This is a genomic window from Gordonia malaquae (assembly GCF_037148075.1).
In the GTDB taxonomy this organism is placed as follows: domain Bacteria; phylum Actinomycetota; class Actinomycetes; order Mycobacteriales; family Mycobacteriaceae; genus Gordonia; species Gordonia malaquae.
The window spans coordinates 1-115343 of the sequence record NZ_JBBCUB010000004.1; the positions used below are offsets into that span (position 1 = coordinate 1).

Consider the following 115343-nt stretch of genomic DNA (forward strand, 5'->3'; position numbering starts at 1 on the left):
AACATCCTCCATGCCACAAAACAAAAATAATGTGGCACAAGAACATCTATTTACACACTATCGAGTTCTCAAAGAACACACACCCACCAGCACCAACCCACACACTCGCGGACCGAACTCCAGTGAACTTGAATATCTGCCGACCGTTTCGGGCCAACTCTTCCAGTCTAGCCTCACCCCGCTCTGCAGTGCAAATCGGCGTATCGGCGGCAACCGGACCCACCAACACCACCACCGGCATCTCGCGACCCGGTGAAGAAGTTGGAGGGAGTTTGTCCTTCGCGGCCTGGCCGCTCGGACTCGACATAAGTTACGCACAACCGCGCCGGATGACAAATCGCCTGGTCAGACGTTCGCGCCCGGCACGTCGGAGGAGGGGACCTGACCTTTCGGGTGGCTGAACGACCCGATCAGGCAGTTCTCGAGGGTTCGAAGCGGTCCTAGCGTCGACAGCATGACGATCGCCGATCTGCACCGCACGTTCACCCTCGATTCGGTGAGCGACGGTGCGCTCGTCCCGGTGCTCAGCGCCATGGCAGCAGCCGGAGATCTCGACGGACAGCGCGGGTTCGAGGAGGCGATGGTCCGCGTCATCGAGACCTGCGGCGACAGTCCCGCCGACGGATGGCACGCCTTCTACGTCAACTCGCTGGCGGAGTTGCGCGCCGGCACTGTCGAATTCGCGCGGATCCATCGGCAGGCGCTGTCGTTGCTCTCGGGTTCCAGCGTGCTCGAGGTCGGTTCGTGCTTCGGGCTCTTCGCCCTGCAATGCGTTCAGGACGGGCATGTGGTCGACGCCTGCGACATCTGTCCTGGCGCCGTGGAACGACTCGCACACGAGTCTCTCCGTCTCGGCCTGCCGCTGACTCCGCGCATCGGCGACGCGCGAGCACTCCCCTACCCCGACCGCTCCGTCGACACGGTGACTCTGATTCACCTCCTCGAGCATCTCGAACCCGGCGATGTCTCGGCGGCGATCGCCGAAGCTGTCCGTGTCGCACGTCGACGAGTGGTGATCGCGGTGCCTTTCGAGGACGAACCGTCCGAACACTTCGGTCATCTGGTGAGCCTGAGCGAGGAGGATCTGCTGACGTGGGCGGCCCCGTGGGTCCGATGCGGTGTGCGGGCCACTGTGTTCACCGACTGCGGCGGTTGGCTTGTTCTCGACGTCGCCCCCTGCTCCGACTCCGGTCAGATCAAGCCGCGTTTGCTCGCTACATAGACCGCGTCTGTCCGGCGGCTCACTCCGAGCTTCCGGATGACGTTGCGGATGTGGAACTTGACCGTCGATTCCGAGATGTAGAGCGCCGCACCGATCTGCCCGTTCGACTCTCCCTGCGCCAGGTGACGGAGCACTTCACGTTCGCGGTCGGTCAGTTCGGCCGACGGATCGTGTCCTCCCGCCATCGTGCGAAGCACACTCGTCGCGCTGCGGGGATCGAATGCGCTGCCACCGGAGGCGACCGCCCGCACGGCCCGTACCAGCTCCGTCGTGTCGACGTCTTTCACCACGTACCCGCGTGCGCCGGCGCGGACCGCTCGGATCACAAGGTCGTCATCGAGAAACGTGGTGAGGACCAGCGTGGCGACGTCGGGGTGACGACGTGTGATCTCACCGACCAACCGAAGACCGTCGTAGTCCGCGCCCGCAGTGAGTTTGAGATCGACCACCACGACGTCCGGTCTGCTGATCGCGACTTCGGCGAGCGCAGATTCGTATGAGTCGGCCTCGCCGACGACGGTGACATCCTCCGACCGACCGAGCAGAGCCCGGAGACCCTCCCGCAGCAGCGCGTGATCGTCGACGAGAACCGTGCGGATGGCCTGTTCGTGTGTGGTCATGGACGCTCCTCTGCAGGTGAGGGCACAGATGCCGCGATCCGAACGCCCCCGAGTCGGGATCGTCGGATCGAGAACGAGCCGTGGTGTTCGAAGGCTCGGGAAGCCATGTTCGCGAGTCCCCGGCTGCGGCCCTGGGCGATGTCGCCGCGCTCGGCGGACCGGAGGACCGAGCGCAAGACGGATGGATCCCCGATCCCGTCGTCGTCGACGCGCAGGCGAACCCCCTCCGAGTTGTACTCGAGGGTGACGGCCACACGGGACGGATCGGCATGGAGCGCTGCATTGACGAGTGACTCCCCCACGATCCGCAGGACAGCGTGCTGGACGTCGCCTGGCAGCTCCCGAACGCGGCCGCGCACCGACACGCTCGTATCGACTCCTGGCGGCATGTGCAGACCGCACAGTTCCTCGAGGGTGTCCGCGATGCTCGACGACGGTTCGCTCGGTTGAGTGAGGGTGAAGATCGCGCCGCGGAGGTGCTCCATGGCGTCCCGGCTCAGACGGACAGCCTTTTCCAGATGATCTGCCCCGGCCGGGCTCACCTCGCCGCGGCACAACTCCATCTGAAGTCCAGCCGATAGAACTGTCTGCCCGACGGAGTCGTGGAGTTCGCGCGCGATCCGGGCACGTTCGGCGCTGAGCAGCGCGTAGCGCTGCACTGCCGACAGTTCGCGTTGCGTCTGCACGAGTTCGTCATTTCGTTCGGCGAGTTCCTCTGCTCGTTGCTGAGCCTGGAGGAACAACGAGGAGTTGACGAGCGCAACGGTCGCCTGACCGGCGAGAATCCGTAGAACCGTGAGGTCCGACGGATCGCCCCGGCGGTCGCCGCTCGTCCAGGCGGACAATCCACCGACCACCGCGCCGTCGAGTTCGACCGGCACGTGCACGTGATGGTCGTCGACGATCGGCGCGTGCAGCACGGTGACTTCACCGCGGAGCACATCGTTGAGCCGATTCAGCACCGGATCGGGAAGCCCGGTGGGCGGGGTCGCTATCGTGACTCCCTCGAAGGCGAGGATCTCGCCGTCTCCGTTCGCGATCAGGTGCCGCGGCTCAGTCCCCGACAACTGTCCGTCGGCCAGCGCGAACAGCACCCACTCGGCGTCGAGGTGGGTTCGCACGGTCTCCACAACCGCGACGAGCAACGTCTCCGGGCCCGCCGCTGTCTGAACGAGTGCTTTGGAGATTCCTTCGAGCGCCATCATCACGCGATTGAGACTCGCCTCGCTGCCGCGGTACTGCGCGTAGTGACCGCCCTTGACGGTGCGCAGCCCGACGAGGGAGGCCAGATCGGGATCGATGGGCGAGCTCACAGCGCCTGCCGATACAGGTCGGCGATCTCCGCCTCTTCCGGGCGGCGCGGGTTGGTGATCATGCACGAATCGGCGAGCGCGTTCGTCGTGAGGAGGCCTACGTCGACGGTCTCCACTCCGAGCGGCCCCAGAGTGTCGGGCATGCCGACCCGCGCACCGAGTCGGGCCACCGCGTCGGCGAGACGGTCGGCGACTGTTCGGGGATCACCGCTGGTGGAGAGCCCGACGGCGTCGGAGAGGCGGACGAAGTCGTCTGCGCACACGAGCGCGTTGTAACGGATGACGTGCGGGAGGAGGACGGCGTTGATCGTTCCGTGCGGAGCGTCGCAGTGTCCGCCGACCGGGTGACTCATGGCGTGGGTGGCACCGAGGATCGCGTTGGTGAACGCCATGCCCGCGCGCAGCGACGCCAGTGCCATCTCCTCGCCTGCCACCGGATCGGTCCTGTCGTCGACGAGCCGCTCGAGATTCGCCCACACCCCGGTCAGCGACTCGAGGGCCAAAGCATCGGTGAGACTGCCGTGTGCCAGCGACACATACGCCTCAATGCAGTGGGTGAGCGTGTCCATACCGGCCTGCGCCGTCACTTCGGGCGGTGCGGTGGTGAGCATCGTGGGGTCGATCACCGTCACGTTCGGCACGAGAGTCCGCCCGATGATCGTGACCTTGGTGCGCCGGTCGGGGTTGTTGACGATGCAGAACTGCGACACATCCGCCCCGCTGCCTGCGGTCGTCGGCACCACCACCAAAGGGGGCAGCGGCCGTCGTGCCTTGTCGATGCCCTCGTACTCGAGGATCAGTCCACCGTTCGACGCGAGGACGGCGATCCCCTTCGCGGCGTCGATCACCGATCCGCCGCCGACGGCGACGATGCCGTCTGCGGCGTGCGTCTGGTACGCGCTGAACCCTTCGGCGATCTCATGGGCCCTCGGGTTCGGGGACACCCCGAGGTACGACCCTGATTCGAGCCCCTGCCCGCGAAGATCGGCGACGAGCCGCTCGTACCAGGGGGTCTGCTCGATCTTGCGGTCGGACACGATGAGCGGCCGCTGGATCCCGAGCCCAGCGGCCGCGATGGCCGCCTCGGGAAACGCTCCCCGGCCGAGCACGATCTCCGGCGTGTGGAACTTGGCCACCGTGGCTGCACGCCGACGCCCGAATTCGCCGTCGCTGGTCACCGGCCGTCCACCTCCTCCTGCTGACTCACGACGCTACCGTCCTCATCCGAGGGCGGCACCGAGTTCGTCACACCGAGTCAGGATCTCGGCGCCGTCACGAGCGCTGACAACGCCCGCGCAATGCTCCTCGTAATCGTCCAGGGCGCAACCGGTCTGGCCCCAGTAGCGGGACGGCTCGGGAGTGAGCCACGCCACCCGGTGTGATCGTCTCGCCAGGTCGGCGAACAGGTCGACGCGAGGATCGAATGCATTGCTGCGAGCGTCCCCCACCACCAGGACGCTGGTACGGCGAGACACCAGGTCACCGAACACGTCGAGGGTCTCCGTCCAGACTCTCCCGTAGTCGCTTGTCGCGGCCAGGTCGAGCCCGTCGGCGGCGAGGACTGCGGCGAGCGCATCGTCCGACGACGCCGAGCGAAGGGCCGACGTGACCAGGACCGGTCGATCGACGAATGCGATCACCTCGCACCGGTCGCCGAACCTGTGCAAGGTCTGCGCAAGTCGAAGAATGAAGCCCGCGACCGGCCGTACCGACAGCGACACGTCGACCATCACCAATAGACGGACCGGGCCGGGCACCACGCGTCGACGCCAGAGTTCCACCGGAACTCCATCGGTCGCGACTGCGGACCGCATGGTGGCACGCATGTCGAGTCGACCGCGGTCGGTGAGTCGGGGCACGCGTCGAGGCGCGCCTCGCATCCGCTGCACCAGTCGGTGACAGGCACGGTCGATGTCGGCCTGGTCACGGTGAACCCGCGACTTCGGGTCGACTGCGTCTCCCGCACGTGCATCGCTCGTGGCCTCGAGACGGTCGGACAACGCGGCGACGAATCTCGCGAGCGCCTCCCGCAGCGAATCGCGTTGTCGCTGATTCAGGACAGCGTCGTCGACACCCTCGGCCTGGTACGCCGCTCTGCCGTCGCTTGCACCGAGCGCACGGAGCAGACCCGCCGCGTCGGCCAGTGACAGTGATCCGCTCTCCACTCTGGCACCGGTGCCGACGAGCTCACCGACATCGGCCGCGGACGCGTGATCCACGTCGATCGTGTACGTCGCACCGCTGCCGACCGTCGACGATTCGGTCGCGACCTGGAGCTCCTCCGTGCCGGACGACACCGAGAAGTCGTCGTCCTCGCGATGTGAGCTCTCGCCGGTCCGCTCACGGGCGTCCGGATCGTCGATCATCAGCGCACCGATCTCCTCGGTGTGCTCGTCGGCGCCGATCATGCGCCCCGCGCCGACGAAATCGTCGTCCCAGTCGACGTCGTCGGGGAGATCGTTCGCGACGCTCCTCATCACCGCCGGGTTCGGATCCGACTCCGGCGGCTCACCGAGATCGAAGTAGACGTCGAAGGCGATCTCGAACAACGGCCTCTCGTGCGCGTACTTCACGCTCACCGCGCGCAGCGCACAGCGGAGGCGCTGGAGGTCCGAGGCGCCGATGAAAGCCAGCACCCGCCGGACCTCGATCACCTCCGCGGGCGACGCCGGGATCCCGACATGGCGCAGAGCCCGTCCGAAGGCGACAGCCAACTCGTCGAGGACGCCCGGCGTCAGCGCTGTGATCATCCCCGCGCTCCGACCCCCACGCGAGACCGACCCGCACCGAACGCCGCCTCGGTCGACGTGCCCACCGTCCGGCTCGTCGATCGCGACGGCGCGGCCAGGCTGCGCCGGACCTGGTCGAGGTCGGTGCCGAACTTGACGAGCAACGACATCAGCGCGCCGTCAGCACTGGTGTCGACGTCGCCGTCGGCACCGGTCAACAGCGCCGACGCCCGGGCCGCGTCGATCACTTCCGCGATCGACGGGCTCTTGCGCAGAGGCAACTCACGGAGACGCCGTGCGAGGTCGACGACATCGCTGACGATCTCAGCAGGCACCTCCGGCGCACGCACCGCGACGATCTGCTGTTCGCGTTCCGCCGTCGGATAGTCGACTTGAAAATGCAGACACCGCCGTTTGAGGGCAGGTGACAACTCGCGGGTGTCGTTGGACGTCAGGATCACCCACGGTTCCGACCGTGAGGTGAACGTTCCGAGTTCGGGCACGGTCACCTGGCGTTCGGCGAGCACTTCGAGCATCACCGCTTCGACTGCCTCATCCGTCCTGTCGATCTCGTCGACGAGCAGGACTGTCGGCGACGGTGACAGGATCGCCGCCAACAGCGGCCGCGGCACCAAGAACTCCTCGGTGTACACACCGACATCGGTCCGGGCCAGTGCCGCAGACGCAGCGGCCAGCGTCTTGTGCGTCGACAGTTCCTCACTGATGCGGTCGCGGAGCATCTGCACATGCAGCAGTTGGCGTGCGTAATCCCACTCGTACAGGGATCGGGAATCGTCCAGCCCCTCGTAACACTGCAGTCGAATCAACTCCCGACCGGATGCTGCGGCAAGGGCCTTGGCGAGTTCGGTCTTGCCCACCCCGGCGGGCCCCTCGAGAAGGAGGGGCCGACCGAGGAGGGTCGCCAGGTGCAACACCACTGCGAGGTCCGGTTGGATCAGGTATCCTTCCCCTGCCAGCGCATCGGTGAGGTCGTCGGCGGTGTCGAAACCGTCGACGGGTCCGGCGTCCACGTTGATCATCGGGTCAGTAGCTTCCGGTCATGGCGTGACGGATCATCGGCAACTGCGACTCGACCGTGCACTCGCGCGGGTTGGCCGGCGTGCACCAGTCGCCCATCATGTGCTCGGAGATCGTGCGGACCATCTCGTCCGACGTGTCGATCTGGGTTCCGCGGCCTTCGTACAGGCCCGTGTTCATTCGATTCTTCTGGTAGCTCTCCGGTCGGACCGATCCGAAGTTGTCCGGGATTCCCAGGTCCTTCGACAGCCGGATCGCGGCGTCGACGGCCGAGTCTGCAGCCTGGACGGTGGTCATGTTCCGGGTGTCGACGCCCAGAAGGGGCGCCATCTCCGCGAAGCGCTCGTAGCGGGCCGGAAGGTTGTACTCCCAGACGCGAGGGAGGGCGATCGCGTTGTTCAGGCCGTGATGCAGATCGAAGTAGGCGCTGACGGCGTGCGACATCGAGTGGATCTGGCCGAGACCACCCGAATTGAACGCCTGCGCGGCGATGTACTGGGCGTGCATCATGCCGGTGCGGGCCTCGAGATTGTGCGGGTCGTACACCGCGGTCGGCAGATGCTTCGCGATGAGTTCGATCGAGTACTTGGCGTTGCCGAGCGAAGGAGCGAAGTCCAGGCGCGACACCCACGGCTCACTGGCATGTGCGAGGACGTCGAAGCCGCAGTAGGCGGTGAACTCCTGCGGGCACGAGTAGTACAACAACGGGTCGTCCATCGCCAGATCGACGAGGCAGGTGTCGTCGAAAGCCACCCACTTGTGGGGCTTCTCCATATCGGAGGTGTCTGTGATGACGTACGCCCAGGACGTCTCCGAACCGGTGCCCGCCGTGGTCGAGACCGCGATGTGCTTCGGGTTCTCCTTATTCGTGGCCTTCGAGAAGCCCTCGAACTCGTTGATGTTCCGACCGTCGTGCGCGATCACCATGCGCGCGCCCTTCGCCGCGTCGTGGCTTGATCCGCCTCCGACGGAGATGATGCCGTCGCACTTCTCCGACTGGTAACGCGCCGCGGCGTCCATCGCGTTCGTGTCCTTGGGGTTCGACTGCACTTCGTCGAACAGGACGACGTCTACACCCTGGTACTCGATCTTGCCGGTCAACTCTTCGATGATTCCCGAGCCGCGCAGTCCCGTGGTCATCAGGAGTACGCGGGTCATGCCGAGTTCCTTCGCCTCGACGCCGAGCATGTCATGGGCGCCGACACCCAACTTGGCCTTGGGGAAGGGGTGGAACTCCTTGATCGGGAAATCCCAGATCTGATTCAGTTCGATTGCCATGCGGCTCAACTCCTGTGACTGTGGACTGTTGTCCCTCACAGCGTGTGCCCCACGTCACTGGGCCGTCCAGCGCTCCTGACCTGCAGCGCAGCGACTCGGTCCAGGCGATCAGGGCCCGACCTGTCCGATCGGACAGGTGCCCGCGACCCTCCCGTACAGGGATACGCGACGTCAGTCGCGGACGCGCTCGATCGTCCCGCCGAGCGTCCGCAGCTGATTCTCGAAGTCCGGGTAACCGCGATCGATGTGCTCGATGTCGTGCACCTCGGTCACACCGTCGGCGACGAGTCCGGCGAGCACAAGACCGACTCCTGCACGGATGTCGGACGACCACACCGGTGCGCTGGAGAGCGCATCCACGCCGCGGATCACCGCGTGGTGGCCGTCGGTGCGGGCGTCGGCGCCGAGACGGACCAACTCCTCGACGAATCGGAAGCGCGCTTCGAAGACGTTCTCGGTCACGACGGACAGTCCGTCGGAGATCGTCGCGAGCCCGATGGCCATCGGCTGGAGATCGGTCGGGTACCCGGGGAACGGCAGAGTGGCGGTGTTGACCGCAACCGGTCGCTTCTCCTGGACTACCCGGAAGCCGTCGTCGAAACGATCGACACGGGCGCCCGCGTCCTCGAACTTCTTGAGGACGAGTCGAAGGTGTTCGGGATCGATGCCCCGCACGGTGATGTCGCCGCGCGTCATGGCCGCTGCGGTACCCCACGTGCCCGCGACGATGCGATCGCCCACCACGTGGTGGGTCGTCGGGTGCAGAGCCTGCACTCCGGTGACGGTGAGCGTCGGGGTGCCTGCACCATCGATGACGGCGCCCATCTGCTGGAGCATCTCGCACAGGTCGACGATCTCTGGTTCGCGGGCAGCGTTCTCGATCGTCGTGACACCGTCGGCGAGGACCGCCGCCATGAGGATGTTCTCGGTTGCCCCCACCGACGGAAACCCGAGCGCGATCTCCGCCCCGTGCAGACTGTCGGCTTCGGCGACCACACATCCGTGCTCGATGGAACTCCGCGCGCCCAGCGCCCGGAGGCCGGCCTGATGCATGTCGAGCGGTCGCGAACCGATCGCGTCTCCACCGGGCAGCGCAACGACGGCCCGCTTGCAGCGAGCCATCAACGGACCGAGGACGCACACCGACGCACGGAACTGCTTCACGGCGTCGAAGTCGGCGTGGTACTCGGGTTCGGCAGGCGAATCGATCACGACGGTGTCACCGGTGATCTCCACGGTGGCACCGAGCCCACGAAGCACATCGGCCATCAACGGCACATCGGCGATCTCGGGAGCGTTTGTCAGAACTGTGCGCCCCTCCGCCAGAAGGGCCGCCGCCATCAGCTTCAACACGCTGTTCTTGGCGCCGCCGACGACAACTTCACCTACGAGACGTGCCCCACCGGTCACTAGATAGCGATCACTCACCGGCACAGTCTATCGGCAGGCGCGTAAGTTCCCTGTCATGGCAGTTCATCTCACACGCATCTACACCCGCACCGGCGACGACGGAACCACCGGCCTGTCGGACTTCTCCCGAGTCGCCAAGACCGACCTGCGGGTGGTCGCCTACGCCGACTGCGACGAGGCCAACGCAGCGATCGGTCTGGCCCTCACCGTGGCGGGCGAGGTGCCCGACGACATCGCGTCTGTCCTCACGACCGTCCAGAACGATCTGTTCGACGCCGGCGCTGACCTGTCGACCCCGGTCGTCGCAGAACCCGAGTATCCGCCTCTGCGCGTCGAGGCGTCGTACGTCGACGCGTTGGAGACCTGGTGCGACACCTTCGGCGAGGAACTCGAGCCGCTCGACTCGTTCATTCTCCCCGGCGGCACTCCCCTGTCGGCGTACCTTCACCAGGCTCGAGTGACTGTGCGGAGGGCAGAACGGTCAGCGTGGGCGGCCATCGACGGCCACCCCGACGACACGTCGCTACTTCCGGCGAAGTACCTCAACCGGCTTTCGGATCTTCTGTTCATCCTCGGACGGGTCGCCAACGTCCGGGCCGGAGTCGGCGACGTGAAGTGGGTTCCCGGAGGGGCTCGCGAACGCTGAGGCAGCGCTCACGCCGCGGGGCGCCGGCGCGCGCGTTTGGGTGATCGAGCTTCGATCCAGGATTGGAACGCCATGACGAGTTCCGGAGCCATCGCGATCTCGTAGCGACCGCCTTGGCCGCGGCGTCCGACAGCGAGTTCCACCACCACGACGTCGGCGTCCATGATCTCCAGCTCGGTGCCGGAGGGGCTTCGGCGGGCGACGACGTCGATGCGGCGCCGGGACAGGCTCAGCGTCGGTCCGGGCCGCAACGAAGACAGCCGGTAGTACACGAGTGCGTCGTCTGTGTAGTGAATGGCGCCATGACGCCAGCCTGCGTCAGCGGCCGCCGGCAGTTCGCGCAGCAGCATCGGCGTTCCTGCCGATCGCATCAGGCGGAGTCGGTACACGACCAGACTCACGCCGGCGACTCCGCCGAGCACGACTAGACAGAGAATCCACAACCACGGTGGCATATGCGCCTCCTTCTCTCGTCTCGTCGTCATCGAAGGTACGCGAAGAGCCGCCCTGCGGTGCAGGACGGCTCTTCGTCAATGGATCACTTCACAGATCTGACCGCTGTCAGCTCACGGCTTCCACGGCGCGAATACGGGACTTCGCGGTGAGGAACGCCTCGCTGCCCTCGGTTGCCGACTCCAGTGCGGCACGCTCTGCGGCCACGTCGATGTCGGTGGAGAACTGCGCGGACTCTGCGAGCACGGTCACCGTGGTGGCCGAGACGGACAGGAATCCACCCTGGACGGCGAGTGCCTTGCGAGCACCGCCTGCCTCCGTGAGGACCACGGCGCCGCCCGGGGCGAGTTCGCCCAGCATCGGCTCGTGGTTGGCCAGGATGCCGATCTGACCGACGGTGGTCTGTGCGCTGACGAACGTCGCCTCTCCGGAGTAGAGAGCGGCGTCCGGTGCGACCACGTCGAGACGGAAAGTCTTGTCAGACATCGCGGTCGACTACTTTCCGGCGATCTTCTCAGCAGCGGCGAGGACGTCGTCGAGTCCGCCACAGCTGTTGAACGCCTGCTCCGGCAGGTGATCGAACTCGCCCTTGCACAGGCGGTCGAACGCGTCGATGGTCTCGGCGAGCGGCACGACCGAACCGACCTGGCCGGTGAACTTCTCGGCGACCAGGAAGTTCTGGCCGAGGAACTTCTGGATACGACGCGCGCGGGCGACCGTGACCTTGTCCTCTTCCGAGAGCTCGTCCATACCGAGAATGGCGATGATGTCCTGCAGTTCCTTGTACTTCTGCAGGATCCGCTTGACCTCGTTGGCGACGCGGAAGTGCTCGTCACCGACGATCGACGCCTCGAGGATTCGCGAGGTCGAGGTCAGCGGGTCCACGGCCGGGTAGATGCCCAGCTGCGAGATCGGGCGCGAGAGCTCGGTGGTCGCATCGAGGTGCGCGAACGTGGTCGCCGGTGCCGGGTCGGTGTAGTCGTCGGCGGGGACGTAGATCGCCTGCAGCGAGGTGATCGAACGGCCCTTGGTCGACGTGATGCGCTCCTGGAGCTCACCCATCTCGTCGGCCAGCGTCGGCTGGTAACCGACGGCCGAAGGCATACGACCGAGAAGGGTCGAGACCTCGGAACCGGCCTGCGTGAAGCGGAAGATGTTGTCGATGAACAGCAGAACGTCCTGCTGCTGCACGTCGCGGAAGTACTCGGCCATGGTCAGGGCCGAGAGGGCGACGCGCATACGCGTCCCTGGGGGCTCATCCATCTGGCCGAAGACGAGGGCGGTGTCCTGAAGCACGCCCATCTCTTCCATCTCCAGGTGGAGGTCGGTGCCCTCACGGGTACGTTCGCCGACGCCTGCGAACACCGAGGTGCCGGAGAACTCGCGAGCGATACGGGTGATCATCTCCTGGATCAGAACGGTCTTGCCGACACCGGCACCACCGAACAGACCGATCTTGCCGCCCTTGACGTACGGGGTCAGGAGGTCGATGACCTTGATGCCGGTCTCGAGGATCTCCGTCTTGCCCTCGAGCTGGTCGAAGGCCGGGGGCTTGCGGTGGATGCCCCACTGCTCGCCGTCGCGACCGGTGCCCGGTGCGTCCAGGCAGTCGCCCAGTGCGTTGAAGACGTGGCCCTTGACGACGTCGCCGACGGGAACCGAGATCGGCTTGCCGGTGTCGACGACGGCAGCGCCGCGGACCAGGCCGTCGGTCGGCTGCATCGAGACGGTGCGCACCATGTTGTCACCGAGATGCTGAGCGACCTCGAGGGTCAGCGTCTTGGCGACAGCGGCGAGGGTGACCTCGGCGTGCAGGGCGTTGAACAGAGTGGGGATGGCGCCGCGCGGGAACTCGACGTCGACGACGGGGCCGATCACCCGGGCGACACGACCCGCGGTGGCCGTGGCGGCACCCGCGTTCGAGTCGGTGACTGCTGCAGTCATTGTTGTTTCACTTTCCTCGGTTGTCTTGTCGCGATCAGTTCGCCAGCGCCTCGACGCCGCCGACGATTTCGCTGATTTCCTGGGTGATCTGTGCCTGACGTGCCGCGTTGGCCTGCCTGGACAGGCTCTTCTCGAGCTCGTTCGCGTTGTCGGTTGCCGCCTTCATGGCGGTACGACGTGCGGCGTTCTCCGATGCAGCGGCATCGAGCAGGGCTGCGAAGATGCGGGACGCGACGTACTTGGGCAGCAGCGCGTCGAGCAGTTCCTTGGCCTCCGGCTCGAACTCGACCTCGGCCGAGACGTGTGCATTGCCGTTGTCGACGAGCATGTCGTCGCCCATCTGCAGCTGCTCGGTCTCGAACTCGATGTCGATCGGCGCCATACGGCGGACGATCGGCTTCTGAGTCAGCATCGACACGAAGCGCGTGTAGACCACGTGCAGTTCGTCGAAGCCCTCGATCTCGCCGCCCTGAGGCAGCGTGACCGACTCGTCCGAACCGGCGAGGAACGCGTCCACCAGGTGGTGAACGGCTGCCGCGCTGTCGGCGAATGCGGGCTGCTGCGAGAAGCCCGACCAACTCGCTGCGATCGGACGATCGCGGAACGTGTAGTACCCGATGCCCTTGCGGCCCATCACGTACACGACCGGGGTCTTGCCCTCGCTGCGGAGCAGCGACAGAAGCTCTTCGGTCTCCTTGAGCACGTTCGAGTTGTAGCCGCCGCACTGGCCGCTGTCGCTGGTCACGACCAGGACGGCAGCACGCTTCGGCGTCTCGCGAGCAGTCAACAGCGGACTGTCGAGCGACGAGCTCGCACTGGCCAGCGTCGTGACGACCCGCGTGATCTCCTCGGAGTAAGGACGCGCGGCAGCCACGCGAGCCTGTGCCTTGGTGATACGCGAGGTCGCGATCAGCTCCTGCGCCTTCGTGATCTTCTTGGTCGACTGGATCGACCTGATCCGTGAGCGCAGCTCCCGAATAGTGGCCATGTTACTTCTGCTTCTTCGTCACTCGGATCGTCTCGGACTCGACGTCCTCGGCAGCCAGAGCATCGGCCTCGAGCTCGACGACACGGCTGCCGTCGGTCGCGATGAAGCCTGCCTTGAAGTTGTTCGTCGCGGTCTCGAGAGCAGCCTTGTCGTCGCCCGAGAGCTTCTTGCCGCCCTCGATGTTCGAGTAGACGCCTGCGGCCGTGTGGTGCAGGTCGGCCAGCAGCTCCGACTCGAAGCGACGCACATCGGCGACCGGAACCGAGTCCATGAAGCCCTCACCACAGAGGTAGAGCGACACGATCTGGTCTTCAACCGAGACCGGGCTGTACTGGTCCTGCTTCAGCAGTTCCACCCAGCGGGCGCCGCGCTCGAGCTGTGCCTTCGAAGCGGCGTCCAGGTCCGAGGCGAAGGCCGAGAAGGCTTCCAGCTCACGGAACTGTGCGAGCTCCAGACGCAGCGAACCCGAGACGTCCTTGAGGCCCTTGGTCTGGGCGGCGCCACCGACACGCGACACCGAGATGCCGACGTTGATGGCGGGACGGACACCCTTGTTGAAGAGGTCCGACTCCAGGAAGACCTGGCCGTCGGTGATCGAGATGACGTTGGTCGGGATGAACGCCGACACGTCGTTGGCCTTGGTCTCGATGATCGGCAGTGCGGTCATCGAACCGCCGCCGAGTGCGTCGGACAGCTTGGCCGAGCGCTCCAGCAGACGCGAGTGCAAGTAGAAGACGTCACCCGGGTATGCCTCGCGGCCCGGCGGGCGACGCAGCAGCAGCGAGATGGCGCGGTAGGCCTCAGCCTGCTTCGACAGGTCGTCGAACACGATGAGGACGTGCTTGCCCTGGTACATCCAGTGCTGGCCGAGCGCCGAACCGGTGTACGGTGCGAGCCACTTGAAGCCGGCGGAGTCGGACGCGGGAGCTGCGACGATGGTGGTGTACTCCATCGCGCCAGCCTCTTCGAGGGCGCTCTTGACGCCTGCGATGGTCGAACCCTTCTGGCCGACTGCGACGTAGATGCAGCGAACCTGCTTCTCCGGGTCGCCGGTCGCCCAGTTGTCCTTCTGGTTCAGGATCGCGTCGATGCAGACCGCAGTCTTGCCGGTCTTGCGGTCGCCGATGATCAGCTGACGCTGACCGCGGCCGATCGCGGTCATCGCGTCGATGGCCTTGATACCGGTGGCGAGGGACTCCTCGACCGGCTGACGTTCGAGAACCGAGGCCGCCTGGAGCTCGAGGACGCGGTCGCCCTCCGACTCGATGGCGCCGAGGCCGTCGATCGGTGCGCCCAGCGGGTCGATGACGCGGCCGAGGAACTTGTCGCCGACCGGAACCGACAGCACGTTGCCGGTGCGCTTGACTTCCTGGCCTTCTTCGATGTTCTGCGAATCGCCGAGGATGACGGCGCCGACCTCGTCGAGATCGAGGTTCAGAGCCACACCGCGGATGCCGCCCTCGAACTCGAGGAGCTCGTTGGCCATGGCACCGGGCAGGCCTGCGACGTGAGCGATGCCGTCACCGGTGTCGGTGACAGTGCCCACCTCTTCGCGAGTGGCCTGGCCGCCCACTTCCTGGGTGTAACTTGCGATCGCGCTCCGAATTTCATCGGAGGAGATGGTCAACTCCGCCATTTTCCTGCTTCTCCTGGCTGTCTAAGTGATCTGGGAATCGTATGGGTTAGCGCAAGCCGCTGCGCAGCGTTGCGATCTTGCCGGACAGGCTGCCGTCGATGCGCTCATCGCCCACACGGACGACGACCCCACCGAGGAGTTCCGGATCGATGTCGACGTGCAGGGTGACCGGCGCGTCGTAGATGGCGGCGAGCTTCGCCGACAGCGCGGTGCGCTGATCTGCGGAGAGCTCCCCTGCACTGGTCACGTAAGCGACCTTGCGGCCGTTGCTTGCGGCGGCGAGCTGCGAGAGCTCGTCGATCGCGTCGCCCGGCAGGACGTCGGTGCGACCGACGCCGTAACCGGCCAGCTTCTCGGTGACCGTGTCGACCTTGCCGTTGATCAGCTTGCGAAGCAGGCCGAAGCGATCGGCGGCGCTGCGAGTGCGATCAGACAGAGCCTGTTCGAGGGCGTTGTCGCCCTTGACGATCCGAGCGAGGCGGAAGAGCTCCTCCTCGACGGTGTCGATGCGACCGGTCTCCTTGGCAGCGAACAGCAGAGCCTCGATACCGAGGGACTGGAGTGCGCGGACGAGGTCGGCGTCGCTCGACCAGTTTCGGGCCGCCGCCGACGAGACGACAGCGCGCGTGGTATCGGACACCTTGCCGGTCAGCACGGTGTCGGCGATCTTCGCACGCTCATCCGCAGCGGTGGCCGAGTCGGCCAGCGCGGTGCGCAGCGAGCGATTGTCGTTGACGGTCTCGGCGACCGACAGCAGTTCGTCGCCGACGGTCACCGAATCGGTGGCCGGTGCGGACGAACCGCGCAATGCGGTCTCCAGCTCGACGCGAGCCCCTTCGAGGGCTTCACGGCTAGACGCTGCGTACATCTATCTGCATTCCTTCTTCTCCGCTGGGCGAGGAGTCAGTGGGCGCGAGGGGCATGTCGATGCCCGCTCGCCGTCCCACATTCCTCACCGTCGCTGCCTGGATTACTTGGCGCTTGCCGCGTCGTCGAGCTCGGCGAGGAACCGGTCAACGGTTCCGGCCTGCTTGACGTCGTCCTGCAGCGAAGCTCCGACGAGCTTCTCGGCCAGGTCGACCGACATCTTTCCGAGGTCACCGCGCAGTTCGGAGACGACCTGCTGACGCTGCGCGTCGAGCTGAGTGTGCCCGTTGGCGATGATCCGTTCGCTTTCGGCGGTCGCCTGAGCCTTCAGATCCGCGATGATCTGGGTGCCCTGGTTGCGGGCCTCTTCGCGGATTCCGGCTGCCTCTTCACGAGCGCCTGCGAGCTGCTCGCGGTACGCCTTCAGCGACGCAGCGGCTTCGGCCTGCGCGGCCTCGGCGCGCTCGATGCCGCCTTCGATCGTGTCGCGACGCTCGTCAAGCACCTGGCGGTACTTCGGAATGACGAACTTCCAGAAGACGAAGAGAACGACAGCGAAGGCGACCAGCGACCAGGTGATGTCGTACCACTGCGGCAGCAGCGGATTCGGCGGCTGGTGTTCGCCGCCCTCTTCCGGCGTTGCTTCCGCCAGAATCATCAGTTCGTTGATCATTGAAGTCGTCTCTCGATCAGAAGATGAAGCCGGCGACGATACCGATCAGCGCCAGAGCCTCAGAGAGTGCGATACCGAGGAACATGGTGGTGCGGATCTGACCGGCCAGCTCGGGCTGACGGGCGATACCCTCGATGGCCTTGCCGGCGACGATGCCAACACCGATGCCGGGGCCGATGGCTGCGAGGCCGTAACCGATCGCGCCGAAGCCCTTACCGGTGATGGTCGAGTCTGCAGCCAGAGTCTGGGCGATGCTCATCTTGCGATTCCCTTTCTTAATGGCTCCTCGCCCGGTCGAGCGAGTGAGTCAGTTCGTGACGAATCCGGAGTGTCCCGGATCCGAGTTATTCAGTTGGTCGTTGGACAGCTCGGCGTCAGTGCGAGTCTGCGTGAATCGACTGGTCGATGTAGACGGCGGTCAGCAGCGCGAAGATGTACGCCTGCAGGCCGATGACCAGAAGTTCGAAGAACGTGAATCCGATTCCCGCGATCATTCCGCCGACACCCGCCAGGCTCCACAGGCCGCCCTTGGTGATCACGAAGAACTGCGTCGCCGAGAAGAAGAGGACCAGCATGATGTGGCCAGCGAGCATGTTCGCGAGAAGTCGGACAGTCAGCGTGAACGGACGCAGGATGAAGGTCGAGACGAACTCGATCGGGACCAGCAGGAAGTGCACGGGCAGCGGCACTCCCGGGAGCACGATCGACGACTTGATGAAGCCGAAGAACCCGTACTTGGAGATGCCGACCCAGCAGTAGGTGATGTAGGCGACGAGCGCCATGACCAGCGGCATGCCGATGCGCGCGTTGGTCGAGATGTTCAGGAACGGAAGGATCGACGTCAGGTTGAGGAAGATCGTCGCGAAGAAGATCGAGGCGATGATCGTCAGGAACTTGCGGCCGTTCTCCTTGCCGAGGATCTCTTCGGCGATGTTGATCCGGACCCAGTCGAGCATGCTCTCGGCGACGTTCTGCGCTCGGGTCGGCACGACCTTCGGACTGCGCATCGCGATGAGGAAGCCACCGGCTACCAGCACAGACACGATGACTCGGATGAGCATGAGGCGGTCCATGCCCCACCACTCGGGGTTGGGCTGGTTTCCACCGAACAACATCACGGGATAGAAATCCCACAGTGTCGGCGCGTGGAATTCGTCTCCAGCTGCGAGGATGGCGCTCAGCGTTCTCTCCCGTTCTCGGGCCCACCGACCTCACGGTCTGCGGGGGTCCTACTGTCATTTGGCGATTCGGACATCGCTGTACGGCGCACGTCACCTGAATCTGCCTGCGTGCAGCAGATTAGCAAGTCTTGACCTTCGGCGGCGAATCAGGAACGAGCCGCGTGGCGGTTCGTCGTCCTACTATCGAGTGTAGTAGCTGCTCAGGGTAGCCACAGTGAGGGTGGTCACACCTACTGGGCAGTAGTGCCGTCGGAGTCTGTATATGTCTGTCGGGTCGACATCACACCCCACAGCTCGGCGCCGAGGACTGCGATGATGGCGCCGATCAGCGTCGTCGCGAGTGCGCCCTTGTGGTAGAAGTCCATGTCCTTGATGAGGGCGGTCACGGCGATCGCGGCGACGACCTTCACCAGGTATGACCCCATCAGAGCGCCCATGACGACCGCAGGCAGTGCGTTCCGCGTCAGGAGGATCGTGATGACCGTGATCAGAATGAATGCTCCGCCGATCCCCGCGCCGATTAAGACGCCCCACAGCCCGGGCGTCCCCTTCCAGGGCCAGAAGATCAGCAATCCGGCGACCAGCAAGACACCGAGCCCGGTGACGCCGTACTTCAAACCGTTCCAGAGGGGCGCAGCCGGATCGTCCCATTCATGCTTCACGGTCGGCTCGTCCGCTGGGGATTCGTCGGCGGGCGAGTTCTCATCATTCACAGACACGCGCACCAGGCTATCGAGGCATACGGCTATCTAGCGAACCGGCGATGCAGACGCGGTGCGAAGGTCGCGATCAGTGCGAGCACGACTCCGACGCCGAACACGGGGCCGACCACGGCGGGCGGGACGAGCGTGGACGCCGCGACGGCGAACGCCAGCAGGCCGACCCACAGGTAGATGACCAGGGCGACTCGGCGCTGAGTGTGACCGATCTCGAGGAGGCGATGATGCAGATGCATCTTGTCGGGCGTGTAGAACCCGACACCCGAACGCGTGCGGCGGATGACTGCCATGACCATGTCGAGCAGCGGGATGAACATCACTGCCGCGATCAAGATCAGCGGAGAGAGGAGGGTGAACATGTCAGCCGGACCGTACGCACTCCGGGCGACGCGGCCCGAGGCGCTGGTTGACGCGGCACCCAGCATGAGGCCGATCAGCATGGCGCCCGAGTCGCCCATGAAGATTCGCGCAGGTGAGAAATTGTGCGGCAGGAAGCCCAGGCACGCTCCGGCCAATGCAGTGGTGATGAGCGCCGGCGGGTAGTAGCTGACGTCTCCACCCTGGTCGTGCAGCAGACCGAGCGAGAAGAGGCAGATCGCGGCGGCCGCGATCAGGCCGAGCCCGGCGGCCAGGCCGTCGAGTCCGTCGATGAAGTTCATGGCGTTGATCGTCGTGACGGTGATCGCGACCGTCAGCAACCCGGCCTGCAGCGGGTCGAGGACCACGGTCCCGATGTCGCCGAACGGCACATACAGCAGATACCAGCTGACACCCATGATCACCAGAACACCCGCAGCGGTCAGCTGACCGACGAACTTGGTGAGGGCATCGAGCCCCCACCGATCGTCGATCACGCCGACCAGTACGATCACCAGGCCTGCGGTGATGACGGCAAGCATGTCGTGCGTGTACGCGAATCCCCTGTTCAGGGCCGGTAGTTGGGCTGCGAGACCGATGGCGCACACAACGCCGAAATACATGCCGACTCCGCCGAGGCGAGGAGTCGGAATCACGTGCACGTCGCGTTCACGAGGAACGGCGACAGCGCCGGCCTTGACCGCGAACACTCGGACGAGCGAGGTCAGCAGGTACGTGACGCCCGCCGCCGTGAGACCGACGAGCGCGAGCTCGCGCAACGGGACACCCGCTCCCCCGGTCCCGGCGTCGAGTGCCAGCAGGTTCATTCGGACGCTCCGAGCCGTGCGACCGAGGCGGCCACGTCGGCGTGCACCGCGGCGTCGTCGGACGTCATCGCGGCCATCATGAGGTCGGCGATCGCGGGAGCATCGGCGGGAGTGATTCCCCCTGCGGTGATGGCGGCCGTTCCATAGCGGATCGCCGACCCCTCGGAGACAGCTGCACGGTCGAACGGCGTGATCGCCTTGTCGACGACGATCCCCGATGCCGCCAATCTGCGGGTCGCTTCGCGTCCGGTGACGCCGAGCGGAGTCACGTCGACGATTCCGATGTGAGTGTCCGTTCCCCCGCTGACCACCTGCAGTCCACGGGCGGTGAAGTCGTCCGCGAGGTCGGATGCCAGAGCCGCGACGTCTCGCGCGTACCGCCTGTACGTCTCGGTGGACGATTCCGCGAACGCAACCGCTTTGGCCGCGATCGAATGCATGGCGGGCGCCCCCTGCAAGAACGGGTACACGGCCCGAGACAGCGCTTCGGCGTGTTCTCCGCGGGCGAGGAGGAGCCCTCCGCGCGGTCCACGCATCACCTTGTTGGTCGCCACTGAGACGACGTCGGCGTACGGGACGGGAGACTCGATCACTCCGCCCGCCGCCAAGCCCATGACGTGCGCGCCGTCCACCCAGAGCACACAACCGGCCTCGTCGGCGATGGTCCGCATCGCGGCGTAGTCCCAGGTCCGCGAGTAGGCCGTGCCGCCGGCGAGCAAGATCCGTGGCCGGTGGATGAGTGCCATGTCGCGGATGCGGTCGTAGTCGACCTGTTCGGTGTCGTGGCGGACCTCGTAATTCACCACGCTGAACCAGCGACCCGACAGATTCGCCCGAGATCCGTGCGATTGGTGCCCGCCATGGCGGAGGCTCAGCGACATCACCTGGTCGCCCGGCTGGGCGAACGCCGCATAGACGGCGAAGTTGGCCAGGGCCCACGACAGCGGCTGAACGTTCACGTAGTCCGCGGCGAACAGCGTGTGCGCACGGTCGACGGCGAGGCGTTCGACTTCGTCGACGACGTCGGAGCCGCCGTGATATCGGCGTCCGGGGTATCCCTCTGCGTACTTGTCGGCGAGCACAGAGCCCATTGCGGCACGGACCGCGGGCGTCGCGATCGTCTCGGCGGCGAGCATTTGGAGGCTGCCCGCACGGCGTGCCGCCTCGCGGCTGATCAGCTCACTGATCTGCGGGTCGACCGCGTCGAGCGGCCCGGTCACGGACGCGCCCTCAGCTCGTCGGGATCCATGTCGAGCACTTCGCCGATCTCCTCGGCGCTGATCGCTCCTTCGCGGAGGATGCGCGGCGTGACTCCGCTCAGGTCGACGATCGTCGACGCGACGGCCTTCGCCGCGGGGCCGCCGTCCAGGTACACCGACACCAGGTCACCGAGCATGTCCTGCGCCGCGCCGACCGTGGTGGCGGGCGGTTGCCCGGACACGTTGGCGCTCGACACGGCCATCGGCCCGACTTCGCGGAGAAGTTCGATCGCCACCGGATGCAACGGCATCCGGATCATCACGGTCGCATCGGTGTCACCGAGGTCCCATGCGAGGGACGGCGCCTGTTCGACGACAAGACTGAGTCCACCAGGCCAGAACGACTGGACGAGTTCCCTGGCCTGCGGCGACACCGACCGGACCAGTCCGTCGACGGTCTGCCAAGAGCCGACGAGAACCGGCACCGGCATGTCCCGGCCGCGATTCTTGGCGGCGAGCAGAGACGAGACCGCCTCGCTGTCGAATGCGTCGCAGCCGATGCCGTACAGGGTGTCGGTCGGCAGCACCACAAGACGGCCGCCGCGGGCTGCTCCGACCGCGGCGCTCAGGCCTGCGGACCGCTCGGACGGGTCACTGCAATCGAAGACGACACTCACTGTTCCATCCTTGCACGGTCGGCTGCCGGGTCGGGTTCGCCCCGGCCGAACGATGCATGAGAGGAGATGCGGGTCGCCGTGACGAAACGCGGTCGACCTGCCAAGTCCGCATGGGCCGCGATGGACGAGAATCGGCCGTCGGCGCGCAGCGCGGCGACAACGGCGTCTGCCGTCTCGTCGTCGTGTTCGACGGCGAACGCTCCCCCGCCGACGAGTGCGTCGGCGACGATCGGGATCATCGCCGAGATGACGTCCATTCCCGTCGTCCCGGAGAACACGGCGTCGTACGGGTCGTGTGCGACCTCCGGAGACACCGGCGACTCGGACGGGACATACGGCGGGTTCGACACGATGACGTCGCACGCCCCGAGGGCCTTGTGCATCGCAGCGGCATCGGTGACATCACCGTGCAGAGCGGTGACGCGTGTCTCCAGTGACGCGACCGAGATGTTCCGGCGCAGGTAGTCCAGCGCATCCGACGACCGTTCAACGGCCACCACCTGCGTGTTCGGCGAATGGGCTGCGATACCGAGCGCGAGCGCTCCGCTTCCGGAGCACAGGTCTGCCACCACAGCTGTGCGGCCCGCGACCACGCGCGTGGCCCACTCGACGATCAGCTCGGTCTCTGGGCGCGGGACGAACACTCCGGGCCCGACTGCCAATTCGAGGCCCGCGAAGTGGGCCGTGCCTGTGATGTGCTGCAGCGGTTCGCGCCGGGCACGGCGTCGAACGAGCTCGGCGAAGTGTTCCTCCTGCTCGATGTCGACGTCGTCGATCAGCAGAAGCCGCCCGGGCTCGACGGCGAGCACATGAGCAAGGAGTTCGGCAGCGTCGTGCGATGCCGATTCGACGCCTGCCGCAGTCAACTCGGCGGCGGCGCGACGTCGGAGTGCGTCGGCCGACGTCACTGCTGCAGTCGTGCCTGCTTGTCGGCGTCGACGAGGGCGCCGATCAGGCCGTCCATCTCACCGTTCAAGACGGCGTCGAGGTTGTTCGCCTTGTAACCGATCCGGTGGTCGGTGATCCGGTTCTCCGGCCAGTTGTAGGTGCGGATCCGCTCCGACCTGTCGACGGTGCGGATCTGTGCTGCGCGGCCTGCCGAAGCTTCGGCGGCAGCCTCTTCTTCGGCCAACGCCTGGAGGCGGGCGGCGAGCACCTGCATCGCTCGGGCCTTGTTCTGGAGCTGGGAACGCTCGTTCTGACAGGTCACGACCACTCCGGTCGGCAGATGTGTGAGGCGGACCGCGGAGTCGGTGGTGTTGACGCCCTGGCCGCCCTTCCCGGAGCTTCGGTAGACGTCCACGCGCAGGTCCGATTCGTCGATCTGCACTTCGGCGACCTCGTCGGGCTCGGGGTAGATCAACACACCTGCGGCCGACGTGTGGATGCGGCCCTGCGACTCGGTGACCGGCACACGCTGCACACGGTGCACGCCGCCCTCGAACTTGAGCTTGGACCAGACGCCGTCGCGCACCGATTCGCGTGCCTTGATCGACAGGGTCGCGTCCTTGTAACCGCCGAGGTCCGACTCGGTGACGCCGAGGACAAGCGCCTTCCAGCCCTGGCGCTCGCAGTACTTCAGGTACATGCGGACCAGATCGGAGGCGAACAGTGCGGACTCCTCGCCACCGGCGCCCGACTTCACTTCGAGGACGACGTCGTCTGAATCGTGGGGGTCGCGCGGTGCAAGTAGGTCCGTGAGCTGGGCATCGAGCTCGGCTTCGCTCGCTTCGAGGGCGGGGATCTCGTCAGCGAACGCCGGATCGTCCGCCGCCAGCTCGCGAGCGGCTGCGAGATCGTCACGCACCGAGGTGAGCTTGGTGTACGTCGCCATCACCGGCGCGAGTTCAGCGAACCGCTTGCCGACGCGGCGTGCGTTGGCGGCGTTGTCGTGCAGTGCCGGATCGGACAGCTGCTGCTCGAGGCCTGCGTGCTCGGCCAGGATGTCGTCGATCGCGGACGGTGCCTGCATGCTCACGTGAGTTCACTTCCCCGTCAAAGAGTGGCCCGCCCGGTCCCGAGCGGCGTGGTGGAAAACGAAACGACGCCCGAGACCAAGACCGGTGAGGATCTCGGAGTCGGGCGTCGAAGGCGAGCTACTTGGTGCGCTTGCCGTAACGCTTCTCGAAGCGAGCGACGCGGCCGCCGGTGTCGAGGATCTTCTGCTTGCCCGTGTAGAACGGGTGGCACTGTGAGCAGACTTCCACGGTGATGTGGCCGCCCTTGGCGGTGCTGCGCGTGGTGAACTCGTTGCCGCAACCGCAGTTGACGGTGGTCACCTCGTAGTCGGGGTGGATTCCCTGCTTCATTACGTCCCTTTCGAAGGTGGTCGCCGGGTCACCGGGCAGAATGCCATCGGTGTGAACCGGAACCGGACTGACCGAACGATTATTCCACAAGGTCACGGGCGGCTGCCAATCCTCCTCGACGCGAGCGTCTTGGGGTGGCCTAACCTGATGGTATGAGCGAAGGCAGCACTGGAGGACGGCCCACCCGCGATGCGAAGCGTCAGCGCTGGTCACGGCGCAATCCCTTTCCGGCCACGGTCGTGGAGAACACTCTGCTGACAGCGCCGGAGAGCAGCAAGGAAGTCCGCCACCTGGTGCTCGACATCGCAGGTTCGGGCCTCGACTACCAGCCCGGCGACGCTGTGAACGTCACCCCGGCGAACGAGCCCGCGCTCGTCGCCGCGCTCATCGACCGGCTCGGCGTGCCGGCCGACACGGTGATCACCGACCGCAAGGGCGACCGCACGCTCGCGCAGGCACTCACTCACGGCTTCGAGATCACGTCGGTCTCGCCGTACCTGCTCGATCATTTGGCGAACGCCCGGGGACGCGAGGACGTCGCCGCACTCCTCGCAGGCGACCGCGCGGAACTCGAAGCCTGGGCGCGCGGGCGTGACGTCCTCGACCTGCTGAACCTCGACTCCGACTGGTTCCCCACTCCCGAGGCGTTCCTTGCCGAATTGAAGCCGCTCACCGCGCGGACCTATTCGATCTCGTCGTCGCCCACCGTCCATGAGGGCACGGTTCACCTGACGCCTGCGACGATCCGTCATTACGCGACCGACGAGTGGGGTGACGGCCGCGATCGGGGCGGCGCAGCGTCCACGTACCTCGCCGATCGGGTGGAGCCCGGCGACACCGTCGGCATCTACCTGACGCCGAACAAGTCGTTCCGCCTCCCCGAGCCCGACACCGACATCATCATGATCGGTCCCGGCACCGGTATCGCGCCGTTCCGCGCGTTCGTCCACGAGCGCGCCAACGACGACGGCTCGGGCCGCAACTGGCTGTTCCACGGCGCCCGCAAGCGTGACCACGACTTCCTGTACCGCGACGAGATCGTGCAGATGCATCACGACGGCAGTCTCGATCGCCTCGACGTGGCCTTCTCTCGTGAGCAGGAGGACAAAATGTACGTGCAGCACCTCATGGACTCCCACGGCGAGGACATCTACACCTGGCTACGCGACGGTGCGGTCCTCTATGTGTGCGGCGACGCCGACCGCATGGCCGCCGACGTCGAGAACGCCCTGGCTGCGATCATCGCCGAGCACGGTGAGGTCGAACCCGACGACGCTCGCGCCGAGATCGACCGCCTCCGCTCCGAAGGCCGCTACCTACGCGACGTGTACTGACGGATTCATCGCGTCAGGCCGGAAACGTCACGCCTAGGCCGGGTTCGTCCGGTGCCCGTCTGTGACGAATCCTCCATCTAGCGATGGTTCGGTCAGCCTATGTGCAATGCACGGAGGCGCGCCGCCACTCGTGCCGCCATGCGTTTGGCTTCCAGGTCGGACCAGTCCCAGCGGACGACGCTCACACCGAGGTCCTCCAGCCGGGCCTGCCGCCACTTCTCTCGTCGTACAGCGTCGAGCGCCGTCTCCGCGCCGTCGAGATAGTCGACGTACTTGCCGTATCCGTCGAACTCTCCTGCGAGCAGCCCGTCCCAGTCGAAGTCCGATCGGGCGACGAATCGCCCTTGATCGTCGAAGAATCGATGCTGCAGACGCGGAGATGGCAGACCCGCCTCGATCATCTGGGCGCGACTCCACGACTCTCCCGGATTGGCCGACGCGGAACTCGCGAACGGAAGCGCAGCCCGCGCCACACCGACGCCCGGCCGCGGCGTCGACAGCATCCCCTCCATTCGGCGTCTCGACGCACCCGCCCGCAGCGCCGAGTCGAAAACAGTGAGGGCCCCGGCAAACCCCTGCAAAGTGGTGCACGCGACGTCGACTGCGGTCTGCTCAAGGGACGTGACAAGAAGGCCACCGACCATGGTGCGGCGTTCCTCGGGCACTCCCCCGCAGCGTGCCGCCAGGTTGATTCCACGCAGGCGGGTCTCGAAGGCTACGTGCACCTTGTCACGCACCGGTTTCAACAAGGGCAGGCCGAGAATCGTCGCAGCGGTCTCATCAACGAACACGACGCCGGGATGCCTCTCCGCGACCGCGTGCGCGCGTAGGACGTGCAGTTCACGCGGGGTGCGTCTTGTCGCCCGCACCAGAACACCTGGGTCGATCCGCTCGAGGAGGCCCGCGTCCACTGCTCGCGACAACTGCGCAGCTGAACACCCGAGAGCGAGGGCGCGTCGCCGCAGGATGAGTCCGTGATCGTCCGTCGGAAACTGTTCGAGGTTCATACCAATTAGACGCACCGAGCCGCGCTTCGGTTCAGTCGGATTTCCACAGGCTTGCAGAAAGCCAGAAAAGTCACGCCCTACCCGTGGATGAACATGGGCGGGGCGTGACTTTTCTGGCTTATCGCGCCGAGTGACTAATCGTCGCCGGCGACGGTGGGAGCGTTCTTGCTGACCTGCATCAGGAATTCGACGTTGCTGCGCGTCTTCTTCAGCTGGCTGACGAGCAGGTCGATCGCCGCCTGCGAGTCGAGGCCCGACAGGAGGCGACGGAGCTTGTGAACGATCGCGAACTCGTCCGGCGAAAGCAGGAGCTCGTCCTTGCGGGTGCTCGACAGGTTGACGTCGACCGCGGGGAACACTCGACGCTCGGAGATCTTGCGATCGAGCTTGAGCTCGGCGTTGCCGGTGCCCTTGAACTCCTCGAAGATCACCGTGTCGCCCGTTGAACCGGTCTCGACCAGCGCAGACGCGATGATCGTCAGCGATCCGCCGTTCTCGATGTTGCGAGCGGCGCCGAGGAAGCGCTTCGGCGGGTACAGGGCCTGCGAGTCGACACCACCGGACAGGATGCGGCCCGACGCGGGCGACGCATTGTTGTACGCGCGACCGAGGCGGGTGATCGAATCGAGAAGCACCACGACGTCCATGCCGCCCTCGACGAGCCGCTTGGCGCGCTCGATGGCGAGTTCGGCGACGCTCGTGTGATCTGACGGCGGACGATCGAACGTCGAGGCGATGACCTCGCCCTTCACCGATCGCTGCATGTCGGTGACCTCTTCCGGACGCTCGTCGACGAGCACCACCATCAGGTGGCATTCCGGGTTGTTCGTCGAGATCGCGTTCGCGATGTCCTGCAGGATCGTCGTCTTGCCTGCCTTCGGCGGCGACACGATCAGCGCACGCTGGCCCTTGCCGATCGGCATGATCAGGTCGATGACGCGCGTCGACAGGCGCTCTGCAGTCGTCTCCAAGCGCAGACGCTGGTTCGGGTAGAGCGGCGTGAGCTTGGAGAACTCGGGACGATTCCGTGCGGCCTCGACGGGCGCGCCGTTGACCGTGTCCAAACGGACGAGCGGATTGAACTTCTGGCGATTGTTGCCCTGTCCGGCCTGCTGGCCCTCGCCGTCCTTGGCCACCTTGACCGCGCCGGTGATCGCGTCGCCACGACGCAGACCGTTCCGGCGGACGAGGTTCATCGACACGTAGACGTCGTTCGAACCGGCGAGATAACCCGACGTGCGAACGAACGCGTAGTTGTCGAGGACATCGAGGATGCCTGCAACGGGAACGACGGTGTCGCCCTCATTGACCTGCGGTTCTGCGCCGCCACCGTCGCCGCCGCGGTCACGTCCACGACGACGCTCACGGAACCGACGTCCACGCCGGCGACCGTTTCCGTCACCGTCGTCGTCATCGTTGTTGTTCTGGCGATTGCCCTGGTTCTGGCCGCCCTGGTTCTGGCCGCCGCGATTCTTCTCGCCCTGGTTCTTGTCGCCCTGGTTCTCGGACTTCTCACCCTGGGACTTCTCACCCTGGGACCTGTCGCCCTGAGCGTTGTCGCCGGATTGCTTGTCACCCGCCGGCTTCTCACCGGACTGGCCCTGGTCGCCCTGATTGCGGTCGCGGTTTCGATTCCGGTTCCGGTCCCGATCACGATTGCGTGCGGGACGGTCGCCGGCGGCGTTCTCACCCGGCTGATCACCCGACTTCTCCCCCGCAGGCTTCTCACCCGCGGGCTTCTCACCTGCCGACTTCTCGACAGCGGCCTTCGGGGCCGCCGGAGCGTCGTTCTTGGGAGAGTCGTTCTTGGGGGCCTCGACCTTCGGGGCGTCCTGCTTGGGGGCCTCGGTCGTACGCGCAGCCTTAGGCGCGTCACCCTTCAGGGCGTCGGCCTTCGGCGCCTCTGCCTTGGGGGCGGCATTCTTCGCGGCCGGGGGACGTCCACCTTGCTGATGTGCACGGATGACGTCGATCAGGTCGCCCTTGCGCATGCCGGAGGTCCCTTTGATGCCGAGCTCGCCGGCCAGCGACTTCAGTTCGGGGAGCAGCATCGCGGACAGCCCGGTACGTGCGCGCTTGGGAGCCTGCAGGTCCGTTTCAGTCACGGATATCCTTTCGTTCCCCGACACCAGAGGCCGGGGCGTCCACTCGGAATCGAGCGGGAGTATGTCAATGCGCCGAAGAAGGGAAAGCCACTAGATCGTGGACTTTCGTAGCGCAGCGCCTACAGCGTACCACCGGGTAAGGCAAGTAGAGCGGAACCCGCCCCTACGGCAGGATCTCGACACCACCGGCGATGTCGAGCGGAAGCATCGCGAAGCCGTACTCTGCAGCGAGCTGTGCCTCTTCGTCACCGAGGTCGCTCGTGCCGAGGACCAGCACCGACGGCCCTGCACCCGACACCGTTGCGGCGTGTCCACGATCGCGCAGTGCGTTCATCAGGCCGCTCGACGCGGGCATCGCGGCCGCGCGATACGTCTGATGCAGACGGTCGCTCGTCGCGTCCATCAGGCACGTCGGGTCGGTCGTGAGCGCAACAACGCCGAGCGCCACCCGGCTCACGTTGAACACGGCGTCCGCTCGCGGGACCTCGTCGGGCAGAAGTCCGCGGGTCTCGGCAGTCGACGACTGCGTCTGCGGGACGAACGACGTCGCCTTGATCGACGGGTGCAGCGGCAGTTTGCGGGCGAAGAACTCCGTGTCGCCGTGTGTCCATGTGACGACGCCCGATCCGAGCACCGACGCGGCGGCGTTGTCAGGGTGCCCCTCGAACTCGCTGGACAACTGGACCAACTGAGTCTGCGTCAGCGCAGGTCGGCGCGCATCTGCGACCAGCAGGCCCGATGCGGCGGCGAGGCCGCCGACGACTGCTGCCGCCGACGAGCCGAGACCACGGGAGTGCGGGATCGCGTTGACGCAGTGCAGCGCGATGCCCGGCGCCGCGACGCCCGCGGCTTCAAGGCCACGGATCACTGCACGCGCCACCAGATGCCGCTCATCGAGCGGGACGTCGTCCGCCGACTCCCCTTCCGCGGTCACCACAACACCGGTGCCCGGTTCCGTGACCGTCACACTGACCTCGTCGTACAGCCCGAGAGCCAGACCCAGGCAGTCGAACCCAGGGCCGAGGTTGGCGCTCGACGCGGGCACTCGCACACGCGCGGTCACCCCGGGGGTCAGCACCAAGTCGGCGTCAAGCGCGCCGATCGTCACAGCGGTCACAGCGTTCTCCATGATGAATGTCAGCTGACGCCGAGCGCACGAGCCACAGCCACAGGATCGACCGGGATGGCGTCGACCTTCGGCATGCCGAGCAGCGCGGTGTCGGGGTCCTTCAGACCGTTGCCGGTCACAGTGCACACGACAGTCGAACCGGGCGCCACCCAGCCCTCTTCGTGCGCGGCGAGCAGTCCGGCGACGCTGGCCGCCGACGCGGGCTCGACGAAGACGCCTTCACGGCCGGCCACCAGGCAATACGCCTCGAGGATCTTCTCGTCGGTGGCTGCGCGGAATTGTCCGTTCGACTCGTCCTTCGCAGCGACGGCCTGGTTCCAGCTGGCGGGCGAACCGATGCGGATCGCGGTCGCGATGGTCTCCGGATCGCTGACCGGCGCGCCGTTGACCAGCGGAGCGGCACCGGCAGCCTGCACGCCGAGCATGCGCGGCAACGTGTCGATGATGCCGTCCGCGTGGTACTCGCGGTAACCCTTCCAGTACGCGGTGATGTTGCCCGCGTTGCCGACCGGCAGCGCATGGATGTCGGGCGCCTTGCCGAGTACGTCGACGATCTCGAACGACGCGGTCTTCTGGCCTTCGATACGCGCCGGGTTCACCGAGTTCACGAGTTCGATCTCAGTGAATTCAGCGGTCACCTTGCGGGCGAGTTCGAGGCAGTCGTCGAAGTTGCCCTGCACCTGGATCACCTGGGCGCCGTGCATGACGGCTTGAGCGAGCTTGCCCATGGCGATCTTGCCCTCTGGGATGAGGACGGCGCAGGTCATGCCGGCACGCGTCGCGTAGGCGGCGGCCGAGGCCGAAGTGTTGCCGGTCGACGCGCAGAGGACGGCCTTCTTGCCGTTGTTGACGGCGTTGGTGACGGCCATCGTCATGCCGCGGTCCTTGAACGAACCCGTCGGGTTCAGTCCCTCGACCTTGAGATACACCTCGCAGCCGGTGATCTCGGAGAGGACCGGTGCGGCGATGAGCGGCGTCGCGCCTTCGTGCAGGGTGACGATCTTCCAATCGTCTTGCACGGGCATGCGATCGCGGTAGGCCTCGATCAGTCCGGGCCAGCCCTGGTGGACCGGCTTGTATGCGGCGTTAGTCATTGGTTCCCTCCAGGCGGAGCACACTGGACACCTTGATGACGGAGTCCATCTTCTCGATTGCGGCGACTGTCTCCGACTGATCGCGGTCGGAGGCGCGGTGTGTGACGACGATCAGGCGCGCGTTCTCGCCCGCGCCCTCCTGTCGAACGGCTGCGATGCTGACGTCGCGCTTGGCGAACTCCGCGGCGACCTGCTCGAGTACCCCAGGCTTGTCGGCGACCTGCATCGACACGTAGTAGCGGGTCGGCACGTCGTCGATCGGCGCGATCGGCAGCGACGCATAGGTCGACTCGAGCGGTCCGCGGCCGCTGTAGACGCGGTTGCGGGCCGCCATCACGAGGTCGCCGAGCACGGCGGACGCGGTCGGCGCCCCGCCTGCACCCTGGCCGTAGAACATGAGGCGTCCCGCGTTCTCGGCTTCGACGACAACAGCGTTGAAAGCGCCGTTCACCGTCGCGAGCGGATGCTCGAACGGGATCAGCGCCGGGTAGACGCGGGCGGAGATCTTCTCGACGCCGTCGGCCTCGATACGCTCGCAGATGGCGAGAAGCTTGACGGTGCAGTCGAACTTCTTCGCCGCCGCGAGGTCGTCGGAGGTGATCGACGAGATGCCCTCGCAGTACACGTCGCTCGCGGTGACACGCGAGTGGAACGCGATGGACGCGAGGATCGCGGCCTTGGCGGCGGCGTCGTGCCCTTCGACGTCGGCGGTCGGATCGGCCTCCGCGTACCCGAGCCGACCTGCCTCGGCCAGAACGTCGGCGTAGTCGGCGCCTGTCTCGTCCATCTCCGACAGGATGAAGTTGGTGGTGCCGTTGACGATGCCGGCCACTCGAGTCACGCGGTCGCCCGCGAGCGACTGCGTCAACGGACGGATCACCGGGATCGCGCCGGCCACTGCGGCCTCGAAGTACAGATCGACGTTGCTGGTCGCGGCCGCGTCGGAGAGTTCACCGGAGTGGACTGCCATGAGCGCCTTGTTGGCGGTCACCACAGACTTGCCCGACTGCAGTGCAGTGCGGATCAACGTGCGCGGCGGTTCGATGCCGCCGATCAACTCGACGACGATGTCGACGTCATCACGAGCCACGAGGACTGCCGGATCGTCGGTCAACAGCGCCGACGGCACACCCGAGCGCGGACGGCTCAGGTCACGAACCGACACGCCGCGCAGTTCGACCGGCGCACCGACGCGCGAGCGGAGATCGTCGGCGTTCTCGGTGAGAATCCGGACGACCTCGGCTCCGACGTTGCCCATGCCGAGGACGGCTACGCCGATCGGACGGGGTGATTCTGCGGTCATGTGGGATCCACCTCCAGGCTCAAGAAGTCTTCGACGGTCTCCCGTCGCAGGATGAGACGTGCTTGTCCGTCGCGAACGGCGGCGACCGCGGCGCGCGGAGCCATGTTGTAGCGACTGGACATCGAATAGCAGTATGCGCCCGTCGCTCCGACCACCAGAAGGTCACCCGGTGTCAGGTCGGACGGAAGCCAGCAGTCGCGGACGACGATGTCCCCGCTCTCGCAGTGTTTGCCGACCACGCGGCAGACCACGGCGGGTGCATCGGACAGTCGGTTGGCGAGACGGACGTCGTACTCGGCGTCGTAGAGGACGGTGCGGATGTTGTCGCTCATACCGCCGTCGACGGACACGTATCGCCTGGTCGCAGCCCCGTCCAGGTCGACGTCCTTGATGGTGCCTACGCGATAGACGGTGACCCCGGCAGGCCCGGCGATGGCGCGACCCGGCTCGACCGCGATGGCGGGCATCGGCAATCCGAGGCGCTCGGATTCGCGGCGCACGATGTCGACCAGCGAACGCGCGAGGTCCGCGACGAGGGGTGGCTCCTCCGACGGAATGTACGAGATGCCGAGGCCGCCTCCGAGGTCGAGGACCTCGATCTGCTTCGTCTTCTCCAGGCCGAACTCCGCGACCACGTCCGCCAACAGGCCGAGCACACGGTGCGCGGCGAGTTCGAACCCGTCGATCTCGAAGATCTGCGATCCGATGTGGCTGTGCAGGCCCACCAACCGCAGGTTGTCGGTGGCGAAGACGGCGCGGACGGCGTCCATCGCCTTTCCGCCTGCGAGCGCAAAACCGAACTTCTGGTCTTCGTGCGCGGTCGAGATGAACTCGTGCGTATGAGCCTCGACTCCGGGGGTGACACGGATCAGGACGTCGGCGACCACACCGCGCGCGCCTGCGAGACGGTCCAGACGCTCGATCTCGTACATCGAGTCGAGGACCACGTGTCCGATGCCCGACTCCAGTGCGTAATCGAGTTCGTCTTCACTCTTGTTGTTTCCGTGCATGGCTATGCGCTCGGCGGGGAAGCCTGCGCGCAGCGCGATCGCGAGCTCACCGCCGGTGCAGACGTCGAGCGAGAGCCCCTCCGAGTCGACCCAGCGGGCCACCTCGGACGACAGGAACGCCTTCGACGCGTAGTGCACACGGCCGTGAGGACCGAAAGCCTCCTGCATGTCGGAGCAGCGGGACCGGAAGTCGGCCTCGTCGTAGACGAACAGCGGCGTGCCATAGGTCTGAGCGAGTTCGTCGACGGCGACGCCGCCGATCTCCAGCACCTCATCGCTGTTGCGGGCCGCACCGCGCGGGTACACATTGGCGGGGATCTGTGACAGTTCGGCAGGGCTGTTCGGCCGTTCCGCGAGATGCGGAGCAGCGAGGATGTCCGCGTGACGCGGACCTGCGGGGTGGGCCATCACATACGCTCCGGTGCGCTCACGCCGACCAGGCCGAGACCGTTGGCCAGCACTTGACGAGTCGCCTCGCACAGAGCCAGGCGTGCGGAGTGGACGTTGCCCGCTTCCTCGTCGCCCTGCGGCAGGACGCGGCAACGGGCGTAGAAGCGGTGGTATGCCCCTGCGAGCGTCTCGAGGTAGCGGCTCACCCGGTGCGGTTCGCGGAGTGTCGCGGCTGTGGCGACGATCTCGGAGAAGTCGCCGATCGTGCGGATGAGGTCGCCTTCGGCGTCGCCGTCGAGCAGTTCGAGGTGCTCGGTCGACGCCGCCAGTCCCAGCTCGGCAGCCGTGCGCGACAGCGCCGACAGTCGAGCGTGCGCGTACTGCACGTAGTACACCGGGTTGTCGGAGGACTGCTTGCGCAGCAGGTCGAGGTCGATGTCGATGTTGACGTCGATCGACGACCTGATCAGCGCGTAGCGAGCGGCGTCGACGCCGACGGCTTCGACGAGATCGTCGAGCGTGATGACCGTGCCCGCACGCTTGCTCATCCGGACCGGCGTGCCGTCCTTGACGAGGTTGACCATCTGGCCGATGAGGACCTCGACCGACTCGGGGTCGTATCCGAGCGCGGCCGCCGCGGCCTTGAGGCGCACGACGTAGCCGTGGTGGTCGGCGCCGAGCATGTAGATCAGGTGGTTGGCGCCGCGGTCGTGCTTGTCCTTGAGGTACGCGATGTCGCCCGCGATGTAGGCGTGGTTGCCGTCGCTCTTGATGACGACACGGTCCTTGTCGTCACCGTAGTTCGTCGACCGCAGCCACCACGCGCCGTCTGCCTCGTACAGATTGCCGTTGGCCTTGAGCTCGTTGATCGACGCATCCACCAGGCCACGATCGAACATCGAGTTCTCGTGGGTGTACACGTCGAAGTCGGTGCCGAATTCGTGGAGGGTGCGCTTGATGTGCGCGAACATCAGGTCGACGCCGTCAGCGCGGAAGGTCTCCAGCCGCTCGTCCTCCGACTGCTCGAGCACACCGGGATGATTCTCGACCACCGTGGCCGCGATCTCCTTGATGTACTCGCCCGCGTACCCGTCTTCGGGGGCGGGCTGATCGAGTGCGGCGGCCAGCAGGGAGCGAGCGAAACGGTTGATCTGCTCCCCGTGATCGTTGAAGTAGTACTCGCGGGTGACCTTCGCACCTCGCGCCGCGAGGACTCGCCCGAGTGCGTCGCCCACGGCGGCCCACCGTGTTCCACCGAGGTGGATGGGCCCGGTCGGGTTGGCCGACACGAACTCGAGGTTCACGTCGAGGTCGGACATCTCGTCGCCGCGGCCGTAGTTCTCACGGTCGGCGAGGACGGCGGCGACGGTCTGGTTCTGGGCGGCGGCGGCGAGACGCAGGTTCACAAACCCGGGTCCGGCGATCTCCGCGGATTCGATGCCGGGATCGGCGGCGAACTCCTCGGCGAGCCAGCCCGCCAGTTCGCGCGGGTTGATACCCGCCTTCTTGCCGAGTTGGAGGGCGATGTTCGTCGCGTAGTCGCCGTGTTCGGGACTGCGCGGACGCTCCACCACGACGGTCTCCGGAATCAGGTCGACGTCCAGGTCGTGGGCGGCGAACACGGTGCGCGTCGCAGCGCGCAGCAGAGCAGCGAGTTCGGTGGGAGTCACGGGTCCCTATCCTATTGGCCCCGACGCGGTTCTGGACAATCGGCGGGGGTCATCGCATCCCGACGACTTCAGAGCGACCTGTCGCGACATCGGAACAGGTGACGATCACGGCTCCGCGCACCACCGTCAGCGCCTGATTGGTCGCGTTCGCCGCGCACGGGGAGGGCGTTGTCGCCTCGATCTCGCCCGAGCCCGAATCGACAGTGAAGATCTCGCGGTACGTCGCGATGAGAAATCGATCCTGCAGGGATGCGACCGCGACGACCTCCTGCGGGCGTCCGTCCGACCCCAACGCGAGAGCAACCGGAATCGTCGTCTGGGATCCGACGATGCGAATCAGAGGCGCCTGTTGCCGGAACTGGATCAGAACTCGGCGATCGGTGGTCTGTGCGGTCGCTTCGACGGGGCCCGGAATCGTGAACACGTCGATCCTCACCCCGTGCGGGTCGCGGATGAGGGCTCTGGTCACCGCTTCGCCTGGCAGAGTCGACACCTGTACTTGTGTGCCGTCGTAGGCGAGGTCGCTGTGCGAGGCGTCGTCGTCGACTGCGGAGTCGGCCGTCCATCGGGTGTCTTCGACCCGGCCCGAGAACGAGTCGAGCACCGCGAGAAGGTGTCCTCGCTGGACGGTGACCGTCGGAGTCCGGTTCACCGAGGCGCTGACGACCACCGTTGGGCCGGCATCTGTGAACTCTCCGAGATCGTATGACCACACCGGCGTCCCGGCCGGCCCGTCGAACACCTCTAGGGTCGAGCCGCGTACACGAGCGAACCCTAGGCCGACCGCATGGATCGGGCCTTCGACGGACAGCCGGTATCCGGGCGTGCCCACGTCGGCGGGCTCAGATGTCTGCGATCCCTCGCCGTGAACCACCGGCTCCGTCTTCTGGAGGTACGGCACAGCGGCTGCAATCCCGAGCAGAACGACGAGCATCGAGCAGCCCGCTCCGATCGCGATTCCGAGTCCCACAGATCCGCGAGGTCCTCGACGCGGGGCCCCCGCCCACACGAGCAATGCCGACGACGACGCGACGACCGCGGTGAGCGTCCAGACGACCGAACCTGCCTCGTCGACGAATCGGGCGCCTGTCCAGTCGCCGTCCGCGGTCGCCACGACAGCCAGGGGTGCGAGTGCTGCGAGGACAGCCGCGCCCCGAACTGCGGGCGCCGCTCCCCGACCGGTGAGGTCCCATCCCGCAGCCAGGAGCGCCAGCACCGAGATCACGCATGAGGTGACCGGAAGCCACACCATCACCGGAAGCGGCTCGACGACATCCGCCGCAGTCACCGATCCCGCCAGTGCCGACATGACGGCCGTCAGCGCGAGCGACATCACCGCACCCACGACCAACGTGTGCGGCCGCATGTCATCCGACACTTCGCCTGCTTCCCCGGGTGTGCTCACGAGTCGCATCGTATCGACGGCGAACACACCGGTCGGTCACCCGACGGACGTCGACAAACACGACAAGACTGCGAGAACACCTTCACGATTCGTCTGTTCGGTCGACAATGGACGGCATGGGCCCATCGATGAGACTCAGCCGTCGCGATGTGTGGGCGATGGTCCACGACGAACGCCGGCGACTCGCCGACGACCTCGCAGATATCCCCGACGAGATGTGGCAGACGGAGTCGCTGTGCCCGGGTTGGGATGTCGCCGACGTCGTCGCGCACATCGTCGACACCGCACACATGGGTCGTCTCGCGTTCGTCCGCGACATGGTTCTCGCGCGTTTCGACTTCGACCGGGCAAACGACCTAGGCGTACGACGTCGCCGCCGTCCCCGGCCTGCAGACCTCGTCGCCGACCTCCGTGCGGCTGCCGACCTGACACGCACTCCCCCGGCGCCGCCCGCCACCCGGTTGGTGGAGGCCATCGTCCACGGCGAGGACGTGAGGCGACCCCTCGGGCTCATCGGTGAATACCCCGTGGACGCCGTCCTCGACGCGTTGGACTACCAACTGAAAACGGCCGTCAGCTGGGGCGGAGGAGCCGAGCGCGCCGAAGGACTGCGCCTGATCGCCACCGATTGCGACTACGTGTCAGGCGAGGGTCGCGACGTCGAGGGAACCGCCCTCGACCTGCTGCTGACTGTCTCCGGCCGCGGAGCCGGGTAGTCCCCGGCCTCCTCAGCAGCCGAGGGCGTCTGCAAGCTGATCGATGCCGGATACGTGGAACTCATCGAGCGGATTGCGCTCGGCGGGCTTGGGCTCCGGGCCCCACTCGCGGGGCCGCTCGATGTACGCGGTCTGAAGTCCGAACGATCGCGCTGCGGTGAGGTCGGAGACGTGGGTGGCGACCATCAGGACTTCCTCCGGCCTCACCTGCAAGAGGTCCGCGACGCCGAGGTAGACCTCGGCTGCAGGCTTGTAGTGCCGCCACAGGTCGGCCCCACCGACGAAGTCCCACGGGAAATCGGCGTTCTTCGCCATCTCGGTCAGCAGTGCGACATTGCCGTTGCTGAGTGCCCCGATCGTGAAGCGAGTCTTGAGCCGGCGCAGTCCGTCAGACGAATCCGGCCATCCCGGAAGCACATGCCACGCGTGGACCGCCGCGTCGAGCTGTGCGGCGGTCGCAGTTACGCCGTACGAGTCGGCGAGCAGACGCTGGAGCGATTCACGATGCAGGTCGTCGAGCAGCGTCCACGGGCGTTCACCCGACTCGACCTCGAGCAGACCCGGCACGTAGGTGCGTCGCCAGTCGAGCGCGAGCTTGGACGAATCGAGGTCGGGGAACGTCTCTGCGAGCGCCGTCGACACGCCGGTGTACCAGTCGGCGACCGTCCCGAAGGTGTCGAACGCGAGGACCTTGATCACGCCAGCAGTCCGATCGCCAGCAACAGCACACCGATCGCAGGCGGGACGAGCTGCTTGAGCGCAGCCGACGTCTTCGACGGGTCCGACGCGATCAGCACGATGCCCGCCGCCACCATGCTTCCGGCACCCGCGAAGACCAGCGTCGCGCCGACGGCCTGCTGCCCCGCGGCGATAACCGCGATGCCCGCGCCGATGAGGATCGCGAGAAAGAGGTTGTAGAAGCCCTGGTTGAGAGCCAGCGGCTTGGTCGCCTCCGCCTCCGCCTCTGAGGTCCCGAACACGGCCCGCGCCCGAGGTGTCGTCCACGCGATGGATTCGAGATAGAAGATGAAGACGTGGACGAGGGCCGCGACGGCGGCGAAGACGAGACCTGCGATGAGCATGCGGCGATTCTATGCCCGCGAGTACGCAGACGCCTCGCGAACCTGCTCCGGAGTCGGAGTGATTCCCGTGTACAGCGCGAACTGTGCGGCCGCCTGACCGGCGATGACCGCGTCGCCGCTGATGACCTCTGCACCGCGGGCGCGGAGCGCGCGGACCAGCGGCGTGGTCGGGGGCATGGCGACGACGTCGAGCGCGGCCTGCGCGCCATTGACCGCTTCCTGCGCGAACGGGAGATCCTCCGCTGCCTGCCCGCCGGCCATTCCGATCGGCGTCGCGTTCACCAACGTCGTCGGGCGCGCGTCACCCAGTTCCGCGGCATGAGCGAATCCGTACTTGGCGGCGAGTGCAACGCCGGCCTCGACGTTCCGCGCGATCACCGTGACATCGGTGAACCCCTCGTCACGCAGTGCGGCGACAACCGCCTTCGCCATGCCGCCGCTGCCCGCCACGGCGACCGGGGCCGTCCGATCGAACGACGACGCAGCGAGCAGGTCCGCCACCGCCTGGTAGTCGGTGTTGTACGCCCGGAGGACGCCGTCGTCGTTCACGATCGTGTTCACCGAGTCGATCGCCGCAGCCGACTTCTCAACCACGTCGACCAGCGGAATCACCGCTTCTTTGTACGGCATCGACACAGCCGCACCGCGGATCGGCAGTCCTCGAATCCCGGTGACGGCCGCCTCGATGTCGGCGGGCGCGAACGCCTTGTAGACGTAGTTGAGGCCGAGCTCGTTGTACAGGTAGTTGTGAAACCGCGTCCCGATGTTGGACGGCCGGGCGGCAAGCGAGACGCAGAGGACCGTGTCGCGATCGAGAGTTCGGGAGTGGGGTGCGCTCATGGCTTCGATCGTAGGCGGACTACGTGCTGCCGTCTCAAAGGCTGAGCGACCGCAGTTTCGCCGGGTTCCGGACGGCGTACACCGCGGTGACTCGATCGCCGACGACCTCGATGCACGTGACGTTGTCGATAAGCCCGTCGATCGATGAGATCACCGCGGGCATCCCGTTGACGACGGTCATCCGGAACCCGAGTTCGCCCATCCCTGTCCCCTTCGCGAGCAGACCGACGAGGAGTCGTGCGACGCGGTCGGCTCCGTGCACGGGGCGTCGTGCGGCCGAGACCACCCCGCCGCCGTCGCCGAGGAACACGGCGCCCGGCGCGAGTGCGTCCATCAGGCCCTGAACGTCGCCCGTGATCGCACTGGCCAGAAACTGTTCGGCGACGGACTGCGCCTGTGACGGTTCCGCGACTGCCGCGCTTCGCCTCGCGCGGACGTGATTTCGAGCGCGACTGGCGATCTGTCTCACCGCGGGCTCCGACTTGTCGACGGCCGCCGCGATCTCGCTGTACTCGAACGCGAAGACCTCACGAAGAACGAACACCGCGCGTTCGGCCGGCGTCAACGATTCGAGGACGAGCAGCATCGCGGTGGTGACCGCTTCTCCCGTCAGAACGTGGTCGAGGGCATCGCCGGACGCCGTCTCGAGAGGCTCCGGCAGCCAGGGCCCGACGTAGTCTTCACGCCGCCGGGCCGCCGACCGCGCCGCGTTCAGCGCCTGCCGAGTGACGATCCGCGCCAGGTACGCGCGCGGGTTGGCGACGCTCGCCTGATCGACGTCTCGCCACCGCAGCCAACTGTCGGAGACCACATCCTCGGCGTCGGCCACCGAACCGAGGATCTCGTACGCGATCGAGAACAGCAGCGGCCGGTGCTCTACGAAGTCGTCAGTCATCGTGGGCCCGGGATCGTCACCGCGGACCCCTTGCGGGCCGACGTCGCCGCGAACCTGCACACCTGCTCCTTGAAGTACGCGCCCGGCCGACCTCCGAACCAGATGCGCGTCGGCACATCGTTGCGGTGCGCGTGCTGAATCACGGCGTTCTGACGTCCGAGGGACACGTTCTGCCCGACGAACGACATCGAGAACGGCTTCAGCTCGTCGCCTCGGAGTTCGGCGAGCACGTTCTTCGCCGCGTGCGCGCCCTGCGGCAACGCGGCCTGACAGCTGGCGCGTGTTCCCGCCACCGCGGCGGTGTCACCTACCGCGTACACGTTCGGGTGACTGGTACTGCGAAGCTGCGGATCGACTCGCACCCTGCCCGTCTCATCGGTGTCGAGACCGCTGCGCGCGGCCAGGTCCCCGGCCTGCGCGGCCACTGCCCACAGTGTGAGGTCCGAGTTGTCGACAGCCGTCCACGTGCCGCGGACCACCTCGACGCCCAGCGACGACAGCACCTCGGAGACTCTGCGCCGCGCAGCATCTCCGAGCGACGCGCCGAGTTGGTCACCGACGAGCCGAACCACCAGGTCGGGACGCTGCTCGGCGATCTCCGACGCCGCTTCGATACCAGTCAATCCGGCGCCGACGACGGTCACCGTCGCCCCCTGTTGGAGGGCACGCAGGCGCCGGGCGGCTTCACGGGCTTGGTCGACGTCTCCGACCGCGACGGTCCCCTCGGGCGCGGCGGCCGAGCTTCCGACTGCGTAGATCATGCGGTCGAAGTCGAGCGACGTTCCGTCGGACAGCTCGACGACGCCGTCGCCGACCTTCTCCACAGCGGCCTTCCGGTGCACGACACGGCTGTCGAGCATCTCTGACAACGGCCGTGTCGCCGGTCCGCTTCCGGCGATCTCCTGGTGCAGCCGGACGCGCTCGACGAATTCGGCGTGCGGACTCACGACCGTGACCGTCAGTCCTCTTCCTTTGCGCGCCAACAGATTCGCCGCGACGGTTCCCGCGTATCCGGCCCCTGCGATCACGATGTTCATGGTGTGGCCTCCCTTTTGCGTCGGTGGTTGACATACATGGGACACCGGTCGGCGCTTGCCTGTGACACTTCGCCAGTATGTCGCCCATCACGATGATCGGGCCCTGATAGCGTTGGGCTCAGCATCGCGTGTCGGTGACGGACTGCGTCAGACATGGAGGTGCCGTAGACGAAAGTCTCACCATGCCAGTCAGTTTCAATCACACCATCATCGGCGCCCACGACCCTGCGTTGTCTGCCGACTTCTATCTCACCGTTCTCGGCGCGCGCCCCGCTCCGAGCTGGGGCCCGTTCATCAACATTCAGCTCGACGACGACACGTTGTTGCAGTTCGCTCCTGCGCCGGTCAACGATCCGATTCACATGGCGTTCCTCATGAACGACGACGAATTCGACCGCGGATACAACGCCCTCACGACGCTCGCCGTGGAACATTGGGCCGACCCGCAGATGACACGCCCGGGCGAGATCTCCACCGATGAAGGCAAGCGCGTGTACTTCAAGGATCCGTCAGGCCACCTGCTCGAAATGCTCACGCAGGCGTATCTCTGATCCAGATCTCTCCAAACTCAGTACTGGGATCGACACCCGAGGGAATATTGCCCTCGGGTACTCATCTCAGTACTGAGTTTGGGAGTTCGCCCAGGCCAACTGAAAAGCCCACGCACATGGCGTGGGCTGGACAGACACTTGTGCCCCCCGCAGGATTCGAACCTGCGACCTTCTGCTCCGGAGGCAGACGCTCTATCCCCTGAGCTAGGGGGGCGGGTCAAGCGAGAGCAACATTAGCGCACCTGCCCCGTGCGTCCCAACACCGGGGGCGGTCCAGTGCGTCAGACGGCGATCAGCGTCGCATCGCGGACGTCGCGATAGCGGTCGGGCGTGCAGGTCAGGACGATGATCTGAGAGTCGCCTGCGGCATGGCCGAGGACCTGAGCCATGGACGACAGCCGTTTGGGGTCGGAGTAGCCGAGCGCGTCGTCGAGGATCACCGGCACGCCGTCGGCCTGGTCGATGAGAGACGCACACGCCAGCCGCGCGAGCAGGCCCAGCTGCTCGCGCGCCCCGCCCGACAGCGATTCGACGTCGACGGTCACCCCGTCGAGGGTGCGCGTCTGGATCTGGAAGTCGTCCGCGACTCCGAACCGCACGCCTTCTCCGAACACGGGGCCTGCCAACTCCTCGAGACGGCGCGTGAACGGGTCGACGTACCTGGCCCGGGTCTCGGTCCGCTTGCGTTGGAGCGTCTCGAAAAGCACCCGCGCACCGGCCGCGCGGTCGGTCACTCGGCGCAGCGACGCGGCAGCCGCATCGTTCTCGGCGACGGCGTCGGACAGTTCGTCGAAGCGGCCGTCGCTCCTGCACACCTCTAGTCGGGTCGTCAGTTCCGTCTGTGTCTTGCGTTCGTCCGCGATCTTCGTGCGGGTGCGGTCCAGCGCCGCTTCCGCCTCGTTGAATCGTGCACGCACGCCAGGGACGTCCATCCGCGTGGCGTCGAGCGCAATTCTCGACGCCACGACCCGTGCGTTCTCCAGGTCTGTCGCCGCGGCCGACGATGCCGACACCAAGTCGGCGTCGCTCGCATCCGCCACTGCCCGCACGATCTCCTCCCGCAGGGCGACCACCGTCTGGGCTGCCCGTTGACCGGAGGTCTCCCACACCTCAGCGCGACTGGAATGCTCGCGCACTCGCGCCGACTCCACATCGCGAGCCCGTTCGGCTGCGGAACAGGCATTCGCCGCGTCGCGCTCACGGACACGCAGCGCGCCGAGGTCGTCGACCTCGCCCGGCTCGACGTCCGGAATCCGCGCGTCGACCGCGGCCCGCTCGGACGTCAGGTCATCGACGCTGTGCTCACCGAGTTCTCTCCGAAGCGCTCTTTCCACCTCGCGGATCCGGCCGAGCGCCTCGGTGCGTCGTGCTGCGGCCGGGACCACGTCCGACAGTCGCTCGACACCACATCGGTCGACGAGTGCGGTCGCCTCGTCGCGCAGCGCTTCGAGTTCGTCGGCCGACGCCTGCGCGTCGGTGCCCGGCACCACGCGCACGCGGACGTCAGTCGCGTCGACAGACAACGCTCGCCCAGCTTTCACAGTGATCTCGTCGGTGACTGCCTCCCCGTCGACGGTCACGCCACCGCCGAGAGGGGTGACGATCACGGTCGGGGCTCCGGCGTCGACACGCGCTTGAGCTGCAGCGATCGCGCGGTCCAAGTCGACTGCGCGCGACGCATCGGCATCGGTCGCGACATAGTCGGCCGCAACCTTCACCGCACCGGACAGCTCAGCTTGCAGTCGCGCCGCCTCGGCGAGGGTCGCATCGAGCTCGGCACGACGACGGCGGTCGCGCGCGACGACTTCTGCAGCCTCGGCTGTGACTATTCGCTCACGCAGGGCCGCCAGCCGCTCCTGTGCCGCCGTCGCCTCGATGCCGAGCTCTTCGGCGCGCTCGGCGGCCACACGGGCATCATTCCGCGACGACTCGACAGCGGCACGCCCGGATGCGACGTCCGACTCCGCCTGTCCGAGACGCGCGCGAAGGTCTTTGCGTTCGGTGACCGCCTTCGCGGCTGCGGCTGCCTCGGCCTGCCGCTGAGCGACGACGGCCTTCGACTTGTCGAGCTTCTCCACAACAGCGTCGGCCTGGGCGACCTCGGCAGCCAGCCTGGCCACTTCGACGCGTTGCTCGGACTCCAACTCTGCGTATTCGGCGATGGCGGCGGCGACACCGGGCAGTCGGTCCGTCGCCTCCTGAACGGTGGCGAGGATCCGTTCCCGTTCCGCGACCGCACTCGACGCCTCCGCGGCCGCCCGCTCGGCAGCCAACAACTCCCCGGTCGGCCTGCCCTGCGCCGCAGTGAAGTAACGCTGGTATTCGGCTGTGACTGCAGCGAGGAGGTCTTGCGTCTGCAGGCTCTCCCCGGCCTGATCCACGTCGACGTCCCCCGCCGCACGGTCGAGAGCCCTGGACAACGCGGAACTGTCCGTCAGCGCCCCCAACTCAGGATCAGTCGACTGCAGCAGACTCAATGCCCGGTACAGCGTGCGGTCGAGTGACGCATCGAGGATCTGCTCGACACGCTCGTGGGCCGCTCTGCCGGTCAACTGTTCGGGTTTCGGCTCCAGGATTGTCAGAGACGTCTCGGGCGCTTTGTTGAAACGTTTGAAGTACTCGAAACGCCATGGCCCACAAGAGATCTCGGCAGTCACTTCGCTGCCGACGTCGCGGCCGGACGGCTGCACGGCCCGCACGCTCGCCTTGCTGCTCTTGTCGCGCGTCGTCAGCAGCAGGTCGAGTGCCTCGACCATCGACGACTTGCCCGCCTCGTTCTCGCCTTCGATCACCGTGACGCCGGTGTCGGCGAACTCGACGTCCCGCTCGACGACGCCGCGGAAGTTCACGACCTTCAGCCGGTGGACCCTCACGCTCGACTCCCCGCCAGGCGCAAGAGCAACGACAGCGCCGATCGCGCCTCGGGTTCGTCGGTCGCCCTGTCGGCGATCTCCGCCGCCGCCAGCGCGGCGTATCCCTGCAGGTCGAGGCTGTCGAGATCGGCGTCGTCGGACGTCACGACGAGGTGATGTTCGCGATCCCAGGTCGTCAACGCCGCGAAACGGTCGCCGAACTCGTCGAACAGTTCGTCCAGAGCGACGTTCTCCGCCACGGTCAGCGTGCCGACGAGACCGAGTTGCACCGCAGTCTGAGGCTTGTCGGTGATCGCGCTGAGCGTCGCCCGCAGCCGGTCGACGTCGGCGATCGAGTTCATGTCCTGGGTCAGCGTGCGGAACGCCCACCGGCCGACGCGGTGCCGCTGAACGTCGATCGACCGCTCCCCGCCTCGCCGCAGGGTCACCTGCAGCACGTGGCCGGGCTCGGTCTCCACGTTGTCGAACGCCGTGACCTCTGGTGCGCCCGAATACCAGACCCGCCCAGTTTTGCCGACGGACGTGACAGAGTGACGGTCGCCGAGGGCGACGTAGTCGACGAGCCCCTCCGTGGTCGCGGCGTCGACGCCTGCACTGGCGACGATCGACGGATCCGGATTGGGACTGAGGCTGTCCATACCGCCGTGGCCGACGACGATCCGGATGTCGTCCGACGGTCCGAGGGCGGCCAGCTGGTCGGCGATCAGATCGGACGACGGGTGTTTGGTGTGCCACGGCACCGCAACGATGCTCACACCTTCGCGGATGCGGATCACCCCCGGATTGTCGAGAACGTGGACGTTCTCCGGGCACGCACGCACGAACTCCGCCGACGTGTACACGCTTGTCGCGTCGAGTGGGTCGTGGTTGCCGGGCAGCAGGTAGACGGGGACCAGATAGTCCCCGAGCGAATCAAGCGTCCTGCGGATGATGCGGGTGGAGACTCGAGGATCGTCGAACACATCGCCGCAGACCACGACGAACTCTGCGCCGGTCTCCGCGGCCACCTCACCGATGCGTACGACGGCGGCGTCGCGGGCCGCGGCATACGTGTGCTGGGACTCGCCCGAGAGGAAGCGACGAGTCATCCCGAGCTGCCAGTCGGCGGTGTGAAGGAACGTGACTTCTGGATCGACGGCCGGAGCAGGTGGAGCAGACTCCACTCGGCGCTTCGGCGTCGCCTTCTTCCTTGTCGGGGCAGGGGCGGGCTCGGGGAGATCAAGCTCGAAGAGAGGCTCCATCTCGTACATCGACTGGCTCACCGCTCCCCCTCTTCTGATCTCAGCGATCGACTCGCCTGAAATACTACGAGCGGGGTCTGACAATTCCCGATTCCGGCGCGCGGTCAGTCGCGAGAAGTGATCCGATCGGCCATCGCGCGGAACGCGGGCAGCGCCTCTTCCATATTTGTGTCGGCCTGCAGATCCTCACTGTTCTGCGCGATCACGACGTTGTCGCGAGGCGAGACGTACACGTACTGGCCGAGAATTCCGACGGCCAGGAAGTCGCCTCGGTCACCGTCGCCGAGCCACCACTGGTAGCCGTAGCCGTACACCGATCCGTCGTACAGCTCACCGTTCGCGACCTGCGCCGACTGCGCCGACGTCGCCTCCTTCACCCATGCGGCGGGCACCACCTGGCGACCGTTCACCACACCGCCGTTCACGAACAACTGGCCGAAGCGTGCGAAGTCGCGGGTGGTCGCGTGATAAGAGGCGTACGCGATCGCCGAACCGTAGTAGTCCTCACCGACCGGCGTCGGGTTCTTCATCCCGGCAGGCTTCCAGATGTTGTTCTGCACGAATGCGGCGAGCGGCTGACCACTGGTCTTGGTCACGAGGCGGCCGAGGACAAATGTGTCGAGCGAGGCGTAGTTGAACTTCTTGCCCGACGGCATCCTCCGGACCGACTGACGGGCCTGATCGATCAGCGGCTGCCCGAGCACCATCCGGATCGTGGTACCGGTCGCCCCGTCGGTGACGTTCGCGTAGTCCGACTCGTCGTACCTCTGACCGGACGACATCTGCAGGATGTGCTTGATCGGCACGCCGTCGTATCCGGAGCGCCTCAGCTCCGGGAGGTACTTCGTGATCGGATCGTCGACCGATTCGATGAGGCCCTTGCCGACCGCGATGCCGACTGCCGTCGAGGTGATCGACTTGCCGACCGACCACGAGTTGAAGTGACTGTTCATCGTGTAGCCGGCGAAGTAGCGCTCGTCGAGGATCTTGCCGTCGTGGAGCACGACGAGCGCGCGTGCGGACGTGCGACGAAGGTAGTCGTCGAAGGTCCGCGTCTTGCCCTGGTAGCGATACGTCGCGTCGAGTCGTCCGGGGACCCTCGGGAGTTCGACGGGAGTCGACGACGGCGCCATGGTCGTCGTCTTGTAGAAGATCACGTGAGGCAGAACGGGGAGCGACTCCGGCTCCGGCACCGCGCCGGCCGGCGCTGCGACGAGACCGAGAGAAACGGCGACCGTTGCAGCGACGGCTGCGGCGCGATGACGAATGAGCACGGGTGAGCTCCTTGGGAGGGATCTGCTCGAGTGGAACGACTCGAATGCAACCATCTTGTCACCACAGTTGTCAACAGTGGTGACATCACCGAAACGACACAGCCGCGGCACGTAGGATCACCGGTGTGCCGACTACTCCAGACGCCCCGCGCCCCCGACTGACACGCGACCGGGTGATCGACGCGGCAGTTGCGATCATGGACTCCGACGGCGCGGACGCGCTGACCTTCCGCAGCCTCGGCCGAACCCTCGACGTCGACCACACCGCTGTGCTCCGGCATTTCCGGAACAAGAACGACCTGCTCCTCGCACTCGCCGACCGCCTGCTCCGGGAGGCAGTGGGCGCGATCGAGCCCTCGAACGATTGGCGCGAGACCCTCCGCGTGCTCGGCCACAGCGTGCGCAACGCCTGCCGGACGCATCCCCACGTGGCGGTGGCCGTCGCGGGGCGAACCGTCCGCAGCGAGGCCGAGTTCGCCGGGGCCGACCTCGTCATCGGGGCGTTGCTGTCCGCCGGAATCGAGGGCGCCGAGGCAGCGTCGTACTACCGCGCGCTCGTCGACGTGGCTCTCTCGTACGCGGCTCTCGAGGCGGCCATCGCCACCCTGCCGGCCGATGATCTCGCTGCCGACCGCCTCGCGTGGAGTCGCGAGTACCAGTCTGTGGACCCAGATCGTTTCCCCAACCTGGCGTCTGTCGCGGAGCATCTCCCGGACGTCGACGACCAAGACCAGTTCGAAGTCGCACTAGGCCTGTTCATCGACGCGATCGAAGTCCGCGCCTCACGCTGACAGAGAGTCCTTCGCCGGGGCGGGCGCGCCCTGGTGAGCGGGCCGCTTGAGGAAGAGCGTCGCGACGAAGCCGATGACCAGCATGCCCGCGGCCAAATAGATCGACTGGCCCATCGCGTCGGCGAATCCGCCGCGGATCATCTCGGGGAGTTGCCCGGTCGCGCCGCCTTCACTGTGGTCGAAGTCCGCGCCGGGGACGTTGGCCGCGAGACGCGACATCATCAACGCACCGATCGCCGACGAACCGATGACCGACCCGACGACTCGTGTCGTGTTGTAGACGCCCGCACCGGCGCCCGCTTGATGCCATGGAAGGTCCCGGGTGGCCGTCGCGGCGAGGGGCGCCCAGATGCCGGCGCTCGAGACGCCCATGAGCATCGTCGGCAGCAGCAGGAGCCAGACCGGCGTCTCCGGATGGAACACGAAGCCGGCCCACGCAGTGGCGATCGCGTATCCGAGCAGTCCGGTCGCGACGATCAGACTGGGATGCACCCGATCGAGGATCCGGCCGACGATCGGCGCGAGAATGCCCGTCAGGACCGCCATGGGGACCATGACCAGCGCGGATCGGGTCGGCGACATCCCGCCGACGAGCTGCAGGAAGAACATGATCGGGATCATCGAACCGGAGACTGCGAAGCCCATCGACATGATTCCGATGTTCGACAGCGTGAAGTTGCGGTTGCGGAAGAGACTCAGCGGCACCAGCGGTTCGGCGCGCATCTTGCTCTCCCACAACACGAACAACACCATGAAGACGATGCCGCCCCCGATAAGGCTCCAGATCCATGCGGCCCAGTCGTAGCTCTCACCCTCTTGAATGCCGAACACGATGGCCGTGAGTCCCGCAGCGGACAGGATCACTCCGATCCAGTCGAACTTGTGGTCGTGCGTCTCGACGTCGGGCACCAGCATCTGCGCCAGAACCAGGCCGATCAGACCGACCGGCAAGTTCACGAAGAAGATCCACTCCCAGCCGAACGAGTCGGTGAGGATTCCGCCAAGCAGCGGGCCGACGAGGGTGGCGACGCCCGCGACGGTTCCCCAGACACCCATCGCGGCACCGCGACGCTCAGGCGGGAAAATGCGCGTGATCAACGCCATCGTCTGAGGCGTGATGAGAGCTGCGCCCAATCCCTGCACGCCGCGGGCGACAATCAGCTCGCCGATCGAGTCGGCCAGCCCGCACCAGAGACTCGCGAGGGTGAACACCAGCAGACCCGCCTGGTACACCTTCTTCGGTCCGATCTTGTCTCCGAGCCGGCCTGCGATCAGCAGCGGCACGGCGTAGGTCAGCAGGTATGCGCTGGTCACCCACACGATTCCACTGACGCTCGCGTCGAGCGCATCCTTGATCTGGGGCTGCGCGACGGCCACGATCGACATGTCCACGAGGATCATGAAGAAGCCGATGCACAACGCCATCAGTGCCGCCCATGGACGGTCCGTGACCGGCTTGAAAGCCGATCCGCCTGGAACTGACATATCTGACTCCCCCTGTGGTATGGCCGGAACAGCAGTGAAGGTTATCACCGTTCACCGACACCCGACGGACGGGAATAATGGCGCCAGGACGTGGTTGAACGAAGGTGGTTCGCTCCGAACCGCCGGCCCAACTGCCGCACAGAACGGAGAAACGACATGTTCGGTAAGAAGCAGTCCGCTCCCCAGCTCGCTCCCGCACCTTCGGCTCAGCTCGACGGGTCCGTCGAGGTGCCGCGTGGCAAATCATCCGGCTTCATCGTGAGCACGCTCGTCGACAAGGCTCAGCGCCTCCAGCAACCTGCGGTCACCAAGTACGTGGCGAGCATTCGACGTCGCCACCCCGACGAGACGCCCGAGCAGATCATCCGACGGCTCGAGAAGCAGTACATCAACACCGTGACCGCGTCGGGTGGCGCCGTCGGCGCCGCGGCCGCCGTCCCGGGTGTCGGCACCGTGACCGCGATCGGCGCGATGTCCGCGGAGACGGCCTTCTTCATCGAGGCGTCGGCCCTGCTCGCCCTCGCGGTAGCGGAGGTGCACGGAATCAGCCCCGCCGACACCGAACGTCGACGGATGCTGGTCCTCGGCGTCGCTCTCGGCGAGGAAGGCACCGCCGTGATCGGCAAGGCGATCGGCGCGCGCAGCAAGTCGGCCATGACGCAGCTCAACGTGCCGGGAATCCCCGGAGTCAATCTGGCAACGATCAACAAGACGCTCACCAACCGCTTCGTCAAGAAGTTCACCCTCGGCAAGGCCCCGGTGATGTTCGGCAAGGTGCTGCCCGGCGGCATCGGTGCCGTGATCGGCGGTGTCGGCAACCGCGCACTCGGCAGCGCGGTGGTCCGCAACGCACGTGAGGCGTTCGGCACTCCACCGACCTTCTGGCACGACGGCGCCTCCGTCATCGAAGGCAGCCTGGCGACGCCGTCGTCGGGGCGCCGCAAGCGTCTGGCATCGAGCCCGCGAGACACCGCGCAGGGGTCCAACTGAGCGGCTGGATCGCGTCACTCGGCGCCGAATGTGTTCGACGCCGCGGTCTCGCCGCCGCAACCCTGACCGTGACGCTCGGGGCGGTCGCCGTCGATCTGGCAGCTCCGCTGCTGGTCAAAGCCGCGATCGACGTCGCCACCGGAGACCCGGGCGCCCCGGCGATCGCGCTGAGCACGATCGTCGTGGCGCTCGTGTCGGCAGCCGTGATCCGGTACGCCTGCCAGTTCGGACGACGGATGACTGCGGGTGCGCTTGCAGTCGGCGTCCAGGACCGCCTGCGGAGGCGGATCTTCGACACCCTGCTGCACCTCGACGGCCCGTCGCGGGACACCATCCGGACGGGTCAGATCGTGTCACGGTCGATCAGCGACCTTCAGGTGGTGCAAGGACTTCTCGCGATGACTCCGCTGGCGATCGGCGGTGCGGTGCAAGCGGTGCTCGCGTTCGCCGTCATGGCGTTCCTCTCCCCCGTCCTCACTCTTGTGGCGGTCGGGACGATCCCGCTGCTCGTCCTTCTCGTGTACGTCAGCCGAAAGCGGATGTTCGCCGCCACCTGGTCGGCGCAGCAGGCCGCCGCCGACGTCGCGAGCCACGTGGAGGAGACGGTCACCGGCGTCCGGGTGGTGAAGGGCTTCGGGCAAGAGGATCGAGCAACCGATCGGCTCGCCGACCTCGGCACTCGGCTGTATCGGAAGAAGCTGCGTGCGGCGCGCCTGGCCGCGTGGTTCACACCGACCATGACGTCGATTCCCCAGGTCGGGATGATCGGCGTCATCGGCCTCGGCGGATGGCTCACTGCCCGCGGCGACATCACCGCGGGCACCTTCCTGGCGTTCTCCACCTATCTCGCGACCATGACCGGGCTCGCCCGCGTTCTCACCAACCTGGTCGTGAACGCTCAGCTCGCGGCCTCGTCGGCCACCCGAGTGTTCGACGTGATCGACCACCCGCGTGACGACGCGTACTCTTCGCACAGCCCACTTCCGATGGGGCCGCTGGGCATCCGGTTCGACGACGTGACGTTCGCTCACGATCGTCGTCGCATCCTCGACGGGCTGTCGCTGACGATCGAGCCCGGCGAATGCGTCGCGGTGATCGGTGGGCCCGGCTCGGGAAAGTCGACCCTCGCCGATCTGCTCAGCGGCGTCTACCGACCTCAGTCGGGCACCGTGACGATCGTCGGAGCCGACAGCCGCGTCGACGTGTCAGACCTCGCTCCCGATGTGCTCCACAGTGCTGTCGCGGCGGTCGACGACGAACCGTTCCTGTACTCCGACTCGATCGCGGCGAACATCGGCCTCGGTGACCGAGCCGATCTCAACCGTCCGGCCGTCGAGGAGGCAGCTCGAGCCGCGGCCGCCGACTTCGCGGAGTCGTTCACCGACGGATACGACACTCGCGTCGGTGAACGAGGGCTCACACTGTCCGGTGGCCAGCGACAGCGGGTGGCGCTGGCCCGGGCGCTGCACGCTCGCACTCCGATCCTTGTGCTCGACGACGCCACGTCCGCTGTGGACGCCGCAACCGAGTCACGCATCCTCAGCCGTCTCCGCGAGCAGGGTTCGACGATGTTGGTCCTGGCGCATCGCGCGTCGACGCTGTCCATCGCAGACCGCGTGGCGGTCCTCTCGCACGGTCGGATCGTCGACATCGGCACCACCGCAGAGTTGGCCGCCCGCAGTCCCGAGTTCTCGCGCCTGATGTCGACGACCGACGATGAGGCCGCCGCGGCGCCGGAGACGCTCGAGAGTCTGTGGCCCGGTGTCGCCCAGACCGGTGCCGCCGGAGTGCTCGGCACCGCTGCCGCGTCCCCTGCCCTGGCCGATGCGCTCGCTTCACTTCCGCCGGCCACCGAGGAACCGAACATCGACGTCGACTCCGCCCGACGGGAACGGCCGGAGTTCGGCCTCGGACAGATCGTTCGGCCGGTTCGCCTGCTGCTCGCCGCCGTCGTGGTGACGATCGGTGTCGACACCCTGGTGGGCCTGGCGTTCCCGACGTTGGCGCAGCGAGTGCTGGCGGCCGACGACACCGGGGTGATCGTCGCCGTCACAGCCGTCGGCCTCGGGCTGATCGCCGTGTCGTGGGTCGCGTCACGGATGAACACCGTCCTCGCCGCGCGAGCGGGTGAACGTGTCTTGTTCTCGCTGCGCGTGCGCAGTTACGCCCATCTACAGCGGCTCGGTCTGGACTACTACGAGCGGGAACTCTCCGGGCGCATCATGACGCGCATGACGACCGACGTCGACGCGTTGTCCGGGTTCTTACAGACCGGCATGTCGTCGGCGGTCGTGTCCGTCCTGACGCTCGCGGGCGTCCTCGCCGCGCTGCTCCTGACCGATTGGCGAGTGGCCCTGGCCGTGCTGCCGATCTTCCCGATCCTGATCGTCGCGACGATCGTGTTCCGCCGGATCTCGTCAACGTCGTACACCCGTGCTCGGGAGTTGATCTCCGCAGTCAACGCCGACTTCCAAGAGAACATCGCCGGGCTGTCCACCACACGCGGATACCGTCACGTCGCCGTCGCAACGGCGGCGTTCGGCGCACGGTCGGACGCCTGGTACTCGGCACGCATGACCTCACAGCGAGCTGTCGCGACATACTTTCCGTTCATCACGTTCTGCGCGGACCTCGCGACGGCCATCGCCGTCGGAGTCGGCGCGCACCAGATCGCGCGAGGCGACCTGCATCCGGCAACACTCGTCGCGTTTGTGCTGTACCTCGCGATGCTGTTCGGTCCGGTTCAGCAGCTGACCCAGGTGTTCGACGGTTACCAGCAGGCCGCCGTGGGCCTGCGCCGAATCCGCGACCTCGTGACCACGAGGTCGTCGATCGTTGACGTCGCCGACACCGGGCCGGTCGCCTTCGACGGCGACGTGTGTCTCACCGGCGTCGACTTCGCATACAGCGAAGCGTCGCGCAATGCACTCACCGACGTCGACCTGCACATTCCCGCGGGCACCTCGCTCGCACTCGTCGGGGCGACGGGTGCAGGCAAGTCGACTGTCGTCAAGCTGCTCGCCCGCTTCTACGATCCGACGTCGGGGACCGTGGCCGTCGACGGCCGCGACCTCCGCGACGTGACTCTGCGCCGATACCGATCACGGCTCGGCGTGGTCCCGCAAGAGCCGCATCTGTTCGCGGGCACCGTCGCCGAGAACATCGCCTACGGGCGGCCCGACGCGACCCGCGAACAGATCGCCGACGCGGCCCGTCGAGTCGGCGCGGCGACGATGATCGCCGGTCTGCCCGGCGGCATGGAGTTCACCGTCAGCGAGCGCGGACGGAGTCTGTCGTCCGGCCAACGGCAATTGATAGCGCTCGCGCGGGCCGAGATCGTCGAACCCGATCTGGTTCTCCTCGACGAGGCGACCGCGACACTCGATCAGGCGACGGAGGCCCACGTGCTCGCCGCGGGGGCGGCCCTCGCCCAGCGGCGGACCACCGTCATCGTCGCGCATCGCCTCGGCACCGCCGCCCGGGCGGACGCCATCGCGGTGGTCGACGACGGCCGCATCGTCGAGTTCGGCGCTCACGCCGAGCTGTACGGCGCTCACGGGCCATACCGCCGCCTCTGGGATGCCGGAGATCGTATGATTTCCGCCACATGAAAGTTGTATTCAGCGCGAACGTCACGATGAACACTACGGCGGCGACGCGGTCCGCGTAGGGTTGAGGATTGGCTGGCGCGTAGCGGTCCACAAGACTGCACGAACCCGTCGGCGAGACTACAAAGCACTGGGTGAATTGAGGCGAGACAACGCTGTGAGCAGTTCGATTTCTGAGTCCGACTTCGGACAGAACGAATGGCTGGTCGAAGAAATGTACCAGCGATTCCTGACCAATCCCGACTCTGTGGATCCCAGCTGGCATGACCTGCTGAAGAACTACAGCCCCTCGAACGGCGCAGCTCCTGCCGCCGCAGCGCCGAAGGCGCCCGCAGCCCCCGCTGCCGCGCCCGCAGCCCCGGCCGCCCCGGTCCCGCCGAAGCAGCCGGTCACCTTGGACGCAGAGCCGGAGCGCACCGCTGCGCCTGCCCGCCCGGCACCCGCCCGTGAGGCCGCAGCCACCAAGGCCGCGTCCGGCACGAGCCGCGCTGCGTCGACTGCCAAGCCCGCCAGCAATGATGCGACCGACGAGGCGAAGATCCTCCGCGGACCAGCCGCTGCGATCGTCCGCAACATGACGTCGTCGCTGACGATCCCGACCGCGACGAGCGTCCGCGCCGTCCCGGCCAAGGCGATGATCGACAACCGCATCGTCGTCAACAACCACCTCGCTCGCACGCGCGGCGGCAAGATCAGCTTCACCCACATCCTCGGTTACGCGATCGTCCAGGCGATCAAGGCGTTCCCGAACATGAACAACCATTTCGAGGAGATCGACGGCAAGCCGAACGTCGTCACTCCCGCGCACACCAACCTGGGCCTGGCCATCGACCTGCCGGGCAAGAACGGTCAGCGCACTCTCGTCGTCGCCGCCATCAAGGAATGCGACACGATGGACTTCGCCCAGTTCGTCGCCGCATACGAGGACATCGTCCGACGCGCGCGTGACGGCAAGCTCGGCGCAGCCGACTTCGCAGGCGTCACCGTCTCGCTGACCAACCCCGGCACCATCGGCACCGTGCACTCGGTCCCCCGTCTCATGCCGGGACAGGGCGCGATCATCGGCGCAGGCGCGATGGAGTACCCCGCCGAGTTCCAGGGCTCGAGCGAGGAGCAGCTCGCCACCATGGGCGTCGGCAAGCTGATGACGCTCACCTCGACCTACGATCACCGGATCATCCAGGGCGCCGAGTCGGGCGACTTCCTGCGCACGATCCACAACCTGCTGATCGACGACGCGTTCTACGACGAGATCTTCACGTCGCTGCACATTCCGTACGAGCCGATCCGCTGGCGTCGTGACCTCCCCGCAGGCCTCGTCGACAAGAACACCCGCGTCCTCGAGCTCATCGCCGCCTACCGCAGCCGCGGTCACCTCATGGCCGACACCGACCCGCTGGCCATGGACAGCGACGCGCGCGCCGCGCACCCGGACCTCGACGTCCTCACGTACAACCTGACCCTGTGGGATCTCGACCGGTCGTTCACCGTCGGCGGTTTCCACGGCCAGGACACGATGAAGCTGCGCGACGTCCTGTCGATCCTGCGCGACGCGTACTGCCGCCACGTCGGCGTCGAGTACACGCACATCCTCGATCCCGAGCAGCAGCGCTGGCTGCAGGAACGTGTTGAGATCAAGCACGTCAAGCCGCCGGTGGCCGAGCAGAAGTACATCCTGAGCAAGCTCAACGCCGCAGAGGCGTTCGAGACGTTCCTCGCGACCAAGTACGTCGGCCAGAAGCGCTTCTCTCTCGAAGGCGCCGAGACCGTCATCCCGATGATGGACGCCGTCATCGACCGCTCCGCCGACCACAACGTGCAGGAAGTCGTCATCGGCATGCCGCACCGCGGTCGCCTGAACGTCCTGGCGAACATCGTCGGCAAGCCGTACTCGAAGATCTTCACCGAGTTCGAGGGCAACCTCGGCGAGGCGCAGTCGCACGGCTCGGGCGACGTGAAGTACCACCTCGGCGCCGAGGGCAAGTACTACCAGATGTTCGGCGACAACGAGATCAACGTCTCGCTGACCGCCAACCCCAGTCACCTCGAAGCCGTCGACCCGGTGCTCGAAGGCATCGTCCGCGCGAAGCAGGACCTGCTCGGCGAAGACCACAACTTCGCCATCCTGCCTCTGATGCTGCACGGCGACGCCGCTTTCGCCGGCCAGGGCGTGGTGCCCGAGACCTTGAACATGTCGATGCTGAACGGCTACCGCACCGGCGGCACCGTCCACATCGTGGTCAACAACCAGGTCGGCTTCACCACCGCACCGGAGTATTCGCGCTCCACGCAGTACTGCACCGATGTCGCGAAGATGATCGGTGCGCCGGTCTTCCACGTGAACGGCGACGACCCGGAGGCCTGCGTCTGGGCCGCCAAGCTGGCTGTCGACTACCGCGAGGCGTTCAACCGCGACGTCGTCATCGACCTCGTCTGCTACCGCCGCCGCGGCCACAACGAGGGCGACGACCCGTCGATGACGCAGCCCGCGATGTACGACGTGATCGACAACATCCGCGGTGTGCGCAAGAGCTACACCGAAGCTCTCATCGGCCGTGGCGACATCTCGACGAAGGAGGCCGAGGACGCGCTGCGCGACTACCAGGGCCAGCTGGAGCGAGTGTTCGTCGAGGTCAAGGAGCTCGAGCGCTTCACTCCGGAGGCGTCGCCGTCCGTCGAGGGCGACCAGAAGCTCCGCACCAAGCTCGTGACGTCGGTGCCGCAGGAGCGTCTCCAGCAGATCGGCGACGCGTTCGTCAATCTGCCCGAGGACTTCACTCCGCACCCGCGCGTCAAGCCCGTCATCAAGCGTCGCCACGAGATGCCGACCAAGGGTGACGTCGACTGGTCGTTCGCCGAGTTGATGGCGTTCGGTTCGCTCGTGCAGGAGGGCACCACCGTCCGCCTGTCCGGCCAGGACTCGCGGCGCGGCACCTTCACGCAGCGTCACTCGGTCCTCATCGACCGGGACAACGGCTCGGAGTACACGCCGCTGAACCACCTCGGCGTGGACGGCCCCGGCCGTTTCCTCGTGTACGACTCCCCGCTGTCGGAATACGCAGTCCTCGGCTTCGAGTACGGCTACGCCGTCGCGAACCCGGACGCCCTCGTCCTGTGGGAGGCGCAGTTCGGCGACTTCGTCAACGGCGCGCAGTCGATCATCGACGAGTTCATCAGCTCCGGCGAGGCCAAGTGGGGCCAGCGGTCCGACGTCGTGCTGCTCCTGCCGCACGGCCACGAGGGACAGGGCCCGGACCACACGTCCGGTCGTATCGAGCGCTTCCTGCAGCTCTGTGCCGAGGGTTCGATGACCGTCGCGCTGCCGTCGACGCCCGCCAGCTACTTCCACCTCCTGCGTCGCCACGTCCACGACGGCATCAGCCGTCCGCTGGTCGTGTTCACGCCGAAGTCGATGCTGCGCAACAAGGCCGCGGTCTCCCCGATCGAGGACTTCACCGACGGCAAGTTCCAGTCGGTGATCGATGACCCGCGCTTCGCCAAGAACGGCGGCGACCGCTCGAAGGTGCGGCGCGTGCAGCTCGTGAGCGGCAAGCTCTACTACGAACTCGCCGCCCGCGCCGAGAAGGACGGCCGCGACGACGTCGCGATCGTCCGCGTCGAGCAGCTGTACCCGGTGCCTCACCGCCGACTGGCCCGCACCCTGGAGCAGTACCCGAACGCGAACGACTTCGTGTGGGTCCAGGAAGAGCCCGCCAACCAGGGCCCGTGGCCGTTCCTCGGTCTCTGGCTGCCCGAGCTCCTGCCCGAGTTGCTGTCGGGTCTGCGCCGCATCTCGCGGCGTCCGATGTCGGCCCCCTCGTCGGGCTCGAGCAAGGTGCACGCCGTCGAGCAGGCAGAGATCATCGACAAGGCCTTCGAGTAAGCCTGATCGACCCAACGCCCGACCCGTCTCTCGACGGGTCGGGCGTTGTCGTTTCCGACGCTCCCCTCGGATCCCCGAGCGCTCCCCTCTGATCCCCGAGCGCAGTCGAGGGGCGCACCGACGCACCGCAGTCTCATGCGGCACCTACCTGCCTCAGCTCGCTCCTACCTGCTTCATTGCGTCCTACCTGCCTGCGCTCAGGCAGGTGAGTCCAGTTGAGGCAGGTGGGGGCGAGATGAAGCAGGCCTAGGCCGACGCCACCATCGCGGTCATGCCGGCGAGGGCAGGCAGCGCTCCGACGAACATCGCGATCAGCGTCTCGCGGTCGACGACGGGGTCGGCAAGCCAGCGGACGAGCATCTCCTCGACGTAGGCGATCCAGCCTGCGACGGCGAGTTCGATCGCCGGAGTCCGCTCGATGCCCAGGGCCGGAGCGTGGGTCAGAATCCGCTCGGACATCACCTGGCGTGTGCTCTCGGCGACGTCCCGGATGCCTGCGATCGAGTTGCCCGACCCGCGGATGACACCGATAAAACCCTGGCCGATGTCGGTGACGTAGTCGACGTACGCGGTGACCGACGCTTGCAGCATCTCGATCGGATCGGTCAGGTCTTCGCGTGGCGCGGTGCGGTCGATCATCTCCTGCGCCTGTTCGCGAACCACCGCGAGATGAAAGTCTGCCTTCGACTCGAAATAGTGGAAGAGCAGGCCTTTCGACACGCCTGCCGCATCGGCGACTGCCTCGATCGTGACCGTGTCCAACGGTTGCTCGCGTGCCATCTGAACGCCGAGATCGATGAACTGACGACGCCGGGCGTCCGGGCTCATACGTGTCCTCGATGCGGTCATGTCCTCGACCCTAGGCGACTGTTGACCAAGATTCAATTGGCTATTGACTCCGATTCAACACCGCCCTATGGTGGTGACCATGACAACGCATGATGTAGAGATCGCGATCGTCGGCGCAGGCTTCTCCGGCCTCGGTGCAGCGATCAAGCTCGCGCAGGCCGGCTCCGACGACTACGTGGTCCTCGACCGCGGCAGCGACTTCGGCGGAACGTGGCGCGACAACGTGTACCCCGGCGCCGCCTGCGACGTCCCGTCGCACCTGTACTCGTACTCGTTCGCCCAGAACCCCGGCTGGACGCGGTCGTACTCGCACCAGCCGGAGATCCACCGCTACATCAACGCGGTCGCCGACGAGCACAAGATCGCCGACAAGACCTGGTTCGGAACCGACGTCACGGGCGCCGACTGGAACGAGGACGAAGCGCGCTGGATCATCCAGGGCAAGCGCAACGGCAAGAAGATCACCGTCCGCGCACGCACCATGGTCGGCGGCATCGGCCCGCTGTGCGAGCCCAACCTCCCCGACATCGACGGCCTCAAGAGCTTCGGCGGCAAGATCGTCCACACCGCGCAGTGGGACGAGGACTACGACTTCGCGGGCAAGCGCATCGCCGTCATCGGCACCGGCGCGTCGGCCATCCAGGTGGTCCCCCAGCTCGGCAAGATCGCTGGGCAGCTCGACGTGTACCAGCGCACGGCGCCGTGGATCATCCCCCGCAATGAGCGCCCGTACCTGCCCGTCGAGAACTGGGCGTTCAAGAACGTCCCCGGCCTGCAGTCGGCCATCCGCGGCACCATCTACACCGCGAGCGAGACCGTCGCCGCAGGCATGACGTGGGCGCCGAAGGCCCTCAAGCCCGTCGAGTTGATCTGCAAGGGCAACATCTTCCGCGGCATCCGCGACCCGAAGCTCCGTGAAGCGGTCACGCCGAAGTTCGCCGTCGGCTGCAAGCGGATCCTGAAGTCGAACGACTGGTACCCGACGCTCGACCGGCCGAACGTCAGCCTCGTCACCGACGGGATCGACAAGGTCACCAAGACCGGCATCGTCACGAAAGACGGCACCGTCCGCGACGTCGACGTGATCGTGGTCGCCACCGGATTCCACGTCACCGACTCCCCCGCTTTCGCCACCATCCGCGGTGTCGGCGGCAAGAGCCTCGCGCAGGTCTGGGAGAAGGACGGCATGCAGGGCTACAAGGGGTCGTTCGTCCACGGCTTCCCCAACCTGATGCTGTTGGTCGGACCGTCGACCGGCCTCGGCCACACCTCGATGGTCTACATGATCGAGTCGCAGCTCAATTACCTCGTCGACTACGTCCGCAAGACGACGGCCGCGGGCGTCATCCGCACTGACGTCAAGAAGGAGGCACAGGACCGGTACAACGCCGATCTGCAGAAGACCATGCGCACCAGCGTGTGGGTCAACGGCGGCTGCGCATCCTGGTACAAGGACGTCAACGGCAACGTCACCTCGCTGTGGCCGGGCTTCACGTTCACCTTCCGCAACAAGACCCGCGAGTTCGACATCGCGGCGTACGACGTGACGTCGGCTCCGCGCGTCGAGACCGCCGAGGCCGCCGCGACCGGCGCCTGACCGACCTACTTCCTACGACTCGAATCGAGACATCAGTGAAAGACTTCCGCAACAAGGTCATCGTCATCACCGGCGCAGGATCGGGCATGGGCCGCGACCTGGCCGTGCAGCTCGCCAAGCGCGGCGCCAAGATCGCCATCTCCGACGTCGACCCCGCCGGACTCGCCGAGACCGAGCGTCTCGTCAAGGACGCGGGCGCCGAGGTGCACTCGCAAATCCTGAACGTCGCCGAGCGCGAAGCGGTCCTCACCTACGCCGACACGGTCGCCGCACACTTCGGCACCGTGAACGTCATCTTCAACAACGCAGGCATCGCCCATCACGGCGAGGTGGAGCACACGGAGTTCAAGGACATCGAGCGTGTCATGGACATCGACTACTGGGGCGTCGTCAACGGCACCAAGGCGTTCCTGCCCTACATCATCGCGTCCGGCGACGGCCACATCGTCAACACGTCGTCGCTCTTCGGTCTGCTGTCCGAACCCGGTCAGGCTGCCTACAACTCGGCGAAGTTCGCGGTTCGCGGCTTCACCGAGGCGCTCAACCAGGAGATGATCATCGCGAAGCACCCGGTCAAGGTGACCTGTGTGCACCCGGGCGGCATCAAGACGGCGATCGCCCGCAACGCGACCACGTCGGGCGACCACGATCAGAAGGCCACCGCGGAACTGTTCGACAAGTATCTCGCGCGCATGACGTCGGAGAAGGCCGCGGCGGTCATCATCAAGGGTGTCGAGCGCAATCAGGCCCGTGTGCTCGTCGGCGCCGACGCCAAGATCCTCGACTTGAGCGTTCGACTGGTCGCCTCGAAGTACCAGGGCATCAGCGCCCGGCTCACCGGCTGGGGCCTGGCCAAGCTCACGAAGTAGAAATCACACGCTGTGCGTCGCCAGCCATTGGCCGGCGACCGCACGCGGAGACGATCCACCGCGGACCTCGCGCACCATCTGCGCGAGGTCCGCGGTCGTCAGTTCACCGGCCACTCTGCTCAGCGCTTTGAGCTGTGGCTTCCCCAGAAGACCACTCGCGAACACCGGTACAAGATCCTGTGCGATCGGGGCGCCCTTCGAGGGAATCGCCTGCACGTCGGTGAGGTCCTCCACGGTGGCGAGGTCGATGGCCGTCGTCAGACCGAACGCACCGCCCGCCCGCACCTTGGCCACCAATTCGTCCGCGGAGCCGACGGAAGCCACCGCCAACGTGTGACAAGGCGCGACGGCCTCCCGCACCGAGACCGGCGGGTTGGCCGTCACCACCAGTGCCTCGTCTTCACGGCCGAAACGACCACAATCGGCAAGGTCCTTCACTCCCCGGCGTTCGATGTCGTCAGTCCGCGCGAGCACCTGCCATCGGTTGCTCACCAGTGCCGGGTCGCCGATGGACACCTGCTGTGGAAGTGATCGGTTCACATCGGCGAGCACGTCCTCCGACGTCACCGCGGTCGGCTTCGGAGTCAGTTCTTCCAGGAGGCTGCCGGTGAATGCGGGGAAAAGGCCGAGGTCGCCCGATGCGACGGCGTCGAGGAGCCGCGGCTGCGACTCTCCTCGGTCGCGGGAGTCCACCGCGACGCCGGTCCGAGCGAGTGCACCGGCGTACACCGCCGCCGCGACCTGCATCTCCGGAGTTCCGTCGTGCCCGACGACAAACGCTGTCTCCTCATCGGAGCACGCGGTGAGCAGGACGGCTGCGAGAACGCTCGACAGGAGAGCCGTCAGGATTCGTCGTTGAGTGCGCATCGCAGCCAACGTTAGTCGACGTTCACGCGGTGGCGGCGAAGCCGATCACCGACGTCGCGATCAGTTGGACGGCGATGGCCGCAAGCAGGAGACCTGCGATCTTCGCGAGGAGCGTGATGCCGCTGATCTTGAGGACTCGGACCACCGTCGTCGAGTAGAGCAACGCCAGGCACACCACCGCGTGCGCGGTGACGATGGCTGCGGCGATCGCGAGGTATGCCCCGGCGTCGCCGTGCCCTTCACTCACCGCGACGATCACCGCCGCGATGGTGCCCGGACCCGCGAGCAACGGAGTTCCCAGCGGAACGATCGCGACGTTGACGTCCTCGGTCGCTTTTCCGGTCGGCGGTTCGCCGGTGCCGGTCAGAAGCTGAAGCGCGACGAGCAGCAGAAGCAGTCCGCCCGCTCCCTGCAGCGCGGGGATCCCGATGTGGAGGTAGCCCAGGATGGCCTTGCCGCCGACGGCGAACACCGACACCACGAACAGCGACACCAGCGGCGCCTGCCAGGCCGCCCGCCGCCGGTACGCCTCGTCCCGCCTGCCGACCAGCGACAGGAACACGGGGACCTGACCCGGCGGGTCCATGATGACGATCAGAGTGATCGCCGTAGCGGTGTAAACAGAGACATCGAACACTGACTGAGTGTAAAGGCGAAGAGCACCTCGCGTCGGTATCATCACCCGAGTGCCTTCGATGCCTCGTATGTTGCAGCCCGGCAGTCGGGGTCCGGGACGGCCCGGGCCGGTGACGCCGCCAGTCCCTGCTGCGCGCGCGGTCGTCGACTGCGGCGTCTACGTCGACGGTGTCCGGCAGGACTGTTCGCAGGACTTCCGTCACGCCCTGTCCGTGGTGCGCGAAGCAGGCAAGGGCTTCGTGTGGCTCGGTCTGCACGAGCCGGACGAGCGCCAGATGAACGATGTCGCCGAAGCGTTCGGACTGCACCCGCTCATGGTCGAGGACGCCGTCCACGCACATCAGCGCCCCAAGCTCGAGTTGTACGACGACACCGTCTTCCTGGTGTTGCGCTCGATCAGCTACGTGGAGCACGAATCCATCGAGGTGGCGAACGACATCGTCGAGTCCGGCGAGATCATGGTGCTCGCGAGCCGCGACTTCGTCATCACCGTCCGCCACGGCGATCACACGCATCTCACCGGCGTCCGACAACGCCTCGAGCATCAGCCGGACCATCTGAAGCTCGGCCCGGCCGCCGTCGTCCACGCTGTGGCCGACCGGGTGGTCGACAGTTACCTCGCAGTCGCCTCGGAGATGGAGTCGGACGTCGACGAGATCGAGGAGCGGGTGTTCTCGTCATCGGCCAACAATCTGGACATCAACGTCGTCTACCTGTTCAAGCGCGAGGTGCTCGAGCTCCGTCGGGCGGTGTTTCCGTTGGGGATTCCGATGGCGAGACTGTCCGGGCACAAGGACACGCTCGACGTATCCCCGATCCGGTTCGAGCAGAACAACCTGTCGTCGGACGAGAAGGAGATCCGACGTCATTTCCGCGACGTGGCCGATCACCTCACCACCGCGACCGACCTGATCGCCGAGTACGACGAGCGCCTCACCACGCTGCTCAACGCCGCCGCCACGAAGGTCGGCATCCAGCAGAACAGCGACATGCGCAAGATCTCGTCGTGGGCGGCGATCGCCGCGGTCCCCACCGCCGTCGCAGGCATCTACGGCATGAACTTCGACTTCATGCCGGAGCTGCATTGGGAGTACAGCTACCCGATCGTCCTGCTGTTCATCGTCACCGTCTGCATCTTCGTCTGGCGCCTTCTCCGCAAGAGCCACTGGCTCTGACTCACGCCGACCAGGCCCTTGCCACCGCGGTATGAACGTTGTGCCGCAAAAGTCACATAAGGGTGGTGTACGAAACGCACCCCGGTGTTACTTTTCTGCCAGGTCGTCTAGGACGGGTGTCAGGACGGAGTGACGGCGGAGCGGGTGGGGTCGGCGATATCGACCCCCGCTTCCGCCCAGGCGTCTCGCAGAGCATCCGCGCCCTTGAGACGGACCCATGCCGCCTCGTTCGCCGTGATCGGAACAGCGCGCAGGAAGTGGACCGGTTCTGCGGGGTCGTCGAGCGGGAGGTCGGCGACCACATCGTCGGCGGTCAGGAGGAATGCGGAGCAGATCGCTCCCGCCCACAGCGGTTCCTGCAGGTCGACGAGCGAATCCTCGGCCAGAATCAGCCCTTCGACGGCAGGCGCCGCCGCGAGCATGGCAAGAGACTTGTGGAGGCCGGGAAGCGCCGACACCGCGTTCATTCGGACGATCGCCTCCGCCCTCGGTCCTCGGACTGGATCAGGCGCGAAGTCGTTCGGATCGTGCATCGGATGGCGAGAACAACCGACAGTCACGAAAACCAGGTCTTCGCCGTCGACAAAACGGAGAACGTCGATCGGCTCGACGCCGAGGAAGGTGACCGACGCCCGTTGCGGTTCCGAACCGACGCTGCTGGACACGTGCGCCACCACCCGATCGGCGACCGACCCCGAAGAAGAACTCACCCCACCAGTGAATCACGGGTGGGGTGAGGCCTCTCGACTGCGCTCGAGGAACCGAAAGATTTCGGGATCAGCGGAGGGTCACGCCGCTCGCCGTGTCGAACACATGAAGTCGTTCGATGTTCAGGGCGAGGCGCAGAGCGCCGCCGCGGACCGCCTGCGTGTACGGCGCAAGACGTGCGACCTTCTGGCCACCGGCCGTCGTCGAACCGAGTTCTTCGGCCAGCTGCGACAGGACGGCGTTCGCCGTGTCCGGAGCGTTCAGGCTGAAGTACACGTACTTGTCCGAGCCCATCGATTCCACCAAGTCGACAGTGATGTCGAACGGAAGGAAGTTCGCCAGTTCGGCGGGATGGGTGAGGCTGGCGTCGACGAGATGCTCCGGACGAATGCCGAGGAGCACTTCACCGTTGCTGCCCGCCTGTCGCGCACGCGCAGTCACTTCAGCGTGATCAGGCAGTTCGATGCGTCCGATGGCGGTGTCGGCACCGGTGCCCGACAGCCGACCCGGGATGAAGTTCATCGCGGGCGAACCGATGAAGCCTGCGACGAACAGGTTCGCGGGACGGTCGTACAGCTCCTGCGGAGCACCGACCTGATGGACGTAGCCGTTGCTCATGACGACGACGCGGTCACCGAGGGTCATGGCCTCGGTCTGATCGTGTGTCACATACACGGTGGTGGTGCCGAGTCGGGCCTGCAGACTCGCGATCTCGGTGCGCATCTGCACGCGCAGCTTCGCGTCGAGGTTCGACAGCGGCTCGTCCATGAGAAACGCCTTCGGCGATCGCACGATGGCACGGCCCATCGCGACGCGCTGCCGCTGGCCGCCGGACAGGTTGCCCGGCTTCTTGTCGAGGAACTCGGTGAGGTCGAGGATTCGTGCCGCCTCGTTCACCTTGGCGTCGATCTCCTCCTTCGGCGCCTTCGCCAGCGTCAGCGGGAACGCGATGTTGCCGCGAACGGTGAGGTGCGGGTACAGCGCGTAGCTCTGGAACACCATCGCGATGTCTCGGTCTTTCGGGGCGGTCTCGTTCATCCGCTGCCCGCCGATGCGGAGCTCACCGCCGGTGATGTCCTCGAGACCGGCGATCATGTTGAGCGTCGTCGACTTTCCGCAACCCGACGGTCCCACCAGGATGATGAACTCGCCGTCGTTGATCTGCAGGTCGATGCCGTGCACGGCGATCGAGCCGTCCGGGTACTGCTTGGAAACGTTGTCCAGAACGATGTCGGCCATGGGTTATCCCTTCACGGCGCCGGAGGTGAGCCCGGCCACGATACGGCGTTGGAAGAAGAGCACGAAGATGATGATCGGAATGGTGATGACAACGGCCGCGGCCGCGATGGCGCCAGTGGGTTCCTCGAACTGACTGACACCGGTGAAGTTGGCGATCGCGACGGGCGCGGTCTGTGCCCGTTCGGTCGACGTCAACGACAACGCCAGGAGCAGGTCGTTCCAGGCGAACACGAACACGAGGATCGCTGCGGTCACGACGCCGGGCGTCGCGAGGGGCAGGATGACCCGACGGAATGCCTGGGCAGGGGTCGCACCGTCCATTTGAGCGGCCTTCTCCAGCTCCCAAGGGATCTCGCGGAAGAACGCCGACAGGATGTAGATGGCCAGTGGCAGTGCAAACGCGACGTACGGCAGGATCAGGCCCGGCCAGGTGTCGAACAGGCCGAGGCGACGCTCGATGTTGAACAGCGGCGTCACCAGCGAGATCTGCGGGAACATCGCGATGAGGAGTGCGGCGCCGACGAGCACCTTCTTGCCGGGGAACTCCAGGCGCGCGATGGCGTACGCGGCCATCGTGCCGAGGACGACAGCGATCAGCGTGGCGATGAGGCCGATGCCGATCGAGTTGATGAGACTCGACGTGAAGAAACTCGTGTCGAAGATGTTGCGGTAGTTGTCGAGCGTCCACGAGGTCGGAATGAAGTTGCCGTCGGTGACGGTTCCCGTGCTCTTGAACGACAGACTGACGATCCACCACAGCGGAATCACCGCGTACAACACGACCAGCGTGTTCGCGATCACCCATCCGGCGCGGCGACGATTGAGAGCATTCATTCTCGCGCTACCTCCCCTCGTCGTCGGAACCCGGGGCCGAAGCGCCGAACCCCTTGATGAACACAACCGCGATCAGTGCGACACACAGGAAGATCAGCACGCTGATCGCCGACCCGATGCCGAGGTTGAACGCTTTGAACAAGTTGTTGTACCCGAGCATCGACACCGAACCGGTCTCGTGATTGCCCGAGGTCAACACGTATATGTTGTCGAACACGCGGAACGCGTCGAGGGTGCGGAACAGCAGCGCGACGAGGATCGCGGGCTTCATCAGAGGCAGGATCACCTTGATCAGCCTGGTCCACGGACCGGCGCCGTCCATCTGGGCGGCCTTGAGCAGGTCGTCCGGCACCAGGGCGAGGCCCGCGAGGAGCAGCAGCGCCATGAACGGCGTGGTCTTCCACACCTCGGCGAGGATGATCACCGACAGTGCCGACCACTGCTCGGTGAGCGGCGTCGACCCGTCCGGCAGCAGGTTCACGAGATAACCCGTGCCGGGCGTCCACGCGTACTTCCACGAGATCGCGGCAGCGACGGTGACGATGCCGTACGGCACCAGGACGACGGTGCGGACCAGTCCCCTGCCGAACATCGCACGGTGCATCACCAGGGCGATCGCCATGCCGAGCACGAACTCGATGATCACCGAGATGACCGTGATGTAGAGCGTCACCCAGAGTGCGGTCCACCAGTAGTTACTGCTCAGGACGGTCGTGTAGTTGTCGAGACCGACGAACTTCTCGTTGCCGGGCTCACGCAGGTTCGCCGACGTCAACGACAGCCAGAACGAGTAGACGATCGGGTATCCGGTCACGATCAGCATCACCAGCGCGGCCGGTCCGGCGAGGATCAGCGCGAGGCGACGCTCTGACGAACGACGACCGGTCGCTTTGGTCTTGACCTTGGTCGCCGTCGCCGCGGCGGCCGGAGCCGGCGGAGCGGGATGCTCATCGAGGATGTCCGACATCGACATCGATCCACCTGCCGGAACCGGCGCCCGGTGTCGCTCCGGCGCCGGCGCGAACGCCGCGGGCTTCTCGAGAACGGGTGCGGGCGGCTCCTTCTCCAGCACCGGCTCCGGCACCGCTCGACCCGGCTCGGGAGCCACCGTGTCGGGCGCCGGTTCCGGTTCGGGCGTGGGAGGCGCGTAGCCGAACGAGTCAGGCGACTGGCGGACTTCCATCGGGGGCAGCACGTCGCTCGCGGGCTCTCGCGGGGTCGGAGTCACGGTGTGCGTCTGAGCCGTTTCGACCGGCGGTTCACCGGGCGCCACCCACTCGTCCGAGTGCACGGTCGGAATGGGACCGGTCTGTTCGACGGGTCGCTCTGGAACGCGGTCCTCGGGCCTGGCATGACGCCCCGGCGTCATGTCCGGGCCGTCTCCGTGCGGCGTCAAACCGCCCGCGTTCTGGCCGTGAGTGTTGTCGTCGTCGGTCACGGGACGATCCCCTCTCCGTCGATGGCGGCTTGAGCGACCTTCGCCAACTCATCGGCCTTGCTCTCGGGATCCCACTGACCCACCGGGCTCAGCGTCGCGGTGATGGCCGTCGACATGTCCTGGTAGCGCGGCGTCGCCGGACGCGGTGCGGCGCCCTCGTCGAGCTGCTCCCGGATCAGGTCGCCCATCGGGTACGCGATCTTGAAATCCGGATCGTCGTACAGCGACGACAGAGTCGGCGGGGTACCTCCCCGGATCGCGTAGATCTTCTGCGCGTCCTCCGACGTCAGGCAACTTGCGGCCTTGAAGGCGAGATCGTGCTGCTTGGAGGTCGATGCGACCGCGATGTTCAGGCCGCCGGGTGTCGCCTTCGCCTGGAGTCCCTTCTCGATACCGGGGAATGCGGCGAAATCGAAGCGCTTCCGGACCACGTTGTTGACCTTCTCGATGTCCGGGTTGGTCGGGTCGTCCGAGGTAGCGGCGATGATGTCGGCGAACTGAGTGATCGTGTCGCCCATGATCTTCGCCTCGCCCTTGCTTCCGTTCTCACGGATGCCTGCGAAGACGAACGGCCAGTTGATCTCGAAGGCGCCGTCGCCCGCTTCCATGCCGGTACGCGCTGTGCCCTCGTCCGAGTTCGAGATCGACGGGTCGGCGCCCTTGGCGGTGGCGACGTCGCGCATCGTGGTGAGCGCCTTGATCGTCGCGGCTCGATGCTCGGGGGTGTCGGTGAGCGTGACCTTCGTCGGATCGTCCGGGTCGAGGATCTGGCCGCCTGCCGACTGGACGAGCGAGTTGAACCACACCATCAGGCCCTCGTACTGCTTGGCCTGCAGAAGGATCTGGGTGGGTCCGCCGTTGGCGCCGATCTCGGCCGCGTCGTCGAGCATGCCCTGCCACGTGGTCGGGGCCTTCCGCTTGGCGCCGAAGGTGTCCTTCATGACGTCTGGCCGGAACCACAGGAGCTGGGTGTTGGCCCAGATCGGAAGCGCGTACAACCGCTTGTCGGAGTCCGACACACCCTGCCACTCCGCGGTGGCGAGCGGTCCGGCGAGGTTGCTGTCGCGGATGTCGGCCGTCATCTCTTCGGGCACGGGAACCGCCCATCCCGCGTCGGCGAACTCCGCGGTCCACACGACGTCCATCGCCATCAGGTCGATTCCCGAGTCGTTGCCCGCGAGGCGTCGCGCCAACTGGAGGCGCTGCATGTCCGCTTCCTTGGGAAGCATGTGCGGCTCGATGCGGTACTCGCCGCCCGAGTCGGCGCTGCACGTGGCGGCCACTTCACTGATGAAGTCGAAGCCGTCTGCCGGAGCGTAGATGTTGATGACGCCGGCCTCGTAGTCGGAGCCGCACGCGGCGAGCAACGGCGTCACCGCTGCGGCGGCCGCGACACACGCGACCCCCATCTTGGTTCGCATCCGACGTCGACGACGCGGTGGTGGACCACCGAATCGGACCCCGGAGGATTCCTCTGGTCGCATGTCCCGCAAACCCTCCTACCTCCTCGTGACACCACGAGGTGCGCGCACCTGAGAATCAGCTTTGAAAGCCGATGTGCGCCTTAGGGTATCGCACGGGGTAGTGACACATCGCACATCGGTCGACGTGTCGTGAGCGGCCAGGTCACGACCGCGGCGGTGTCCTAGATCGCGAGCCTTGCCAGCATGTCGCGCGCCTGCTCTGCCTTCTTCGGGTCGCAGAGGACGTCATAGCGGCCCGCCACGAGCTGCATTGTCGAAGTGAAGTCCCGCTGCCCACGACTCGCCGCGTACGGAATCGACGCGGAGATCAGACCGAACACCATGCCGGCGATCACGCCGAACAAGATCGGCGTCCAGCCGTTGTCGCCCTGCGAGAAGAAGCCGACCAGCGCGCCGAAGAACAATCCGAGCCACGCACCCGACACCAGTCCGCCGGTGACGACCTTTCCCCAGTTCAGACGGCCCAGAACCCGCTCGACCTGCATAAGATCCACACCGACGATCGTCAGGTTCTCCACCTGGAACTCGTTGTCGGAGAGATAGTCGACGGCGCGCTGAGCCTGTTCGTAGGTGTCGTACGAACCTACGGGCCACCCCTTCGGCGGGGTCGGCAATCCGGGCGTCTGACGCATCGGGCCGGTCATGTGAGTCCTCCTCGACTGTGCTGGTGCGCAGTTCCTTCTAGGCTTGTGTGCATGACGCACCCCCAGAAGGTCTTCGTTGCCAGACTAGTCGGCCTCGCAGTCCTCGGCCCGGATGGTGAATCGATCGGCCGCGTGCGCGACGTCGTCATATCCATGCATCTGCCCGGTCAACAGCCTCGTGCGCTCGGGCTGGCCGTCGAACTGACCACTCGCCGCCGAATCTTCGTTCCGATGTTGCGGGTGACAAGCATCGAACCGGACGCCGTGACCCTGACGACAGGTCACGTCAACCTGCGCAAACTCAGCATGCGGCCGAACGAGGCCCTGGCCGTCGGGCAGGTCCTCGACAGCCGCGTCCGGACCGACGACCCCGACCATCCCGACCTTCACGACGTGGATCTGACCGTCACCGACATCGGGATCGAACGGAACCGCAACCGCGACTGGATGGTCTCTCGCGTGGCGGTCCGTTCCATGCGCAAGGGGTTCAGGCGACGCGGCGAGACAGCCGTCATCGACTGGCGGCACATCGTCGGCATGACCCGGCTCGAACTGGCCAGGCCCGGTCAGGGCGTGGAACGCGCCCTCATCCAGTTCGAGAAGATGCGCGCTGCCGACGTCGCGAACGCGTTGCGCGAGCTCCCGGACAAGCGACGCAACGAGATCGCGGCCGCCCTGGACAACGAACGCCTCGCAGACGTCCTGCAGGAGATGTCGACCGATGATCAAAGTGAAGTCCTCGCCAGCCTCAAACCCGAACGCGCCGGCGACGTCCTCGAGGCGATGGACCCCGACGACGTGGCCGACCTCGTCGCCGACCTGCCCGTGTCCGAGGCCGAGGCACTGCTGTCCCAGATGGACCCCGAGGAGTCCGAGTCGGTGCGCCGACTGCTTCAGCACTCCCCCGACACCGCCGGTGGCGTGATGACCCCCGAACCGCTGATCCTGACGGCGAACGCGACGGTGTCGGAGGCCTTGGCCCGCGTCCGCGACCCCGACATCAATTCGGCGGCCGCGAGCATGGTGTTCGTCGTCCGACCACCGACGAACACTCCGACCGGCAAGTTCCTCGGTTGTGTGCACACGCAACGCCTGTTGCGCGAACCACCCGCGAACTTGATCGGCGGCATCCTCGACACGGAGATGCCCCGCCTGCACCCCGGCGACTCCCTGGAGACGATGACCCGCTTCTTCGCCACATACAATCTGGTGTCGGCGCCGGTGGTCGACGACGCCTCGCATCTCTTGGGCGCGGTCGCCGTCGACGACCTCCTCGACGCACTGCTTCCCGCAGACTGGCGTGACAACGATCCAGAAGGGCAGGCCCAGTGAGCCCTCGTCAGATCGACACACCGGCCGAGACTCACAGCCGTTTCCGCTTCAATCTGGATTCCGATGTCGTCGGCGTGTACGCCGAACGTGTCGCGAGATTCCTCGGCACCGGCCGCTACCTGCTGATTCAGACCGTGATCGTGATCGTCTGGATCTTCTTGAACATCGGAGTCTTCGCGTTCGAATGGGATCCGTACCCGTTCATTCTGCTGAACCTGGCGTTCTCGACGCAGGCCGCTTACGCGGCGCCGCTGATCCTTCTCGCTCAGAACCGGCAGGAGAATCGAGACCGCATCTCGCTCGACGAGGACCGCAGAAGGGCCGCGCAGACCAAGGACGACACCGAGTTCCTCGCACGTGAACTTGCCGCAGTCCGACTGGCTGTCGGCGACACCGTCACCCGCGACTACCTGCGCCGGGAACTCGACGACCTCGTCGACGAGATCGCCGACCGCATCATCGTGAAGATGCAGAACGCGGAGGATGCTGACCGTTCGCGCGATTAGGTCAGCGGCCACCAGGACCGCACCTGTATGCTGACTCACAGTCGTGGGGGTCGATCGTGTCACATGATCACCCGTTTCCACGGTAACGACACACGATGGTGGGGACCTGGGGATGAGTTTGCTGCGGAGCGGACCTGACGGCGTGCATGTGCCGCGTCGCGGTCTGGCGGTCGGAGTCGGCGCAGTCGCCGTCGGCGCAGTGCTGCTGGGTGGGGTAAGCGCGGGTTCGCCGTCGGGCGTGTCAGCGGCCGCACCGGTGAACTTCGGTCCTTCGATGCTCACCTCGGATTCGCAGACTCTCGCTGCCGACGACGTCGCCCGGGCCGTTCCCGGTGCCGAGACTCGCCTCATCGGCTTCGCACCGCCCGCCGATCCCGCCGATCAGGCAGCCGACGCCGCAGCCCAGTTCCGGATCGCAGCGAACCTGCCTGCAGGCCCGCTGGGCATTCCTGGAATCGTGCTGAAGGCGTACAAGCTGGCCGCCACACGTGTCGCCGCCGAGACTCCGGCGTGCAAGCTGCCGTGGTTCCTGCTCGCTGGAATCGGGCGCATCGAGTCCGGCCACGCGGGCAACGGCAATGTCAACGCGTACGGCGACTCGCTCACTGCAGTCCGCGGCCCTGTCCTCGACGGATCGCTGGCAGGCAACGCCGTGATCACCGACTCGGACGGCGGAGCCCTCGACGGCGACCGCGGACACGACCGTGCCATGGGCCCGATGCAGTTCATTCCGAGCACCTGGAAGTCGTGGGGCACCGACGCCAACGGCGACGGGAAAGCCGATCCCGACAACATCTTCGACGCGACCCTGTCCGCGGGCCGCTACCTGTGCTCGGGCGTCACCGACTTCATGGCCGACGCGACGAAGGTCTCGAACGTGATGCGGTACAACCATTCCGCAGCCTACGCGAACAACGTGCTCGGGTGGGCTGCGGCGTATGCGGTCGGCGTCATGCCGACCACGCCGATTCCGGACATGACGACACCGCCGAAGCCGAAGAAGGACGACAAGGACAAGGACAAGGCGAAGGACGACAAGCCGTCGACCGGCCCGTCGTCGAAGAAGCCGTCCACTCCCCCTTCCACGACGAAGCCCAAGCAGACTCAGCAGTGCCTCGGCGTCATCTGCCTTCCGCCGATGCCCGCACCGGCGCCCAAGCCGTCGCCGAAGAAACCTGCCCCCAAGCCGTCTGCGAAAGCCAACTGACTCCGTCGCCCTGCTGTTTCTTGACCTCAAGTGCACTTGATGTAGTGAGATCGGTTCCATGAGTATGGAATCGGTGGCGTGGGACGTCATGTACAAGTCGATGCACACGCCCGACGCACGGTCGAAGGCCGATCGTCGGGCCACACTGCGGCGGATCCTCGACTTCGCACGCCCCCACCGCCGTCGCATCGTCGTCTTTCTCGCCTTGTCCGTCGTCACCGCTCTCCTCACCGTGGCGACGCCGCTCCTCGCGGGCCGGGTGGTCAACCTCATCACTGACGCCGACCCCGCGGCCGCCGGAACCATCGTCTTCTTCGCGGCGATGATCGCGGTCATCGCCGTCACCGAAGCCGCAACCGGCATCGGCACCCGGTGGCTGTCGGCCAACATCGGCGAGGGCCTGATCCTCGACCTGCGGCGAGCCGTCTTCGATCACGTGCAGAAGATGCCCGTCGCATTCTTCACCCGCACCCGGACGGGAGCCCTGGTCAGCCGCCTCAACAACGACGTCATCGGAGCTCAGCGGGCGTTCAGCGACACGTTGTCGGGCGTGGTGTCGAACTTCGTCACCCTAATCCTCACCCTCGGTGTGATGTTCGCGATCAGTTGGCAGATCACCGTGCTCTCCCTCGTCCTGCTGCCGGTGTTCGTCATACCCGCGCGCCGCATGGGACGCCGGATGGCCGGGCTGGCACGCGAGAGCGCCGAGTACGACGCACGGATGTCGACGCAGATGACCGAGCGTTTCTCCGCCCCCGGAGCGACGCTCGTCAAACTGTTCGGCCGCCCGGACCGCGAGTCCGCCGAGTTCGCTGAACGAGCCGACGCCGTCCGCGACATCGGTGTTCGACAGGCGATGCTGCAGACCTACTTCTTCACCGCGTTGATGCTGGTGTCGGCCCTCGCGTTGGCTCTGGTCTACGGCCTCGGCGGCTGGCTCGCCGTGCACCAGCACCTTTCCGCCGGCGCCGTGGTGTCGCTCGCGCTCCTGTTGACTCGGATGTACGCACCGCTGACAGCCCTGGCGAATGCGCGGGTCGAGGTGATGAGTGCACTGGTCAGCTTCGAGCGCGTCTTCGAGGTCCTCGACCTCAAGCCGCTCATCGCCGACCGTCCCGACGCGGTCCCTGTTCCGGCAGCGGACGGCGGTGTCAGTCTTCGGTTCGACGACGTGTCGTTCACCTACCCGTCTGCCGACAAGGTGTCGCTGGCGTCGCTCGAGGAGGTCGCTCAACTCGATCCCCGTGGCGGATCGGAGGTCCTGCACGGTGTAGACCTCGACGTCCGCGCGGGATCGATGGTCGCGTTGGTCGGCAGTTCCGGAGCAGGCAAGTCGACGATCGCGTCTCTCGCGACGCGGTTGTACGACGTCGACTCCGGCTCGATCACCCTCAACGGTGTCGATGTCCGAGACCTCACTGCGGCCTCCGTTCATCGAGCGGTCGGGCTCGTCACCCAGGACGGGCACCTGTTCCACGACACGGTGCGCGCAAACCTCACGCTCGCCCGTCCAGAGGCGGTAGAGGACGACCTTTGGTCCGCGCTGCGCCGCGCTCGACTCGACGAATTGGTCCGCGCGCTGCCCAACGGCCTCGACACCGTGGTCGGCGAGCGCGGGTACCGCCTCTCAGGCGGGGAACGCCAACGGTTGACGATCGCTCGGCTGCTGTTGGCCAAACCTGCCGTCGTGATCCTCGACGAGGCCACCGCCCACCTGGACTCGACGTCGGAGGCTGCCGTCGCCGAAGCCCTCAGCGAGGCCCTGCACGGCCGCACATCGCTCGTGATCGCGCACCGCCTGTCCACTATTCGGGCGGCGGACGAGATCGCCGTCGTTGAAGGCGGACGGATAGTCGAACGAGGCGACCACGCCACGCTGCTCGCCGCTGACGGTCGCTACGCGGAGCTGTACCGGACCCAGTTCGCCGCGGCGTGAGCCGCCCTGATCGGTTCCACGAGTGGGAACTAGAGTGGGTGTTGTGACTACAGCCGGTACGCCAACCGAATCAGCCGTCCGTTCGGCGCTCAGCAAGGTCTCCGACCCGGAGATCGGAAAACCGATCACGGACCTCGGCATGGTGAAATCCGTCGCCATCGCCGACGACGGTAGCGTCGACGTCGGCATCTACCTGACGACGTCGGGTTGCCCGCTGCGCACCGAGATCTCCGATCGGGTGTCGAACGCGGTGTCGGACGTCCCGGGTGTGGGCGCCGTCCGCGTCGAACTCGACGTGATGGACGACGAACAGCGCACCGAGCTCCGTAAGAAGCTCCGCGGCGACAAGGCTGAGCCCGAGATCCCGTTCGCCAAGCCCGGCAACATGACCCGCGTGTACGCGATCGCGTCGGGCAAGGGCGGTGTCGGCAAGTCGAGCGTGACGGTCAACCTCGCCACCGCACTCGCCGACCGTGGGCTGTCGGTCGGAGTTCTCGACGCCGACATCTACGGCCACAGCGTGCCCCGCATGCTCGGCAGCGATGCCAAGCCGACGCAGGTCGAGTCGATGATCATGCCGCCGCAGAGCCATGGCGTGAAGTTCATCTCGATCGGCCAGTTCACGGACGGGAACACCCCGGTCACGTGGCGCGGACCGATGCTGCACCGCGCGCTCCAGCAGTTCCTCGCCGACGTGTACTGGGGCGACCTCGACGTCCTCCTCCTCGACCTCCCGCCGGGCACCGGTGACGTCGCGATCTCCATCGCGCAGCTGATTCCGGGCGCCGAGATCCTCGTCGTCACCACACCGCAACAGGCGGCGGCCGAAGTCGCCGAGCGCGCTGGCGCGATCGCGCTCCAGACCCGCCAGAAGGTCTTGGGCGTCGTCGAGAACATGTCGTGGATGGAACTGCCCGACGGGTCCCGTATGGAACCGTTCGGTTCCGGCGGAGGCGCGCAGGTCGCCGAGCGGTTGACCCGCGCGGTCGGCGCCCCGGTTGAGCTTCTCGGACAGGTCCCGCTCGAACAGGACCTCCGCGAAGGCGGCGACGCCGGCAATCCCGTCGTCCTCGCCAAGCCCGACTCGGCCTCCGGTTCGGCGCTTCGCGCGATCGCGGACAAACTCGCCGTCCGCCGCCGCGGCTTGGCAGGTATGAGCCTCGGGATCGACACCACCCGCCACTGAACGCCTGGCGCTCAAGACTCCCTGCTCGCCAATCGGCGACCCAACTGCTCGTTGAGCAGGGACCTTTCTGCTCGTTGAGCGAGCGAAGCGAGTCGAAGCGTCCTGCGCACTGACTTGGAACGCCTCTGGTCTGAGTCGACCAACCTGTGGTCATACGGCGTGTCCCGGAACCGAATGGCGATTCCGCGCGTCCAACCTTGTGTGGCCTCACGGTGCGGACAACGCGCCTGGGAACCTGAAGGAGGCGCCATGAAGCGAGGAGTCCTCATCCTCATGGTCGCGACTGCCGTTGCCGTCGCTGGATGCGGCGAAGGCGGCGGGGCCGTTCCATGGCTCTTTCCCGGTGCGGCACGCCAGACCGACGATCACGGCCGTGAACTTCCGTTCCGGGTGACGAACCCTCGCCGTTGGAACGACCAGAACGACGGAACGACGTTTGAACCGTGCACCGGACTCGAGGAAGAGACTCTCCGGGAACTGATGATAGATCCGTCCTCAGCGGAGGACGCCGAGACCTCCGATGCCGCCGACCGCGGTTGCCGTTGGACGTACAGCACGCCAGAGTTTCGCGACGTGGTGACCATCCAACAGGTTGTCACCGACTCGGACAGTGCGAGTCCGGAGCAGACCGACGTCGTGCCCGACGGCTCTGATAATGGTTCGGAGAGTTCCTGCTCAGCTCAGTTCACACACAGCGCAGCAGTCGTGACCACTACAGCAGAAGGACCGAGCGGCAACCGCGAAACCCTCTGCATGCTTGCCATGTACTTCCATGTCGCAACCACCAAGGCCCTCGGCATATAGCCCGCCCGAACTCGCGTGTCCATGGAACCGAACCCACGTTCCGTGCGTCTAACTAGTAGAGGGTCCGCCCGACAGGAGTCGTCATGAGCAAGTTCGCGTACGAACGCAGTAAATGGCAGCATCGGGTTCAAGTGGCCCAAGACGCTAAGAAAGATCTCGCCAACCTGGGCCAGGCACTCGACAACCTCGTCGGACATAACTACTTCGGAATCGGCTGCGAAGAGGGAACTGAGGTCTACACCCGGCTGAGGGATCTCGTTTCGGCCGGCGTCCAGAGGCTAAGCGAATACAGCGCAGAAGCTTCAACGCTCGAGGCTACCGCACGCAGCGCCGAAAGCACTCTTGCGACCGCTGATGCTGAATCAGCAAGCCAGTTCCGTACACCACCTCGATGACGCTCATTCGACGAATTTGCGCAGGCCTGTTGGCACTCCTCGTGGCTGCACTAACGTCGTGTTCCGTCGACGGCTCCGCAATCCCCGTTCAAGGCATACGACAGGTCGACGACAGAGGAGTCCGACTGCCGTTCACTACCAAACACTCACAACGCTGGAACACAGCCAACGACGGAACAGAATACGAACCATGCACGGGGGTCCAGCTCCGGGATCTATCGCGACTAAACATCGACGCGAGGTCCGTGCGCGACGCTGCGAAAACAAATGGTCAAACGCTTCGCGGCTGCATCTGGACATACGAGGAAACAGGCACAGATATTCCCCCGAGTATCAGTCAAACGGTTGGCAACGGCAAAGGTCTCGATGCAGCAAAGGCCCGACGCTCGGGGCCACAGGACTCTTGGCTCGACGACATATTGATTGCTAGCCGAAGAGTCGGGATCCATGTCTACTCGTTTGAAGGCTATTGCGCGACCTACGTCGAGTCAGGCACGGCCACTGTTATTTCCACCGCAAGCCATAGCGGAACTCATCCCCTCAACAGAGAGCAACTCTGCGAACGGGCGATCGCGTTCACGAAAGCGACGATCGATCGGATGCCGGAGTGATCTACGTGGCGTCCCAGTCGGTGTAGTCGTGGGTCCGCTTCACGGCGGATGGGCCAGAGGTTCCGGACGGGGTGTCAGGTGAGCCGAGCTTGGTCAGATCAGGGCCCGGAGAGTCTGAGGGGGCTGCAATGGACTGATCCGGAGCGGCACCGACTCCTTGGATGTCGAGAGTGTCGCGGACCGAACGGCCGAGGTCGTCGACCGCAGTCGAGTCCCCACCGAGGAGGTGCTTGGTGACGATGCCCTTGGGAGTCATCTGGCGCAGTTCGTTGATCTGCTGGATCGGTTCACGGAACTGCTCGAAGTCCGTGCCCATCTCGTCGCGGAGCTGGCCTGACGCTCCGGTGGCGTAGTCACGGACCTTCCGGATGGACTGCAGCGTCCACGACACCGCGCCGGGCAGACGCTCCGGGCCGAGAATGATCAGGCCTGCGGCCAAGAGCACAACGATCTCGCCCCAACCGATACTGCTGAACATCGTTAACGCCCGATCATCTTCTAGTCGCTGACCGGCGTGATCGAACCGTTGAAGGTCCGACCATCACGCCAGTAGGTGAACTTCACCGCATCATCGATCTTCGAGGTACGGACGGCAACCGTCAACTCGTCCGCTCCTTCGATGGCGCGGCCGTTGAAATTCGTGATCACGTCGCCTTCGCGGAGCCCTGCACGAGCGGCCGGGCTCCCCTGCGCGACATCGCGTACGGCAGCACCGAACACCCTGTCGTTGCGCACGGTCGCCGCGGAGACGCCGATCGTCGGGTGATTCATCTTGCCGTTCTTGATCAGCGATTCGATGACGGGCTTGGCCTCGTTGATCGGGATCGCGAACCCCAGACCGATCGAGGTGCCGCTCGGAGCGAGCGCCGCGGTGTTCACACCGATCACACGCGCCTTCGAGTCCACGAGTGGGCCACCCGAGTTGCCGGGGTTGATCGACGCATCGGTCTGGATCGCGTTGATCACCGCGTCCGTGTCCGACGTCGCGTCAGGACGCAGCGGAACCGGGCGATCGACAGCACTCACGATCCCGGACGTCACCGTCTTCGCCAGACCGAGCGGCGCACCGAACGCGACGACGTCCTCTCCTATCTCGAGCTTCGACGAGTCGCCGAGAGTCGAGACGGTCAGGTTCTGGACGTTGTCGACTTTGATCACGGCGAGGTCCGTCTTCGGGTCGCGCCCGACGAGCCGAGCGGGGATGCGCGTCCGGTCCGAGAACACGACTTCCAGCTTCGCGCTGCGATCGGTGGCGGCGCTGGTGATGACGTGATTGTTGGTCGCGATGTACCCGGACTTGTCCAGGACGAAGCCCGATCCGGTCTCGCCGCTCGTCGCGGTGCGCACCTCGATCGTCACGACTGCCTTCGCCATCGCTCCGGCGACTCGCGACACGCGTGTCGCGCCCTCACTGTTGTCGTTCGACGAATCGTCGACGTTGAGCTTGACCGAGTCTGAGTTCAGCGGTGTGACGACCTCAGCGGTCCACCGCCCGATGAGACCACCGCCGAGGCCGATCAGCAGTGCGACCATCGCAAGGGTCGCCAGCGCCCAGCCGTGGACGCGCTCACCCGACAGCAGGTCACGGATTCCTAGTTTCGGCCCGGGTGTCGACGGCTCGGCCGCCGCCACCGGCTGCAGAGCGGGAGCTTCCAACGACGCGCCGGCGCTCGGGTCCCGCCACGGGTCGGCAGGCTCGTCGGGTGTCTCGTCGATCGGCACCGCATGAGGATCACGCTGGAGCGTCTGCGTCTCACCGTCTGGGCGTCCGAACGCCTCGCCCAGGACTGGATCCGGCGCTGCTATCGTCGGTTGCGGACGCTCCGTAGCGGGGGACTTGTCGAAAGAGCCGGTGACACCCGACGGCCGTCCGAAGACAGCCTCGTCACGCGATTGCGGTGTGAGGTCTGTCACGAGTCAGCGGCCCCGACGGTTGAAACGGCCTGCACGACGCATGTCGATCTCCTGTGTAGGAATCTGGCACAACTGCCCGAGAAGGGACGCAGGTGCGGCCACGTCGTTCCCCGCGCGCAGCAACGACCGCGCACGAGCCTGATTCGCTACCTCGTCCGAACATCGCGGACACATCGAGAGATGAGCGTCGGCACGACTGGACGCAGACTGCGACAGCTCGTTGTCCACGTAAGCGACCACGGCCTCCACTGCGAGATGCTCAGTCGAGGCGAACTCCGATGATGGCCGGTGGTCCGGGTTAGGGGCGATCGACGAACTGATCGGAGCCCACCGATCGCTGGATGAACGCCGTGCGTGACCAAGGCCCACGAGCGCCGCCCTTCCCGACAGTGGCCGCACGCGCGACCCCAGATGATCTGTTCGGGCCCAGCTTACGCGATCAGACCTCACTGGCGACGGCGACCGAGCGACTGTCAGTCTGGCCGCGTGCCGCGAGGAACTCGCGGATGCCCTGGCGGCCGCGGTGGATACGACTGCGGACTGTGCCCATCTTGACGCCCAGCGTCGCGCCGACCTCCTCGTACGACAATCCTTCGATGTCGCACAGGACGATCGCCGCGCGGAACTCGGGCGCGAGCGAGTCCAGAGCGGCCTGGAGATCGGGGCCCAGATTCGCGTCGGCGTATGCCTGCTGCGGGTCGGGCGTGTCGGTCGGGATCTTGTCGTACGTCGACTCCAGCGCCTCCATGCGGATCTTGCTGCGGCGACGAACCATGTCCAGGAACAGGTTGGTGGTGATGCGGTGGAGCCACCCTTCGAAGGTGCCCGCCTTGTAGCTGGTCAGCGAGCGGAAGACGCGGATGAATGTCTCCTGCGTCAGGTCTTCGGCGTCGTGCTGATTGCCCGACAGTCGGTACGCGAGGCGGTACACGCGGTCTGCGTGCTCGGTGACGAGTTCATCCCACGACGGCATCAAGTTCTTGTCGCCGGTCGCATCGAATCCCGCCGTGCCGCGGAATGAATCACGCGTCGAATCGGTGGAAGTGCTCAGGGGAAGGCTCATCGGGTTGGTGCCAGTTCCTTTCTTCGCGGGAACACCGGCAGACGTCGTCTCGTATGACGCTGCAACGTCGGTGGGGCGATCAATATTCCGGACCATTGGCTATGAGCCTGTCCTATCGGAATGTGGGCGACCCCAGAGGCGGCTGAGCGTTTCCTGAGGAAGCAGAACTCCCTGGTCCGGCGTGGTGTGACAGTGCCCGACAAGCGGTGTGGCACCCTCATTCACATGACTGACACGAGCTCGCCCGATCCTGTCGCGCGCCTGAACTCCTACGCCGAGGCCGCCATCATCGAAGACGACGCTCTTGTGGGCGCGCGGCTGCGCGCAGAAGAACTCGGCGCCACCGCGATCAGCCCGGCGACCGGAGCGTTGCTGTCACTTCTCGCCCGCACCGCGGGCGCTCAGCACGTCGTCGAGATCGGGACCGGGACGGGAGTCGGCGGATTGTGGTTGCTCGCGGGCATGCCGTCGACCGGAATCCTGACGACGATCGACCCCGAATCGGAGCATCATCGAGCGGCGCGCGAATCGTTCGCCGACGCAGACATCGCGCCCGGCCGCACCCGTCTGATCAACGGCGCACCGTCCGACGTTCTGACAAGGCTCGCCGACACCAGCTACGACCTGGTGTTCGTCGACGGCCCGCTGCTGTCGTACCCGGCGTTCATCACCGAAGCGGTCCGCATTCTCCGCCCGGGTGGACTGCTGGTGGTCAACAACGCCTCAGCTGGTGGCACCATCGACGACCCGACCGCCAAGGACCCGCGGACGCTCGCCGCCCGCGAGGCGGCGAGCATCGTCGCCGACGACGACCGGTTCCTGCCGGCCGTCATTCCTGTCGGGTCAGGGCTGCTCGCCGCGGCCAAGGCACGCTGACAGCGGTCCCTAGCCGTCGGTGTGACGGTCAGACGTCGGTCGAGAAGCGGATTCCGTTCTCGGGGATCGTGACCTCCGGCCACACGCGCGCGCCGCGGAGGAGTTCGCAGCGTGCGCCGATCGAAGCGCGGTCTCCGATGACGGTGTCGCGGACGAGAGCACCTTCACCGACGCGAGCGTCGAAGCCCACGATGCTGCGCTCGACGACGGCTCCGGCGTCGATGCTCGCACCGTCGAACACCACGGCTCCGTCGAGGCGAGCGCCTGCACCGATGGTCGCTCCCCGACCGACGACCGTTCCGCCGATCAGGACGGCGCCCCGGCCCACGTTCGCTCCGTCGAGGACGAGCGACTCGCCGCAAGCCTTGTCCAGCGCAGGTGATGGAGCGATGCCGCGCACCAGATCCGCCGATCCGCGAACGAAGTCCTCCGGGGTCCCCATATCGCGCCAGTAGGCGTCGTCGACGTGCGCGTGGATGTGGCGACCCTGCGCGAGAAGCGACGGGAACACCTCCCGCTCCACCGACACCGGACGACCGGAGGGGATCTCGCCGATGACGCTCCGGTTGAACACGTACGTGCCTGCATTGATCTGGTTGGTCGGCGGGTCCTGCGTCTTCTCCAGGAACGCGGTCACGCGGCCCGATGCGTCGGTCGGCACGCAGCCGAACGCGCGCGGATCCTTGACTCGCACCAGGTGCAGCGTGACCTCGGCCGCCGACTCCCGATGCGTTTGCACCACGTCGCGGATGTCGGTGCCGCCGAGGACGTCGCCGTTGAACACCAGCACCGTGTCGGCGGTCAGCGCGTCGTACACGTTGCGGATGCCGCCGCCCGTGCCGAGCGGCTGCTCCTCGGTGATGTAGGTGAGGTTGAGGCCGAGCGACGAACCGTCGCCGTAGTGCTCGGCGAACACCTGCGCCTGGTAGGACGTTCCCAGCACGACGTCGGTGATGCCCGCCTCACGGATCCGTGACAGCAGGTGGGTGAGGAACGGCGCGCCTGCTGTCGGGAGCATCGGCTTGGGCGCCGACAGAGTGAGCGGCCGCAGCCGCGTGCCCTTTCCCCCGACGAGGACGAGGGCTTGAACAGACGGGGTCACAGTGGTGTTCCTTCCATCAGATGTCTGGTGGGATCGATCAAGACTTGGCTGCGCGGCGTTGTTCGCGGAGGGCCGCGGCGACGGCGATCTTCGAGCGGACGGCGAGTCCGGCGCGCAGGGCAAGCCGAAGCGGCGCCCGCAGCGGGCCTGGATTCCGATCGGCGTTAAAACGGTACGCACTGGCGTGGTGGGCCGGAATCATCTTCTCCGGATGCTTGCTCACCGAGTGACTCTTCGCGTGCAGAACCCGAGCCGATGGAACGTACACGTTGAGCCAACCCGCACGGCCGAGGCGATCACCGAGGTCGACGTCCTCCATGAACATGAAATAGCGGGAGTCGAACCCGTTGATGCTCTCGAACGCGCTGCGCCGCACGAGCAGGCACGAGCCCGACAGCCAACCGACGGGCCGCTCGGTTGTCGAGCCCGGCTCGACGCCGCCGTCGCGGTACGCCCTGGTCCACGGATTCGACTTCCAGACCGTTCCCAGGATCGCGTGGCCGGTCCCCGACACCAGGTCGGGCACCGCGCGAGCCGACGGATACACCGACCCGTCGACCTCCGTGACCAACGGGCCGAGGCTCCCGGCGCGGGGCCAACGGGCGGCGGCGGCGAGGAGCTCGTCCAGAGAACCTGGTGACCACTCGACGTCGGGGTTCGCGATCACGATGAACTCGATGTCGGGATCGAGTTCGGCGACACCCCGATTCATCGCCGCGCCGTAGCCGATGTTGCCGCCGCTGTCGACCAGCGTGACGTTGTCGTGCTCGGCGGCGGCCTTCTCGGGTGCGCCGTCGTCGGAGCCGTTGTCGGCGATGACGACGGGCACGGTGTGCGTCGACGCGTCGGCGAGCGTGCGCAGGAAGTTATGGAGGTAGTCACCGGACGAATAGGTCACGGTCACCACCCCGAAAGGAGCAGTCACCGCGTCAGACTAACCCGATCGTGCGCCGCTGAGCGCGTCTGCGAGCGCGGCGTGCCATTCCCGAAGCGGCGTCAGACCCGCATCCGACCATGCCTGCCCGGACAGCACCGAATACGCCGGACGCGGTGCGGGACGTGGGAATTCGTCTGTTGTGCAGGGCCTGACACGTTCGGGATCCGCACCGATGGCGGTGAAGACGGCGCGGGCGAGATCACACCATGTCCCCTGGCCCGCGTTGGTCGCATTCAGCACTCCGCCGCCGATCGACGACGGGTCGTCGGTCAACCGGCCGACGATCTCCCACAGTCCGGCGGCGAGGTCGGGAGCGTATGTCGGCGACCCGGTCTGGTCGTCCACCACGGTGAGCGTTTCGCGCTGCGCTTCGAGCGCGATCATGGTCGTCACGAAGTCGCGGACCGGCGGTCTGCCGGTGAACACCCACGCGGTCCGCACGACGATCACCGACGGATCGGCGGCGGCCGCCGCGAGCTCGCCGGCGAGTTTCGAGGCGCCGTACACGGTGCGCGGCTTCTCATGTCGGTCGTCTGAGGTCAGCGGGCGGTGCGGCACGTCGGGGCCGAACACGTAGTCGGTGGACACGTGCACCAGTCGGGCTCCGACCGCCGCCGTCCGCTCCGCAAGTCTGCGCGGGCCGTCGGAGTTCACCGCGAAGGCATCATCGCGGGCGGACTCCGCGCCGTCGACGTCGGTGAACGCCGCGGTGTTGATCACGACGTCGCCTTTGTCCAGGCCGTTGAGAGCCCGGGCGACCGACTCATCGGATGTCAGGTCCACGTCAGACGACGTCAGACCGATCACCTCGACGGTCGAGGGAAGCGCGGGCGAGGCGAGCAGCGCCGAACCGAGTTGCCCGGCGGCGCCGATGACGTAGACGACTGGCGAGTTCACGCGGTCCATCGTGCCGTATCCCACAGCCGCGCGACGCCGACCACGCCGGGACCGCCTCCGCGGCGCCGGCGGCGGTCGCACGTATCCTCTGCAGTGGAGCCGCGGGACCACGCGGCGCACCGACTCGAAGGGACAGCTCAGCACGTGGATCAACGACGCGAAGACGCCCGGGACCCGCAGTCCCGCGACGACGCGCGCCCCCGACCCCGCGACGAGTCGCGCCCTCGACCCCGCGATGAGTCGCGCCCTCGACGACGTCGGCCCGCACCGGTCGACACCGGCGCCACACGTCGTCGGACGTCCGAAGAGATCCACACTGGTCCCCGTCGCCGCCCGACGGCCGAGCATGCGGGGCGCACGCCCAAGAAATCCGGTCCCCGGAGGCCTGCGCCGAAGAAGACGCCGCCCGGCTCCTTCCGCGAGGCCGTCACGACGTGGGCCACGCGTCCGGTCGCAGGGGTCAAACCCAAGTACATCGGACGGTCGTTCGTCGCTCTGCTCACCGTGATCGTGCTGGGGGTGACGGGGTTCGGCTGGAGCCGCGTGAACTCGCTGAACTCGGCTGTGACGCTCCTGGACGACATCGAACTCGGCAAAGGCGGCGACGACGGCGCGATCGACGTGCTCCTCGTCGGCACCGACTCGCGCACCGACGCCAAAGGCAATCCACTCTCCGACGAGGAGCTCAAGTGGCTTCGCGTGGCCGGCGACATCACGACGAGCACCGACACCATCCTGCTGATCCGCATCCCGACCGACGGATCCGCCGCCACTGCAGTGTCGATTCCGCGTGACTCGTACGTGGAGGTCCCCGGTCTGGGAAAGAGCAAGATCAACGCAGCGTACGGTGCCACCCGCGAGGAGGTCCGCATCCGAGAAGTGGAGTCGGGCGCTTCGGAGGAGGCTGCAGAGGCCGCAGGCGCGAAGGCAGGACGACAGGCGCTCATCGACTCGGTCGCCAACCTGACCGGGGTCACCGTCGATCACTACGCGGAGGTCGGCCTGCTCGGATTCGCGCTGCTCACCGACGCGGTCGGCGGCGTCGAGGTCTGCCTCAAGCACCGAGTGAACGAACCGTTCTCGGGTGCACGCTTCCGCAAGGGGCGTCAGACGCTGAGCGGTCCGGAAGCACTCAGCTTCGTCCGGCAGCGCCACGACCTTCCGCGCGGCGACCTCGACCGCATCACTCGCCAGCAGGTGTACATGGCGTCGCTGGCCCAGAAGATCCTGTCATCACAGACCCTCACCGACCCGGGCAAGCTCAGCGAACTGCAGGACGCCGTGTCCCGGTCGGTGATGATCGACGACGGATGGAACATCATCAGCTTCGCCGAGCAGTTGAAAGACCTCTCCGGCGGCAACGTGAAGTTCACGACCATCCCGATCGCCGACGATCAAGCGTGGAGCGACGACGGCACCCAGAGCGTCCTAGGCGTCGACCCGGACGCTGTGCACACGTACATCACCAAACTCCTCGGCAGGACGTCTCCGTCGACACCCTCCAACCCTCGCAACGGCGTGAAGGTGGACGTGGTGAACGCGGGCACCGTCGACGGCCTGGCGTCGAACGTCGCAGGGGTCCTGGCGCGGCTCGGATACACGAAGGGCACGACGTCGTCGAAGCCGATCAACGAGTTCGACTCGATCGTGTTCGCGAAGTCCACCGAAAGCGACGCCGCCAAGCAACTCGTCAAGGATCTCGGCGGGAACATCGAGATCCGTGAGGACTCGTCCCTCGGCGACGACCAGCTTCGCGCTGTGCTGACCAACACGTACACCGGTGCGGGATCGATTGTGCAGACCGGCGACCAGGGGCAGGACGACCAGTCTGCGTCCCCGACCACATCGTCGACGACCACCACCAGTCCGGTGATCAAGGCCGACACCGACGGCCCGGTCTGCGTCAACTGACGGTCGTCGACCAAGATGGCACCATGACCGACACCGTCACCGGACTCGTCCTCGCTCGCATCACCGACTATGCGCGACCGCTGTTCACCTTCTACGACGAAGCCACCGGCGAACGCACCGAGCTGTCGGGCGCGACGCTCGGCAATTGGGCGGCGAAGATCGCCAACTACCTGAGGGACGAGATCGGCGTGGCACCCGGCGACGCCGTCCGCGTCGACCTCCCCGAACACTGGCAGACCGCCGCGGTCCTCCTCGGCGCGTGGTGGGCCGGCGCGCACGTCCTCGTCGGGGACGCCGACGGCGAGCCTCTCGTGGCGTTCGTGACACGCGACGGAGTGAACGCCCACGATGCAGACGAGATCGTCGTGGTACCTCTCGATCCGTTCGCGATGGGCGCCCGCGATCTGCCGATCGGGGTCAACGACTTCGGTGACGCAGTCCGTACGCACGGCGACCAGTTCCGGCCGTCCGGAGCAGGTCCTCTCGCCGTCGACGACCGGACGACCACGTCCGTCGCGTCGACGCCGACAACCGTCTCCGACGGCCAACGCGTGGTGTCGACACGGTCATGGTCGACCGCTGACGGGATCGTCGAGAACTTCGCCGCTCCCCTGCTCGCCGGAGCGTCGCTCGTCTGGGTGCGCGGCGCCGACGACCCGCGCCTCGCCGACCTCGCCTCGACCGAGAAGGCCGACGTCACTCTCACGTAGCCCGATGAGTGAGTAGCGTGGTCGCATGACGCTGCTCGGTTACCAGATCCCGAATTTCACCTACCCCGACGTCCCAGCGGAGAAGCTGTTCGCGACGATCGTCGCGCAAGCCGTCGAAGCAGAGGAGTCAGGCTTCGACACCGTGTTCGTGATGGACCACTTCTATCAGCTGCCGATGATCGGGACTCCCGACCAGGAGATGATCGAGTGCTACACGCTGCTGTCGGCGCTCGCGCAGCACACCTCGAAGGTTCGACTGTCCGCGCTGGTCACCGGTAACACCTACCGTGAGCCGGCGCTCCTCGCGAAGACGGTGACCGCCCTCGACGTCGTGTCCGGCGGCCGTGCGCAGCTCGGCATCGGTGCAGGCTGGTTCGAGCAGGAGCACGACGCGCTCGGGTTCACGTTCGGCACGTTCACGGATCGGTTCGAACGGCTCGAGGAGTCGCTGCACATCGTGCTCGGCATGCTGCGCGGAGAGCGTCCGTCGCTCGACGGCAAGTGGTACTCGGTACGCGATGCGATCAACTCACCTGCTCCCCTGTCGCGGATCCCGGTGATGATCGGCGGCGGCGGCGAACGCAAGACGTTGCGGATGGTCGCCCAGTACGCCGACGAGTCGAATCTGATCTGCGCCCCGGAGGACATCGGACGCAAACTCACAGCGCTCGACGAGCACTGCGAGCGACTCGGGCGCGATCGCTCGGAGATCACCGTCAGCCTGCAGACCTACGCCTGCATCGCACCGACGCACGACGAGGCGGTCGCCGAGGCCGACGCCTTCATCGCACGGACTCCGCAGGCGGCTCCACGCCGCGCGGGCATGATCGTCGGCGATCCCGACGAGGTCCGCGCACGATTCGAAGCATTGAAGGAGTCCGGCGTCGACGGCTTCTCGGTGAACCTGATGGCGAACGGCCACATTCCGGGACGTGTAGGCCTGCTCGGCGAAACGCTCTCGCCGATTGTGAACTGACGGCTGCGCTTCTGCGCCGATTCGACCGGTGGCACGAAGCTGAGACTCCCCGGGCGGGAGCCACTGCACGGCTCGTAGACTGTGGCAGCGGATCGGCCCCGTACGAACCGCGACTCCCTCCCTCCAGAAAGTCCACGTTCGTCATGCTGCGCCGTGCTGTGAATCCCCGTTCGGACGAGTTCATGTCCGCATACGTCGACGCCGGACGCTGGTACAAGGCCGAGATCGCGATCATCATGTTCGGCGCCGTCGGCGGGCTGTACGTGTTCGAACGGTTGTTGTTCGAGGACCCGGCGCCGATGGTCAACTCGTGGCCGTCAGTGATGATCGGTTTCGGGCTCGCCAACGCACTCAGACTGGCCAGTTGCTTTCGGTGGGCAGTTCCGACATGGTCGACGGCGCTCTTCATCACATCCGTGTACATCGACGTCGTGTGGCTGATGGTCATTCGGGCAGTCGCAGTGAACGACGGCCGTGACGTTCTGCCGATCATCGTGCCGGTTGCATTTCTCGCCAGCCTGCTCATCGTCCACATTCGCTACGTGATCCTGGTACCCGCGATGCTCGCAGGCTTCGCCATGATCGCCGGCATCGAACTGATCGCCGTTCCGAGCAGCGGACCGGGTCTGTTCGATCTCATGACCAGCGGCGCCATCATCGTGGTCCCGTTGATCTCTGCGCGGTTCCACGAGCAGCAGACGCGGCTCACGTGGGAACGCGAGCGTCGACTCGATGAACTCTCGATGACGGATGCGCTGACGGGCCTGGCCAATCGGCGGGCGTTCGACGCCCGAATAGCCGCGGCACTGGCCGAGGACTCCCCCGTCGCTCTCGCGGTTCTCGACGTCGACGACTTCAAAGTCCTCAACGACGCACTCGGACACGCCGCGGGCGACGACACGCTCCGGACGATTGGACGGTTCCTGACCGGCTCGATCACCGATGAACGCGTGTTCGCAGCACGGTTGTCGGGCGAGGAGTTCGCCGTGGTGTGGTCTGGCTCGGGTCGATCGGGGGTGATCGAGGACGCCGAGCGGCTCCGGAGCGGGATCGGCGCACTCGAATTGCCATCGGGTCGGGCCGACGCTGGAGTGACGATGTCGGCCGGCGTCGTCTGGTTCGCGCCGCCGACCTCCGACGAACCCGGGCGCGATGCCGACGTCGCTCTCCGTGCGGCCGACAAGGCTCTCTACGAAGCCAAGCGAGCGGGACGCGATCGGCTGGTGACCGCCGAGTCGCCCACAAGGGGGCCGGTCTCACGACGGCGGGACGCGGTCGACGACAGGCGTTTCCGGGAGCTCCGGCCGTCGAGCATCGAGACATCTCTCGGAGAGCACGACGCCGCGTTCCTTGCCGACTTCGACGCATCGGGGCACCGCGCACGACGCGTCATCATGGCGGGCGCGTTGGTGATCGATCTTGTGGTGCTCGCCGCTGCCGGGCATGCGCTCCCGATGCCTGACGACAGCCTCACCGTGAGCCGATGGTTCATCGCAGCTGGACTGATCCCGCTCGCTCTCATCGCTGTCGGGTGGGCGACAGTACCCGCACTCCGCCCTCGGTCCGGTGCGGTTCACGTGTGCTGTGTGATCGCCTTCGTGGCGTTGCAGACCACGGTGCGGGTGCTTCCGATGCCCGGGATGGACGACCTCATCACCGTGCTGATGCCGATCTCGGTGATCCTCAGCCTCGGCGTTGTGCAGATCCGGTTTCGATGGATGCTCCCGGCCATGGCCGGGCTCTCCTCCCTGGTCGCCATTGCCGAAGTGGTGACGTTCGGCATCAACGGCGAACGCATTCTGACGCTTCTCGCGGCGTCGAGCATGGTCGCGGTCGTGATTCAAGCCGCCTACCGCCTTCAGTCCGTCGCCTACCGCAACTGGCGGAGATCGCACGAGCTTCGAGTCGCGGCTCGGGTCGACGCGGTGACAGGGCTGCCCAACCGACGCCAGTTCACCGAGGACGTGGAAACACTCCTGCGCGAGTTCCCTGACGCCCTCGTCGCCGCAGTGATGCTCGACGTCGACCATTTGAAGCAGTACAACGACGCCTACGGGCACCCGGCGGGCGACCGCTGCCTTCAGCGGATCGCCGCCACTGTGGGCACCGCCAACGGACCGGAGACTGCGACGTTGTACCGATTGGGAGGAGAAGAGTTCGCTGCACTGATCACCACCGGAACGATCACCGACGCCGAGGCGGCCGCACAGATGATGGTCGATGTCGTCGATGCCGCAGGCATCGAATCGGCCGACCCTGGTCGGCCGGTGACTGTTTCGGCAGGACTGGCTGTGGTCTGCCAGGACGACGATCTGAACGCAGTGATGGCTCGCGCCGACGCGGCCCTCTACAACGCAAAACGCACCGGCCGGAATCGTCTCGTCGTCGACAGGTCAGGCCTGTCCGAGACGTCCGACCAGTGCGTGTGACCGGTCTTCCCACCCTTGAGCGACGCAGCCGCTGCCCCTTGAGCGAGCGCGACTCCCCGCACCCCGAGCAAGCACGACACCCCAGCTCCTTGAGCGAGCTTGCTAGTCGAAAGGCCCTCGCGTGCAAGACCTTTCGACTCGCTGCGCTCGCTCAAGGAGCAGAGGAAGGCACTCGCTCACGGAGCAGCGGAAAGCGGCGCTCACCAACCAGCGGAAAGCGGCGCTCACGGAGCAGCGGAAAGCGGCGCTCACCAACCAGCGGAAAGCGGCGCTCACGGAGCAGCGGAAAGCGGCGCTCAGGGAGCAGCGGAGATCAGCCGCGGAGAAGGGCGCGCGCCATGACCATGCGCTGGACCTGGTTGGTGCCTTCGTAGATCTGGGTGATCTTGGCGTCACGCATCATGCGCTCCACTGGGAAGTCGGTGGTGTAGCCGGCGCCGCCGAACAGCTGGACAGCGTCGGTGGTGACCTCCATTGCCACGTCGGACGCCATGCACTTGGACGCGGACGAGATGAACCCGAGGGGTCCGGCGCCACGCTCTGCACGGGATGCGGCCGCGTAGACCATGAGGCGAGCGGCTTCGACCTTCATCGCCATGTCGGCGATCATGAACTCGACGCCCTGGAACTGGCTGATGGTCTTGCCGAACTGCTTGCGCTCCTTGACGTACGCGATGGCGGCGTCGAGGGCGCCCTGAGCGACGCCGACGGCCTGTGCGCCGATGGTCGGGCGGGTGTGGTCGAGGGTCGCGAGCGCGGTCTTGAATCCGGTGCCCTCGTCGCCGATGATGCGGTCCTCGGGGATGGTGCAGTTCTCGAAGTACAGTTCGGCGGTGGGGCTGCCCTTGATGCCGAGCTTGTGCTCGAGAGGGCCGACGGTGAAGCCCTCGTCGTCCTTGTGGACCATGAACGCCGAGATGCCGTTGGCACCCTTGTCGGGGTCGGTCACTGCCATGACCGTGTACCACGACGACTGGCCGCCGTTGGTGATCCAGCACTTGGAGCCGTTGATGACCCAGGTGTTGCCGTCCTTGCGCGCGCGGGTCTTCATCGCCGCGGCGTCGGAACCCGCCTCCCGCTCAGACAGCGCGTACGACGCCATCGCTTCACCGGACGCGATCGACGGCAGGACCTTGGCCTTGAGTTCGTCGGAGCCCGACAGGATCAGGCCCATGGTGCCGAGCTTGTTGACAGCCGGAATCAGCGACGCGGAGACGTCGACGCGTGCGACCTCTTCGATGACGATGCAGGCGGCAAGCGAGTCGGCGCCCTGACCCTCGAACTGCTCCGGCACGTGCACGGCGTTGAAACCATTGGCGACGAGGGCTGCACGAGCCTCTTCGGGGAAGCGAGCCTTCTCGTCGACCTCCTTGGCGTAGGGGGCGATCTCCTTCTCGCTCAGCGCACGAATGGCCTCACGGAGCGCCTCGTGCTCCTCCGGCAGCTGGAACAGATCAAAATCGGGATTGCCGAACTTGCCCATCGTGGTGACTCCTTTGCTGACACCCAGTGTCACCGAGTGCCTTCGTTTTGGTTCTGGTTGAGTTCATCACGGCACTGCGTGCCACGTCAATCGTTTCCGAACGATGTCGGCTATCTCATCCGCACTGAGATCGGCACCATGCGTGACGACTGTGACGGCTGTGGCCTCTGCGCGCTCACGAGGTTGTGTGGTCGCGTGGATCCGGCGGAGTTCGTCATGGAGCACGGCCGCCGTCGCCGCCGAGTCCCCACGCACCATCTGCCGAAGCAGATGGTTGTGCGCACCGGTCACCGCGGCCGCGTAGGCCACCACCCGCACCCGTGGGACGTCGGGCATGCGCCGGCGCAGCGAATCCTCGAACAACCGCTGGTAGCGGTACGTGGTGACGAGTTCACGGTCACGCAGGGCGGGTACTTGCGCGACGACCCGATACCGCCCGACAGCCAAGTCCCGGTGATCGGCGAAATGGGCGAAGACCTCTTCCGCGGCGGCGCATACGGCCCACCACGGGTCGTCGGCGTTCGTCTCGAGGCGCGAAGCGACCCTGGCCAGCAACTCTTCGTGGTCGGCGAAGATCAGATCCTCTTTCGACCTGAACTGTCGGAACAACGTCCGGCGCGACACTCCCGCCGCCGCCGCGACAGCGTCGACCGGAGTCGCCTCGTACCCGTGCTCGGCGAACAGGCGGATCGATTCGGCGACCACCTGCATGCGGAAGCCGACCGGATCGCCGTCCGCGGCGTCTGCGCTCATGCGTCCAGTATCGGAACCCCTCATCGATGAGGCAAGCTGGTGGGGTGAAGATTCCCCGCGCAGTGGCGCACGCGAACAAGGTCGTCACCAATCCGATTCAAGGCCTCTGGGCTGGGCGTATCGCCCCGTGGGCCGTCGTCGAGCATGTGGGACGGAAGTCGAACAAGTCGTATTCGACCCCGGTGCTGGCATTCGTCGACGACGATCGGATCAGCATCGTCCTCCCCTACGGCACTGACGCGGATTGGGTGCGGAATGTGCTCGCCGCCGGTCGCTTCACCCTCGTCCGAGGCGGGGAACGACTCGATGTCGCGGGCGCACGCGTCCTGCCCTCCGACTCCCCCGACGTCGTCAAGTCCGCCCGAATCCCGGCCATGGTCGCCGATTCGGTCCTGTACGGACGCATCGCCTGATGGGCGTTCTCGACGCTTTCACACGCCACGAGTTCACGAACGACGGCATCACTCATCACTACTACCGCAGCGGATCAGGCCCGGCGGTCATCGTCATCCCCGAAGTTCCCGGTGTGACGCCGAAAGTCGTCGAGTTCGCCCAACGTGTGGTGGACGCGGGGTTCACCGTGTTCATGCCGTCGTTGTTCGGCATCGACGGCGTCGGCACGATGCCCGACGGCGTCCGCGGCATCGGCCCGTCACTCGCGACCTCAGTCGGCACCCTGACAAAGGTCTGCGTGAGCCGTGAGTTCACGATCTTCGCCACCGGCCGCAGCTCGCGGGTGGTCACCTGGCTGCGAGCACTGGCGCGAGTCGCGCACGACGACTGCGGAGGCCCCGGCGTCGGAGCGATCGGAATGTGCGTCAGCGGCGGTTTCGCCCTCAGCATGGCCGTCGACGAGCGGATGCTGGCGCCCGTCCTGTCACAGCCCTCACTTCCGCTCGGCATCTCCCCGAGCCGCCGCAAGAACATCGACATCTCCCCGGGCGACCTCGCGTGCGTCCGTGATCGGTGCGCCAAGGAAGGTCTCGAGGTGATGGGCGCACGGTTCACCGGCGACAAGCTCGTCCCGGGCGACCGGTTCGCGTTCCTTCGAGAACAACTCGGCGACGCCTTCATCGGTGTTGAGCTTCCCGACTCGGCGGCCAACCCCGATGCACTCATCCCACCGCATTCCGTCGTGACCGAACACCTGGTGGACAAGCCGGGTGAGCCGACCCGCGACACCCTCGATCAGATCATCGCGTTCTTCCAGCGGAAACTCGCAGTCGCATGACGTCGCTCGACGCTAGCGTCCTCGACGATCCGTTCACCGAGGCACTCCGTGGTCGCCAGAGCCACTTCGCACGAAGTCGCGGGAGGATCTCGACCTTCGAACGCGACGTCTCCGTGTTCTACGGGCATCCCCGCGAGATGACGGACCAGGACTACACCGACATGGCAGCCCTGACCGGAGTGGGCAGGACCGCGTCGCTGCGTGACCGCCGTGCCCCGCTTCCAACTCACGGTCTGCATCTTGTGGAGACGTTCGATCTCGTCCAATACGACGGATCGAACGTCACACCGGCACACGACCCCGAGCTGGTCGTTCTCGGACCGTCCGACGTCCCCGAGATGACCGCGCTCGTCGAACTCACCAAGCCCGGTCCGTTCCTGCCGAGAACCATCGAGATGGGCACGTATCTCGGCTGGCGAGACACCGACGGACGTCTCATGGCGATGGCCGGCCAACGTCTCCATCTACCTGGATGGAGCGAGATCAGCGCAGTCTGCACCCATCCCGATGCCCGCGGACGAGGTCTCGCGCGTCGACTGGTCGCAGCCGTTGCACACGTCATCGTCGACGAGGGCGATCGACCATTCCTGCACACCACCGCTGACAATCCCGCGACGCGACTGTACGAGTCGATGGGCTTCGTCCTGCGCAGCGAAGTCGACCTGGAGATCGTTCGAGTGACAGGAGAGTGACCGTGTACAGCTTCACCCGCGACCTCCGCGTGCCCGTCGTCGGCGCCCCGATGGCCGGCGGCACCAGCACGCCCGCCCTGACCGCTGCAGTGTCGGACGCAGGCGGTTTCGGGTTCCACGGAGGCGCGTATCTCTCGCCCGACGCCCTGCGCGCCGATGTCCGCGCGATCCGCGAACTCACCGATCAGCCGTTCGGCGTCAATCTGTTCGTCCCCGAGCAGGTCGATGTGGACGAGGAGGAGTTCGCCGCATACCGGGAACGCCTCGCACCCCTCGCCGAGCGCGCGGGCGTCGTTCTGCCCGAGTCCGTGCCGTTCACCGACGACGCGTTCGACGCCAAGGTCGACGTACTGATCGCCGAAAGGGTGCCCGTCGTGTCGTTCACGTTCGGACTGCCCGACCGGAGCACAGTCGGTCGGCTGCACGATGCGGGAATCGCCGTCTCGTCCACCGTGACCAGCGTCGACGAAGCTCGGATAGCGGTGGATCACGGCGTGGACTCGCTGTGCGCGCAGGGTTTCGCCGCGGGCGGCCACCGCGCGATGTTCCGGATCCACGACGCCGACCCGCAGGTCGAGACTCTCGACCTCGTCCGGGCCGTCGCGCCACTCGGACTCCCCGTGGTCGGCGCAGGCGGAGTCTCCACGTCGTGCGACGTCGAGGCGATCCTCGGTGCAGGGGGCGTCGCCGCACAGATCGGGACCCTGCTCCTTCGGACACCCGAAGCGGGCACACGGCAGGCTCACAAGGACGCCCTCGTCGACCCTCGATTCACTCGGACTGTCACCACCCGCGCCTACTCCGGGCGGCTGGCACGCGGCTTGGAGAACAACTTCATCCGCAGCAACGACGGCCACGCACCACTGGCCTATCCGCAGGTAAACACCCTTACGGGCGGCATTCGAAAGCAGTCGTCGACCGATGCCGACGTGATCAACCTGTGGGCGGGTTCCGGATTCCGCGAGGCCCGCGCCGTGTCCGTCGCCGAGGTGATCAGCGGGCTCATCCCTCAGGCTCCGGACAGGTTCGGTCAGTAGCCTCGGCCGAGGTCTGCCGACATGACGGACCTCACTGACACCGAAGGGGACACCGATGACGCTGACGCAGCCACCACGCCACGCCATCATCGACGACGAGCCGGACGAGATCGACACCGCCGAGCGCGTGTCGGCCGATGAGCCCACCGACGGGACTGTGCACTCACGGAGAATCGCCGCGCGTGTCATCGCACCGGTGATCGCGTGCGCGGCCGTCCTCCTCACCGGAGTGGTCGCAGGCGGATTCGTCTTCCTCAACACGGCGCCCGCGGTGCGTCCGCCTGCCGTGAATCTGAGCCCGGACGATGTCGAGTCCGCGCAGGAGTCGGTGTCGTCGGCAAAGATGATGATCGACATGCTGTCCACTGCAGTCTCCAGCGGGACCGCGGGCATCGACAAGGTGGTCTCGAGCATCGAGCCGACGTTCGCGTCGATCACCACCGCGGCGTCCGCTGCCGATCAGATGGCCGCAGGGTTGGCCCAAGCCCCCGATCTGCAGGCCGCAGCGGCGCAGATCACCGAACTCGGGTCGAGCGTGTCGAGCGGACTCGGCGAAGCGCAGAAACTCGCATCCTCGGCGAAAGACGTCGACGACCTCGTCACACCGATCATCGACGGACTCTCCCGCAGCGACGTGCCCGGCGCCGACAAGACCATCGCCCAACTGAAGTCACTGCAGGCCGCGAGCCGCGACATCTCGGCCTCACTCGGGAATCTCGGCGCCCTCCGAGGCGAACTCGATCGGACAACAGCCGCTGCGGGTCCGGCCGCACGTGAGATCGACGGTGCACTCGCTCAAGCGCGAACCGCCGCGACCGAACTCAAAGACGGACTGAACAAGCTCGCGTCGGCCAAGGGCGACACCGAGAAGGCTGCGGATTCGCTGTCGTCGGGAATCACGCAGCTCAAGGGCGCCCTGTCACTCGTGTCGAACAATCTCTCATCCGCCGACGAATCGTTGATGTCCGACGAGTCGCAGCAACCCGCCTACCTGTTCGACCACGCGAATCGCATCGGCCGCGGGATCGTCGCGGGCGCATCGACCGCTCTCGGGCTCCTTCTGGTCGGCGTCGTCACCTGGGTCGTCGTTCGACGCCGACGTCGGACTGCCTGACCTCAGTCGTCGAGAAGGGTGCGGCGCAGGTTCTCGTCTTTCTCCAGCACCATCTGCTCGAGTCCCGCCTGGAACGACGTCATCGCCGTCTGCAGCGACGGATCGGAGGCGCCGAGGATTCGGACGGCGAGCAGACCTGCGTTGCGGGCGCCACCGATGGAGACGGTGGCGACCGGGACACCCGCGGGCATCTGGACGATCGACAGCAGTGAGTCCATGCCGTCGAGGTACTTGAGCGGCACCGGGACACCGATCACGGGCAGCGGCGTAGCCGACGCCACCATCCCCGGCAGGTGCGCCGCCCCGCCCGCACCGGCGATGATCACGGAGATTCCGCGTCCGGCCGCATCCTTCGCGTAGTCGAGCATGCGCTGCGGCGTGCGATGCGCCGACACGACGCCGACCTCAAAAGGGACGCCGAACTCAGCGAGTGCTTCAGCGGCCGCTTCCATCGTCGGCCAGTCCGAGTCGCTGCCCATGATCAAGCCCACGCGGGGTCCTGCACTCATGTCGATTCTCCGTTCAGTTCAGGATGTGTCGTAAATCTGACCCCGATCCGGCTGATATCGAGGGGTCCCGCCCGTAGTACGTGACGGTAATGCGAAGACGTTCAGTCGTGTGGGTTCCAGCCATCGGTCCAGACCGCGTGGCTCATCCAGTGAGCGGCACGCTCGGCACGCTCACGTACGGTCTCGACGCTCTCCCCGGCCCGTCCGACGACGTTGATGTGACCGACCTTCCGGTCGGGGCGCTCACCCTTGCCGTACATGTGGACCTTCGCATCGGGCATGCGCGCGAACAGATGGTGGAGACGTTCGTCGACCGACATCTCCGGGGTCTCCGGGGCTCCGAGGACGTTCGCCATCACCGTGACGTCCGAGCGCGCCGACGTGTCGCCGAGCGGGTAGTCGAGGACGGCACGCAGATGCTGCTCGAACTGCGAGGTCACTGCTCCGTCCATCGTCCAGTGGCCGCTGTTGTGCGGACGCATCGCGAGCTCGTTGACAACGAGTTCACCGTCCAGCGTCTCGAAGAGCTCCATCGCCATCGCGCCGACCAGACCGAGTTCGTCGGCGAGCCGCAACGCCATCTGCTGTGCCTTCTCCGCGACTTCCGGGTCGAGGTCCGGCGCGGGCGCGAGGACGACCGCGCACTGGCCGTTGCGCTGAACGGTCTCGACGACGGGCCACGCCGCGCCCTGTCCGTACGGCGACCGCGCGATCATCGCCGACAGTTCGCGGCGCATCGTCACCTTCTGCTCCGCCATCAGGACGGTGTCGCCGCCGGCCTGCGCGTCGAACACCGCGAGAGCTTCCGCCTCGCCGTCGACGAGCCAGACCCCGCGGCCGTCGTAACCACCGCGAACTGCCTTGATCACGATCGCCCAGCGGTTCGCCGCACCGAACTCGATGAGTGCAGATCGGGCAGCGGCGACGTCACCGGACAGATCAGCGAACGCCGGAACCGGCAGGCCGAGCGCGAACAGACGATTACGCATGTCCAACTTGTCCTGCGCGAACTGCAGGGCCTTCGACGGCGGACGTACCGCGACACCTTCGGCTTCCAGGGCACGAAGGTGTTCGAGAGGCACACCCTCATGATCGAACGTCAATGCGACCGCGCCCTCGGCCGCCGTGCGCAGATCGTCCAGTTCGTCGTGCGACCCGAGCACGACGTCGGCGCTCACCTGAGCCGCCGGGTCGCTGGGCGACGCTGCGAGAACGCGCAGGCACTGCCCCAGTTCGATCGCTGACTGGTGGGTCATGCGGGCCAGCTGACCACCGCCGATCATCGTGACGGTCGGCATGCCGGATTCTCCTCGACGCGGTACAGAACTCACGGCGTCCATGGTCCCATGTCCGCCTCGAAACGCCGCATCGACCGCAGGAATGTGGAGCGCGCTCGAAGATTCCGTACACTCAAACGTTGTGCTGACAATCGACGGAGTGGTCTCCAAACTGCCGGGGCCCCTTCACCGGCTCGTGATGAAGCACAACGAGCTCATCAAGTTCGCGATCGTCGGCGGCACCACGTTCGTCGTCGACACGATCATCTATTACGCACTGATCTTCACGGTCCTCGAACCGAAGCCTGTGGTGGCGAAGATCATCTCGGGTGTCGTCGCCACCATCCTCAGCTATGTCCTGAACCGCGAGTGGGCGTTCAAGAATCGCGGTGGCCGCGAGAAACACCACGAGGCGATGCTGTTCTTCGGCATCAGCGGCATCGCGGTCCTCCTGACCGCGGCACCGCTCTGGCTCGCGAACAACGTGTTCGGGATGCGCGAGAACATCAACGGTCTGGAACTGGTCGTCCTCGACTTCGTGCTCGCCTTCATCATCGGCAACTTGATCGGCATGGGTTTCCGCTTCTGGGCCCTGCGCCGGTTCGCCTTCCCCGAGGAGGAACCGATGGGCGGCGACGGCGGGTCCACCGACATCCACCCGAACGCCGACGAGCTCACCGATGAGGAACTCGGTCACGCCTGAGAGCCGGATCGTTCGGCGACGTCCTTGCCAAGGTCGGGACGACGATTGAGAACACCGCCGGTCGTCGGAGCGTGAGGTCGAGGCGTCCGCCGTCGGCTTCGATGAGCGCCCTGGACAACGACAACCCCACGCCGCTGCGGCTGCCGCCGGAGAAGCCACGCCGGAACACCGAGATCGCGATGTCGTCCGGGATGCCCTCCCCTTCGTCGGCGACCGTGACTCGCACCATCTCGGCCGCCGGAAGGTTCGACAGCCTGACCGTCGTGGTGCCGGCCCCGTGCTGGAGAGAGTTGTCGATGAGAACGCTCAGCGCCTCGCGCAGGCGGCCCGGCTTCCCCGCGATCAGCGGTATCGCGTCAACCGCCTCCCACTCCAACGCCCGATTGCGAGCGTGGAACGCCGGCCGGAAGTCGCCGATCAGCGTCGCGACCACCACTTCGGCATCGATCGCCCCCTTGCCGACAGAGTCCTCCCGCGATGCCGCGACGAGTTCGTCCAGTTCGCGGGAGAGGCGTTCCACCTGCTCCAGTCCCGCCTCCGCCTCGGCGACGACGGCCTCGTCGGTGTGCAACGTCAGTTCGTCCAGCCGCAGGTGGACCGCCGTCAGTCTGCTGCGCAGCTGATGAGAGACGTCACCGACGATCTCGCCTTCTCGCTCGAGCCGCAGCGCGATCTCTCTGTTCGCGTCGGCGAGCGCCTCGGCGACCCGATCGAGCTCGTCGATGCCGTAACGAGGCCATTCGGACGAGAAGTCGCCCCGGGCCATCGCCTCTGCTCGGGCGGCGACGTCGGTGAGCGGGTCGGTCATTCGTCGCGCGGTGAGCACCGCGACTATCGCGCCACCTGTCACGGCCCCGGTGATGACGACCAACAGGATCCCGATCGCGAGGAACTGCTGCGGCCGCACGTCCTCGTCCGGGATCTCGAGAGTGAGTTGTGCGCGCGGACCGAGGCTGACCGACTCCGCGATCGTGGTCCCCGCCTGCTCGTCACCGAGTTGCCGTCCGCTGTAGACGGTCGCTCCGGAGGCGTCGATGCGCGACGTGGTGAGGGTCAGCCGCCCCTCGGCCGGAATGAGGAGCCGGAACTGGTTGAGGTCGAGTTCCTCGGGCGGCACACCCCGGCCCGCAGCCTCCTCCGCGATGACGTGCTCGGACATGCGCTTGAGACTCTGCGAGAGGTTGTCGCGCGCCTCCTGCGACATCCATTGCCAGGTGAGTGCCGTCATCGGCACGCCGAGCAGAATGCCCATCGCCGCCAGGGTGGCGATCATCATCTTGAGTATCCGACGGCGCATGGCGAGGGTCTACGGGTCGAATCGGAAGCCGACACCGCGGACGGTGACGATGTGCTTGCCACGGCCGGGTTGGTCGTCGCCGATCTTCCGGCGGATCCACGAGATGTGCATGTCGAGGGTCTTCGACGACCTCAGATCGACCGATCCCCACACCTCGGTCATGATCTCGTCTCGTGACAACGCCTGCCCCGGCTTCGCCATCAAGAACTGCAGGAGGTCGAACTCCCGGTTGGCGAGGGTCAAGTCCTCCCCGCGGACCACCACGCGCCGAGCTCTCGCGTCCAATTGGATGTCGCCGTAATCGATCACCACATCGTCGGATTCGGCCGCACTGCGGCGCATGAGTGCCCGGACGCGGGCGAGCAGTTCGGCGAGCCGGAACGGTTTCCCGACATAGTCGTCGGCGCCTGCGTCGAGACCGACGACGAAGTCGACCTCGTCGGTGCGGGCCGTCAGCATCAGGACTGCGAGTTGTGGTCGTTCGACGCGGACTCGGCGACACACTTCGAGACCGTCGACACCGGGCAGCCCGAGATCGAGGATGAGGAGGGCGTATTCCTCCGACAACGCCTTCTCGAGGGCCTCGGTACCGGTCGAGGCGATGACGCACTCGTGCCCTTCGCGGGTCAACGCACGGGCCAACGGTTCCGCGATCGCCGCGTCGTCCTCGGCCAGGAGGATCGATCGTGTGCCCGTCACCGGCGACGACCCCTGGGGTCGTAGTCGTCCATCTCGCCGTCCTCCTCGTCGAGGAGTTCCTGGTAAAGAAGCGCATGGACGGCTTCGACGTCGGGGATGTCTGCGAACGACAGCGGGTCGTCGGACGCCGACTCGATCACCAGGGTGCCGGTCTTGAGCATCCGATCGATCAGTCCGTGCCGGAATTCGACGGTGTTGATCCGGCGGATCGGGATGTCGATGCCTGAACGCGTGATGATTCCGTTGCGGTAGATCACGCGGCGATCGGTCACGACGAAATGCGTCGTCCGCCACGACAGAAGCGGCCGGACCAGCCAGTATCCGGTGGCGGCGAGCCAGACGACGATGATGATCACAGTGAGCCACAGCTTCACACCGTCGGACATGGAGTCCGCGGTCCGCGTGTAGCCGAGCGCGACACCCGCGATCGCAGTGACCACCCAGAAGATCAGCACCGGCACGATCAGGCATTTCCAGTGCGGATGTCGGTGGATCACGACGTGTTCACCGGGTGCGAGGTTCTCGCGTGGGTATCCCATGCCGTCCGAGCTTAGTGGGTCGAGCCGATCTTCCGGGTCCGTCAGTACACTTGGGCGACTGGGAGTGACCCAGGATCTCTGTACGCGACCGGCGAAGGCTTGCACCATGACGAACTACGACCCACGCGACCCGCGTAACCGCGGTGATCAGAATCCGCAGACTCGCGCCTACAGCCAGGCGAACGATTACGGGGACTACGCGCAGCCGAAGTACTCCGAGCAGTACTACTCAGAACCCCAGTACGCGGAACCCCAGTACGCGCAGCCGCAGTACGCCGAGCAGCCGCAGCAACGACGACGTCCGGCGCAGCGGCGAGGTCCCGACGTTGATCCCGTCATGTTCTGCGGCGGCGTCCTCATGACCGGCGTCGTCACGGGCCTCGCCGCTTGGCTGGCGGGTTGGATCATCCGCACGATCACTCAGAAGGTGAACGACTCCGGCCAGTTCGGCGTGTGGAACCCGTTGTCGCAGGACGAGCTGTGGTTTGCCCTCGTCGGTTTTGTCGTCGCGCTCCTGGGCGGAGCCCTCTGGTATCTGCTGCAGGTCGGCACACCGGCGCCCGACCAGTTCTACAGGTGGATCGTCGGACTCCTGATCGCCTGCGCCGTCGTCATCCCGCTGACGATGTCGGCAGAGATCTCGACCGGCATCGGCACTGCGGTCATGCACCTCATCATCGGGCTCCCCGTGCTCGCCCTCATTCCGACGATGGCGAACGCGTCTCGACGCAAGAACCAGCGTTGAGTCAGACAGGCCGCAAATGCGTGACGTCGCCGGCTGACGCGACGATCCGCTCGGACTCGGCCTGGACGATCACACGTCCCTCCGTGTCGATGTCGACAGCGTCGCCGATCACTTCGACATCTCCCGGAAGGATCAGACGCACGCGCTTTCCGAGGGTGGCGCTCGCGGCGCGGTAGTCGCCGATGAGGTGGTCTATGTGCGACGGCCACGCGGACACCCGCGCCGACAGTGCACGCAGGTACGCTGCGGCGACCTCGGTCGATTCGATCTCGCGCGTGGAACGCGTCGAGATGCCACGGACCGACGCCGCGTTCGCCCCGGTCGCCACCTCGCGGTCGACGTCGATGTTGATGCCGGTTCCGATGACTGCAACACCCCCGCCATCGGCGTTCGGCCGGAACTCGCAGAGGATGCCCGACAGTTTTCCGCCTGCCTCGCCGTCGACGGACGGCGCGAGGACATCGTTCGGCCACTTCAGCTCGACGTCGACACCGGTCACCTCATTCAGCGCGTCCCGCACCGCGAGTCCGGTGAGCAACGAGAGCCAGCCGATCCGGTCGGTGTCCCCCGAGGTGACCGCGATGGCCGCCGAGACCGCCAACTGGCCGTGGGGTGTCTTCCACACCCGCGCGTGCCGCCCTCGCCCCTGCGACTGGAAGCCCGCGATCCGGACCGTCCCGTCCAAATCTGCGCCCACATCCGCCGCTCGGGCGATGAGGTCCGCGTTGGTGGATCCCGTCTCGGGGACCACCTCGATCGAAGTCCAGCGGGTGCCCGCGAGCTGCTCGCGGAGGGTGTTGACATCAGGCAGGTCGGTCACGATCACCAACCCTATCCGCACCCAGAAATCCGAATGTGAGGATATTCTCACATTCGATGCGGTTGACGCGGCTCACACCTTTCTCGTTAGCATCGATGTTCATGACCACTGCTTCGCGCGACGACAGCGCAGCTCCCGACATCCACACCACGGCAGGCAAGCTCGCCGACCTGCGGAATCGTCTGGCCGACGCCGAGTTCCCCGTCGGCGAGGCCGCCGCCGAGAAGATTCACGCCAAGGGCAAGTTGACTGCCCGGGAACGCATCACTCACCTGCTCGACGAGGGTTCGTTCGTTGAACTCGACGCGCTGGCACGTCACCGCAGCACCAACTTCGGTCTGGCTGAGAAGCGTCCCGTCGGCGACGGCGTCGTCGTCGGATACGGAACCGTCGACGGCCGTGAGATCTGTGTGTTCAGCCAGGACGTCACCGTCTTCGGCGGCAGCCTCGGCGAGGTGTACGGCGAGAAGATCGTCAAGGTCATGGACCTCGCTCTCAAGACCGGCCGTCCGTTGGTCGGCATCAACGAGGGCGCGGGCGCACGTATCCAGGAGGGTGTCGTCTCGCTCGGCCTGTACGGCGAGATCTTCCACCGCAACGTCAAGGCGTCCGGTGTGATCCCGCAGATCTCGCTGATCATGGGTCCCGCCGCCGGCGGCCACGTCTACTCTCCCGCGCTCACCGACTTCGTCGTGATGGTCGACCAGACCAGCCAGATGTTCGTGACCGGACCCGACGTGATCAAGACCGTCACCGGCGAAGACGTCACCATGGAGGACCTGGGCGGCGCCCACACCCACATGGCGAAGTCCGGTGTCGCGCACTACGTCGCTCAGGACGAGGAAGACGCCCTCGAGTACGTCAAGGAACTCCTGTCGTACCTCCCCAGCAACAACCGCGCCGACGCACCGCGTCTGCCCGTGCCCGCCACCACCGGCGGCATCGAGGACAACCTCACCGAGGAAGACCTCGAACTCGACACGCTGATCCCGGATTCGCCGAACCAGCCGTACGACATGCACGAGGTGATCCGCCGGATCCTCGACGACGACGAGTTCCTCGAAGTCCAGGCCGAGCGCGCGATGAACGTGATCGTCGGCTTCGGTCGCGTCGACGGCCGCAGTGTCGGCATCGTCGCCAACCAGCCCACCCAGTTCGCGGGCTGCCTCGACATCGATGCGTCGGAGAAGGCTGCACGCTTCGTCCGCACCTGCGACGCGTTCAACGTCCCGATCATCACCCTGGTTGACGTCCCGGGCTTCCTGCCCGGCACCGATCAGGAGTACAACGGCATCATCCGCCGCGGCGCCAAGCTCCTGTACGCGTACGGCGAGGCGACGGTCGGCAAGATCACCGTCATCACCCGCAAGGCGTACGGCGGCGCATACGACGTCATGGGCTCCAAGCACATGGGCGCCGACGTCAATCTCGCATGGCCGACCGCGCAGATCGCCGTCATGGGCGCATCGGGTGCCGTGGGCTTCGTGTACCGCGGCAAGCTGAAGGAGGCAGAGGCGAACGGCGAAGACGTCGACGCACTGCGCCTGGAACTGCAGCAGGAGTACGAGGACACCCTCGTCAACCCGTACGTCGCCGCCGAGCGCGGTTACGTCGACGCCGTGATCCCGCCGAGCCACACGCGCGGCCAGATCGCGAACGCACTGCGACTCCTCGAGCGCAAGCTCGTCCAGCTGCCTCCGCGCAAGCACGGGAACATTCCGCTGTGACCGCCGATCAGCAGCCCGCCGACGCCACTGAGGCCAAGCCGTTCCTGACCGTCGTCTCCGGCAACCCGTCAGACGAAGACGTGGCCGTCCTGGTCAGCGTCCTGTCGGCCGCCGGTGGCGGCGACTCGGACAGCGGGCAGGAAGTCCGCAACGACTGGGGCCGTCCGACGGACATGCACCGTCCTGCGTGGGGCATGCCGACGTCGTTCACCAACCGCGGTTGATGATCTCGACCGTTCTCGGATCGGCGTCGCCTGCACGACTTCGTGTGCTGCGCGACGCCGGTCTGGACCCGTCCGTCCTCGTGTCGGACGTCGATGAGGATGCGATCATCGACGAACTCGGCGACGCGTCCCCCGAAACGGTCGTGACCACGCTCGCGCGGGCCAAAGCAGATGCGGTCGTCTCGTCGATCCTCGCCGGCTCCGATCCCGCGTTCGCCTCGGCTGCCGCCGACGGTGTTGTACTGACCTGCGATTCGATGCTGCTGCTCGACGGTGAGCTGTCGGGCAAGCCGCACTCCCCCGAGGTCGCCGTTGCGCAATGGCGTCGGATGCGCGGCAACGTCGGGCATCTGATGACCGGCCACTGCATCACCCGACTGCGCAACGGGGCAGTCGAGTCCGTCGTCGCCGACCATCAGTCGACGGCAGTCAGATTCTCGGACGTCTCCGATGAGTTGATCGAGCGCTATGTCGCGACCGGCGAACCGCTCAAGGTCGCGGGCGCGTTCACTCTGGACGGTCTCGGCGGATGGCTCCTCGACGGCATCGACGGCGACCCGTCGAGCGTGATCGGCATCAGCCTTCCGCTCACTCGCCGACTGCTCACCCGCGTCGGCGTGAACGTCGCCGACCTCTGGCGCTGAACTGCGAACAACTTCGACACTGCACACCGCGGATAGCGCGGCGTGCAGTGCCGAAGTTTCTTCGTGGGTCAGATGCCAAGGACTCCGGGCCAGTAGTTCTTGAGGCACGTCAGCGGCTGCCCCTGGGAGGAGAAGTTCTCCATGAATCCGCGGGTCAGGGCTCGAATGCGCTCGAACGATGTGCCGTGTCCCTGGTTCGGGGCGGGATCGCCGACACTGATCACCAATGCCGCGGCCTGAGCGATCTCCTTGAGTGAGAGGTCCTTGCGGGCGAAGACCGTCGCCGCCCAGTTGCCTGCGAAGCAGTCGGCCAGCAGTTCCGGGTCGTTTCCGGTCGGGAGCTGCGACTCGCTCATCTTGTACGCGTCCATCAGGCGCCACATCACGTTGTGGCCGTACTCGTGGGCGATGATCGTGGCCGCGGTGAAGTCGCCGAGCATGACGCCCTTTGACCCGAGCAGTTTGCCCTGCCATATCCCGGCGAACGTCTCGACGGGCAGGATGATCGACCCCTTACGCTTCACTCCGACACCGTCAGGCAGTTCGTCCACCGGGCAGAAGAATGCGTTCGGGAAGTCACTGGTCAGAGCGGGTTCCCCGGGCTCGGCGCATTCGCTGGTGAACGACGACCCGGGGGCGATGAGCTCACGTCCCGGCGAGATGCCCTCGATGTTGAGTTCCGCGAACCACTGCTGCCAAGTGGCGTCGAGGTCGTCGAGCACCTCGGTCATGTATGCGGGGACGGTCTCGTTCGAGTTGGCCGCGGTCACTCCACTCGGGTCGAGTCGCTTCTGCGAATAGACGGGAAGCTCGGGGCATTCGACGGCGGTGCAGCGCTTGGGGGGTTGCGGTGCGGAGCGTTTCGCCGTGCCGTCCGTACCCCCTCCGCAGCCGGCGAGAGCGAGGACACCGACCACGATGACGGCGACCGCCGCGGCGAGTCGGGAGGATCGTCGGCGAGACGTGGTTTGCACCTGCATGCGCAGACGCTAACACCGAGGAGTTGCCTACCGTCACCACACCGTCATTCGTGCGACCGTATGCTGGGAACCGACAGTCGGCTCCGACTGCTGCGCACCAGAACTCGGGAGACCCTCGCATGCCTGTGGAATACGAATCCAATCCGGCTTTCGCCTCGTTCGCACACCCCGAACGCCTCGTCAGCACCGAATGGCTGTCGGCGCATCTCGGAGCTCCCGGGCTGAAGATCGTCGAGTCGGACGAAGACGTCCTGCTGTACGACATCGGCCACATCCCGACCGCGCAGAAGGTCGACTGGCACCTGCACCTCAACGATCCGGTGACGCGCGACTACATCGACGGCGAAGCGTTCGCGAAACTGATGAGCGACAAGGGCATCAGCCGAGACGACACCGTCGTGATCTACGGCGACAAGAACAACTGGTGGGCCGCTTACGCCCTTTGGGTGTTCACTCTCTTCGGCCACGAAGACGTCAGGCTGCTCGACGGCGGGCGCGACGCGTGGATGGACGAGCAGCGCGAGACGTCGTTCGACGTGCCCGTCTACCCCGCCACCGACTATCCCGTCGTGGAGCGTGACGACGCGTCGATCCGCGCGTTCGCCGACGATGTGCTCGCCGAACTCGGCACCTCCCCGCTGATCGATGTCCGATCGCCGCAGGAGTACACGGGTGAGCGCACGCACATGCCCGACTACCCGGAGGAAGGCGCCCTCCGCGGCGGCCACATCCCGACCGCGGTCTCGATCCCGTGGGCCAAGGCCGCAGCACCCGACGGCCGCTTCCGCACCCGCCCCGAGCTCGAGGAGATCTACGCGGGCTTCGACGCGACGACGCCGACCATTGCGTACTGCCGCATCGGCGAGCGTTCGAGCCACACCTGGTTCGTCCTCACTCACCTGCTCGGCTTCGACAACGTCCGCAACTACGACGGCTCGTGGACCGAGTGGGGCAACCGTGTCCGCGTTCCGATCGTGCAGGGCGAAGAGCCCGGCGCGGCACCCGCTCGCTGACAGGAAGCCCCCGAGATGACGCTGCCAGCTCCGCTCGCCGAGATCGTCGACGACTTCTCAGCGCTCGCCGACCCTGACAAGGTGACGCTGCTGTTGGAGTTCTCCAGCGAGTTGCCCGACATCCCCGCCTCGATGCAGACCGAGGCGATGGAACCGGTTCCCGAGTGCCAATCGCCGATCTTCCTGTCGGTCGACGCGGCCGACTCGTCATCGGTCAAGCTCTACTTCAGCGCGCCGCCGGAGGCTCCGACGACTCGCGGGTTCGCGTCGATCCTGCATCAGGGATTGGACGGCGCGTCGGCGCAGGAGATCACCGACGTCCCGTCGGACTTCTTTCACGATCTCGGCCTGGCATCGGTGATCAGTCCGCTTCGACTCCGAGGAATGGCAGGCATGCTGGCGCGCATCAAGCGTCAGGTGGCCGAGCAGACCGGCGCCTGAGGCGCCGACCTCAACGAGCGGAGCGATACGAAGGGCCGCACAGACGTATGGATTTCCTCCAGATCCTCGACGCGCCCGTCGAGCCAGGCGGGCTCGTCGAGTGGATACCCACCGTCGAGGGCGGCCTCGGCAACTGGCACCGCGACGACCGGCAGACCTCGCACAACCACGAGCAGCATCTGCGCGACGCGTTCGAGCATCGAGCACGAACGCAACGGGAGGGCGGCCGCGAGTCGTGGCTCGGCCTGTCCATCAACTTCGACGAACCGATGTCTGTTCCGGCGATCCGTGCCGCGCTGATCGCGTGGATCTCTCGCCACGAGGTGCTGCGCACGCACGTGGTCCTCAAACGTGACGGCACCGAGCGGTACTCGACACCGCCCGAGACCGTTCGACTGAAGATGACGCGGATCGGCTGGTACACCGAGTCGACCATGCTTCTCGAACAGGTGGCAGGATCCTTCGACCGCGCGACGGCTCCCCTCCACTGGCCCGCATACCGGTTCGCAACCGTCGCTCGCGGCGATTCGTTCACCCTGCTGTTCGCCGCCGACCATTCGCTGGTGGACGGGTACTCCCTGGTCACCGCGCAGTACGAACTGACCGAGTTGTACCGCGCTGAACGCGACCGCCGCGCCGCAGTGCTCCCGGAGACCGGGAGCTACATCGACTTCGGAGACGCCGAGCGGCGAGCCGCCGACAACGCCGATTCCGCGCATCCCGCCGTGCGCACCTGGCGAACATTCGTCGACCACCACGGCGTTCCGTTCTTCGCTCCGTTGCGTCCCACAGTGGGCGATTCGCCCGACCCGTTCATGGTGGAGCATCCCGCACAGGCATCGCGTACCGAGCGGCTGCTGGACGAGACGTCGACCCGGCGTTTCGAGGCCGCCTGTGCGGCGACCGGCGGCAATCTCGTCGCCGGCGTCCTGGCAGCGCTTGCCCTCGCCTACCATCGCGCAGCGCCCGAGTCGGAGTTCTCGTGTGTGATGCCGCGTCACACCCGAAACGACGCCCGCTGGCAGCACTCCCTCGGATGGTTCGTCGGCCTCGCACCGATAGCGTTCCCGGTCGACGATGGGACCGACATGGCCGAGGCGACCCGACTCGCGTCCGACGCACTGCGGTCCGGCAGACACGGCGCGACGCTCCCGTTCCTCCGGGTGGCCGAGTTGCTCGGCGAGACCCCCGTCCCCAAGTTCGTCGTCTCGTTCATGGATTCGCGGGGCACGCCGACCGCCGACGCCGCCGATGCGGGAGGTGCACAGGTGTTGCGCAGCCACTCGTACGCAGGTGACGAGATGTACGTGTGGGTCAACCGGACGCCGTCGGGCCTTCGGATGCACTCGCGGTATCCGGCTGAACAGCCCGGCCGGGTGGTGCCGTTTCTTGACGACTTCGCCGATCTACTCGCGAGTACGGCCGACGGCGGGTAGAACCAGTCCTAAGTTTTCTAGGTGTCGGTCGACCGAGCGATTGCTCGGTGGGTTACGCTCACTGACGGAAATCATGGTGTCCGACACCCCGCGGACACCGTGCAGAGCGCCACACGTGGAGCAATCCCGCGCGCGACGCGCACGCTTACGACGACGGCCCGCAGGCGGGCCCGCCCACAGGAGAGCCAGTGTCTATCGCACAGACGACCATCAAGAAGGTTCTGATCGCCAACCGCGGCGAGATCGCGGTCCGCGTGATCCGCGCAGCCAAGGACGCAGGCATCGCCAGCGTCGCGGTGTACGCGGAGCCCGACGCGAACGCGCTGTTCGTTCAGCTCGCCGATGAGGCGTTCGCACTCGGCGGCCAGACGTCCGCCGAGTCGTACCTGGTGTTCGACAAGATCCTCGACGCCGCGGCGCAGTCGGGCGCAGACGCCATCCACCCCGGCTACGGCTTCCTCTCGGAGAACGCCGATTTCGCACAGGCCGTCATCGATGCGGGCATCACCTGGATCGGCCCGTCGCCCCAGTCCATTCGTGATCTCGGAGACAAGGTGACCGCGCGTCACATCGCCGAACGCGCCAAGGCCCCGATGGCCGCGGGTACGAAGGATCCGGTCGCCGACGCGGCCGAGGTGGTCGCCTTCGCAGAGCAGTACGGCGTCCCGGTTGCGATCAAGGCGGCATTCGGCGGCGGCGGCCGCGGCATGAAGGTCGCCCAGACCATCGAAGAGATCCCCGAGCTGTTCGAGTCGGCCACCCGCGAGGCCGTCGCGGCCTTCGGTCGCGGCGAGTGCTTCGTCGAGCAGTACCTCGACAAGGCGCGCCACGTCGAGGCCCAGGTCATCGCCGACCAGCACGGCAACGTAGTCGTCGCGGGCACCCGCGACTGCTCGCTCCAGCGCCGCTTCCAGAAGCTCGTCGAGGAGGCCCCCGCGCCGTTCCTGACCGACGACCAGCGCGGCCGCATCCACAGCTCGGCCAAGGCCATCTGCCGCGAGGCCGGCTACTACGGCGCGGGCACCGTCGAGTACCTGGTTCAAGGCGACACCGTCTCGTTCCTCGAAGTCAACACGCGCCTGCAGGTGGAGCACCCGGTCACCGAGGAGACCGCGGGCATCGACCTCGTCCGTCAGCAGTTCCGCATCGCCGAAGGCAAGGAACTGACGATCACCGAGGACCCGACCCCCCGCGGTCACTCCTTCGAGTTCCGCATCAACGGTGAGGACGCCGGTCGCGGCTTCCTCCCCGCCCCCGGCCCCGTCGCCGTCTACCGCGAGCCCACCGGCCCCGGCGTCCGCGTCGACTCCGGTGTCCGCGAGGGCGATGTCATCGGCGGACAGTTCGACTCGATGCTCGCCAAGCTCATCGTCACCGGCGAGAACCGCGAGCAGGCGCTGGAGCGTTCGCGTCGTGCACTCGCCGAGTTCGAGGTCGACGGCCTCGCCACCGTCATCCCGTTCCACCGCCACATCGTGTCGAACCCCGCGTTCATCGGTGACGGCGAGTCGTTCGACGTCTACACCAAGTGGATCGAGACCGACTGGGACAACACCATCGAGCCGTACACCGGCGGCCAGCCGATCGACGAGGACGACGCGGCCCCACGCCAGAAGGTCGTCGTCGAGGTCGGCGGTCGTCGTGTCGAGGTGTCGCTCCCGGGCGACCTGAATCTCGGCGGCGGTGGCGGTTCGGCGAACGGCGCAGTGCGTCGTAAGCCGAAGGCCCGCACCCGCACCAAGGGCGGTGGCAAGGCAGCGTCCGGCGACGCCGTGACCGCACCGATGCAGGGAACCGTCGTCAAGGTGGCCGTCAACGAAGGCGACACCGTCGCCGAGGGCGACCTGGTCGTCGTGTTGGAGGCCATGAAGATGGAGAACCCGGTCACCGCGCACAAGAGCGGAACCGTCACCGGGCTGTCGGTCGAAGCCGGCGCCGCCGTCACCCAGGGCACCGCCCTCCTCGAGATCAAGTAGTAGCAGCGTCTCGACTGCGCTCGACGAACTGGTCGGGTTCACGAGCGCAGTCGAGGGACCAAGTCGAGAGGCACAGTCATGGAGCCGGTCGAAGTCCTCGGGCTGAGCCCCACGACGTAGGTTAGGACAGTTATGGAGCCGGTCGAAGTCAACGCGGGCGCGTGGTATCTGCGCGCACTGCGAGACGACGACCGGCTCTCTGACGTTCCGGCCCTGAAACTGTTGTCGATCGACGACGCCGCGGCTTACATCGCGGGCACCGACTCCGACTGGGCCGACGAGACGCGGTTCGTCTGGGCCGTCTGCATTCCGACCACAGGCGAGACCGTTGCGTTGATCGGCGTGCGAGGCGACGTGCTGGCGGGGATCCATCGCGACGGACACGCTGACGCACTCGATGCGGCCGTCGGTCCGATCACCCGTTTCGCAGCAGGCGCGCTAGGTCTGACCGTCGACGCACTGACGCTTCAGACCCCCTGAGCGATTCGCACGGACGAGGCCCGAAAAAGCTACCGCTCAGTACGTCCAATTCAGCCCTTTTGCCGGAACTTACCAGCGAGTACGGGATTCTTGTCACATCCCGAATGGTGGTTGCCGCCACACTGAAACCGGGATAATCAACGCAGTACTGTGCGCTCCCCCAGCGTCATCCCCCACACCTTCAAGGAGTCCTTGCGTGTTCAACCGCATCGCGATCGTGAACCGAGGCGAGGCCGGCATGCGCCTCATCAACGCCGTACGAGACCTGAACGCGGAGACCGGTCAGAACATCGAAGTGGTCGCTCTCCACACCGACGTCGACCGGACCGCGACCTACGTCCGAGAAGCCGACATCGCCTATGAGCTCGGCGCAGCGGCAGACCGTCCGTACATCGACCTCGCGGTCCTCCGCCGCGCTCTCATCGAGACAGGCGTCGACGCGGCGTGGGTCGGTTGGGGCTTCGTCGCCGAGGATCCGGCTTTCGCCGAACTGTGCGACGAGGTCGGCGTCACGTTCATCGGCCCGTCGGCCGAGGCCATGCGCAAGCTCGGCGACAAGATCGGCGCCAAGATCATCGCCGAAGAAGTCGGAGTTCCGGTCGCCCCGTGGAGCAACGGCCCCGTCGACAACCTCGAAGACGCGAAAGCCGCGGCCGCGCACATCGGTTACCCGCTCATGTTGAAGGCGACCGCGGGCGGCGGTGGCCGAGGCATCCGCAAGGTGACCGACGACTCCGAACTGGTCGATGCCTACCAGCGCACCCGTGACGAGGCCGAGCGTGCGTTCGGCAGCGGCGTCGTCTTCCTCGAACGCCTCGTGACCGGTGCACGCCACGTCGAGGTCCAGGTGATCGCCGACGGTCAGGGCACTGCGTGGGCGCTCGGCGTCCGCGACTGCTCGGTCCAGCGACGCAACCAGAAGGTCATCGAGGAGTCGGCGTCTCCGGTGCTCTCCCCCGAGCAGGCCGATGAGGTGAAGGCATCCGCCGAGCGCCTGGCGAATGCTGTCGGCTACCGCGGCGCCGCAACCGTGGAGTTCCTGTACCACCCCGGCGAGAAGCTGTTCGCGTTCCTCGAAGTCAACACCCGCCTCCAGGTGGAGCACCCGATCACCGAGCTCACCAACAGCTTCGACCTCGTCCGCGCGCAGTTGCACGTGGCGTCCGGCGGCAAGCTCGACGGCGAGAAGCCGGTTGAACGCGGCCACGCCATCGAAGCGCGCCTCAACGCCGAGGACCCCGACCGCGACTTCGCACCTGCCCCGGGTCGCATCGCCCGCCTCGACCTGCCCACCGGCCCCGGTATCCGCGTCGACACCGGTGTCAGCGAAGGCGACACGATCCCGGCCGACTTCGACTCGATGATCGCCAAGGTGATCGCGTACGGCCGGAACCGCGACGAGGCCCTCGGCCGCCTGCGCCGCGCGATGAGCCGAACCGGCGTCATCATCGAAGGCGGCGCCACCAACAAGAGCTTCGTGCTCGACCTGCTGATTCAGCCCGAAGTGATCGACGCGTCCGCCGACACCGGCTGGATCGACCGTGTGCGTGAAGAGGGTCGCCTGGTCTCGCACCGCCACTCGACGATCGCGCTCGCAGCCGCCGCCATCGACGCCTACGAGGAGGAGGAGACCGCCGAGCGGACCCGACTCCTGGTGACCGCCGCGGGCGGGCGCCCGCAGGTGCTGCACGAGAGTGGACGTCCCCTCGACTTCAAGCTCCGCGGCGCCGCGTACCGCGTCCGCGTCGCGCGCATCGGCGCACACCGCTTCCGCGTGGTCGTGGAGGCGGGCGACGACGTTCGCACGGCCGACGTCGCTCTCGAGCGTTTCGACGAGCATGCCGGTCAGGTCACCGTCGACGGAGTGCGGTACCGCATCCTGACCGACACGCACGGCCCGATCCACCTCGTCGACGTCGACGGTGTGACGCACCGCGTGAGCCGCGACGAGGGCGGCGTCGTCCGCTCCCCCGCACCCGCGCTCGTCATCGCCACGCCGCTCGAGGTCGGCTCCGAAGTCGAAGCAGGCGATCCGATCCTCGTCCTCGAATCGATGAAGATGGAGACCGTGCTCCGCGCGCCCTTCAAGGCACGGCTGAAGGAATGCGCTGTGTCCGTCGGTGCGCAGGTGGAGACCGGCGCGCCGCTGCTCCGTCTCGAACCGCTCCAGGACGACGACGCCGCGGCCGCCGACACCGGCAGCACCGCCGTCATCGACCTTCCCGCATCACCCGAGTTGGTGGAGACCGACGAACTCCTCGGCCGTGGTCTGGAGGATCTGCGCAGCCTGCTCCTCGGCTTCGACGTCGACCCCGACGACAACAGCCGTGTGCTGTCGGATTACCTGGCCGCACGCGACTCGGCCGTCGCATCGGACTACGTGCCGCAGGACGGCGAGACCGAACTGATCTCGGTGTTCGCCGACATCGCCGCACTGAGCGAGCGCCGACCGTCGGATGCCGTGGGCAGCGAGGATCGTGTCCACAGCGCTCGCGAGAACTTCCACACCTATCTGCAGAGCCTCGACGTCGACGTGGCAGGCGTTCCCGAGCGGTTCCAGACCCGACTCTCGTACGCGCTCGGCCACTACGG

The 115343-nt window shown here is 66.4% G+C and carries 106 protein-coding genes and 1 tRNA gene (1 of these 107 running past the window's edge); 41 read left to right on the plus strand and 66 right to left on the minus strand.

Annotated elements, in window-relative coordinates:
- Positions 1-454: 454 nt before the first annotated feature.
- Positions 455-1222, plus strand: a complete 768-nt coding sequence (mftM, locus tag WFK36_RS14480; RefSeq protein WP_336792549.1) for a mycofactocin oligosaccharide methyltransferase MftM — start codon at positions 455-457, stop codon at positions 1220-1222.
- On the opposite strand, the gene WFK36_RS14485 is transcribed toward mftM, so the two are convergent.
- From WFK36_RS14485 to murA, 7 genes are all read right to left on the minus strand, one after another.
- Positions 1192-1842 carry a MadR family response regulator transcription factor gene (locus WFK36_RS14485; RefSeq protein ID WP_336792550.1) on the minus strand — a complete coding sequence of 217 codons (651 nt, stop codon included), beginning with the start codon at positions 1840-1842 and terminating at the stop codon, positions 1192-1194. The genes mftM and WFK36_RS14485 overlap by 31 nt on opposite strands.
- Positions 1839-3155 carry a MadS family sensor histidine kinase gene (locus WFK36_RS14490; protein WP_008381469.1) on the minus strand — a complete coding sequence of 439 codons (1317 nt, stop codon included), beginning with the start codon at positions 3153-3155 and terminating at the stop codon, positions 1839-1841. Before WFK36_RS14490 ends, WFK36_RS14485 begins: the two co-directional genes overlap by 4 nt.
- Positions 3152-4333 (minus strand): iron-containing alcohol dehydrogenase, encoded by a 1182-nt coding sequence (locus tag WFK36_RS14495; RefSeq protein WP_008381470.1) that lies wholly within the window; start codon positions 4331-4333, stop codon positions 3152-3154. The genes WFK36_RS14490 and WFK36_RS14495 overlap by 4 nt, the downstream gene beginning before the upstream one ends.
- A gap of 42 nt (positions 4334-4375) precedes the next feature.
- Complete coding sequence (gene madC / locus WFK36_RS14500; RefSeq protein ID WP_336792552.1) at positions 4376-5905, minus strand: MadC family VWA domain-containing protein; 1530 nt, start codon at positions 5903-5905, stop codon at positions 4376-4378.
- Positions 5902-6924 (minus strand): MadB family AAA-type ATPase, encoded by a 1023-nt coding sequence (locus WFK36_RS14505; RefSeq protein ID WP_336792553.1) that lies wholly within the window; start codon positions 6922-6924, stop codon positions 5902-5904. The genes madC and WFK36_RS14505 overlap by 4 nt, the downstream gene beginning before the upstream one ends.
- A 4-nt stretch (positions 6925-6928) precedes the next feature.
- On the minus strand, positions 6929-8200 hold the full coding sequence (gene mdo / locus WFK36_RS14510; protein ID WP_336792554.1) for an NDMA-dependent methanol dehydrogenase: 1272 nt from the start codon (positions 8198-8200) through the stop codon (positions 6929-6931).
- Positions 8201-8371: 171 nt separating this feature from the next.
- Positions 8372-9628, minus strand: coding sequence for a UDP-N-acetylglucosamine 1-carboxyvinyltransferase (murA, locus tag WFK36_RS14515; RefSeq protein WP_008381477.1), 1257 nt, complete (start codon positions 9626-9628; stop codon positions 8372-8374).
- Positions 9629-9665: 37 nt separating this feature from the next.
- Here murA and WFK36_RS14520 point away from each other — a divergent pair, with 37 nt between their 5' ends.
- A complete protein-coding gene (locus tag WFK36_RS14520; protein ID WP_336792555.1) occupies positions 9666-10256 on the plus strand; it encodes a cob(I)yrinic acid a,c-diamide adenosyltransferase in 591 nt (196 codons plus the stop codon).
- Positions 10257-10264: 8 nt separating this feature from the next.
- Here the strand turns inward: WFK36_RS14520 and WFK36_RS14525 are convergent, their stop codons facing one another.
- The 16 genes from WFK36_RS14525 to rpmE all read right to left on the minus strand — a co-directional run bounded on the left by WFK36_RS14525 (position 10265) and on the right by rpmE (position 24086).
- A complete protein-coding gene (locus WFK36_RS14525) occupies positions 10265-10711 on the minus strand; it encodes a DUF2550 domain-containing protein (protein WP_008381482.1) in 447 nt (148 codons plus the stop codon).
- Positions 10712-10817: 106 nt separating this feature from the next.
- Positions 10818-11195 (minus strand): F0F1 ATP synthase subunit epsilon, encoded by a 378-nt coding sequence (locus WFK36_RS14530; protein WP_008381484.1) that lies wholly within the window; start codon positions 11193-11195, stop codon positions 10818-10820.
- A 9-nt stretch (positions 11196-11204) separates the two neighbouring features.
- Positions 11205-12653, minus strand: coding sequence for a F0F1 ATP synthase subunit beta (gene atpD / locus WFK36_RS14535; protein ID WP_336792557.1), 1449 nt, complete (start codon positions 12651-12653; stop codon positions 11205-11207).
- 34 nt (positions 12654-12687) lie between these two features.
- Complete coding sequence (locus WFK36_RS14540) at positions 12688-13641, minus strand: F0F1 ATP synthase subunit gamma (RefSeq protein WP_336792559.1); 954 nt, start codon at positions 13639-13641, stop codon at positions 12688-12690.
- 1 nt (position 13642) lies between these two features.
- Positions 13643-15277 carry a F0F1 ATP synthase subunit alpha gene (gene atpA / locus WFK36_RS14545; RefSeq protein WP_336792560.1) on the minus strand — a complete coding sequence of 545 codons (1635 nt, stop codon included), beginning with the start codon at positions 15275-15277 and terminating at the stop codon, positions 13643-13645.
- A 46-nt stretch (positions 15278-15323) separates the two neighbouring features.
- Complete coding sequence (locus WFK36_RS14550; protein WP_008381492.1) at positions 15324-16145, minus strand: F0F1 ATP synthase subunit delta; 822 nt, start codon at positions 16143-16145, stop codon at positions 15324-15326.
- Positions 16146-16247: 102 nt separating this feature from the next.
- Positions 16248-16817, minus strand: coding sequence for a F0F1 ATP synthase subunit B (locus WFK36_RS14555; RefSeq protein ID WP_008381493.1), 570 nt, complete (start codon positions 16815-16817; stop codon positions 16248-16250).
- 16 nt (positions 16818-16833) lie between these two features.
- Positions 16834-17076: an ATP synthase F0 subunit C gene (locus tag WFK36_RS14560; RefSeq protein ID WP_008381495.1), complete on the minus strand. Its 243-nt coding sequence runs from the start codon at positions 17074-17076 to the stop codon at positions 16834-16836.
- Positions 17077-17191: 115 nt separating this feature from the next.
- Positions 17192-17932 carry a F0F1 ATP synthase subunit A gene (atpB, locus tag WFK36_RS14565; RefSeq protein WP_085950684.1) on the minus strand — a complete coding sequence of 247 codons (741 nt, stop codon included), beginning with the start codon at positions 17930-17932 and terminating at the stop codon, positions 17192-17194.
- Positions 17933-18228: 296 nt separating this feature from the next.
- Positions 18229-18717 carry a Cg1360 family ATP-synthase-associated protein gene (locus WFK36_RS14570; RefSeq protein ID WP_008381498.1) on the minus strand — a complete coding sequence of 163 codons (489 nt, stop codon included), beginning with the start codon at positions 18715-18717 and terminating at the stop codon, positions 18229-18231.
- Between the two features lie 26 nt (positions 18718-18743).
- Entirely contained in the window at positions 18744-19901 is a 1158-nt protein-coding gene (locus WFK36_RS14575; RefSeq protein ID WP_008381500.1) for a glycosyltransferase family 4 protein, read from the minus strand.
- The gene (locus tag WFK36_RS14580) at positions 19898-21121 is read right to left on the minus strand and encodes a serine hydroxymethyltransferase (protein WP_336792563.1); all 1224 of its coding nucleotides are present in this window, start codon (positions 21119-21121) and stop codon (positions 19898-19900) included. Before WFK36_RS14580 ends, WFK36_RS14575 begins: the two co-directional genes overlap by 4 nt.
- Positions 21118-21777 (minus strand): L-threonylcarbamoyladenylate synthase, encoded by a 660-nt coding sequence (locus WFK36_RS14585; protein ID WP_008381504.1) that lies wholly within the window; start codon positions 21775-21777, stop codon positions 21118-21120. The genes WFK36_RS14580 and WFK36_RS14585 overlap by 4 nt, the downstream gene beginning before the upstream one ends.
- On the minus strand, positions 21774-22685 hold the full coding sequence (prmC, locus tag WFK36_RS14590; protein ID WP_336792564.1) for a peptide chain release factor N(5)-glutamine methyltransferase: 912 nt from the start codon (positions 22683-22685) through the stop codon (positions 21774-21776). Before prmC ends, WFK36_RS14585 begins: the two co-directional genes overlap by 4 nt.
- Positions 22682-23749, minus strand: a complete 1068-nt coding sequence (gene prfA / locus WFK36_RS14595; RefSeq protein WP_040520695.1) for a peptide chain release factor 1 — start codon at positions 23747-23749, stop codon at positions 22682-22684. Before prfA ends, prmC begins: the two co-directional genes overlap by 4 nt.
- Positions 23750-23873: 124 nt before the next feature.
- A complete protein-coding gene (gene rpmE / locus WFK36_RS14600) occupies positions 23874-24086 on the minus strand; it encodes a 50S ribosomal protein L31 (RefSeq protein ID WP_008381510.1) in 213 nt (70 codons plus the stop codon).
- A 152-nt stretch (positions 24087-24238) separates the two neighbouring features.
- Between rpmE and WFK36_RS14605 the strand changes: the two genes are divergently transcribed.
- Positions 24239-25420, plus strand: a complete 1182-nt coding sequence (locus WFK36_RS14605; RefSeq protein WP_336792565.1) for a diflavin oxidoreductase — start codon at positions 24239-24241, stop codon at positions 25418-25420.
- Between the two features lie 92 nt (positions 25421-25512).
- On the opposite strand, the gene WFK36_RS14610 is transcribed toward WFK36_RS14605, so the two are convergent.
- The 8 genes from WFK36_RS14610 to WFK36_RS14645 form a co-directional block, all read right to left on the minus strand.
- Positions 25513-26427, minus strand: a complete 915-nt coding sequence (locus WFK36_RS14610; RefSeq protein ID WP_336792566.1) for a type IV toxin-antitoxin system AbiEi family antitoxin domain-containing protein — start codon at positions 26425-26427, stop codon at positions 25513-25515.
- Positions 26428-26561: 134 nt separating this feature from the next.
- Positions 26562-28532 (minus strand): transcription termination factor Rho, encoded by a 1971-nt coding sequence (gene rho / locus WFK36_RS14615; protein ID WP_336792567.1) that lies wholly within the window; start codon positions 28530-28532, stop codon positions 26562-26564.
- A gap of 163 nt (positions 28533-28695) precedes the next feature.
- Positions 28696-29661 (minus strand): homoserine kinase, encoded by a 966-nt coding sequence (thrB, locus tag WFK36_RS14620; protein ID WP_040520699.1) that lies wholly within the window; start codon positions 29659-29661, stop codon positions 28696-28698.
- Positions 29662-29669: 8 nt separating this feature from the next.
- A complete protein-coding gene (gene thrC / locus WFK36_RS14625; RefSeq protein WP_336792568.1) occupies positions 29670-30755 on the minus strand; it encodes a threonine synthase in 1086 nt (361 codons plus the stop codon).
- A complete protein-coding gene (locus tag WFK36_RS14630; protein ID WP_336792570.1) occupies positions 30748-32058 on the minus strand; it encodes a homoserine dehydrogenase in 1311 nt (436 codons plus the stop codon). The genes thrC and WFK36_RS14630 overlap by 8 nt, the downstream gene beginning before the upstream one ends.
- Entirely contained in the window at positions 32055-33479 is a 1425-nt protein-coding gene (gene lysA / locus WFK36_RS14635; protein WP_336792571.1) for a diaminopimelate decarboxylase, read from the minus strand. The genes WFK36_RS14630 and lysA overlap by 4 nt, the downstream gene beginning before the upstream one ends.
- Complete coding sequence (gene argS, locus WFK36_RS14640; RefSeq protein ID WP_336792572.1) at positions 33476-35128, minus strand: arginine--tRNA ligase; 1653 nt, start codon at positions 35126-35128, stop codon at positions 33476-33478. The genes lysA and argS overlap by 4 nt, the downstream gene beginning before the upstream one ends.
- 49 nt (positions 35129-35177) lie before the next feature.
- On the minus strand, positions 35178-36533 hold the full coding sequence (locus WFK36_RS14645) for a hypothetical protein (protein WP_336792573.1): 1356 nt from the start codon (positions 36531-36533) through the stop codon (positions 35178-35180).
- Between the two features lie 116 nt (positions 36534-36649).
- On the opposite strand from WFK36_RS14645, the gene WFK36_RS14650 reads away from it, so the two are divergent.
- The gene (locus WFK36_RS14650) at positions 36650-37249 is read left to right on the plus strand and encodes a maleylpyruvate isomerase family mycothiol-dependent enzyme (protein ID WP_336792574.1); all 600 of its coding nucleotides are present in this window, start codon (positions 36650-36652) and stop codon (positions 37247-37249) included.
- 12 nt (positions 37250-37261) lie between these two features.
- Here WFK36_RS14650 and WFK36_RS14655 read toward each other — a convergent pair whose 3' ends face one another.
- From WFK36_RS14655 to WFK36_RS14675, 5 genes are read right to left on the minus strand one after another with little or no spacing between them, the layout of a single operon-like run.
- The gene (locus tag WFK36_RS14655) at positions 37262-37948 is read right to left on the minus strand and encodes a haloacid dehalogenase type II (protein WP_336792575.1); all 687 of its coding nucleotides are present in this window, start codon (positions 37946-37948) and stop codon (positions 37262-37264) included.
- Entirely contained in the window at positions 37945-38331 is a 387-nt protein-coding gene (locus tag WFK36_RS14660) for a DUF1304 domain-containing protein (protein ID WP_008381532.1), read from the minus strand. Before WFK36_RS14660 ends, WFK36_RS14655 begins: the two co-directional genes overlap by 4 nt.
- A 9-nt stretch (positions 38332-38340) precedes the next feature.
- The gene (locus WFK36_RS14665; protein WP_336792576.1) at positions 38341-39171 is read right to left on the minus strand and encodes a shikimate 5-dehydrogenase; all 831 of its coding nucleotides are present in this window, start codon (positions 39169-39171) and stop codon (positions 38341-38343) included.
- A gap of 34 nt (positions 39172-39205) precedes the next feature.
- Positions 39206-40066 (minus strand): RNA polymerase sigma-70 factor, encoded by an 861-nt coding sequence (locus tag WFK36_RS14670; protein WP_336792577.1) that lies wholly within the window; start codon positions 40064-40066, stop codon positions 39206-39208.
- Entirely contained in the window at positions 40063-41103 is a 1041-nt protein-coding gene (locus WFK36_RS14675) for an NAD(P)/FAD-dependent oxidoreductase (RefSeq protein ID WP_336792579.1), read from the minus strand. Before WFK36_RS14675 ends, WFK36_RS14670 begins: the two co-directional genes overlap by 4 nt.
- A gap of 182 nt (positions 41104-41285) precedes the next feature.
- Between WFK36_RS14675 and WFK36_RS14680 the strand changes: the two genes are divergently transcribed.
- Positions 41286-41654 (plus strand): VOC family protein, encoded by a 369-nt coding sequence (locus WFK36_RS14680; RefSeq protein WP_336792580.1) that lies wholly within the window; start codon positions 41286-41288, stop codon positions 41652-41654.
- Between the two features lie 141 nt (positions 41655-41795).
- Here WFK36_RS14680 and WFK36_RS14685 read toward each other — a convergent pair.
- The 4 genes from WFK36_RS14685 to WFK36_RS14700 all read right to left on the minus strand — a co-directional run bounded on the left by WFK36_RS14685 (position 41796) and on the right by WFK36_RS14700 (position 47042).
- Positions 41796-41868, minus strand: a tRNA-Arg gene (locus tag WFK36_RS14685).
- 67 nt (positions 41869-41935) lie between these two features.
- Entirely contained in the window at positions 41936-44527 is a 2592-nt protein-coding gene (locus WFK36_RS14690; RefSeq protein WP_336792581.1) for an AAA family ATPase, read from the minus strand.
- Positions 44524-45789, minus strand: coding sequence for a metallophosphoesterase family protein (locus tag WFK36_RS14695; protein ID WP_336792582.1), 1266 nt, complete (start codon positions 45787-45789; stop codon positions 44524-44526). Before WFK36_RS14695 ends, WFK36_RS14690 begins: the two co-directional genes overlap by 4 nt.
- Positions 45790-45872: 83 nt before the next feature.
- A complete protein-coding gene (locus WFK36_RS14700) occupies positions 45873-47042 on the minus strand; it encodes a serine hydrolase domain-containing protein (RefSeq protein WP_336792583.1) in 1170 nt (389 codons plus the stop codon).
- Positions 47043-47167: 125 nt separating this feature from the next.
- Between WFK36_RS14700 and WFK36_RS14705 the strand changes: the two genes are divergently transcribed.
- Entirely contained in the window at positions 47168-47833 is a 666-nt protein-coding gene (locus tag WFK36_RS14705; RefSeq protein WP_336792584.1) for a TetR/AcrR family transcriptional regulator, read from the plus strand.
- On the opposite strand, the gene WFK36_RS14710 is transcribed toward WFK36_RS14705, so the two are convergent.
- Entirely contained in the window at positions 47825-49318 is a 1494-nt protein-coding gene (locus WFK36_RS14710; protein WP_336792585.1) for a DHA2 family efflux MFS transporter permease subunit, read from the minus strand. The two genes, WFK36_RS14705 and WFK36_RS14710, sit on opposite strands and share 9 nt — an antisense overlap.
- A 156-nt stretch (positions 49319-49474) precedes the next feature.
- Between WFK36_RS14710 and WFK36_RS14715 the strand changes: the two genes are divergently transcribed.
- The 3 genes from WFK36_RS14715 to WFK36_RS14725 all read left to right on the plus strand — a co-directional run bounded on the left by WFK36_RS14715 (position 49475) and on the right by WFK36_RS14725 (position 57799).
- Entirely contained in the window at positions 49475-50308 is an 834-nt protein-coding gene (locus WFK36_RS14715; protein WP_336792586.1) for a hypothetical protein, read from the plus strand.
- Positions 50305-53919 (plus strand): ABC transporter ATP-binding protein, encoded by a 3615-nt coding sequence (locus tag WFK36_RS14720; RefSeq protein ID WP_419717504.1) that lies wholly within the window; start codon positions 50305-50307, stop codon positions 53917-53919. The genes WFK36_RS14715 and WFK36_RS14720 overlap by 4 nt, the downstream gene beginning before the upstream one ends.
- Before the next feature lie 154 nt (positions 53920-54073).
- Positions 54074-57799, plus strand: coding sequence for a multifunctional oxoglutarate decarboxylase/oxoglutarate dehydrogenase thiamine pyrophosphate-binding subunit/dihydrolipoyllysine-residue succinyltransferase subunit (locus tag WFK36_RS14725; RefSeq protein ID WP_336792588.1), 3726 nt, complete (start codon positions 54074-54076; stop codon positions 57797-57799).
- Between the two features lie 246 nt (positions 57800-58045).
- Here WFK36_RS14725 and WFK36_RS14730 read toward each other — a convergent pair whose 3' ends face one another.
- Complete coding sequence (locus WFK36_RS14730) at positions 58046-58648, minus strand: TetR/AcrR family transcriptional regulator (protein WP_052005472.1); 603 nt, start codon at positions 58646-58648, stop codon at positions 58046-58048.
- Between the two features lie 79 nt (positions 58649-58727).
- On the opposite strand from WFK36_RS14730, the gene WFK36_RS14735 reads away from it, so the two are divergent.
- Positions 58728-60245: a flavin-containing monooxygenase gene (locus WFK36_RS14735; RefSeq protein ID WP_336792590.1), complete on the plus strand. Its 1518-nt coding sequence runs from the start codon at positions 58728-58730 to the stop codon at positions 60243-60245.
- 35 nt (positions 60246-60280) lie between these two features.
- Positions 60281-61114 (plus strand): SDR family NAD(P)-dependent oxidoreductase, encoded by an 834-nt coding sequence (locus tag WFK36_RS14740; protein ID WP_336792592.1) that lies wholly within the window; start codon positions 60281-60283, stop codon positions 61112-61114.
- A 3-nt stretch (positions 61115-61117) separates the two neighbouring features.
- On the opposite strand, the gene WFK36_RS14745 is transcribed toward WFK36_RS14740, so the two are convergent.
- Entirely contained in the window at positions 61118-61981 is an 864-nt protein-coding gene (locus WFK36_RS14745; protein ID WP_336792593.1) for a glycine betaine ABC transporter substrate-binding protein, read from the minus strand.
- Positions 61982-62003: 22 nt separating this feature from the next.
- Positions 62004-62660 carry a MarC family protein gene (locus tag WFK36_RS14750; RefSeq protein ID WP_419717505.1) on the minus strand — a complete coding sequence of 219 codons (657 nt, stop codon included), beginning with the start codon at positions 62658-62660 and terminating at the stop codon, positions 62004-62006.
- Between the two features lie 16 nt (positions 62661-62676).
- On the opposite strand from WFK36_RS14750, the gene WFK36_RS14755 reads away from it, so the two are divergent.
- A complete protein-coding gene (locus tag WFK36_RS14755) occupies positions 62677-63792 on the plus strand; it encodes a magnesium and cobalt transport protein CorA (protein WP_169332800.1) in 1116 nt (371 codons plus the stop codon).
- Between the two features lie 119 nt (positions 63793-63911).
- On the opposite strand, the gene WFK36_RS14760 is transcribed toward WFK36_RS14755, so the two are convergent.
- The 6 genes from WFK36_RS14760 to WFK36_RS14785 all read right to left on the minus strand — a co-directional run bounded on the left by WFK36_RS14760 (position 63912) and on the right by WFK36_RS14785 (position 70139).
- Positions 63912-64502: a suppressor of fused domain protein gene (locus WFK36_RS14760; RefSeq protein WP_336792597.1), complete on the minus strand. Its 591-nt coding sequence runs from the start codon at positions 64500-64502 to the stop codon at positions 63912-63914.
- A gap of 67 nt (positions 64503-64569) precedes the next feature.
- On the minus strand, positions 64570-65739 hold the full coding sequence (locus WFK36_RS14765; protein ID WP_336792599.1) for an ABC transporter ATP-binding protein: 1170 nt from the start codon (positions 65737-65739) through the stop codon (positions 64570-64572).
- A gap of 3 nt (positions 65740-65742) precedes the next feature.
- Positions 65743-66573, minus strand: coding sequence for a carbohydrate ABC transporter permease (locus WFK36_RS14770; RefSeq protein WP_008381271.1), 831 nt, complete (start codon positions 66571-66573; stop codon positions 65743-65745).
- 7 nt (positions 66574-66580) lie between these two features.
- Positions 66581-68011, minus strand: a complete 1431-nt coding sequence (locus WFK36_RS14775; RefSeq protein ID WP_336792601.1) for a carbohydrate ABC transporter permease — start codon at positions 68009-68011, stop codon at positions 66581-66583.
- The gene (locus WFK36_RS14780; protein ID WP_336792602.1) at positions 68008-69432 is read right to left on the minus strand and encodes an extracellular solute-binding protein; all 1425 of its coding nucleotides are present in this window, start codon (positions 69430-69432) and stop codon (positions 68008-68010) included. The genes WFK36_RS14775 and WFK36_RS14780 overlap by 4 nt, the downstream gene beginning before the upstream one ends.
- 224 nt (positions 69433-69656) lie before the next feature.
- Positions 69657-70139: a YflT domain-containing protein gene (locus WFK36_RS14785; RefSeq protein ID WP_008381268.1), complete on the minus strand. Its 483-nt coding sequence runs from the start codon at positions 70137-70139 to the stop codon at positions 69657-69659.
- 51 nt (positions 70140-70190) lie between these two features.
- Between WFK36_RS14785 and WFK36_RS14790 the strand changes: the two genes are divergently transcribed.
- The 8 genes from WFK36_RS14790 (at position 70191) to WFK36_RS22780 (ending at position 78116) form a co-directional block, all read left to right on the plus strand.
- Positions 70191-71471, plus strand: a complete 1281-nt coding sequence (locus tag WFK36_RS14790; protein ID WP_008381267.1) for a magnesium transporter MgtE N-terminal domain-containing protein — start codon at positions 70191-70193, stop codon at positions 71469-71471.
- On the plus strand, positions 71468-71977 hold the full coding sequence (locus tag WFK36_RS14795; RefSeq protein ID WP_336792605.1) for a DUF1003 domain-containing protein: 510 nt from the start codon (positions 71468-71470) through the stop codon (positions 71975-71977). Before WFK36_RS14790 ends, WFK36_RS14795 begins: the two co-directional genes overlap by 4 nt.
- A gap of 112 nt (positions 71978-72089) precedes the next feature.
- On the plus strand, positions 72090-73184 hold the full coding sequence (locus WFK36_RS14800; protein WP_336792606.1) for a lytic transglycosylase domain-containing protein: 1095 nt from the start codon (positions 72090-72092) through the stop codon (positions 73182-73184).
- A gap of 58 nt (positions 73185-73242) precedes the next feature.
- A complete protein-coding gene (locus WFK36_RS14805) occupies positions 73243-75120 on the plus strand; it encodes an ABC transporter ATP-binding protein (RefSeq protein ID WP_336792607.1) in 1878 nt (625 codons plus the stop codon).
- A 43-nt stretch (positions 75121-75163) separates the two neighbouring features.
- Positions 75164-76306, plus strand: coding sequence for an Mrp/NBP35 family ATP-binding protein (locus WFK36_RS14810; RefSeq protein WP_008381251.1), 1143 nt, complete (start codon positions 75164-75166; stop codon positions 76304-76306).
- 249 nt (positions 76307-76555) lie between these two features.
- Positions 76556-77110 carry a hypothetical protein gene (locus tag WFK36_RS14815; protein WP_336792609.1) on the plus strand — a complete coding sequence of 185 codons (555 nt, stop codon included), beginning with the start codon at positions 76556-76558 and terminating at the stop codon, positions 77108-77110.
- 83 nt (positions 77111-77193) lie between these two features.
- Positions 77194-77505: a hypothetical protein gene (locus WFK36_RS14820; protein WP_008381249.1), complete on the plus strand. Its 312-nt coding sequence runs from the start codon at positions 77194-77196 to the stop codon at positions 77503-77505.
- Positions 77502-78116 carry a DUF3558 family protein gene (locus WFK36_RS22780; protein WP_419717497.1) on the plus strand — a complete coding sequence of 205 codons (615 nt, stop codon included), beginning with the start codon at positions 77502-77504 and terminating at the stop codon, positions 78114-78116. Before WFK36_RS14820 ends, WFK36_RS22780 begins: the two co-directional genes overlap by 4 nt.
- Position 78117: 1 nt before the next feature.
- Here the strand turns inward: WFK36_RS22780 and tatB are convergent, their stop codons facing one another.
- From tatB to sigE, 4 genes are read right to left on the minus strand one after another with little or no spacing between them, the layout of a single operon-like run.
- Positions 78118-78594, minus strand: a complete 477-nt coding sequence (gene tatB / locus WFK36_RS14825; RefSeq protein WP_336792611.1) for a Sec-independent protein translocase protein TatB — start codon at positions 78592-78594, stop codon at positions 78118-78120.
- 20 nt (positions 78595-78614) lie between these two features.
- Entirely contained in the window at positions 78615-80030 is a 1416-nt protein-coding gene (locus WFK36_RS14830) for a S1C family serine protease (protein WP_336792613.1), read from the minus strand.
- 3 nt (positions 80031-80033) lie between these two features.
- On the minus strand, positions 80034-80480 hold the full coding sequence (locus WFK36_RS14835) for an anti-sigma factor family protein (RefSeq protein WP_336792614.1): 447 nt from the start codon (positions 80478-80480) through the stop codon (positions 80034-80036).
- Positions 80470-81093, minus strand: coding sequence for an RNA polymerase sigma factor SigE (gene sigE / locus WFK36_RS14840; protein ID WP_419717498.1), 624 nt, complete (start codon positions 81091-81093; stop codon positions 80470-80472). Before sigE ends, WFK36_RS14835 begins: the two co-directional genes overlap by 11 nt.
- A 225-nt stretch (positions 81094-81318) precedes the next feature.
- Between sigE and WFK36_RS14845 the strand changes: the two genes are divergently transcribed.
- Positions 81319-81969 carry an O-methyltransferase gene (locus WFK36_RS14845; RefSeq protein WP_008381236.1) on the plus strand — a complete coding sequence of 217 codons (651 nt, stop codon included), beginning with the start codon at positions 81319-81321 and terminating at the stop codon, positions 81967-81969.
- A 28-nt stretch (positions 81970-81997) separates the two neighbouring features.
- On the opposite strand, the gene manB is transcribed toward WFK36_RS14845, so the two are convergent.
- Genes manB through rfbD form a run of 3 tightly spaced genes read right to left on the minus strand, consistent with a single transcriptional unit; the run spans position 81998 to position 84914 of the window.
- Positions 81998-83071, minus strand: a complete 1074-nt coding sequence (gene manB / locus WFK36_RS14850; RefSeq protein WP_008381235.1) for a mannose-1-phosphate guanylyltransferase — start codon at positions 83069-83071, stop codon at positions 81998-82000.
- 37 nt (positions 83072-83108) lie between these two features.
- Positions 83109-83996: a glycosyltransferase family 2 protein gene (locus WFK36_RS14855; protein WP_336792618.1), complete on the minus strand. Its 888-nt coding sequence runs from the start codon at positions 83994-83996 to the stop codon at positions 83109-83111.
- A gap of 9 nt (positions 83997-84005) precedes the next feature.
- Positions 84006-84914 carry a dTDP-4-dehydrorhamnose reductase gene (gene rfbD / locus WFK36_RS14860; protein ID WP_336792619.1) on the minus strand — a complete coding sequence of 303 codons (909 nt, stop codon included), beginning with the start codon at positions 84912-84914 and terminating at the stop codon, positions 84006-84008.
- A 135-nt stretch (positions 84915-85049) separates the two neighbouring features.
- Here rfbD and WFK36_RS14865 point away from each other — a divergent pair, with 135 nt between their 5' ends.
- The 4 genes from WFK36_RS14865 (at position 85050) to WFK36_RS14880 (ending at position 90931) form a co-directional block, all read left to right on the plus strand.
- The gene (locus tag WFK36_RS14865; protein WP_336792620.1) at positions 85050-86816 is read left to right on the plus strand and encodes an LCP family protein; all 1767 of its coding nucleotides are present in this window, start codon (positions 85050-85052) and stop codon (positions 86814-86816) included.
- A 23-nt stretch (positions 86817-86839) separates the two neighbouring features.
- A complete protein-coding gene (locus WFK36_RS14870; protein ID WP_336792621.1) occupies positions 86840-87526 on the plus strand; it encodes a TIGR03089 family protein in 687 nt (228 codons plus the stop codon).
- A 25-nt stretch (positions 87527-87551) separates the two neighbouring features.
- Entirely contained in the window at positions 87552-88502 is a 951-nt protein-coding gene (locus WFK36_RS14875; RefSeq protein WP_336792623.1) for an LLM class F420-dependent oxidoreductase, read from the plus strand.
- Positions 88503-88684: 182 nt separating this feature from the next.
- On the plus strand, positions 88685-90931 hold the full coding sequence (locus tag WFK36_RS14880; protein ID WP_336792624.1) for a GGDEF domain-containing protein: 2247 nt from the start codon (positions 88685-88687) through the stop codon (positions 90929-90931).
- 313 nt (positions 90932-91244) lie between these two features.
- Here the strand turns inward: WFK36_RS14880 and WFK36_RS14885 are convergent, their stop codons facing one another.
- Together WFK36_RS14885 and WFK36_RS14890 are read right to left on the minus strand one after the other, a co-directional pair.
- Positions 91245-92414: an acyl-CoA dehydrogenase gene (locus tag WFK36_RS14885; RefSeq protein ID WP_008379787.1), complete on the minus strand. Its 1170-nt coding sequence runs from the start codon at positions 92412-92414 to the stop codon at positions 91245-91247.
- A 66-nt stretch (positions 92415-92480) separates the two neighbouring features.
- A complete protein-coding gene (locus WFK36_RS14890; protein ID WP_336792625.1) occupies positions 92481-93167 on the minus strand; it encodes a TetR/AcrR family transcriptional regulator in 687 nt (228 codons plus the stop codon).
- A gap of 44 nt (positions 93168-93211) precedes the next feature.
- Here WFK36_RS14890 and WFK36_RS14895 point away from each other — a divergent pair, with 44 nt between their 5' ends.
- The 5 genes from WFK36_RS14895 to WFK36_RS14915 are packed head-to-tail and all read left to right on the plus strand — an operon-like array spanning position 93212 to position 97241.
- Positions 93212-93580, plus strand: coding sequence for a nitroreductase family deazaflavin-dependent oxidoreductase (locus WFK36_RS14895; protein ID WP_336792627.1), 369 nt, complete (start codon positions 93212-93214; stop codon positions 93578-93580).
- Positions 93580-94398 carry a dienelactone hydrolase family protein gene (locus WFK36_RS14900; RefSeq protein ID WP_336792629.1) on the plus strand — a complete coding sequence of 273 codons (819 nt, stop codon included), beginning with the start codon at positions 93580-93582 and terminating at the stop codon, positions 94396-94398. Before WFK36_RS14895 ends, WFK36_RS14900 begins: the two co-directional genes overlap by 1 nt.
- Entirely contained in the window at positions 94395-95090 is a 696-nt protein-coding gene (locus tag WFK36_RS14905) for a GNAT family N-acetyltransferase (protein ID WP_336792630.1), read from the plus strand. Before WFK36_RS14900 ends, WFK36_RS14905 begins: the two co-directional genes overlap by 4 nt.
- Positions 95091-95092: 2 nt before the next feature.
- Complete coding sequence (locus WFK36_RS14910; protein WP_336793073.1) at positions 95093-96127, plus strand: nitronate monooxygenase; 1035 nt, start codon at positions 95093-95095, stop codon at positions 96125-96127.
- 55 nt (positions 96128-96182) lie between these two features.
- Positions 96183-97241: a hypothetical protein gene (locus WFK36_RS14915; RefSeq protein ID WP_008379794.1), complete on the plus strand. Its 1059-nt coding sequence runs from the start codon at positions 96183-96185 to the stop codon at positions 97239-97241.
- 2 nt (positions 97242-97243) lie between these two features.
- Here WFK36_RS14915 and purE read toward each other — a convergent pair whose 3' ends face one another.
- Both purE and WFK36_RS14925 read right to left on the minus strand, forming a co-directional pair.
- A complete protein-coding gene (gene purE / locus WFK36_RS14920) occupies positions 97244-97750 on the minus strand; it encodes a 5-(carboxyamino)imidazole ribonucleotide mutase (protein ID WP_336792631.1) in 507 nt (168 codons plus the stop codon).
- Between the two features lie 101 nt (positions 97751-97851).
- Complete coding sequence (locus WFK36_RS14925) at positions 97852-99090, minus strand: 5-(carboxyamino)imidazole ribonucleotide synthase (RefSeq protein ID WP_336792632.1); 1239 nt, start codon at positions 99088-99090, stop codon at positions 97852-97854.
- A 40-nt stretch (positions 99091-99130) separates the two neighbouring features.
- Between WFK36_RS14925 and WFK36_RS14930 the strand changes: the two genes are divergently transcribed.
- On the plus strand, positions 99131-99730 hold the full coding sequence (locus WFK36_RS14930) for a GtrA family protein (RefSeq protein WP_052005417.1): 600 nt from the start codon (positions 99131-99133) through the stop codon (positions 99728-99730).
- Here the strand turns inward: WFK36_RS14930 and WFK36_RS14935 are convergent.
- From WFK36_RS14935 to WFK36_RS14945, 3 genes are read right to left on the minus strand one after another with little or no spacing between them, the layout of a single operon-like run.
- Positions 99702-101027: a sensor histidine kinase gene (locus tag WFK36_RS14935; RefSeq protein WP_336792633.1), complete on the minus strand. Its 1326-nt coding sequence runs from the start codon at positions 101025-101027 to the stop codon at positions 99702-99704. The genes WFK36_RS14930 and WFK36_RS14935 overlap by 29 nt on opposite strands.
- A 9-nt stretch (positions 101028-101036) precedes the next feature.
- On the minus strand, positions 101037-101726 hold the full coding sequence (locus WFK36_RS14940; protein WP_008379799.1) for a response regulator transcription factor: 690 nt from the start codon (positions 101724-101726) through the stop codon (positions 101037-101039).
- Entirely contained in the window at positions 101723-102265 is a 543-nt protein-coding gene (locus WFK36_RS14945; protein WP_336792635.1) for a PH domain-containing protein, read from the minus strand. Before WFK36_RS14945 ends, WFK36_RS14940 begins: the two co-directional genes overlap by 4 nt.
- 106 nt (positions 102266-102371) lie before the next feature.
- Here WFK36_RS14945 and WFK36_RS14950 point away from each other — a divergent pair, with 106 nt between their 5' ends.
- Positions 102372-103010: a DUF6069 family protein gene (locus WFK36_RS14950; RefSeq protein ID WP_336792636.1), complete on the plus strand. Its 639-nt coding sequence runs from the start codon at positions 102372-102374 to the stop codon at positions 103008-103010.
- A 1-nt stretch (position 103011) separates the two neighbouring features.
- Here WFK36_RS14950 and WFK36_RS14955 read toward each other — a convergent pair whose 3' ends face one another.
- A complete protein-coding gene (locus WFK36_RS14955; protein WP_336792637.1) occupies positions 103012-103836 on the minus strand; it encodes a biotin--[acetyl-CoA-carboxylase] ligase in 825 nt (274 codons plus the stop codon).
- A gap of 95 nt (positions 103837-103931) precedes the next feature.
- Between WFK36_RS14955 and WFK36_RS14960 the strand changes: the two genes are divergently transcribed.
- From WFK36_RS14960 to WFK36_RS14970, 3 genes are read left to right on the plus strand one after another with little or no spacing between them, the layout of a single operon-like run.
- Complete coding sequence (locus WFK36_RS14960) at positions 103932-105557, plus strand: acyl-CoA carboxylase subunit beta (RefSeq protein WP_008379803.1); 1626 nt, start codon at positions 103932-103934, stop codon at positions 105555-105557.
- A complete protein-coding gene (locus WFK36_RS14965; protein ID WP_336792639.1) occupies positions 105554-105781 on the plus strand; it encodes an acyl-CoA carboxylase subunit epsilon in 228 nt (75 codons plus the stop codon). Before WFK36_RS14960 ends, WFK36_RS14965 begins: the two co-directional genes overlap by 4 nt.
- Positions 105781-106425 carry a Maf family protein gene (locus WFK36_RS14970; protein WP_336792640.1) on the plus strand — a complete coding sequence of 215 codons (645 nt, stop codon included), beginning with the start codon at positions 105781-105783 and terminating at the stop codon, positions 106423-106425. The genes WFK36_RS14965 and WFK36_RS14970 overlap by 1 nt, the downstream gene beginning before the upstream one ends.
- A 68-nt stretch (positions 106426-106493) precedes the next feature.
- Here the strand turns inward: WFK36_RS14970 and WFK36_RS14975 are convergent, their stop codons facing one another.
- Positions 106494-107405 carry a neutral zinc metallopeptidase gene (locus tag WFK36_RS14975; protein ID WP_336792641.1) on the minus strand — a complete coding sequence of 304 codons (912 nt, stop codon included), beginning with the start codon at positions 107403-107405 and terminating at the stop codon, positions 106494-106496.
- Between the two features lie 119 nt (positions 107406-107524).
- Here WFK36_RS14975 and WFK36_RS14980 point away from each other — a divergent pair, with 119 nt between their 5' ends.
- The 6 genes from WFK36_RS14980 to WFK36_RS15005 all read left to right on the plus strand — a co-directional run.
- Positions 107525-108418, plus strand: coding sequence for a sulfurtransferase (locus WFK36_RS14980; protein ID WP_336792643.1), 894 nt, complete (start codon positions 107525-107527; stop codon positions 108416-108418).
- A 15-nt stretch (positions 108419-108433) separates the two neighbouring features.
- Positions 108434-108859, plus strand: a complete 426-nt coding sequence (locus WFK36_RS14985) for a SufE family protein (RefSeq protein ID WP_336792645.1) — start codon at positions 108434-108436, stop codon at positions 108857-108859.
- Positions 108860-108906: 47 nt separating this feature from the next.
- A complete protein-coding gene (locus WFK36_RS14990; RefSeq protein ID WP_336792646.1) occupies positions 108907-110295 on the plus strand; it encodes a condensation domain-containing protein in 1389 nt (462 codons plus the stop codon).
- Positions 110296-110483: 188 nt separating this feature from the next.
- A complete protein-coding gene (locus WFK36_RS14995) occupies positions 110484-112271 on the plus strand; it encodes an acetyl/propionyl/methylcrotonyl-CoA carboxylase subunit alpha (RefSeq protein WP_008379815.1) in 1788 nt (595 codons plus the stop codon).
- A gap of 132 nt (positions 112272-112403) precedes the next feature.
- A complete protein-coding gene (locus tag WFK36_RS15000) occupies positions 112404-112751 on the plus strand; it encodes a GNAT family N-acetyltransferase (protein WP_008379816.1) in 348 nt (115 codons plus the stop codon).
- A 196-nt stretch (positions 112752-112947) separates the two neighbouring features.
- Positions 112948-115343, plus strand: partial view of an ATP-binding protein gene (locus tag WFK36_RS15005; RefSeq protein ID WP_336792648.1) — the 5' end (the start) only. 3064 nt of this gene lie beyond the right edge of the window; the window shows 2396 of its 5460 coding nt (coding positions 1-2396); its start codon is at positions 112948-112950; its stop codon lies off the right edge, out of view.

Excerpts from the sequence above, each read along its gene's own strand:
- WFK36_RS14560 (WP_008381495.1), bottom strand. The coding sequence starts at position 17,076 with ATGAGCATCGCCCAGACTCTGGCTGCAGACTCGACCATCACCGGTAAG.
- WFK36_RS14890 (WP_336792625.1), bottom strand. The coding sequence starts at position 93,167 with ATGAGCGCAGACGCCGCGGACGGCGATCCGGTCGGCTTCCGCATGCAG.
- WFK36_RS14905 (WP_336792630.1), top strand. The coding sequence starts at position 94,395 with ATGACGTCGCTCGACGCTAGCGTCCTCGACGATCCGTTCACCGAGGCA.
- WFK36_RS14785 (WP_008381268.1), bottom strand. The coding sequence starts at position 70,139 with ATGACCGGCCCGATGCGTCAGACGCCCGGATTGCCGACCCCGCCGAAG.
- WFK36_RS14935 (WP_336792633.1), bottom strand. The coding sequence starts at position 101,027 with ATGCGCCGTCGGATACTCAAGATGATGATCGCCACCCTGGCGGCGATG.
- WFK36_RS14870 (WP_336792621.1), top strand. The coding sequence starts at position 86,840 with ATGACCGACACCGTCACCGGACTCGTCCTCGCTCGCATCACCGACTAT.
- WFK36_RS14770 (WP_008381271.1), bottom strand. The coding sequence starts at position 66,573 with ATGAATGCTCTCAATCGTCGCCGCGCCGGATGGGTGATCGCGAACACG.
- purE (WP_336792631.1), bottom strand. The coding sequence starts at position 97,750 with ATGAGTGCAGGACCCCGCGTGGGCTTGATCATGGGCAGCGACTCGGAC.
- atpA (WP_336792560.1), bottom strand. The coding sequence starts at position 15,277 with ATGGCGGAGTTGACCATCTCCTCCGATGAAATTCGGAGCGCGATCGCA.
- WFK36_RS14985 (WP_336792645.1), top strand. The coding sequence starts at position 108,434 with ATGACGCTGCCAGCTCCGCTCGCCGAGATCGTCGACGACTTCTCAGCG.
- WFK36_RS14670 (WP_336792577.1), bottom strand. The coding sequence starts at position 40,066 with ATGACTGACGACTTCGTAGAGCACCGGCCGCTGCTGTTCTCGATCGCG.
- WFK36_RS14790 (WP_008381267.1), top strand. The coding sequence starts at position 70,191 with ATGACGCACCCCCAGAAGGTCTTCGTTGCCAGACTAGTCGGCCTCGCA.
- thrB (WP_040520699.1), bottom strand. The coding sequence starts at position 29,661 with ATGGAGAACGCTGTGACCGCTGTGACGATCGGCGCGCTTGACGCCGAC.
- sigE (WP_419717498.1), bottom strand. The coding sequence starts at position 81,093 with ATGAGCCTTCCCCTGAGCACTTCCACCGATTCGACGCGTGATTCATTC.
- WFK36_RS14710 (WP_336792585.1), bottom strand. The coding sequence starts at position 49,318 with ATGTCAGTTCCAGGCGGATCGGCTTTCAAGCCGGTCACGGACCGTCCA.
- WFK36_RS14605 (WP_336792565.1), top strand. The coding sequence starts at position 24,239 with ATGAGCGAAGGCAGCACTGGAGGACGGCCCACCCGCGATGCGAAGCGT.
- WFK36_RS14820 (WP_008381249.1), top strand. The coding sequence starts at position 77,194 with ATGAGCAAGTTCGCGTACGAACGCAGTAAATGGCAGCATCGGGTTCAA.
- WFK36_RS14875 (WP_336792623.1), top strand. The coding sequence starts at position 87,552 with ATGACGCTGCTCGGTTACCAGATCCCGAATTTCACCTACCCCGACGTC.
- WFK36_RS14755 (WP_169332800.1), top strand. The coding sequence starts at position 62,677 with ATGCCTCGTATGTTGCAGCCCGGCAGTCGGGGTCCGGGACGGCCCGGG.
- WFK36_RS14485 (WP_336792550.1), bottom strand. The coding sequence starts at position 1,842 with ATGACCACACACGAACAGGCCATCCGCACGGTTCTCGTCGACGATCAC.
- madC (WP_336792552.1), bottom strand. The coding sequence starts at position 5,905 with ATGATCACAGCGCTGACGCCGGGCGTCCTCGACGAGTTGGCTGTCGCC.
- WFK36_RS14945 (WP_336792635.1), bottom strand. The coding sequence starts at position 102,265 with ATGGGATACCCACGCGAGAACCTCGCACCCGGTGAACACGTCGTGATC.
- WFK36_RS14900 (WP_336792629.1), top strand. The coding sequence starts at position 93,580 with ATGGGCGTTCTCGACGCTTTCACACGCCACGAGTTCACGAACGACGGC.
- WFK36_RS14845 (WP_008381236.1), top strand. The coding sequence starts at position 81,319 with ATGACTGACACGAGCTCGCCCGATCCTGTCGCGCGCCTGAACTCCTAC.
- WFK36_RS14885 (WP_008379787.1), bottom strand. The coding sequence starts at position 92,414 with ATGGGCAAGTTCGGCAATCCCGATTTTGATCTGTTCCAGCTGCCGGAG.
- WFK36_RS14735 (WP_336792590.1), top strand. The coding sequence starts at position 58,728 with ATGACAACGCATGATGTAGAGATCGCGATCGTCGGCGCAGGCTTCTCC.
- WFK36_RS14750 (WP_419717505.1), bottom strand. The coding sequence starts at position 62,660 with ATGATACCGACGCGAGGTGCTCTTCGCCTTTACACTCAGTCAGTGTTC.
- WFK36_RS14960 (WP_008379803.1), top strand. The coding sequence starts at position 103,932 with ATGACCACTGCTTCGCGCGACGACAGCGCAGCTCCCGACATCCACACC.
- WFK36_RS14520 (WP_336792555.1), top strand. The coding sequence starts at position 9,666 with ATGGCAGTTCATCTCACACGCATCTACACCCGCACCGGCGACGACGGA.
- WFK36_RS14680 (WP_336792580.1), top strand. The coding sequence starts at position 41,286 with ATGCCAGTCAGTTTCAATCACACCATCATCGGCGCCCACGACCCTGCG.
- thrC (WP_336792568.1), bottom strand. The coding sequence starts at position 30,755 with ATGACTAACGCCGCATACAAGCCGGTCCACCAGGGCTGGCCCGGACTG.
- atpD (WP_336792557.1), bottom strand. The coding sequence starts at position 12,653 with ATGACTGCAGCAGTCACCGACTCGAACGCGGGTGCCGCCACGGCCACC.
- WFK36_RS14780 (WP_336792602.1), bottom strand. The coding sequence starts at position 69,432 with ATGCGAACCAAGATGGGGGTCGCGTGTGTCGCGGCCGCCGCAGCGGTG.
- WFK36_RS22780 (WP_419717497.1), top strand. The coding sequence starts at position 77,502 with ATGACGCTCATTCGACGAATTTGCGCAGGCCTGTTGGCACTCCTCGTG.
- WFK36_RS14675 (WP_336792579.1), bottom strand. The coding sequence starts at position 41,103 with ATGAACATCGTGATCGCAGGGGCCGGATACGCGGGAACCGTCGCGGCG.
- rpmE (WP_008381510.1), bottom strand. The coding sequence starts at position 24,086 with ATGAAGCAGGGAATCCACCCCGACTACGAGGTGACCACCGTCAACTGC.
- WFK36_RS14525 (WP_008381482.1), bottom strand. The coding sequence starts at position 10,711 with ATGCCACCGTGGTTGTGGATTCTCTGTCTAGTCGTGCTCGGCGGAGTC.
- WFK36_RS14505 (WP_336792553.1), bottom strand. The coding sequence starts at position 6,924 with ATGATCAACGTGGACGCCGGACCCGTCGACGGTTTCGACACCGCCGAC.
- WFK36_RS14925 (WP_336792632.1), bottom strand. The coding sequence starts at position 99,090 with ATGGACGCCGTGAGTTCTGTACCGCGTCGAGGAGAATCCGGCATGCCG.
- WFK36_RS14730 (WP_052005472.1), bottom strand. The coding sequence starts at position 58,648 with ATGACCGCATCGAGGACACGTATGAGCCCGGACGCCCGGCGTCGTCAG.
- WFK36_RS14610 (WP_336792566.1), bottom strand. The coding sequence starts at position 26,427 with ATGAACCTCGAACAGTTTCCGACGGACGATCACGGACTCATCCTGCGG.
- WFK36_RS14530 (WP_008381484.1), bottom strand. The coding sequence starts at position 11,195 with ATGTCTGACAAGACTTTCCGTCTCGACGTGGTCGCACCGGACGCCGCT.
- WFK36_RS14880 (WP_336792624.1), top strand. The coding sequence starts at position 88,685 with ATGTCCGCATACGTCGACGCCGGACGCTGGTACAAGGCCGAGATCGCG.
- WFK36_RS14665 (WP_336792576.1), bottom strand. The coding sequence starts at position 39,171 with ATGAGCGCACCCCACTCCCGAACTCTCGATCGCGACACGGTCCTCTGC.
- prfA (WP_040520695.1), bottom strand. The coding sequence starts at position 23,749 with ATGCAGGCACCGTCCGCGATCGACGACATCCTGGCCGAGCACGCAGGC.
- rfbD (WP_336792619.1), bottom strand. The coding sequence starts at position 84,914 with ATGGACCGCGTGAACTCGCCAGTCGTCTACGTCATCGGCGCCGCCGGG.
- WFK36_RS14765 (WP_336792599.1), bottom strand. The coding sequence starts at position 65,739 with ATGGCCGACATCGTTCTGGACAACGTTTCCAAGCAGTACCCGGACGGC.
- WFK36_RS14575 (WP_008381500.1), bottom strand. The coding sequence starts at position 19,901 with ATGAACCTGCTGGCACTCGACGCCGGGACCGGGGGAGCGGGTGTCCCG.
- WFK36_RS14990 (WP_336792646.1), top strand. The coding sequence starts at position 108,907 with ATGGATTTCCTCCAGATCCTCGACGCGCCCGTCGAGCCAGGCGGGCTC.
- WFK36_RS14805 (WP_336792607.1), top strand. The coding sequence starts at position 73,243 with ATGAGTATGGAATCGGTGGCGTGGGACGTCATGTACAAGTCGATGCAC.
- WFK36_RS14745 (WP_336792593.1), bottom strand. The coding sequence starts at position 61,981 with ATGCGCACTCAACGACGAATCCTGACGGCTCTCCTGTCGAGCGTTCTC.
- WFK36_RS14800 (WP_336792606.1), top strand. The coding sequence starts at position 72,090 with ATGAGTTTGCTGCGGAGCGGACCTGACGGCGTGCATGTGCCGCGTCGC.
- WFK36_RS14930 (WP_052005417.1), top strand. The coding sequence starts at position 99,131 with ATGTGGAGCGCGCTCGAAGATTCCGTACACTCAAACGTTGTGCTGACA.
- WFK36_RS14950 (WP_336792636.1), top strand. The coding sequence starts at position 102,372 with ATGACGAACTACGACCCACGCGACCCGCGTAACCGCGGTGATCAGAAT.
- WFK36_RS14970 (WP_336792640.1), top strand. The coding sequence starts at position 105,781 with ATGATCTCGACCGTTCTCGGATCGGCGTCGCCTGCACGACTTCGTGTG.
- WFK36_RS14540 (WP_336792559.1), bottom strand. The coding sequence starts at position 13,641 with ATGGCCACTATTCGGGAGCTGCGCTCACGGATCAGGTCGATCCAGTCG.
- WFK36_RS14975 (WP_336792641.1), bottom strand. The coding sequence starts at position 107,405 with ATGCAGGTGCAAACCACGTCTCGCCGACGATCCTCCCGACTCGCCGCG.
- WFK36_RS15000 (WP_008379816.1), top strand. The coding sequence starts at position 112,404 with ATGGAGCCGGTCGAAGTCAACGCGGGCGCGTGGTATCTGCGCGCACTG.
- tatB (WP_336792611.1), bottom strand. The coding sequence starts at position 78,594 with ATGTTCAGCAGTATCGGTTGGGGCGAGATCGTTGTGCTCTTGGCCGCA.
- WFK36_RS14980 (WP_336792643.1), top strand. The coding sequence starts at position 107,525 with ATGCCTGTGGAATACGAATCCAATCCGGCTTTCGCCTCGTTCGCACAC.
- WFK36_RS14715 (WP_336792586.1), top strand. The coding sequence starts at position 49,475 with ATGTTCGGTAAGAAGCAGTCCGCTCCCCAGCTCGCTCCCGCACCTTCG.
- mdo (WP_336792554.1), bottom strand. The coding sequence starts at position 8,200 with ATGGCAATCGAACTGAATCAGATCTGGGATTTCCCGATCAAGGAGTTC.
- mftM (WP_336792549.1), top strand. The coding sequence starts at position 455 with ATGACGATCGCCGATCTGCACCGCACGTTCACCCTCGATTCGGTGAGC.
- WFK36_RS14630 (WP_336792570.1), bottom strand. The coding sequence starts at position 32,058 with ATGACCGCAGAATCACCCCGTCCGATCGGCGTAGCCGTCCTCGGCATG.
- WFK36_RS14660 (WP_008381532.1), bottom strand. The coding sequence starts at position 38,331 with ATGCTCATCGCAGGTCTCGTCTTCGCCGCCGTCGCGGCCCTCGTCCAC.
- WFK36_RS14915 (WP_008379794.1), top strand. The coding sequence starts at position 96,183 with ATGACGCTGACGCAGCCACCACGCCACGCCATCATCGACGACGAGCCG.
- WFK36_RS14550 (WP_008381492.1), bottom strand. The coding sequence starts at position 16,145 with ATGTACGCAGCGTCTAGCCGTGAAGCCCTCGAAGGGGCTCGCGTCGAG.
- atpB (WP_085950684.1), bottom strand. The coding sequence starts at position 17,932 with ATGTTGTTCGGTGGAAACCAGCCCAACCCCGAGTGGTGGGGCATGGAC.
- WFK36_RS14650 (WP_336792574.1), top strand. The coding sequence starts at position 36,650 with ATGGGCCCATCGATGAGACTCAGCCGTCGCGATGTGTGGGCGATGGTC.
- WFK36_RS14815 (WP_336792609.1), top strand. The coding sequence starts at position 76,556 with ATGAAGCGAGGAGTCCTCATCCTCATGGTCGCGACTGCCGTTGCCGTC.
- WFK36_RS14555 (WP_008381493.1), bottom strand. The coding sequence starts at position 16,817 with ATGATCAACGAACTGATGATTCTGGCGGAAGCAACGCCGGAAGAGGGC.